General features: G+C 70.6%; 98 protein-coding genes, 3 pseudogenes and 5 riboswitches (1 of these 106 running past the window's edge). Of the genes and pseudogenes, 57 read left to right on the plus strand and 44 right to left on the minus strand.

Features of this window, described 5'->3' with window-relative positions; all coding sequences use genetic code 11:
* Positions 1-103: 103 nt before the first annotated feature.
* Positions 104-1,045, minus strand: a pseudogene (locus HCC61_RS11465) (hypothetical protein).
* Positions 1,046-1,322: 277 nt separating this feature from the next.
* Here HCC61_RS11465 and HCC61_RS11470 point away from each other — a divergent pair.
* Positions 1,323-2,069: a type 1 glutamine amidotransferase domain-containing protein gene (locus HCC61_RS11470; protein ID WP_169135285.1), complete on the plus strand. Its 747-nt coding sequence runs from the start codon at positions 1,323-1,325 to the stop codon at positions 2,067-2,069.
* A gap of 188 nt (positions 2,070-2,257) precedes the next feature.
* Entirely contained in the window at positions 2,258-2,815 is a 558-nt protein-coding gene (locus tag HCC61_RS11475) for a hypothetical protein (RefSeq protein WP_169135286.1), read from the plus strand.
* Between the two features lie 700 nt (positions 2,816-3,515).
* Here the strand turns inward: HCC61_RS11475 and HCC61_RS11480 are convergent.
* From HCC61_RS11480 to HCC61_RS11490, 4 genes are all read right to left on the minus strand, one after another.
* Positions 3,516-4,436, minus strand: a complete 921-nt coding sequence (locus HCC61_RS11480; protein ID WP_206322387.1) for an MFS transporter — start codon at positions 4,434-4,436, stop codon at positions 3,516-3,518.
* A gap of 5 nt (positions 4,437-4,441) precedes the next feature.
* Entirely contained in the window at positions 4,442-4,633 is a 192-nt protein-coding gene (locus tag HCC61_RS30185; RefSeq protein WP_206322388.1) for a hypothetical protein, read from the minus strand.
* A 151-nt stretch (positions 4,634-4,784) separates the two neighbouring features.
* Positions 4,785-5,174, minus strand: coding sequence for a DUF2180 family protein (locus HCC61_RS31480; protein WP_346777144.1), 390 nt, complete (start codon positions 5,172-5,174; stop codon positions 4,785-4,787).
* Positions 5,158-5,237, minus strand: a riboswitch (Fluoride riboswitch). Its footprint overlaps the gene before it by 17 nt.
* A gap of 170 nt (positions 5,238-5,407) precedes the next feature.
* Complete coding sequence (locus tag HCC61_RS11490) at positions 5,408-5,743, minus strand: DUF190 domain-containing protein (protein WP_169135288.1); 336 nt, start codon at positions 5,741-5,743, stop codon at positions 5,408-5,410.
* 833 nt (positions 5,744-6,576) lie between these two features.
* Between HCC61_RS11490 and HCC61_RS11495 the strand changes: the two genes are divergently transcribed.
* From HCC61_RS11495 to HCC61_RS11540, 10 genes are all read left to right on the plus strand, one after another.
* Positions 6,577-7,416, plus strand: coding sequence for an ABC transporter ATP-binding protein (locus HCC61_RS11495; protein ID WP_169135289.1), 840 nt, complete (start codon positions 6,577-6,579; stop codon positions 7,414-7,416).
* Positions 7,388-8,221: an ABC transporter permease gene (locus HCC61_RS11500; protein WP_169135290.1), complete on the plus strand. Its 834-nt coding sequence runs from the start codon at positions 7,388-7,390 to the stop codon at positions 8,219-8,221. The genes HCC61_RS11495 and HCC61_RS11500 overlap by 29 nt, the downstream gene beginning before the upstream one ends.
* 54 nt (positions 8,222-8,275) lie before the next feature.
* Entirely contained in the window at positions 8,276-9,310 is a 1,035-nt protein-coding gene (locus tag HCC61_RS11505) for an ABC transporter substrate-binding protein (RefSeq protein WP_169135291.1), read from the plus strand.
* A 1-nt stretch (position 9,311) separates the two neighbouring features.
* A complete protein-coding gene (locus HCC61_RS11510) occupies positions 9,312-10,769 on the plus strand; it encodes a UbiD family decarboxylase (protein ID WP_169135292.1) in 1,458 nt (485 codons plus the stop codon).
* A gap of 5 nt (positions 10,770-10,774) precedes the next feature.
* On the plus strand, positions 10,775-11,506 hold the full coding sequence (locus HCC61_RS11515) for a GntR family transcriptional regulator (RefSeq protein WP_206322389.1): 732 nt from the start codon (positions 10,775-10,777) through the stop codon (positions 11,504-11,506).
* Positions 11,507-11,597: 91 nt separating this feature from the next.
* Positions 11,598-12,155: a (2Fe-2S)-binding protein gene (locus HCC61_RS11520; protein ID WP_169135293.1), complete on the plus strand. Its 558-nt coding sequence runs from the start codon at positions 11,598-11,600 to the stop codon at positions 12,153-12,155.
* Positions 12,155-14,569: a xanthine dehydrogenase family protein molybdopterin-binding subunit gene (locus tag HCC61_RS11525; RefSeq protein ID WP_169135294.1), complete on the plus strand. Its 2,415-nt coding sequence runs from the start codon at positions 12,155-12,157 to the stop codon at positions 14,567-14,569. Before HCC61_RS11520 ends, HCC61_RS11525 begins: the two co-directional genes overlap by 1 nt.
* Complete coding sequence (locus tag HCC61_RS11530) at positions 14,566-15,489, plus strand: FAD binding domain-containing protein (protein WP_169135295.1); 924 nt, start codon at positions 14,566-14,568, stop codon at positions 15,487-15,489. Before HCC61_RS11525 ends, HCC61_RS11530 begins: the two co-directional genes overlap by 4 nt.
* The gene (locus HCC61_RS11535; protein ID WP_169135296.1) at positions 15,486-16,328 is read left to right on the plus strand and encodes an alpha/beta fold hydrolase; all 843 of its coding nucleotides are present in this window, start codon (positions 15,486-15,488) and stop codon (positions 16,326-16,328) included. The genes HCC61_RS11530 and HCC61_RS11535 overlap by 4 nt, the downstream gene beginning before the upstream one ends.
* Positions 16,325-17,335, plus strand: coding sequence for an amidohydrolase family protein (locus HCC61_RS11540; RefSeq protein WP_169135297.1), 1,011 nt, complete (start codon positions 16,325-16,327; stop codon positions 17,333-17,335). Before HCC61_RS11535 ends, HCC61_RS11540 begins: the two co-directional genes overlap by 4 nt.
* A gap of 87 nt (positions 17,336-17,422) precedes the next feature.
* Here HCC61_RS11540 and HCC61_RS11545 read toward each other — a convergent pair whose 3' ends face one another.
* Positions 17,423-18,190, minus strand: coding sequence for a GntR family transcriptional regulator (locus HCC61_RS11545; RefSeq protein WP_169135298.1), 768 nt, complete (start codon positions 18,188-18,190; stop codon positions 17,423-17,425).
* Positions 18,191-18,262: 72 nt separating this feature from the next.
* Positions 18,263-18,532, minus strand: a complete 270-nt coding sequence (locus HCC61_RS11550) for a hypothetical protein (RefSeq protein ID WP_169135299.1) — start codon at positions 18,530-18,532, stop codon at positions 18,263-18,265.
* A 290-nt stretch (positions 18,533-18,822) separates the two neighbouring features.
* Here HCC61_RS11550 and HCC61_RS11555 point away from each other — a divergent pair, with 290 nt between their 5' ends.
* Positions 18,823-20,442, plus strand: coding sequence for a hypothetical protein (locus tag HCC61_RS11555; protein WP_169135300.1), 1,620 nt, complete (start codon positions 18,823-18,825; stop codon positions 20,440-20,442).
* A gap of 199 nt (positions 20,443-20,641) precedes the next feature.
* On the opposite strand, the gene HCC61_RS11560 is transcribed toward HCC61_RS11555, so the two are convergent.
* The 4 genes and pseudogenes from HCC61_RS11560 to HCC61_RS11575 all read right to left on the minus strand — a co-directional run bounded on the left by HCC61_RS11560 (position 20,642) and on the right by HCC61_RS11575 (position 22,667).
* Entirely contained in the window at positions 20,642-21,484 is an 843-nt protein-coding gene (locus tag HCC61_RS11560; RefSeq protein ID WP_169135301.1) for an oxidoreductase, read from the minus strand.
* Positions 21,485-21,579: 95 nt separating this feature from the next.
* Positions 21,580-22,116, minus strand: a complete 537-nt coding sequence (locus tag HCC61_RS11565; protein WP_169135302.1) for a TetR/AcrR family transcriptional regulator — start codon at positions 22,114-22,116, stop codon at positions 21,580-21,582.
* Between the two features lie 110 nt (positions 22,117-22,226).
* Positions 22,227-22,346: pseudogene (locus HCC61_RS11570) on the minus strand (type 1 glutamine amidotransferase domain-containing protein); the annotation flags it as partial.
* A gap of 99 nt (positions 22,347-22,445) precedes the next feature.
* On the minus strand, positions 22,446-22,667 hold the full coding sequence (locus HCC61_RS11575; RefSeq protein ID WP_240968924.1) for a hypothetical protein: 222 nt from the start codon (positions 22,665-22,667) through the stop codon (positions 22,446-22,448).
* A gap of 99 nt (positions 22,668-22,766) precedes the next feature.
* On the opposite strand from HCC61_RS11575, the gene HCC61_RS11580 reads away from it, so the two are divergent.
* Positions 22,767-23,027 (plus strand): helix-turn-helix transcriptional regulator, encoded by a 261-nt coding sequence (locus HCC61_RS11580; protein WP_346777175.1) that lies wholly within the window; start codon positions 22,767-22,769, stop codon positions 23,025-23,027.
* Between the two features lie 117 nt (positions 23,028-23,144).
* Here HCC61_RS11580 and HCC61_RS11585 read toward each other — a convergent pair whose 3' ends face one another.
* Positions 23,145-24,116, minus strand: a complete 972-nt coding sequence (locus HCC61_RS11585; protein WP_169135304.1) for a chlorophyllase — start codon at positions 24,114-24,116, stop codon at positions 23,145-23,147.
* 151 nt (positions 24,117-24,267) lie between these two features.
* On the opposite strand from HCC61_RS11585, the gene HCC61_RS11590 reads away from it, so the two are divergent.
* Positions 24,268-24,648, plus strand: a complete 381-nt coding sequence (locus HCC61_RS11590; RefSeq protein ID WP_169135305.1) for a MerR family transcriptional regulator — start codon at positions 24,268-24,270, stop codon at positions 24,646-24,648.
* 196 nt (positions 24,649-24,844) lie between these two features.
* Here HCC61_RS11590 and HCC61_RS11595 read toward each other — a convergent pair whose 3' ends face one another.
* Positions 24,845-25,459, minus strand: coding sequence for a TetR/AcrR family transcriptional regulator (locus tag HCC61_RS11595; RefSeq protein ID WP_169135306.1), 615 nt, complete (start codon positions 25,457-25,459; stop codon positions 24,845-24,847).
* 87 nt (positions 25,460-25,546) lie between these two features.
* On the opposite strand from HCC61_RS11595, the gene HCC61_RS11600 reads away from it, so the two are divergent.
* Positions 25,547-26,482, plus strand: coding sequence for an aldo/keto reductase (locus tag HCC61_RS11600; RefSeq protein WP_169135307.1), 936 nt, complete (start codon positions 25,547-25,549; stop codon positions 26,480-26,482).
* 70 nt (positions 26,483-26,552) lie between these two features.
* Here the strand turns inward: HCC61_RS11600 and HCC61_RS11605 are convergent, their stop codons facing one another.
* The 4 genes from HCC61_RS11605 to HCC61_RS11620 all read right to left on the minus strand — a co-directional run bounded on the left by HCC61_RS11605 (position 26,553) and on the right by HCC61_RS11620 (position 31,417).
* A complete protein-coding gene (locus HCC61_RS11605) occupies positions 26,553-28,094 on the minus strand; it encodes an FAD-dependent oxidoreductase (protein ID WP_169135308.1) in 1,542 nt (513 codons plus the stop codon).
* 22 nt (positions 28,095-28,116) lie between these two features.
* Entirely contained in the window at positions 28,117-29,031 is a 915-nt protein-coding gene (locus HCC61_RS11610) for a diiron oxygenase (protein ID WP_169135309.1), read from the minus strand.
* A gap of 327 nt (positions 29,032-29,358) precedes the next feature.
* On the minus strand, positions 29,359-30,381 hold the full coding sequence (locus tag HCC61_RS11615; protein WP_169135310.1) for a zinc-binding dehydrogenase: 1,023 nt from the start codon (positions 30,379-30,381) through the stop codon (positions 29,359-29,361).
* 211 nt (positions 30,382-30,592) lie between these two features.
* Positions 30,593-31,417, minus strand: coding sequence for a FadR/GntR family transcriptional regulator (locus HCC61_RS11620; RefSeq protein WP_169135311.1), 825 nt, complete (start codon positions 31,415-31,417; stop codon positions 30,593-30,595).
* 219 nt (positions 31,418-31,636) lie between these two features.
* Between HCC61_RS11620 and HCC61_RS11625 the strand changes: the two genes are divergently transcribed.
* The 6 genes from HCC61_RS11625 to HCC61_RS11650 all read left to right on the plus strand — a co-directional run bounded on the left by HCC61_RS11625 (position 31,637) and on the right by HCC61_RS11650 (position 39,143).
* A complete protein-coding gene (locus tag HCC61_RS11625) occupies positions 31,637-32,968 on the plus strand; it encodes an ArgE/DapE family deacylase (protein WP_169135312.1) in 1,332 nt (443 codons plus the stop codon).
* Positions 32,965-34,494 carry an aldehyde dehydrogenase family protein gene (locus tag HCC61_RS11630; RefSeq protein ID WP_346777145.1) on the plus strand — a complete coding sequence of 510 codons (1,530 nt, stop codon included), beginning with the start codon at positions 32,965-32,967 and terminating at the stop codon, positions 34,492-34,494. Before HCC61_RS11625 ends, HCC61_RS11630 begins: the two co-directional genes overlap by 4 nt.
* Positions 34,491-35,324, plus strand: coding sequence for an SDR family oxidoreductase (locus HCC61_RS11635; RefSeq protein WP_346777146.1), 834 nt, complete (start codon positions 34,491-34,493; stop codon positions 35,322-35,324). The genes HCC61_RS11630 and HCC61_RS11635 overlap by 4 nt, the downstream gene beginning before the upstream one ends.
* Positions 35,325-35,530: 206 nt before the next feature.
* Positions 35,531-35,938, plus strand: a complete 408-nt coding sequence (locus HCC61_RS11640; protein ID WP_169135313.1) for a DUF3311 domain-containing protein — start codon at positions 35,531-35,533, stop codon at positions 35,936-35,938.
* Positions 35,935-37,503 carry a sodium:solute symporter family protein gene (locus HCC61_RS11645; RefSeq protein ID WP_169135314.1) on the plus strand — a complete coding sequence of 523 codons (1,569 nt, stop codon included), beginning with the start codon at positions 35,935-35,937 and terminating at the stop codon, positions 37,501-37,503. Before HCC61_RS11640 ends, HCC61_RS11645 begins: the two co-directional genes overlap by 4 nt.
* The gene (locus HCC61_RS11650) at positions 37,503-39,143 is read left to right on the plus strand and encodes an amidohydrolase (protein ID WP_169135315.1); all 1,641 of its coding nucleotides are present in this window, start codon (positions 37,503-37,505) and stop codon (positions 39,141-39,143) included. Before HCC61_RS11645 ends, HCC61_RS11650 begins: the two co-directional genes overlap by 1 nt.
* 71 nt (positions 39,144-39,214) lie before the next feature.
* On the opposite strand, the gene HCC61_RS11655 is transcribed toward HCC61_RS11650, so the two are convergent.
* Positions 39,215-40,831 (minus strand): sigma-70 family RNA polymerase sigma factor, encoded by a 1,617-nt coding sequence (locus HCC61_RS11655; protein ID WP_169135316.1) that lies wholly within the window; start codon positions 40,829-40,831, stop codon positions 39,215-39,217.
* Between the two features lie 233 nt (positions 40,832-41,064).
* On the opposite strand from HCC61_RS11655, the gene rpmF reads away from it, so the two are divergent.
* Entirely contained in the window at positions 41,065-41,235 is a 171-nt protein-coding gene (gene rpmF, locus HCC61_RS11660) for a 50S ribosomal protein L32 (protein ID WP_169135317.1), read from the plus strand.
* A gap of 15 nt (positions 41,236-41,250) precedes the next feature.
* Positions 41,251-42,429, plus strand: a complete 1,179-nt coding sequence (locus tag HCC61_RS11665; RefSeq protein ID WP_169135668.1) for a GTP-binding protein — start codon at positions 41,251-41,253, stop codon at positions 42,427-42,429.
* A gap of 222 nt (positions 42,430-42,651) precedes the next feature.
* Here HCC61_RS11665 and HCC61_RS11670 read toward each other — a convergent pair whose 3' ends face one another.
* Entirely contained in the window at positions 42,652-43,032 is a 381-nt protein-coding gene (locus HCC61_RS11670; protein ID WP_169135318.1) for a hypothetical protein, read from the minus strand.
* A 305-nt stretch (positions 43,033-43,337) separates the two neighbouring features.
* On the opposite strand from HCC61_RS11670, the gene HCC61_RS11675 reads away from it, so the two are divergent.
* Together HCC61_RS11675 and HCC61_RS11680 are read left to right on the plus strand one after the other, a co-directional pair.
* Positions 43,338-43,754, plus strand: a complete 417-nt coding sequence (locus tag HCC61_RS11675) for a Fur family transcriptional regulator (RefSeq protein WP_169135319.1) — start codon at positions 43,338-43,340, stop codon at positions 43,752-43,754.
* Positions 43,755-43,990: 236 nt separating this feature from the next.
* Positions 43,991-44,290 (plus strand): hypothetical protein, encoded by a 300-nt coding sequence (locus tag HCC61_RS11680; RefSeq protein ID WP_169135320.1) that lies wholly within the window; start codon positions 43,991-43,993, stop codon positions 44,288-44,290.
* Positions 44,291-44,347: 57 nt separating this feature from the next.
* Here the strand turns inward: HCC61_RS11680 and HCC61_RS11685 are convergent, their stop codons facing one another.
* From HCC61_RS11685 to HCC61_RS11710, 6 genes are all read right to left on the minus strand, one after another.
* The gene (locus tag HCC61_RS11685) at positions 44,348-45,229 is read right to left on the minus strand and encodes a metal ABC transporter permease (RefSeq protein ID WP_169135321.1); all 882 of its coding nucleotides are present in this window, start codon (positions 45,227-45,229) and stop codon (positions 44,348-44,350) included.
* Positions 45,226-46,083, minus strand: coding sequence for an ABC transporter ATP-binding protein (locus tag HCC61_RS11690; protein WP_346777147.1), 858 nt, complete (start codon positions 46,081-46,083; stop codon positions 45,226-45,228). Before HCC61_RS11690 ends, HCC61_RS11685 begins: the two co-directional genes overlap by 4 nt.
* The gene (locus tag HCC61_RS11695) at positions 46,080-47,021 is read right to left on the minus strand and encodes a zinc ABC transporter substrate-binding protein (RefSeq protein ID WP_169135322.1); all 942 of its coding nucleotides are present in this window, start codon (positions 47,019-47,021) and stop codon (positions 46,080-46,082) included. The genes HCC61_RS11690 and HCC61_RS11695 overlap by 4 nt, the downstream gene beginning before the upstream one ends.
* A gap of 187 nt (positions 47,022-47,208) precedes the next feature.
* The gene (locus tag HCC61_RS11700) at positions 47,209-48,345 is read right to left on the minus strand and encodes a bifunctional 2-methylcitrate synthase/citrate synthase (protein WP_169135323.1); all 1,137 of its coding nucleotides are present in this window, start codon (positions 48,343-48,345) and stop codon (positions 47,209-47,211) included.
* A gap of 27 nt (positions 48,346-48,372) precedes the next feature.
* Complete coding sequence (prpB, locus tag HCC61_RS11705) at positions 48,373-49,278, minus strand: methylisocitrate lyase (RefSeq protein WP_169135324.1); 906 nt, start codon at positions 49,276-49,278, stop codon at positions 48,373-48,375.
* Complete coding sequence (locus tag HCC61_RS11710; protein ID WP_169135325.1) at positions 49,278-50,798, minus strand: MmgE/PrpD family protein; 1,521 nt, start codon at positions 50,796-50,798, stop codon at positions 49,278-49,280. The genes prpB and HCC61_RS11710 overlap by 1 nt, the downstream gene beginning before the upstream one ends.
* A 210-nt stretch (positions 50,799-51,008) precedes the next feature.
* Here HCC61_RS11710 and HCC61_RS11715 point away from each other — a divergent pair, with 210 nt between their 5' ends.
* Complete coding sequence (locus HCC61_RS11715; protein ID WP_169135326.1) at positions 51,009-52,448, plus strand: short-chain fatty acyl-CoA regulator family protein; 1,440 nt, start codon at positions 51,009-51,011, stop codon at positions 52,446-52,448.
* 108 nt (positions 52,449-52,556) lie between these two features.
* On the opposite strand, the gene HCC61_RS11720 is transcribed toward HCC61_RS11715, so the two are convergent.
* From HCC61_RS11720 to HCC61_RS11740, 5 genes are read right to left on the minus strand one after another with little or no spacing between them, the layout of a single operon-like run.
* A complete protein-coding gene (locus HCC61_RS11720) occupies positions 52,557-53,348 on the minus strand; it encodes an enoyl-CoA hydratase (RefSeq protein WP_169135327.1) in 792 nt (263 codons plus the stop codon).
* Positions 53,338-54,288, minus strand: a complete 951-nt coding sequence (mmsB, locus tag HCC61_RS11725; RefSeq protein WP_346777148.1) for a 3-hydroxyisobutyrate dehydrogenase — start codon at positions 54,286-54,288, stop codon at positions 53,338-53,340. Before mmsB ends, HCC61_RS11720 begins: the two co-directional genes overlap by 11 nt.
* Positions 54,285-55,364 (minus strand): enoyl-CoA hydratase/isomerase family protein, encoded by a 1,080-nt coding sequence (locus HCC61_RS11730; protein WP_169135328.1) that lies wholly within the window; start codon positions 55,362-55,364, stop codon positions 54,285-54,287. Before HCC61_RS11730 ends, mmsB begins: the two co-directional genes overlap by 4 nt.
* A complete protein-coding gene (locus HCC61_RS11735) occupies positions 55,361-56,512 on the minus strand; it encodes an acyl-CoA dehydrogenase family protein (protein ID WP_169135329.1) in 1,152 nt (383 codons plus the stop codon). Before HCC61_RS11735 ends, HCC61_RS11730 begins: the two co-directional genes overlap by 4 nt.
* Entirely contained in the window at positions 56,509-58,008 is a 1,500-nt protein-coding gene (locus HCC61_RS11740) for a CoA-acylating methylmalonate-semialdehyde dehydrogenase (protein ID WP_169135330.1), read from the minus strand. Before HCC61_RS11740 ends, HCC61_RS11735 begins: the two co-directional genes overlap by 4 nt.
* A 229-nt stretch (positions 58,009-58,237) precedes the next feature.
* A riboswitch (cobalamin riboswitch) is annotated at positions 58,238-58,432 on the minus strand.
* Between the two features lie 234 nt (positions 58,433-58,666).
* A riboswitch (cobalamin riboswitch) is annotated at positions 58,667-58,920 on the plus strand.
* A 145-nt stretch (positions 58,921-59,065) separates the two neighbouring features.
* Between HCC61_RS11740 and HCC61_RS11745 the strand changes: the two genes are divergently transcribed.
* The 6 genes from HCC61_RS11745 to HCC61_RS11770 all read left to right on the plus strand — a co-directional run bounded on the left by HCC61_RS11745 (position 59,066) and on the right by HCC61_RS11770 (position 68,809).
* A complete protein-coding gene (locus HCC61_RS11745) occupies positions 59,066-61,915 on the plus strand; it encodes a ribonucleoside-diphosphate reductase subunit alpha (protein ID WP_169135331.1) in 2,850 nt (949 codons plus the stop codon).
* A 79-nt stretch (positions 61,916-61,994) separates the two neighbouring features.
* The gene (locus HCC61_RS11750) at positions 61,995-63,089 is read left to right on the plus strand and encodes a ribonucleotide-diphosphate reductase subunit beta (protein WP_169135332.1); all 1,095 of its coding nucleotides are present in this window, start codon (positions 61,995-61,997) and stop codon (positions 63,087-63,089) included.
* A 91-nt stretch (positions 63,090-63,180) separates the two neighbouring features.
* Positions 63,181-64,425 (plus strand): Nramp family divalent metal transporter, encoded by a 1,245-nt coding sequence (locus tag HCC61_RS11755; protein ID WP_169135333.1) that lies wholly within the window; start codon positions 63,181-63,183, stop codon positions 64,423-64,425.
* A gap of 157 nt (positions 64,426-64,582) precedes the next feature.
* Positions 64,583-64,805: riboswitch (cobalamin riboswitch) on the plus strand.
* A gap of 177 nt (positions 64,806-64,982) precedes the next feature.
* Positions 64,983-67,301: a 5-methyltetrahydropteroyltriglutamate--homocysteine S-methyltransferase gene (metE, locus tag HCC61_RS11760; protein ID WP_169135334.1), complete on the plus strand. Its 2,319-nt coding sequence runs from the start codon at positions 64,983-64,985 to the stop codon at positions 67,299-67,301.
* 167 nt (positions 67,302-67,468) lie between these two features.
* Positions 67,469-67,828 (plus strand): hypothetical protein, encoded by a 360-nt coding sequence (locus HCC61_RS11765; RefSeq protein ID WP_169135335.1) that lies wholly within the window; start codon positions 67,469-67,471, stop codon positions 67,826-67,828.
* A 63-nt stretch (positions 67,829-67,891) separates the two neighbouring features.
* Positions 67,892-68,809 (plus strand): cobalamin-binding protein, encoded by a 918-nt coding sequence (locus HCC61_RS11770; protein WP_169135336.1) that lies wholly within the window; start codon positions 67,892-67,894, stop codon positions 68,807-68,809.
* 13 nt (positions 68,810-68,822) lie between these two features.
* On the opposite strand, the gene HCC61_RS11775 is transcribed toward HCC61_RS11770, so the two are convergent.
* The gene (locus tag HCC61_RS11775) at positions 68,823-70,229 is read right to left on the minus strand and encodes a short-chain fatty acyl-CoA regulator family protein (protein ID WP_169135337.1); all 1,407 of its coding nucleotides are present in this window, start codon (positions 70,227-70,229) and stop codon (positions 68,823-68,825) included.
* A 388-nt stretch (positions 70,230-70,617) separates the two neighbouring features.
* On the opposite strand from HCC61_RS11775, the pseudogene aceA reads away from it, so the two are divergent.
* From aceA to thiI, 4 genes and pseudogenes are all read left to right on the plus strand, one after another.
* A pseudogene (aceA, locus tag HCC61_RS11780) lies at positions 70,618-71,899 on the plus strand (isocitrate lyase).
* Positions 71,900-72,031: 132 nt separating this feature from the next.
* Positions 72,032-73,633, plus strand: coding sequence for a malate synthase A (gene aceB, locus HCC61_RS11785; protein WP_169135338.1), 1,602 nt, complete (start codon positions 72,032-72,034; stop codon positions 73,631-73,633).
* A complete protein-coding gene (locus tag HCC61_RS11790; protein ID WP_169135339.1) occupies positions 73,630-74,499 on the plus strand; it encodes a 3-hydroxybutyryl-CoA dehydrogenase in 870 nt (289 codons plus the stop codon). Before aceB ends, HCC61_RS11790 begins: the two co-directional genes overlap by 4 nt.
* A 100-nt stretch (positions 74,500-74,599) precedes the next feature.
* Positions 74,600-74,817, plus strand: a riboswitch (cobalamin riboswitch).
* A 174-nt stretch (positions 74,818-74,991) separates the two neighbouring features.
* A complete protein-coding gene (gene thiI, locus HCC61_RS11795; RefSeq protein WP_206322419.1) occupies positions 74,992-76,266 on the plus strand; it encodes a tRNA uracil 4-sulfurtransferase ThiI in 1,275 nt (424 codons plus the stop codon).
* 70 nt (positions 76,267-76,336) lie between these two features.
* Here thiI and HCC61_RS11800 read toward each other — a convergent pair whose 3' ends face one another.
* The 3 genes from HCC61_RS11800 to HCC61_RS11810 form a co-directional block, all read right to left on the minus strand.
* Positions 76,337-77,062: a class I SAM-dependent methyltransferase gene (locus HCC61_RS11800; protein WP_169135340.1), complete on the minus strand. Its 726-nt coding sequence runs from the start codon at positions 77,060-77,062 to the stop codon at positions 76,337-76,339.
* Positions 77,063-77,160: 98 nt separating this feature from the next.
* The gene (locus HCC61_RS11805) at positions 77,161-78,606 is read right to left on the minus strand and encodes an MFS transporter (protein ID WP_169135341.1); all 1,446 of its coding nucleotides are present in this window, start codon (positions 78,604-78,606) and stop codon (positions 77,161-77,163) included.
* Between the two features lie 140 nt (positions 78,607-78,746).
* Entirely contained in the window at positions 78,747-79,187 is a 441-nt protein-coding gene (locus tag HCC61_RS11810) for a hypothetical protein (protein WP_169135342.1), read from the minus strand.
* A 93-nt stretch (positions 79,188-79,280) separates the two neighbouring features.
* Here HCC61_RS11810 and HCC61_RS11815 point away from each other — a divergent pair, with 93 nt between their 5' ends.
* The 8 genes from HCC61_RS11815 to HCC61_RS11850 all read left to right on the plus strand — a co-directional run bounded on the left by HCC61_RS11815 (position 79,281) and on the right by HCC61_RS11850 (position 91,087).
* The gene (locus tag HCC61_RS11815) at positions 79,281-79,859 is read left to right on the plus strand and encodes a TetR/AcrR family transcriptional regulator (RefSeq protein WP_169135343.1); all 579 of its coding nucleotides are present in this window, start codon (positions 79,281-79,283) and stop codon (positions 79,857-79,859) included.
* Positions 79,860-80,008: 149 nt separating this feature from the next.
* Entirely contained in the window at positions 80,009-80,848 is an 840-nt protein-coding gene (locus HCC61_RS11820) for a class I SAM-dependent methyltransferase (RefSeq protein WP_169135344.1), read from the plus strand.
* 241 nt (positions 80,849-81,089) lie between these two features.
* Positions 81,090-83,042: a GAF domain-containing protein gene (locus tag HCC61_RS11825; protein ID WP_169135345.1), complete on the plus strand. Its 1,953-nt coding sequence runs from the start codon at positions 81,090-81,092 to the stop codon at positions 83,040-83,042.
* Between the two features lie 317 nt (positions 83,043-83,359).
* Positions 83,360-84,634 carry a hydroxymethylglutaryl-CoA reductase, degradative gene (locus HCC61_RS11830; protein ID WP_169135346.1) on the plus strand — a complete coding sequence of 425 codons (1,275 nt, stop codon included), beginning with the start codon at positions 83,360-83,362 and terminating at the stop codon, positions 84,632-84,634.
* A gap of 102 nt (positions 84,635-84,736) precedes the next feature.
* Positions 84,737-86,791: a hydantoinase/oxoprolinase family protein gene (locus HCC61_RS11835; protein ID WP_169135347.1), complete on the plus strand. Its 2,055-nt coding sequence runs from the start codon at positions 84,737-84,739 to the stop codon at positions 86,789-86,791.
* A gap of 52 nt (positions 86,792-86,843) precedes the next feature.
* Positions 86,844-89,042 carry a hydantoinase B/oxoprolinase family protein gene (locus tag HCC61_RS11840; RefSeq protein WP_169135348.1) on the plus strand — a complete coding sequence of 733 codons (2,199 nt, stop codon included), beginning with the start codon at positions 86,844-86,846 and terminating at the stop codon, positions 89,040-89,042.
* Positions 89,039-90,286 carry a CoA transferase gene (locus HCC61_RS11845; RefSeq protein WP_169135349.1) on the plus strand — a complete coding sequence of 416 codons (1,248 nt, stop codon included), beginning with the start codon at positions 89,039-89,041 and terminating at the stop codon, positions 90,284-90,286. Before HCC61_RS11840 ends, HCC61_RS11845 begins: the two co-directional genes overlap by 4 nt.
* Complete coding sequence (locus HCC61_RS11850; protein WP_169135350.1) at positions 90,287-91,087, plus strand: enoyl-CoA hydratase-related protein; 801 nt, start codon at positions 90,287-90,289, stop codon at positions 91,085-91,087.
* Positions 91,088-91,194: 107 nt separating this feature from the next.
* On the opposite strand, the gene HCC61_RS11855 is transcribed toward HCC61_RS11850, so the two are convergent.
* The 6 genes from HCC61_RS11855 to HCC61_RS11880 form a co-directional block, all read right to left on the minus strand.
* Positions 91,195-91,443 carry a phosphopantetheine-binding protein gene (locus HCC61_RS11855; RefSeq protein ID WP_169135351.1) on the minus strand — a complete coding sequence of 83 codons (249 nt, stop codon included), beginning with the start codon at positions 91,441-91,443 and terminating at the stop codon, positions 91,195-91,197.
* Positions 91,440-92,087: an isochorismatase family protein gene (locus HCC61_RS11860; RefSeq protein ID WP_169135352.1), complete on the minus strand. Its 648-nt coding sequence runs from the start codon at positions 92,085-92,087 to the stop codon at positions 91,440-91,442. Before HCC61_RS11860 ends, HCC61_RS11855 begins: the two co-directional genes overlap by 4 nt.
* 17 nt (positions 92,088-92,104) lie before the next feature.
* Complete coding sequence (locus tag HCC61_RS11865; protein WP_169135353.1) at positions 92,105-93,748, minus strand: (2,3-dihydroxybenzoyl)adenylate synthase; 1,644 nt, start codon at positions 93,746-93,748, stop codon at positions 92,105-92,107.
* Entirely contained in the window at positions 93,745-94,887 is a 1,143-nt protein-coding gene (locus HCC61_RS11870) for an isochorismate synthase (protein WP_240968945.1), read from the minus strand. Before HCC61_RS11870 ends, HCC61_RS11865 begins: the two co-directional genes overlap by 4 nt.
* 281 nt (positions 94,888-95,168) lie before the next feature.
* Positions 95,169-95,948: a 2,3-dihydro-2,3-dihydroxybenzoate dehydrogenase gene (locus HCC61_RS11875; protein WP_169135354.1), complete on the minus strand. Its 780-nt coding sequence runs from the start codon at positions 95,946-95,948 to the stop codon at positions 95,169-95,171.
* Between the two features lie 396 nt (positions 95,949-96,344).
* Positions 96,345-97,202: a (2Fe-2S)-binding protein gene (locus HCC61_RS11880; protein WP_169135355.1), complete on the minus strand. Its 858-nt coding sequence runs from the start codon at positions 97,200-97,202 to the stop codon at positions 96,345-96,347.
* Between the two features lie 179 nt (positions 97,203-97,381).
* Between HCC61_RS11880 and HCC61_RS11885 the strand changes: the two genes are divergently transcribed.
* The 6 genes from HCC61_RS11885 to HCC61_RS11910 all read left to right on the plus strand — a co-directional run bounded on the left by HCC61_RS11885 (position 97,382) and on the right by HCC61_RS11910 (position 105,095).
* Positions 97,382-98,593 (plus strand): ATP-grasp domain-containing protein, encoded by a 1,212-nt coding sequence (locus tag HCC61_RS11885; RefSeq protein ID WP_169135356.1) that lies wholly within the window; start codon positions 97,382-97,384, stop codon positions 98,591-98,593.
* Between the two features lie 71 nt (positions 98,594-98,664).
* Entirely contained in the window at positions 98,665-100,461 is a 1,797-nt protein-coding gene (locus HCC61_RS11890) for an IucA/IucC family protein (RefSeq protein WP_169135673.1), read from the plus strand.
* A gap of 6 nt (positions 100,462-100,467) precedes the next feature.
* Complete coding sequence (locus HCC61_RS11895) at positions 100,468-102,219, plus strand: IucA/IucC family protein (protein WP_169135357.1); 1,752 nt, start codon at positions 100,468-100,470, stop codon at positions 102,217-102,219.
* Positions 102,216-103,448, plus strand: coding sequence for a type III PLP-dependent enzyme (locus tag HCC61_RS11900; protein ID WP_169135358.1), 1,233 nt, complete (start codon positions 102,216-102,218; stop codon positions 103,446-103,448). The genes HCC61_RS11895 and HCC61_RS11900 overlap by 4 nt, the downstream gene beginning before the upstream one ends.
* A 121-nt stretch (positions 103,449-103,569) precedes the next feature.
* Positions 103,570-104,241: a DUF4956 domain-containing protein gene (locus HCC61_RS11905; protein WP_169135359.1), complete on the plus strand. Its 672-nt coding sequence runs from the start codon at positions 103,570-103,572 to the stop codon at positions 104,239-104,241.
* A gap of 71 nt (positions 104,242-104,312) precedes the next feature.
* Complete coding sequence (locus HCC61_RS11910) at positions 104,313-105,095, plus strand: polyphosphate polymerase domain-containing protein (RefSeq protein WP_240968925.1); 783 nt, start codon at positions 104,313-104,315, stop codon at positions 105,093-105,095.
* Positions 105,096-105,116: 21 nt separating this feature from the next.
* Here the strand turns inward: HCC61_RS11910 and HCC61_RS11915 are convergent, their stop codons facing one another.
* Together HCC61_RS11915 and HCC61_RS11920 are read right to left on the minus strand one after the other, a co-directional pair.
* Entirely contained in the window at positions 105,117-106,511 is a 1,395-nt protein-coding gene (locus tag HCC61_RS11915) for a HAMP domain-containing sensor histidine kinase (protein ID WP_169135361.1), read from the minus strand.
* Positions 106,504-107,268, minus strand: coding sequence for a response regulator transcription factor (locus HCC61_RS11920; protein ID WP_169135362.1), 765 nt, complete (start codon positions 107,266-107,268; stop codon positions 106,504-106,506). The genes HCC61_RS11915 and HCC61_RS11920 overlap by 8 nt, the downstream gene beginning before the upstream one ends.
* A gap of 111 nt (positions 107,269-107,379) precedes the next feature.
* Between HCC61_RS11920 and HCC61_RS11925 the strand changes: the two genes are divergently transcribed.
* A complete protein-coding gene (locus HCC61_RS11925) occupies positions 107,380-107,985 on the plus strand; it encodes a hypothetical protein (RefSeq protein ID WP_169135363.1) in 606 nt (201 codons plus the stop codon).
* Between the two features lie 73 nt (positions 107,986-108,058).
* Here the strand turns inward: HCC61_RS11925 and HCC61_RS11930 are convergent, their stop codons facing one another.
* Entirely contained in the window at positions 108,059-109,639 is a 1,581-nt protein-coding gene (locus HCC61_RS11930; protein WP_169135364.1) for an amidohydrolase, read from the minus strand.
* A 30-nt stretch (positions 109,640-109,669) separates the two neighbouring features.
* Complete coding sequence (locus HCC61_RS11935; RefSeq protein WP_169135365.1) at positions 109,670-111,010, minus strand: SidA/IucD/PvdA family monooxygenase; 1,341 nt, start codon at positions 111,008-111,010, stop codon at positions 109,670-109,672.
* 205 nt (positions 111,011-111,215) lie between these two features.
* Here HCC61_RS11935 and HCC61_RS11940 point away from each other — a divergent pair, with 205 nt between their 5' ends.
* The 5 genes from HCC61_RS11940 to HCC61_RS11960 all read left to right on the plus strand — a co-directional run.
* Positions 111,216-112,175, plus strand: coding sequence for a methionyl-tRNA formyltransferase (locus tag HCC61_RS11940; RefSeq protein ID WP_169135366.1), 960 nt, complete (start codon positions 111,216-111,218; stop codon positions 112,173-112,175).
* A 79-nt stretch (positions 112,176-112,254) separates the two neighbouring features.
* Entirely contained in the window at positions 112,255-113,244 is a 990-nt protein-coding gene (locus tag HCC61_RS11945) for an iron chelate uptake ABC transporter family permease subunit (RefSeq protein WP_206322426.1), read from the plus strand.
* Positions 113,241-114,425 carry an iron chelate uptake ABC transporter family permease subunit gene (locus tag HCC61_RS11950; RefSeq protein WP_169135367.1) on the plus strand — a complete coding sequence of 395 codons (1,185 nt, stop codon included), beginning with the start codon at positions 113,241-113,243 and terminating at the stop codon, positions 114,423-114,425. The genes HCC61_RS11945 and HCC61_RS11950 overlap by 4 nt, the downstream gene beginning before the upstream one ends.
* A gap of 121 nt (positions 114,426-114,546) precedes the next feature.
* Positions 114,547-114,765: an MbtH family protein gene (locus HCC61_RS11955; protein ID WP_169135368.1), complete on the plus strand. Its 219-nt coding sequence runs from the start codon at positions 114,547-114,549 to the stop codon at positions 114,763-114,765.
* Positions 114,762-115,343, plus strand: the start of a protein-coding gene (locus tag HCC61_RS11960; RefSeq protein ID WP_169135369.1) for a multicopper oxidase domain-containing protein. Its footprint extends 1,449 nt past the window's final position; 582 of the gene's 2,031 nt are visible here — the first part of the coding sequence; the start codon lies at positions 114,762-114,764; the stop codon falls past the right edge of the window. Before HCC61_RS11955 ends, HCC61_RS11960 begins: the two co-directional genes overlap by 4 nt.

Consider the following 115,343-nt stretch of genomic DNA (forward strand, 5'->3'; position numbering starts at 1 on the left):
TGGCGACGAGGCACTGTCACTCTCCTCGAAGTAGAACTGGGCTTCAGAGCAGGGCTTCCCGCTAGCGCCCGCGAACCCGCCACCCTCCACAATGGCCGTGCCATCACCTCCAGGAGCAGCCACAGAGGAGTGTGGCGTCGTCGCTGGTGACGCCACCGCGTTGACGTTTCAGGTCGGTGGAGAGCCGGCGCACCAGGTGGGTCACTCCGGAGGTCTGCGGGGAGATGTGCTCGATGGTGTCGATCAGGCGCTGCTCGCCGAACTGCTCCCCGCTAGACGTCCGAGCGCCGGGCGTGCCGGTAGGCGCCCATGGCCACGGTCGCCAGTCCCGCGGCTTTCAGTCCGTGCCCCATCGCGTCGATGATGGCCGCGTGAAGGATGTCCTCGTTGAGGACGTAGTCCAGGCTGTCCCCGGCGACCTCATACGTGGGCTCTAGGAGACCGGCGACGGAAACCTATGGGGGCGTCATCGACAGCGGCGGAAGCAGCTTGCGCTGGATCTCGGCCGGGACGCTCATCGGGGCGCCCTGGCACCGGGCCATGAAGAACTGGTCCGTGTAATGGCTCTTGGTGACGAGAATATCCGCGACCAGGCTCGCCAGCCGGCCCAGCAGCCGCAGATCGTGCTCCCCGACAGAGTCCAACGTGAGGGACAGGACGCCGACCTCATCGCTGCCGTCGAGCAGCGGCAGATACATCCGCACCCCGTCTGCCTGCTGCTCCCGGAGCGGACGCCGGTCCATCAGCGCCCTCCCCGCCATCGAGCCGTCGAGGACGGTCGGATGACCGTCCATGAGTCCCGGCCTGGGAGGGGCACCAGCAGGCGCGGGTCATGGTCCTGAAGGTGGATCTAGATTCTCCGGCCGCCGATCCGGCTGATCTCTTCCGCCACCAGCGGGGCGATCAAGTGCGGCGACATCTCGTGCGCCCTGTCCAGAAGCAGCCCCAGCAGGCGCTCCCCGAACCCCTCGGAGAGATCAGCAGCAACACGGCGGCCGTCATGCCGGCTCTCGTCCACAGCGCGCTGCCTTCCCTCGCCCGGCATCCCCTTCCCGGTCACCACGGTCGCCCAGAACCGTCGTCACAGCACACAGGTGCTACGCCACACGGCGTGAACTCCTCGGGGCCACGAGCTCCAAGACGGTGTCCCGTGCGGTGAGGCGGCCATTAGGTTCAACCGTCTCAACCCCTCCTCGTCCCTTGCCCGGCGAACTCCCGGATCGCTGCGCAGAGTCGGGACCGCCCCGTACGAATGGCCCTGGCACAGACCTGGGTTGCCCCTCTGGCATCATCAGGCTCCCCACGACTGGAGAGATCACCTCATGCGTGTGCTGATGCCCCTGCCCGACCGCGACTTCGACGTCACCGAAGTCGCCGTCCCCTGGCGCCTGTTGACCGACGCGGGCCATCAGGTCACGTTCGCCACCGAGTCGGCCGGTACGGTGCCCGCCGCCGATCCCCGCCTGCTGACCGGTGTGTTGTTCGGGAAGCTCGGTGCCGAGGACGAGGCCAAGGAGTTCTACGGTCAGCTTCGTGCCAGCGCCGAGTTCCAGGCGACCGTCGCCTGGGCGGACATCAACCCTGCGGCGTACGACGGGCTGGTGCTGCCCGGCGGGCACGCGCCCGGCATGCGCCAGTACCTCGGCTCGGCCGTACTGCGGGACAAGGTCGCCCGGTTCTGGGGTCTGGGCCGTCCCGTCGGGGCGATCTGCCACGGCGTGATCGTCCTCGCGCGCACCCGCGACGCGGAGTCCGGCCGCAGCGTGCTGGCGGACCGCGAGACGACGTGCCTGCCCAAGTACATGGAGCGCGCCGCCTACTTGCTCACAGCCTGGAAGCTGGGCCGCTACTACCGCACGTATCCCACGTACGTGGAGGACGAGGTGAAGGCTACCCTCGACGTGCCCGGCAAGCAGTTCCGCAGGGGCCCGCGTGCGGGCACCGCCCGGGGCACCGCCACCGACGACGGCCCCGCGTTCGTCGTCGAGGACCGTAATTACGTCTCCGCCCGCTGGCCCGGCGACGCCTACCTCTTCAGCCGACGCTTCCTCGCCGCCCTCAAGTCGTAGGCGAACGGCCGAGTCGACGCCAAGCGCCGAACCCGACACGAGAGCACGCCCCGCTCGGGCCGGCACCTGCGCCTGGTCTCCCAGCCTTCCCGGCGGCAGCGGAACCGGCGGCTCAGCAATACCCGGGTGCCGGAACGCGAAGAGGAGCGCGCCGCGTAAGGAGTCGTCGAGAGAGGACTGTTCACCACATGGTTGATCGTGTTCTGCGCTTGAACCTCGTCTCACCGGCCTCCGGCAGCTCCGGTGGCTCGACGGCGACGGACTTCCTTCTCGGTCACTATCTGCGTGATCCGTGGCGCGTGACGCAGTCGCTGCTCGCCCGGCTTCAGCACATGGTGCTGGAGTGGTGGCCGCTCGCGGCTCCGGTACTGATGGTGGCGGTGGTCTCGGTCATCTGGGGGCGGGTGAGCTGGCGGCGCCGGTGCCGTCGTCAACTCGCTGCGGAGGCCCGGGTGGTGCAGGTGCTGCCGCCACCGACCGTGGCCGCGGAAGGCGCCGCCGCGCTGTGGGCAAATCTGGTGGGTCTGTGTCAACAACCGCCGTCGGTTGCAGGTCATCGAGGAAATGCCCAGCAGCAGCCCTGTCTGTGCGCACGCCTCGTATACGGCGTCTTGTGGGTGTTTCACGGCCAGCCATTAGAGGCCGCCGCACATCTCCTCCAGTACTTGCGACACTTGCTCCGGCTTGGTGAACGGCATGTTCCCGGCCATGAGTTCTTCGCGACGCCGGGCGAAGGCGGTGAGTAGACGGCCCAGGTGTCGGCGTTTGACGGTCAAGATCTCCGTCAGGTCGGCGAGCCGGGCGTCGAGGCCCTCCAGTGAGTGGGCGTCAGTGCCCAGGGCAGCGGGAATCTTCGCATCGGCAGGGGCTAGGACACCGTGCCACCGATAAGCGGATTGCGCCTGATCAACATCGTCGGTCCCGAGGTGTTGCAGAGCGCTGTGTCGGCGCTGGATGACGAGATCAGGCAACCATCGGCGTCTGCTTCCCTGCCACAGACTCAGAATCGCGCGGAGACCGAACCGTCACCACCTGAACAATTCCCGACCAGACAGTTGGCAGAGTCACGGGCTGCGCATTTCCGGTAACTGCGGCCGACAGGTCGACAGACGTCACCCTGGGGCAGATGCCGAGCCCCTCCTCTGCAAATACCGGCCCGTGCAGCTGCTGGCGCGTCCCGCCCACGCAGCACTGATTTACCGCCGTTTGGACAGGCAAGGCATCAATGTGGCGAACCGCAATGCCATCACTGGGCTCCAGGGAAGGGTGCGAAAGCGAGGGCGGGCGCTGATTGCCAACTCGCCGCTGCTGACCTCGTTGACCGTGAAAAGCAGTTGCACCCTGAGCGAGGCCTCAACGCTTCGCTCATGCCGGCCCCGCGGTGTGCTCGCTTCAGGCCAGCCGCCGGTGATGCGCGGCCGGCGGCGGCGACTTGGAGAGGGTGATTCAGCGGGGCTTGGCCACCACGAACCACGCCGAAGCCACCGCCTGCAAAGCCACAACCACCCCCACCAGCAGCGGGACCGAGTGCTCGTAGAGGGCTCCGGTCAGCGCGCCGCCTGCCAGGATCGCCGCTCCGACCACGCTGGCGAAGATTCCGTATGCGGTGCCGCGGCGGGAGACGGGGACGAGGTCGACGACGACGGCGCGGAGGGTGGATTCCTGAACCCCCGTCGCGGTGCCCCACACCAGCCAGCCCGTCGCCGCGACCGCGAGGGCGTTGTTGAACGCCAGCGCCGGAACGGCCGCCGTCAGCAGAGGCAACACCGGCAACACCCGCGCTCCCACACGGTCGTAGGCCCAGCCGGTGGTCAGCGCCACCAGGGCGTCGACGCCCATCGCCGCCGCGTACAGCACCGGAACCAGGGCCGTGGCGAGTAGGCCGGCGTGTACGAGGTAGAAGGAGAGAACACCGAAGGTGACAAGGCCCGCCGTCGTGGCCGCCGTGGAAGCCGCGCAGTGCCAGAACCGGCCCGGCACCCCCCGGCATCCTGCCCCGCCGGGCGGCCGCGGCGATGCGGCCAGATCCCACTCGTAACCGGCGGGGTCGGGCACACGCACCCGCAGCCACACCAGCACCGCCGGCACGGCCGCGCCGGGCAGGGCGAGCATTCCGAGGGCCGGTCCGTAACGGCCCCCGCTCACGGCGAGCACGCCGGCAACCGCCAGCGGCCCGGCCAGCGCACCGGCCTGGTCCAGTGCCTCGTGCACGGCGAAGCCCCGCCCGCGCCCGGTTGCCGCCGTCGTGTAGGAGAGCAGCGAGTCCTTCGCGGGACTGCGCATAGCCTTGCCGACGCGTTCGGCGATCACCAGCACGCACGCCGCCCACAGCACCCCGGGCACCCCGAGCACCCCGAGCAGCGGCACGGCGATCACCGTGAGCGCGTTCCGGCGATGGCCAGACCCCAGAAGCGTTGCGTACGGTCCGCCAGCGGGCCCGAGATCAGACGCAGACCCAGGGCCGCCACCTCCCCGGCGCCGGTGACCACGCCGACCACCAGTGCCGAGGCGCCGAGCGACGCCAGAAGCGGCCCGGTGACCGAGCGCGCGCCCTCGTAGACCACGTCGGCGAGCAAGCTGACGGCGCCGAAGGCGACGATGAAACGCCAAGGACGCAGCCCGGGCCCGGACGCAGACTCCCAAGCCCTCCTGCCCGTCCGGGCCTCGGGCCGGACGGAGGCCGCGCTGCCCGGATCCGCGTCCTCTCCCCCACGCCTACGGCTGGACTTCCGCCTTGTAGCAGGTCGTGCAAGTCATCCGGCGGGCCGGGCGCGGCAGATGGGTCCGGCCGAGACCGGAACCACGGCGCAGCGTCTGGGGCGCCGCGTGCGTGTGGCTGGTGCACACGCACGCGCCGCATCGTTTGCACACCGCCACCGCCGGGGTGCTGTGGTCTTCGCAGAGGCAGTCATAGCAGTTCATGGCTGAAGTTCCGTTCTCGTCACGGGAGTTGAGCACATCCGGAAAGGTGACGGGACCGGAGCCGGCCGGGAGAGCGCCGACGGCGGCAGACGAACAGCAGAGAGCACTGCTGCGCCGGGAAAGGGGCGACTCCACCGGGCACCTCCTTGGGCATGCGGTCCTGACACCTCGGTCAGGAACCATCAGCCCGAAAGGGCGGTTCGGGCCTCAAGGGCGGCCCGGGCGGGATCCATCGCCTGAACCAGAGTGAACCCCCACCTTCGTCGCAGGTCAAGGCGGCCTGCGCGGCGCGTCGACCAGACGCGCCGAAGCCGGAAACGGGCGCCGGAGCAGGCACGGGGCGGGCGCCGGGGCACAAAGGACGTGCAGTGAACGAGCCCGCGACCGGCCCGGCGCGCTCGGCGCGCTCGTGGGCGCTACCGGCGGGCGGGCCGGTAGATCCGCACGCGTTCCAGCAGGACCGTACCGCCGACGGCCAGGACGTCGTGCAGCGAGTCGGCGAAGATCCGCAACCGCTCCTCGCTGTCCACGACCACCACCACGCAGGGCCCGTGATCAGCCAGGCGGAACGGGCGCGACCGGTGAATGCGGTGGTGCCGTCCGAAGCCCTGGAACCCGTGGAAGACGCTGGCTCCTCGCAGGCCCTGCTTGTGCGCCCGGTGCACGATCTCCGCGAAGACGGGACGGTGCCGCCATATCGCGTCTCCTGCCACGTGGATCGTCAGCCGGGCCGACGGGTCTTCCTGCCGCATCACATACCCCTCGACGGAAGTGTGATGCCCGTCACGCTACTGCCGGGGCGGGCCGCCGGGGAGGGGGCGTGAGACGTCCCCAGTGGACGCCTCCGCAGCGGGCGCCTTCGCCCGCCGGCTTTCGCGGCTGTGCCGGCAGGTTCCGCTCCGGCACATGATGACGATCGAACGCACCATGGGCGAGGGCGGTGAGGCTCGCCCTTACCCGCACGCCCCGTGCCGATGGCCTCTGCGTGGCCGGCTGCTCCGTGTCCGCCGGCCGCCTGCCGCATGAGCCGGGAGGTGCAAGGCCCCATGCCCGCCCACAGCATCCTGTTCCCCGAACCCGACGACACCGAACGACTGCCGACGATCACCGGACCGACCACACATCCCGTCCTCCGCCTTCCGAAGGCTAGTGTCGACACTTAACCGATAGAGGGAATAGCCAGCCGAATTCGCCGCAGACGCAGTCCCCCGCTTTCTGTGCGGAGCGGCGGGATGCGATGTCGGCGGGCCCGGGGTGGGGGCACTTCTCGTCGTCGGTGGTCTAGTGCTTCGTGTGCGCGTATCGACTTGTTCAAGTGCAGGAAGAGCGGGGTGCGGAGGGGCGAGGCGGTGCGGCGCTCCCGCAGGATTTCAGCCGGGGTTCGGGGGCGCGGGCCGGGGCGACGGAAACAACGGGGACAAGTGGTTGCAGCTCTATGGACACCGGTTGATGCCGCTGCTTGAATCCTAGTGTCGACACTTCATGGACGGTGTCGTGACGGGTGATTGTGGCCGGAGCGCCCCTTCCCGCCCGATCCGGTCGGCCGCAACGCCGGTACGGCCGGCTCCCCTCCGAAGGAGGCTCCGTGAATCAACCCCTTCAGAAACTGCTCGTCGGTGACGTGACACTCGGGTACCGGTCGGCCCGTACCGGTTCGTTCTCCCTCGCGTGCGATGGGCTGTCGTTCGATGTCGCCGAAGGTGAATTCGTTGCGATCGTGGGCCCCAGCGGTTGCGGGAAGACCTCCTTCCTCAGCGCTGTGGCCGGTCTGCTGCCGGTGTCCTCGGGGCGGCTGGAGCTCAACGGGGAGCAGATTCAGGGCCCTTCGCCGGACCGTTCACTCGTCTTTCAGCAGGCGTCCCTCTTCCCGTGGCGCACGGTGGAGGCCAACATCGCGTTCGGTCTCAAGGCACAGCGGCGGCTCGACACGAAGGGCAAGGAGCGGGTCGCCGGGCTCGTGGAGCTGGTCGGACTCTCCGGCAAGGAGGGGAAGTACCCGCGCGAGCTCTCCGGGGGCATGGGGCAGCGCGTCAATCTGGCCCGCGCCCTGGCGACTGATCCGGACCTGCTCCTGCTGGACGAGCCCTTCTCCGCGCTCGACGCGCAGACCAGGGAGGTCATGCAGGAGGAGCTGACCCGGATCTGGCAGGCCGACAGGACCGGCAAGGGCAAGACCGCCGTCTTCGTCACCCACGACGTGCCGGAGGCCGTGTTCCTCGCGGACCGGGTGGTCGTGTTCTCCGACGGGCCCGCCCGCCTGCTCGAGGTCGTGAACGTCGACCTGCCGCGACCGCGCGACGCCGCCGTCAAGCGGTCCGCCGAATTCCAGGCGATCAGTGACCACATCCTGCGGCTCGTGATGAGCCGGTCCCAACCAGGCCGAAGGGCGAGTGACCATGACAGCCACACAACTGTCGCCGGATAGCGTCCGGCCGCCAGTGCGCATGGCCGGGCCGCGTCCGCGCCGTACGTCGAGCCGCCACCTCAATCTGGCCCTCGGTGTCGTGGGAGTCGCGGTGGTACTGGGCGCATGGCAGCTCTGCGCCGTCACCGGCATCGTCGACCCCAACTTCAGCAGCTCGCCGTCCGGTGCCTTTCTGGCCCTGATCGGCTCGATCGGTTCGGGGGCGATCTGGGCGCCGCTCGGTTCGACGCTCTCCATCGTGGCGCTCGGCATGGCGATCTCGGTCGTCGCCGGCATCCCGGCCGGCCTGCTGATCGGGCGCAACAAATACCTTCATGGCCTGACGGACCCGCTGATCAGCATCATGTACTCGGTTCCGTACGTGGTCTTTCTGCCGATGCTCATCTTCTGGTTCGGGATAGAGATGAACGCGCGCCTGGTGATCGTGGTGTGGAGCTCGCTGTTCCCGCTGCTGATCAATGTCATCGCCGGGAGCCGCAATCTGGACCCCGCCTACACGCAGGTATCCCGCGTCTATTGCGCGTCCCGCCTGTACACGCTCAGGGCCGTCGCCTTCCCCGCGACGTTGCCGTACATCCTGGCCGGCATACGGCAGGCGGTCGGCCGCGCGCTGATCGGGGCGATCGTCGCTGAGCTCTTCATGGGCTCCTCGGGACTCGGCTATCAAGTGCAGCTCCAGACCTCGAACTTCGCGATGGACGAGGCGATGGCGTCCATCGCGGTCATCGCCGTGGTCGCCATCGTCCTCACGCGGGGCGTCGGTCACCTGGAGCGCCGGTTCACATTCTGGTCGGCATCCGATTGAGCCGCTCGACGGCAGTCACCGACCGGATGACACGACAGCAAAGGACTCCCGTCAATGCGTAAGCGCATCACCAGAAGGCTGTGCGTACCCCTGGGCGCCCTGCTGACGCTGACCGTGCCGGGCTGTGCGGTGTCGAGTTCCGCGTCGGTCCACCCGTCGAGCATGAAGATGACCATCGGCTACACCGCCATCGGCGCGGCCTATTCGGATCTGTACATCTGCCAGGACAAGGGGATCTTCAAGAAGAACGGTCTCGACGTCGAGATCACTCTTCTCAACAGCTCCTCGCAGCTGGTGGCGGCGCTCGTCAGCGACAGCGTCCAGGTCGGTGTGGGAGCCACCACGGCGACGGCGGCCGGGGCGATGAATCTGAAGGGCGTCGATCTGCGGTACGTCGCACTGCCGATCAACCGGTACTACATGGAGATGTGGGGACGGCAGTCCGTGAAGCCGGGCGACGGCCTCAAGGGCAAGAAGATCGGGCTCAGTTCACCCGGCTCGCTGGGCGACGCGGCCGTGGACGCGCTGATCAAGAAGAACGGCTGGTCCGAGGGGGACGTGGAGAAGGTCTTTCTCAAGTCGACGCCCGCCGAGGTGTCCGCCCTGGAGAACGGCGCCGTGGATGCCATCGTGACCCAGCCGCCCACGGGCACCAAGACGAGGCAGAAGGGCTTCAAGAAGGTCATGGACTTCACGTCCCTGCCTGCCGCGGCCAACGCCTACACGGTCAAGTCGGACTATCTCTCCGCCAATCGCAAGGCGGTCGCGGCCTTCATCAAGTCCGAGGCGGAATGCCTGGCCATGCTGCACAACGACCGTGACGCGGCGCTGGCCAGCATCATGAAGCACAGCGGCGTCGACGACAGAGAGCTCGCCGAGTACTCGTATGACTTCTTCAAACCGCTGTGGGCCAGGAATCCGAGGGTCGACCCGAAGCTCGTCGAGAACGCCTTCGCCGTCACCGCCGCCAAGGACATCGGGACGATGCCGGACGACACCGGAGCGTTCATCGACAACTCCTACGTCGACAAGCTGCGCGATTCGGGCTACATCGACTCCCTTTACCGTCGCGGCGCGAAGGATGAGTGACGTGGGGTCACTTGACGACATGGACGACCTGCGGAGCTGGCTGGCGCTCGCCGAGAAGCTCGGCGAGGTCAGAAGCATCCGCGGCGCCCATTGGGACAAGGAGATCGGCGCAGCTTCCGAGGCCAACTACAGGAGCGCCGCACCACCGGCGCTGGTCTTCGACGACATCGTCGGCTATCCCACGGGGATGCGTGTCCTCACGGCCTCCATGAGCAACGCCCGCCGCCTCGGCATGACGCTCCGGCTCGGCACGGATCTCGACGACCGGGCCCTGATCGAGGCGCTGCGCAGCAAGCCCGGAGAGTGGGCGGCGAACGCGTCGCGCTATCCCGTGAACGAGGTGGAGACGGGTCCGGTCAAGGAGAACGTGACCGGACCCGAGGCCGCGGACCTGCTGGTCTTCCCCGTGCCCCAGTGGCACGAGGCGGATGGCGGACGGTACATCGGCACCGGATGCGCCGTGTTCACCACCGACCCGGAGACGGGTGTGCTCAACGCGGGCGCCTACCGCATGCAGGTGCAGAACGGCGGACGTGCCGCGAGCGTCAACATCGAGGCGGGCAAGCACGGTGCCGCCCATGTGCGGGAGTGGTTCGCGCGGGAGGGCAGGGCGCCCGTAACGGCGTCGTTCGGCCACGACCCGCTGCTGCTCGTCGTCGCCGGTACGGAGGTGCCCGCGGGGGTCTCCGAGTTGGAGTACGCGGGCGCCGTGCGCGGCAGGTCCGTCGACGTCATCAGGGGCGAGGTCACCGGGCTGCCCGTTCCCGCCACCGCCGAGATCGCCGTCGAGGGATGGCTCTATCCCGGCCGGCGGGAGCAGGAGGGCCCCTTCGGCGAGTGGACCGGCTATTACAGCGGCGGCACGGAACCGGTCCTGACGATGGACATCGAGCGGATCTACCACCGGGACGACCCCATCCAACTCGGCGCACCTCCGGGAAAGCCGCCGCACGACTACTCGTACATGCGCAGCGTCATGAAGTCCGCGATGATCCAGGACGCGCTGATCCGGTCGGGCCTGCCCGGCGTGGAGGGAGTGTGGGCCCACGAGGCGGGCGGCGGGCGCCAGTTGCTCGCTGTCGCCGTCCACCAGCGGTACGCGGGCCACGCCAGGCAGGCCGGCTGTCTGGCGGCACAGATACCGGCCGCCGCATACATGAACAAGTTCGTGGTCGTCGTGGACGCGGACGTCAATCCGCGCAGCCTCAACGACGTGGTGTGGGCGATGTGTACGCGCACGGACCCGGTCGGGGACATCGAGACCATGAGCCGGACGTGGGGCAGCCGCGTCGACCCGCTGCGCGAACAGGGAGTGCCGCCGTTCAACACCCGGGCCGTCATCGACGCGTGCCGGCCGTGGCAACGTCTCGAATCGTTCCCCCGTGTCGCGGAGTCGAGCGAGGAACTGCTCGACCGTGTCACCAGGCGCTGGCCGGATGTACTGGGCGGCATTCGTTGAGCGCCGTGCCGATCCCGTCCGAATACCCCACGATCGGGGACGCGGCCAGGCGGCACGAGGTGACCCGGATGCTGAACCGGGGTGTCGCGGGCTCCGGTATCGCCGGGGAGATAGCCGTCGCCGTCGCCGCGGAGATCATCGAGGGCAGGCTGGCTCCCGGCGACGACCTCAACTCCGTAGAGCTGGCGCGGACGTTCGGCAGCAGCAGGACGCCGGTCAGGGAAGCACTGCTGATCCTGGAGCGGGAAGGGTTCGTCCAGATCACCGCCCGTCGCAGGCCCCGGGTCGCGCGGCTGCTGCTCAGTGAGGTCAGGGAGCTCTACAACCTGCGCGCCGAGTTGTACGCGATCGTCAGCAACTGCGTGTGCCGGGTCGCCACGGAGGAAGACCTCGAACTGCTCCGAGTGCAACAGCGGAGCCTGGAGTCGGCGGCTGAAGACGACGACGTCGACCGCTACTTCTGGGTCAACGTGCACTTCCGCAACACCGAGGCGGCCATCGCGAGGGATGCGACCTTGCGCCGGGTGCTGGACACACTCGGCCTCCGCGCGCTCCAGCTCCGTCACCTGAGCCTGTCGCTGCCGGGCAGGCTCACCCCGTCCGTGCAGGACCACGCGCGCCTGCTGCGCGCCTACGAGGACCGGGACGCCGAGCTGGCCTCGGCACTCACCCAGTCCCTGGTCCGGGGTGGGCTCAGAGCCATCGAGAGGTCCGGATGGACGGGCGAGGACCCATGACTGCCGGGACGACGACGAGCGGCACCGCGCACACCGGCGGCGCAGGCGGAAACACCCACGAGACCGAGACGAGGAAAGGGCGAGGAAGGCGATGTCCGTACCACTGCGTTTCCGGCTCAATGACGAGGACATCGAGATACAGGTCAAGGATCCCGGCGCACCACTGCTCGACGTCCTCCGGCACGATCTCGGCCTCACCGGCACCAAGTCGGGATGCGAGATCGGGTATTGCGGCGCGTGCACCGTCATCGTGGACGGCGAGGCCGTGCCGTCCTGCCTTCAGATGGCCGGCCTCCTCGAAGGCAGGGACGTGCGCACCATCGAGGATCTCGGTGGCCCCGGCGGACTCGACCCGGTGCAGCGCGCGTTCGTCGAAGAGGCGGGTTTCCAGTGCGGCTTCTGCACACCGGGTCATGTCATGGCGCTGCGTGCGCTCCTGGACGAGGACGCGGCGCCCGATGAGGAACGGCTGCGCACCACCGTCGACGGCAACTACTGCCGCTGCACCGGCTATGTGAAGATCCTCGACTCGGCACGCCGGGCCGTCGCCCTCCAGGCCGGTGCCGGAGAGACCGGTGCCGGAGAGACCGGTGCCGGAGAAACCGGTGCCGGCGACGTGGAATCCGCCCCCGGACAGGAGCTGCGCTGATGTCCACGACCGAAGCCCCACCGACCGGGCTCGACCTCGGCAGCGCCGTGCTGCCCCCGCTCATCGGCAGCGCGGTGGAACGCATCGACGCCGTGGAGAAGGTGTCGGGTCGTGCCTCGTACGCGGCCGACACCCGGCTGCCCAGGATGCTCTACGGCGCGGTCCTGCGCTCCCCGCACCCGCACGCACGCGTCCTGTCGATCGACACCTCGCGCGCCCGGCGGCTGCCCGGGGTGCACGCCGTCATCACCGGCGAGGACACAGCGAAGATCAAGTGGGGTGCGTTCCGGCCCGACCTGTATCCGCTGGCCGTCGGCCTGGTCCGGTACGTGGGAGACGAGGTCGCCGCCGTCGCCGCCCGGGACCTGGAGACCGCGCGCCGCGCGTGCGAGCTGATCTCCGTCGCATACGAGCCGCTGCCCGCCGTGCTCTCCCTGGACGAGGCGCTCGCCGACGGCGCGCCGCTCGTACACGAGGACGCACCCGGCAATGTGGCCCACGAGTTCGCCTTCGACCGAGGCGGCGCCGACGAGTGGTTCGAGCGCAGCGACGTGATCGTCGAGGGCGTCTGGCAGACCGCCCGCCAGTGGCACGGGTCCATCGAGACCATCGGCTGCACCGCCGAGTGGTCACAGGACCGGGTCTCGATGTGGGTCAACACCCAGACTCCGTTCCTCGCCCGGCAGCGGTACGCGACCGCGCTCGGACTGCCGCTGCGTGCCGTCCGCGTCGTGCAGACCGAGATCGGCGGCGGGTTCGGCGGCAAGTCGGGCGACGACAACACGTCCGTGATCTGCGCGATTCTGGCCCGGAAGACGGGCAGGGCGGTGCAGATGATGAACACCCGCGAGGAGGAGTTCCTCGCGAGCCGCCCCCGCATTCCCATGCGCTACCGCGTCAAGCTCGGCTTCACCGCGTCCGGCCTCGTCACCGCCAAGGACATCACGGTGATCGCCGACAACGGCGCCTACACCGGGAAGGCACAGGCGGTGCTCGGGGCCGCGACCGTACGGCATGACGCGCTCTTCAACTACCGTGCGGTGAAGGCGCATTCGCGGCTGGTGTACACCAACCTCGTGCCCACGGGCGCGTTCCGGGGCTTCGGCAACCCCTCGGCGGACTGGGCCGTCGGCCAGGCGTGGGACCTGGCGGCCGAGAAGCTCGGCATCGAAGTGCCCGACCTGTTCCTCCTCAACGCCGTGGAGACCGGCAGCGTCTCCCCGCACAACCACCGGATCACCAGCTGCGAGTTGAAGCAGTGCATCAGCAAGGCGGCCGAGGCGATCGACTGGCACGGCAAGCGCGCGAACCCGGCCCCCAACCGCGGCCTCGCGATGGGCGTCAGCGTCCACGTGTCCGGCCGCCGCAGCTTCGGCGACTACGACGGCAGCTCGGCGTTCGTGCGGCTCACCGAGGACGGACGCGCCTCGGTCATCGTCGGCGAGGGCGAGATCGGCACCGGCGCACGCACCACCCTCGCCCAGATCACCGCCGCCGAACTGGGCATCGCCGTCGCCGACGTCTCGGTGTCCCGGCCCGACACCGACCTCACGACACACGCGCTGGGCGCGCTCGCCAGCCGCGTCACCTACGTCGCCGGCAACGCCGTGAAGCGCGCCGCCGAGCAGGCGTGCGCGCAGCTACTCGAGGCGGCCGCACGCCAGTTGGGCCTACCCGCTTCCCAACTGTGGGTCGCGGACGGCGTGATCCACGGGCCGGCCGCTGCCGACGGACAAGGCCCGGTGTCCTCACCGGTCGGCACGGTCGTGCGGGCCGAGCTGTACCGGCCGGACGGGCAACCCGTCGTCGGAGTGGGCTCGTTCGACAATCCCTCCGAATTCCCCGACCAGTCCCGGTACGGAAACGAGTCCGGCGCCTACAACTTCGCCGCCGAGGCCGCCGAGGTCGAGGTCGATCCGGAGACCGGCGCCGTCACGGTCACGGAGCTGTCCGCCGTCGTCGACTGCGGCACGGTCCTCAACCCGCCCCTCGCCGAGGGCCAGGTGGAGGGCGGCATCGCACAGGGCCTCGGGATGGCCCTGACCGAACGGTTCGCCTGGCGTGACGGCGCCCCGACCCGTCCCGACTACTCGGACTACAAACTCCCGACGGCCGGGCTCATGCCGCGCAAGATGCACATCGGATTCGCCGACTCCTACGAGCCGACGGGTCCCTTCGGCGCCAAGGGCGTCGGCGAGATCTCACTCGACCCGGTCCCCTCGATCATCGCGAGCGCCGTCGCGGACGCGGTGGGCGTACGTGTCCATGAGCTGCCGATCACGGCGGAGAAGGTCTTCTGGGGCATGCGCGAGGACACCGCGGGGCCCGCCGCGGCGGACGGTACCGGCACGGCAAGGCCCAGCGACGGGACGACGGAACCGGCCACCGCAGCCGATGAGAAGGAAGGCCGATGACCACGCTCGCACCGGGATCCGCGCCCGTGGACATGCCCCGTCCACCCGTCTCCGTCGTCGTGCCCCGCACCTTCGACGAGGCCCTGGCCCTGCTCGCATCCGACGACGCCGCCGTGCTCGGCGGCGGCGTCGGGCACACCCTCGCCCGCCACCACCGCACGCCCGTGCCCGGGACGCTGGTCTCGGTCACCGGCCTGCCCGGCCTGACCTCGATACGCCAGGAGGACGACCGGATCGTCATCGGCGCGGGCACGACTCTCGCCTCGTGCGCGGCGAGTGACGCGCTCACGCATGCCTGGCCCGTGGTCGCGGAGGCGTGCGGGGCCGTCGCCACCGGCCGTATCCGCAGCCTCGTCACCATCGGTGGGAACATCGCCGCCCGCGACGACACGCACGACCCGCCCGTCGCGCTCACCGCAGTCGGCGCCACCCTCCGCGTCCGCAGCGCGGACGGCACGCGGACACTCGCGATCGACGCTCTCGCCGGACCGGACGGGCTCCGCCCCGGCGAGCTGATCGAAAGCGTCGTCCTGCCGCCGCACGGGCCCGAGCACGGCCGGACCGGTTCCGCGTACCGCAAGTTCCTCGCTCGCGGAGTGTGGGAGTACGCGTGCGTCCACGTCGCCGCCACCGTCACCCTGGCCGGCGACGGCTCGGCGTCCCGCCTGACGCTCGCCGTCGGCTCGGTCGTGGACGGGCCCGTCGCGGTCGATCTGGGCCCGCTGCTCGGCCGGCCCGTGGACGCCGGGCTCATCGACGAGGCAGCGCGCACAGCGGCGGCCGGGACCCGGCCGTACGACGACGTGAAGGGATCAGCCGCGTACAAGACGCACATGATCGAGGAGTTCTCGCGCCGCGCGCTCACCGAGGCGGCCCACCGGGCAGAGAACACCGAGCCCCATCAGGAGGAAGACCGATGACCCGCACCACGGTCGACGGCGAGGGGCGCACGCGCGACGGCGTCCGCCTCTCGTACACACACATGCCCGCCCCCGAGGGCGCACCCCGGATCGCGTTCGTGCACAGCCTGGCCCTCGACAGGTCGCTGTGGTCACGGGTGATCCCGCTGCTCGCGGACGAGACCGAGATCCTCGCGTACGACTGCCGGGGCCACGGCCGCTCGGAACGGCCCGAAGGCCCGTACGACACCGGCCAGTTCGCCGACGACCTGGCCGATCTGCTCGACCATCTCGGCTGGCGCGACACCGTCGTCGCGGGCTGCTCGATGGGCGGCTGCGTGGCCCAGGCGTTCTCCGCACGTCACCGCGACCGCACCCGAGGGGCCCTGTTGATCGACACCACCGCCTGGTACGGGCCGACCGCGCCGGCCGACTGGGCCGACCGGGCTGCCAAGGCACGGCGTGACGGACTCGCCGCGATGGTCCCGTTCCAGCTGACGCGATGGTTCGGCGACGCGTTCCGCGAACGGGAGCCGGAGCTGATGGAGCGTCTGACAGAGGTCTTCACCGCCAACGACATCCATGCCTACGAGGCGACGTGCGCCATGCTCGGCGCCGCCGACCTGCGGACGTCCCTGTCCGGGGCCACGCACCCGACGGCCGTCATCGTCGGCGAGGACGACCGGGCCACACCGCCCGCCATGGCGCAGGAGTTGGCCGCTCTGACCGGCACCGGCGCCGCGACCGTCGTAGCGGGTACGCGCCACCTGACCCCACTGGAGAACCCGGAAGCGGTAGTCGCCTCGCTGGAACCACTGACACGCCACGGAGCCAATTCCGGCGCCGGGGCCGCCTCATGACCGTCATCGACGTCCACGCCCACCACGTCGGCACGCACGCCGTGGACCGCATCCGCGACGAGGGCGCCGCCCACACGGTCCGGCTGGTCACCGCCGACACGGCCGGCGGGCCCGTCACCCGCGTCGAGGTCGGCGGCCGGCTCAGCGGGCTGCCGCTGATCCCGCCGCTCACCGACGTGACGGCGCGCCTGGAGTGGATGACGGCGGCCGGTGTCGACACACAACTCGTCGCCCCCTGGATGGATCTGGCCGGGTACGAACTGCCGCCCGAGGACGGCCTGTGGCTGGCCCGGGTGCAGAACGACTCCGCCGCCGTTCTGCGCGACGCACACCCCGACCGGTTCCGGATCGCGGCGGCCGTGCCGCTCCAGGCACCGGAGTTCGCGGCGGCGGAGCTGCGCCGCGCCGTCACGGAGCTGGGGCACGAAGCCGTCCAGATCGGTGCGCGCGTGGGCGAACTGGGTCTGGACGAGCCGATGTTCGAGCCGTTCTGGCAGGCGGTGGAGGACCTCGACGTGCCGGTGATCGTGCATCCGGCCGAACTGGAGGTTCCGGAACGGATGCGGCGGCTGTTCCTGCACATCCTGGTCGGCAACCCCTCGGAGACGACGTTCGCGGCGGCGGCACTGCTGCTCGGCGGAGTGCTGGAGTCCCATCCCGGGCTGCGGGTCCTGCTCGTGCACGGCGGCGGCTTCCTCCCGTACCAGATAGGGCGCCTCGACAGGGGCTTCACGGCGGCTCCGCCCGCCGCCCGCGCAGCGGGCACGCTCAGCCCGCGCCGGCTGGCCGGTCGCCTGTACTTCGACACCGTCCTGCACGACGACGGCGCCCTGCGCCGACTCCTGGACTTCGCCGGGCCGGGCCGCGTCGTGCTGGGCAGCGACTACCCCTTCCCGATGCGCGTCGACCGCCCGCTCGAGGCGCTGGACGCGCTGCTGAAACCGGACGAGTCGGCCCGGGCCCGGATACTTGGCGCGCGGGAGCTGTTCGGGCAGGGGCGGTCGTGACAGGAGACCCGGTGCTCTCGTCTGCTCCCCGGCGGGGGGCCGCCGGGCACCGGCGACAGGCTCCGCCGGCCGTCGCCGCCCGCGCGGTCAGCTGGAGGAACCGGTCCAGCCCGAGCCTTCCACCGCCGCGAAACCGCGCCGGACAATGGAGCGGTTGAGTGCCGCCGCGAGGTCCGCCTCGCGGTCCGTGTACGCCTTCAGCAGCCGTCGGTGGTCCTCGGTGGACGTCTGCATCCGGCCGGGCAACGACAGGCTGAGATGGCGCAGTTGCAGCGTTCTGATACCGACGGAGTCCAGGACGCCACGCACCGTCTCGTTCGCTGCCAGCCGTGCTTCGGTGTTGCGGAAGCCGACGATCAGCCAGAAGAAGCGCTCGGGGTCACCGTCCTCCGCCGCGGCCTCCAGGGCGGCCTGCGCCTCGTGCAGCTCCTCCAACTGCCCGTCCGTGCAGTGCTGGACGATGCGCCTGCTGACCAGACCGTACAGTTCACCGCGCAGCTCGTAGATCTCCTGCACCTCGTCGATGCCCAGACTGCGTACGCGGGGACGCTTACGGGCCGCGATCTCGACCAGCCCCTCGCGCTCCAGGGCCGCGAGCGCCTCCCTGACCGGTGTGCGGCTGCTGCGGAAACGCCGTGCGAGATCGACTGAGTTTAGGTCGTCCCCGGGCTTCAGCCTGCCGTCGATGATCGAGGCACCGACGGAGACAAGGATCTGTGTGCCGACACCGCCCGGGTCCTCGGTCCGGCCCAGCACCCGCAGGATCTCGCGCTCACCCGGCGTCAGCCCGGGCCGGTCGAGGACACCGCGCGCCACTGCGGCCTCCGCCCGCCCCCCGCCGTCCTCGCCGGTCATCGGCGGCCACCATCCACGGACCTGGCGCCGGCCACATGCATCCGTCCCCTCCTCTGTGCACCGATTCGTCCGTCACGCGGCCCAACTCCCGTTCCGGGCGCAGGCATCGATGCGTGAGATCCTGCCGCAGCCGTACGAACTGATCGAATCGAGTATGTCCTTCCGCTCGTGCCGGTGGTCGGCGCCGCCGCGGTCGAAGGCGAACTCGTGGGCCACATTGCCGGGGAGCGCGCCTCGCGGGCCCTGCGCCGTGATGGCCGTCACCGAGTCCCCGTCACCACGTCCGGTCACTCGTGGCTGGACGGAGCCGCCGGCGACGACACCCGCGGTCTCCTCGCCCAAGGCGCCATGAACCTTCGCCGATCGCGAGCTTGAGCTCGATTGGATTCCCAATCGGTTGCGGAACCGGTGCCTGCGACCATGTGCACTTCTCGTGTACAGGCGGCATATCGGATGCGCGAGCCCGATGAGAGCGGTGTAACGGGACGCCCACTTCACGAGCCGTCAGGTAACCTCCGGTAACTTCCACGACGCCCTGCCGAAACCCCGAGCGCGTTGGTGCCCCGCGAGGCTCGCGCTCATCACCGGAGCAACCATGATGACCTCCCCCTCACGAACAGGCTGTTCGGCCCATGAATGACTTCTTCGAACCGCGCTTCCTCGCCGTGTGTCTGTTCATGCTGTTCATCGGCGCCTGCCTGTTCCTGGCCATGTGGGTCAGCCCGGATCTGCGCATCGGCGACGGCTTCTTCCGCGAGGGCAAACAGCTGGGCAGCGTGCCCACCGGCCTGGCCGTCGCCAGCGAGATCATGCCCACCGCCGCCGTGCTCTATCTGATCGGCACCGTCGCCGTCGGGGGTCTGGACGGAGTGGTCCTCTTCGTGTGCGCGGCAGCATCTCCCGTGCTGATGCGGCGCTGGCTGGCTGGCAGACTGCCGGCGGCCAGAGGCCGGACCTTCGGCGAGATGGTCACCCGCCACCTGCGGCACGGGCCCACCAGACGCTGGGTGGGATGCGCTTGCCTGGTTGCGGTCGTGCCCCTGCTCATCGTGCAACTCCAGCCGCTCGGCCATGCCGCCCAACTGATCGGGTTGGACGACACGTTCTCCCAGCGGCTGGTCGTCATACTGGCCGGCGGATTGATCCTCGCCTGTGCCACGATCGGCGCCGCCCGCGGCGCGACACTGCACCAGATAGCCACTGCCGCCTCCTTCCTTCTGATCGCCCCGGTGATGGCGGTCATGGTGATGCTGCGTTTCAACGGGAACATCGGCACCCTGCTGGAGACCGCCCAGCGGAAGCAGGGCGGCGCAGGCGCGTATCTCGGCACCGGCGGTCTCTTCGGCGAGGGCGTCGCCGGACACCTGGACCTCCTCGCCTACGCAGGCTGCGTGCTGTTCGGCGCGGCCTTCCTACCGCACATCGTCGTACGCCTGGCCGGAACACCGGACACACGCAGCGCCCGGAAGGCGGCCGGTGTGGGCGCGGCGACGCTGTGTTTCCTCGTCGCTACGGCCCTGTTCCTCGGCTTCGGCACCGCCGCCCTGGTCGGACGTGAGGAGCTGGCCCAGGAGGGGCCGTTCGGCGGTGTGAACCTGGCATTGCTCGCCATGGCCCTCGACGGCAGCGAGACAGGACAGGTGGGCAAGCTCCTGTTCTTCATCATGTGCGCCGTCTTCCTCACGATCCTCGCCTCCGCCTCCGTTCTGCTGCTGTCCGGATCAGCGTCGATCGTGCACGACCTGGGCCTAAGCGGCAGCGCCGAGGTGAAGCCGGACGCCCGCCGCGACGGAGGAGCGGCACGGGCCCGGCTGGTCATGACGGGCCTGGGTGCCTTGTGCATCCTGATCGCGGCGCTGACCATCGACGTGAACCCCCAGTTCTTCCTCGTCCTCACCTACACAGAGACCGTCTCGACGCTGCTGCCACTGCTGGTGTACGGCTTGGGCAAGCGGCCGGTCGCGGCTGCCGCGATCAGGCACTGCGTCCTGGTGACCACGGTGATCAATCTGGTGTTGATCTTCTTGTCGCCCTTGGTATCGGGCACCGCCCACGCCCTCTTCCCGTACGCCGACTGGAGCGTGTGGCCGATGACTTCGCCGAGCATTCTGAGCGTGCCGGCCGGATTCCTGATCTGCGGAGCCTCCAGCAGGCGCACACAGGCCGGCAAGGACGCAGCGGGGGCAGCGACGGGTACGGCCACCCGGTCACCGCAGCGCTCGGCCGCTGAGGCTCCCGGGCGAGGCCGGTAGCAGCGGCCTCCATTGCGCCCCGAGCTTCGTGGACCAACCGGCCACGACTGTCTCCGGGGCGCGGGTCCAAGTGAGCTGGACCCGGGCTGCCCGCGCCGCTGGCGTCGGCCGAGCCCGACGAGTGGGGCGACCCGATGTCGCCACTGCGGTGGACCACGAAGCCGGAAGACATCCGGACCGAGCTGATGTCGTCGTCGGGTCAGAGTTCTTCATCGGAGAAGTCGGCGGACGCGCTCACAGCGGCCCATTTCTCGGTCTCGGCCGTCCTCTCCGCGGCCGACGCGAGGACCGCGCTCACGGCATCGCCACCCAGCACGAGTCGGCGCGGCGCATCCTCCGAGCCAACGACGTCGAGGATGATCCTCGCCGCCCGCGCCGGGTCGCCTGCCTGGGCGCCGTCGGTCTCGTCTCGCATGCGGTGGAACGCCCCGACGGACGGCTCATAGTCGATGCCGACCTCGTGCCGGACCATCGAGGCCCCCTGCCAGTCTGTGCGGAATGCTCCGGGCTCCACGATGACGACCCGTACCCCGAACGGTGCGACCTCGTTGGCCAGGACCTCGGAGAAGCCCTCCACCGCGAACTTCGCGGTCTGGTAGGCGCCCATCCCCGGCGAGCCGCCCACCCGGCCACCGACCGACGAGAACTGCACGAAGGTGCCCGAACGTTGGGCCCGCAGAACCGGCAGCGCCGCACGGGTCACGTTGACCACACCGAACAGATTGGTCTCGATCTGAGCCCGGAAGTCGTCTTCGGCCATTTCCTCGATAGGTGCGCTGTTGGCGTAGCCGGCGTTGTTCACAACGACATCGAGTGAACCGAACTCCGCGACGGTTCGCTCGACCGCCGCCCGGGCTGCGGCCGGGTCGGTGACGTCCAAGGCGATCGCCCGGACGCGGCCACCGAAGCGGGCCACCAGGTCGTCAAGCTGCTCCGGCCGCCGTGCGCTCGCCGCGACCCGGTCCCCTGCCTGGGCTGCCGCTTCCGCCAAACAGCGCCCGAACCCTCGTGAAGCTCCGGTAATCAGCCACGTCCTGGTCATCCTGCCCCTCCTTCCAGTAAGTGTCATCCAGCATGACACTTAACAAGGAGAGGGGTGTGCAGCTACCAGCTGCGACAGCACCCACAGCAGGGTTGTCAGGCCCCGATGCCGCCGAGGAAGGCCCTGACCACGAGATCGGCGGCCTCGCCGGGCGTCAGCTCCGGCATGTCGTGAGCCGCGCAGTGCAACTGCGACTGCAACAGCACCAGCGGCCAGCGCTCAGGCAGCCCTTCCGCGATCACGCCCTCCCGCTCGGCACGGCGCAGAAAGGCGGACATGCGTTGGTCGACCTCCTGTCGACGGCGCAGGCTCGCGGTATCGACGGCCGCGCGGATGTCGACCGGCCACTCCCGGCTGATCCGGATCCCACCCTCGGCGAAGGCGCGCAGCGCGGACAGGACCGGCTCGTCATCGGCGAGGATGGTGTCGATAAGCGCATCGACGGCATCGAGGCGCGCTCGGTACACGGCGAGCAGCAGTTCCTCGCGCGACTCGAAACGACGGTAGACCGTGCGCTGGTCCACTCCCGCCGCCGCGGCCACATCCACTATCCGCGTGCCGGAGTCCGTCGCGAACAACCGGGCCGCCGCTCGAAGAACCGCGTCGAGGTTGCGCGTCGCATCCGCTCTCATCCGAGTCAACTTACTGCTTCCGGTGCGTTTCCTGCCTCTGCCCTCAGACGTCGCCCCGCGCCTCTTCCGGGTCCTTCAACTGGCCCGCGGGACGGGACCTGTTCGAGGTGTCAGCGCAGATCCGCGACAAGCCGCTCGGCGAGCTTCTGTGACGACTGGGGGTTCTGTCCGGTGTAGAGGTTCCTGTCGACGACGACGAAAGGCCGCAAGGGCAGGCGCCCCTTCCGGTAGTCCACGCCGCCCTCCCCGGCAGCCGTGGTCAAGGCCCATCCCCTGGGGCCCAGATCTACGTCACCAGGATGCAGGTCAGCGGCTGAGAGCGAGAGCCTTCACCGGAGCCGGGCGACGAAGGCGAGTGCCGCGTCGTCGCCGAGTTCGAGCAGTGCCGCCGCTGTGGCCGCCTCGTCCTTGCCCATCGGGTGCTGACCGAGCAGTGCGGCCGTGGTCCAGGCGAGCGGTTTGCCGACGGCTTCTGCCAGTTGCTCCCACGTGACCCCCGTCTTCACCTTGGCCTGACGTACGGCTTCGGCTGCTTCCTGCTTGCTCAGCATGCGCGTCTCCCTTGATGACGGTGGTCGGTGCTGCTGCGCCGTCTGCTGCTGGACATCGCTCAGGGGCGTCCGTTCGGACGTGGACGGGCTGGTCTGAGAGTGGCCGTTCCCGCCCACGAGCATCGCATCGCCTGCGATCTCGACCGCTTGCTCACAGTCCGGGGGATGTCGCTGGCTCAACTCGCCAGCCTGGTCGGGGTAACGGTTGCCAACCTCTCGGTGCTCAAGAACGGACGCGCCAAGGCAGTGCGCTTCTCCACCCTCACCGCCATCTGCGACGTCCTGGAATGCACGCCCGGGGATCTGCTCACCGTGCTGCCCAAGGACGCGGGGACCGGCCTTCCAGCTGACTCGGAGTGAAATCCGTGCGCTGCCGACGTACGAAGGGGCGGCGAGTGTCCCCGCTCCGCCGCCCCAGGCACCTTCAACAGAATCGCGGTCATTCCCCGTAATCAAAGCCGGCTACAGCAACGCTGTTCACTTGTCCCAGCTCTCGCTGGCGACGTCCAGCCGCCCCAGCGGGTGAGGGGCCTGAGAGAAGGTCTTTCGCATCGTCTCCCAGCCGGAACCATCGATACCGAGAGCGTGACGCAAGTAGGCCAAAGTCACCTGCTGAATCAGGGCGACGCGCGATGGGTTCTCGTCGGTGGTCTCGGCAGCCTCATAGCCCGGGATGCCACCGAGCGAGTGTCCAGCTCCGAACAGGGTGAGCAGGCTTTCGGCACCAGGGCTCAGGAAGTACGCATCGGTGGTCCAGTCCGCCCCCCGTACGGTAAGCGGGAGGTCGTCCTGCTCCCCTGCGACGACGAGGGTGGGAGTGGTCAACTGCGAGAAGTCCGGGCCGATCAGCCACGGGAAGTTCTCAACAGCGAAGGGGGTCAGATGGCCGCCATCGCCTGCCGTGGCGAGCAGCACCCCCGCCCTGATCCGCGGGTCGGACAGATCCTCCGAGACCCCGGTTTGCGGGTCACGAACACGCATCCCGAGCAGAACACCCGCGGTCTGACCGCCGAAGGAATGACCACTCGCAGCGATACGTCCTCGATCCAGACGCCCGGCCAGACCGGGAACGGCCGCCTCCAACAGGTCGAGGTCGTCAAGAATGCGCTTCATGTCCTCAACGCGAAGCCGCCACATTTGTGGCCGGCGGGGGTCGTCCCCGGAAAGGCTCAGAGTCCTGGAATCGAGATGGGTGGGCTGAATCACCGCAAAACCATGGGCAGCCCAGTAGTCGGCCAATGGACCGTAGCCCTCCAGCGAGGAGCCGAATCCGTGTGAAAGCAGGACGACCGGGAGATCGCCTCCGGTCGCGGGTGCGGACACCCGTACGCGCAGGCCCTCGCCGCGCTCAGGGGCGGGCAGCACAACTGGCTTTACAGAGACGACGGGTGCGGGGACCGGGCCGGGTATACCGGCCGCGACTACGGACGCCATGCCTGAGTCGTTCATGCGAAACCGCTTCCTTCGAGCGGCATCGTCGCCGCATGCAGAGGCGATGTCCTGCGTTCTGTGGGCAGCAGGACCTCGCACGAACTACGTTAGAACCTGACGTCGACGTTAGAGGCAAGCCCCATGACTCTCAGCGGAACGATCGGTCACTGTGCGCATCGGTGAACTCGCCGCCAGGACTGGTGTCAGCGTTCGCGCGCTGCGCTACTACGAAGAGCAAGAGCTGCTCGCCCCGGAACGCAGCCCCAGCGGGCAACGGCACTACCGGGACGGCGCGGTCGACCAGGTCCTGCTGATACAGCAGCTCTACGCCGCCGGGCTCTCGAGCAGAGCGATCGTCGAACTTCTGCCCTGCGTTGTCGATGGCAACGCCACACCGGCGCTGGTCGCCCGGCTGGAAGATCAACGCGGCCGAATCGACGGGCAGATCGCCGCGCTGCTCAGTATCCGCGAGCGGCTCAATTCGGTCATTGCCGGGGCCTCGTCAAATCTGCGCACGGGCCGGCCCTGCCGCGGTAGGACCACCGCCTGAGGACGGACGCTCCTCCGTGCCCCGCGCAGCCCCTGCCAACTGCGAGGACAGGTGACCCGTTTCAACAGCCGGAGCCGTCGAAGTGTGGCCGAGTTCCGGACAGCGGGCAGTTCACCCTCGGCTCGACGACACCCGCCCGTACCACCGACCACCGACTCGCTTACGACAGCGCTGCGTCAAGCCCGCCGGACACGGACTAGTCCTCCTGATCCTTCCGGCCGGTAGGCCGGAGCGCGTCGACGACAAGGTCCAGCAGGCGGGAGGTCTGTTCCGGAGAGCCGCCGGTTGCGGTGGAGAGGAAGACCCCGAGGACCATGGCGGTGACGTCCCCCGGGTCGACATCCCCACGCAACGAACCCGCCCGCACCCCGCCATCCAGAATCGTCGCGATCGCAGCAGTGACGCGTTCGCGCGTGGCCGGTGTCGTGATCTTGCCCGAAGCCCAGCCGGCGCGGAGGGTTTCGACCATGCCGCGCTTGGTGGCGACGAACACCGCGTAGCGGTCCATCCACGCCCGGAGCGCGGCGTCGGGCGGGAGTTCGGCCAGCAGGGCGGGGGCGCTGGTGACGACGTCGTCGAGTTCGGCGCTGTAGACGGCCTCGACGAGTGCCTCGCGGGTGGGGAAGTGGCGGTAGAGCGTGCCGATGCCGACCCCGGCCTCGCGGGCGACGGACTCGAGCGAGACGGCGTCGTCGGCTGCCGCGAAGGCGGCCCGTGCGGCCACGAGGAGCTTCTCGCGGTTGCGACGCGCATCGGCCCGGCCCGGCCCGCGGCCCGAGCCTGAGAGCGACGGTGACGACGGTTCGGACATCAAAGCGGAGGACCCTCCGGTACTGTTGCGGTCATACGAGCGGAGGCCCCTCCGCTTCTCTCATCCTGGCACGAGGACGGAACTCTCATGACATCCGCTTCCCCCCGGACCACGGCCACCGGCGCCCCACGCCCCGGAGGCCCCGGCCTGCTCGCCGGCCACACCGTCTCCCGTATCGGATACGGAGCGATGCAGCTGGAGCGCCTGCGCGACGACCGCGGCACCGCTCTCGCCATGCTGCGCCGGGCGGTCGAGCTCGGCATCGACCACATCGACACCGCCCAGTTCTACGGAAACGGCTTCGTCAACGGGCTCCTCCGTGAAGCGATCCACCCCGAGGACGGCGTCGTCATCGCCACCAAGGTCGGTGCCGCCCCCGACCCCGGCGCCCCGACCCCGCTACGGCCCGCGCAGCGACCCGAGGAACTTCGGGCAGGCGTCGAGGACAACCTGGCAAGCCTCGGTCTCGACCAGATCCCGCTGGTCAACCTGCGCCGTCTGGACACAGGACCCGGCCTGCGCGCCGAAGGTGACCAAGTGGTCGACATCGACGACCAGCTCGCGGTCATGGTGGCGATGCGGGAAGAGGGCAAGATCGGCGCGATCGGGCTCAGCAGCGTGACCCTGGAAGGGCTGCGCCGGGCGATCCCGGCGGGCCTCGCCTGCGTGCAGAACGCTTACAGCCTCGTGGCACGCGACGACGAGGACATCCTGGAACTCTGCACCGCCGAACAGATCGCCTGGGTCCCCTACTTCCCGCTCGGCAGCGCATTCCCCGGCCTGCCCAAGGTCACCGACGAACCAGCCGTCCAGAACGCAGCCCGGGCCCTGGACGCCACCGACTCACAGATCGGCCTGGCCTGGCTGCTGCACCACGCACCGAACGTCCTCCTCATCCCAGGCACCGCAACCGCAGAACACCTCGAGGCGAACGTCGCCGCGGCCGCCATCGACCTCGACGAGGCGACACTCACGGCCCTCGACGCCGTCCCCACACGTTCAACTGACATTCCGCTCAACTAGCGCCCGCCGTTTGGCCCCTGACGGATCCATGGCCAGAGGCGACCCGCAGAAAACTCGCCTGGAGGGCGGGTCATCGGCGGCGGCGACGGCGGCGGGCGAGGCGACGGAACGCCTTCGGCCCGACCGTCGGCGCGGGCAACGCGCCCGCGACCGCGTCGGCCAGCAGGCTGCCGACCGTCTCGGCCGCGCAAGCACGATTGGCGCCAATCCCTCCCGAGGGCCCGCGTTTGATCCAACCCACCACGTACGTACCGGTCTTGCCGGCCACCCGGCCGCTCTCGTGACGGACGGTTCCGGTTGCCTCGTCGAACGGGAGCCCCGCCTGGGGAACTCCGCGGTAGCCGATCGCCCGCAGCGCCATGCCGGCCGGGATCTCCAGCTCACCGTGACCGCCGGTCACGCGCACGGCGCGGACGCATTCGTCCCCGCACAGCTCCTGTGGCGTGGAGAGGAAGCGGAACACGATCCGGCGCCGCCGTCCCGCGGCGCCCGGCGACACGGACCAGTCGACGGCCTCCCGCGTCACACCCTGCAATACCGCCGCCTTGTCATTCGGCCCGGCGAGATCGATCGCCTCCCCGATCCGCGGATCGTGGTCGTCCACGACCAGGTCCACCTCGGGGAGCTGCTTCAGAGCGAGCAGCTCGGATCGGGAGTACGCCGCGTGATCCGGACCGCGGCGCCCCAGCACCACCACCTCGCGTACCTTGCTGCGGCGCAGCTCCGCCAGCGCGTGGCGCGCGATGCCGGTATCGGCGAGTGACTCCGGGTCGGAGACCAGGATGCGGGCGACGTCGAGGGCGACGTTGCCGTTACCGACCACGACGACTCGTTCCGCAGAGAGGTCGACGGCGTCCGGCGCGACCTCCGGGTGCGCGTTGTACCAGGCGACGACGGTGGTCGCGGCGAGACTGCCCGTCCGGTCCTCGCCGGGGATCCCCAGCCGCCGGTCGGAGGCGGCGCCCACCGCGTAGATCACCGCATCGTGGTGTGCGGCGAGTTCCCCGTCCGTGACGTCCTTGCCCACCTGGAGGCCGAGGTGCATCCGCACGCGAGGATGCGTGTGGAAGCGGGCGAAGGTGTCGCCGGCCTTCCTGGTCGAGGGGTGGTCCGGAGCCACGCCGTAGCGGACGAGACCGCCGGCGGCCGGAAGCCGGTCGACGAGCGTCACTTCGGCCCTGGTGTGCAGCAGCAGATCCTCGGCGGCGTACATGCCCGCCGGCCCGGTGCCGACGATCGCGACCCGCAACGGCCCGAAGTCCGGCGGCAGGACGCGTTCGAAGACCGGCTCGCCCCAGTCGTGGAAGATCGGCCCGTGGCCGCCGGTTTCAGACGGTTCCGTCTGCGGCTCCTTCTCGCTGTGCGCGAAGTAGGCCGAGTTGATGTCGGCGTACTCCCGCTGCGCGGCGGTCAGGCTGTCGACCGGAATAACGGCGTCCACCGGGCAGGCGTCGGCGCAGGCGCCGCAGTCGATGCAGGTCTGCGGGTCGATGTGCAGCATCTCCGTACTGCCGAAGTCCCGTTCCCCGGGCGTGGGGCGGATGCAGTTGACCGGGCAGACGGACACGCAACTGGCGTCCTTGCAGCAAGTCTGGGTGATCGCGAAAGCCATGTCGTCCGCTCGCGTGAAGTCGTCAGATCAGGTTGGCGCGCTTGTAGAAGAACAGCGCGGGCTTGGTGAGCAGCCCCACCGATGTCAGGAACTCCATCAGGCCCGAACAGCTCGACCGCATCATCGACTTGTGTTGCTCGTTGGCCTTCGCCTCACGCAGGGCGCGCTTCTCGTCGAGTCCGGCGTTCGCGTAGACCTTCCGGTTCACCATGCTGATCACGATGACGTAGGCCGCGACGGCGATCAGGAGAGAGTGGATGTGGCGGCGTACGCGTCCGGCGCGAGCGAGATGCTTGCGCGTTTCGTCGCGGGCGAACTTCATGTGCCGTGATTCCTCGACGACATGGATGTTGTTGATGGTGCGGACGAACGGCACGACGCGTTCGTCGCGCATCCAGTCGCGCTGCATGACGTCGAGTACCTCCTCGGCGACGAGGATCGCCCCGTACGCCCCCTCACCGAACGCAACGGTCTTGAAGAACCGGCCGAGTTCGACCGCCAGCCGGTGCGGGCGGTAGGCCGGTGCCCGAAGCTTCTTCGCGCCGCGGGCGAACATGATCGAGTGGCGGCACTCGTCGGCGATCTCGGTGAGCGCCCACTGGAAGGCGTCGTCGGTCGGGTCCTTGGCGTAGAAGTCCCGCAGCATCATCTGCTGAAGGATCATCTCGAACCAGATGCCGGTGCTGGCCACCGACGCGGCCTCCTGCCGGGTCAGCGCCTTGCGCTGTGCCTCGGTCAGTTCGTTCCAGTACGCCGTGCCGTAGAGGGTGCTCCACTCCGGGCTGGTCCCGTGGAAGTCCTCGTCCAGCGGGGTCTCCCAGTCGACCTCGGTGAGCGGGTCGTAGGAGAGTTGCGAGGACGAGTCGAGCAGCCGCCGCGCGACGTCGTCCTCGGGCGTCCGGTTCGTGGTCTGCGGTCGCGAGATGCCGGTGGCCATGCTGGGACTCCCTGAGTCGGGTCCGTGAAGTACCTCATCCTCTACTGCTATTACTGTCGGTAACAGCATCTTGCTGACAGACTTTATAGCAAGAGTCCGCCGCTGCCTACCCCTGCGTAACCCCCAAGTTGCGTGAGCGTGTCGCAACGTGTCGCTGTCGCGGCAGATGCACGGCGGAGCACCGCGTCACATCTCTTTCACGTTCAGTGGGACGGCCAGGTCTTCGCCGCGGCAACTGGACCTGAACCGCGGGTGGTTCGCAGCTCGCGACGGCATCCGACCGGCGGGACGAATTGCCGTGTGGCCGCCTGGCCGTGTGGCACGGCGTCAGGTGATACGCAGGATCACCTTGCCGATGAGTCCGGGCCGGTCGAGGAGTTGCCCCGCACGTTCTGCCTCGCTGAGGTCGAGGACCGAGTCGATGACGGGGCGCACGTCGTGGGTTCGCAGCAGGCCGGGCAGTGCTTCGCGCAATCGGGCGGTGAGCGCGCGCAGTTCGCCGGCGTCACGGCCGCGGAAGGTGGTGCCGATCAGCTGTATCCGGCGGGCGGCGAGCGTTTCGAGGTCGAGGTGAGCGTGTGTCCCGGCGAGCCGTCCGATCTGCACGATCCTGGCGCGAGGAGCGGCAGCGGCGAGCAGGTCGGCGAGGACGGGTCCGCCCAGGTGGTCGAGGCAGACGTCGAAGGCGTCCGGGCCGAGCACGGTGGCGATGTCCTCGGGGTTCTCGGCGTTCTCGGGGTTCTCGGGGTCCTCGGGGTTCTCGGGATCCGTATCGACGACCCGGGTGGCGCCCAACTCGCGGAGCAGGCCTGCCTTGTCCCTGGAGCGGGTGGTCGCGATGACCGTGTGTACGCCGAGGGCCCGGGCGAGCTGAACGCCGATGTGACCGACGCCGCCGGCGCCGCCGGTGATGAGGACGCGGTCGTCGGGCCGCAGCCGGGCTGCCTCGGTCAGGGCGCCGTACTCGGTGAGGAGCGCGCTGGGCAGCCCGGCGGCGGCCACGAGGTCCAGGGAGTCGGGCACGGGCAGGAGGAGCCGGTGGTCGACGGCGACCAACTCGGCGCAGGCACCGCCCGTTTGTGCCATGACGTACTGACCGGGTGCGATGCCGGTGACGCGATCGCCGACCGCCCGTACTCGACCGGCCATCTCGAACCCGACGCGGTCCGGCGCCACGTTCCAGTCGGCGCTGGAGGGGACGTAGGCACCCTCGCGCATCAGCAGGTCGGCGCGGTTCAGCCCTGCGTCGGCGACCTCTACCAGCACCTGGTCCCCGGCGACGGCGGGTGGCGCGATCTCGGTCACGGTCCACGCGGACGGTGTGCCGGTGGTGGTCCGAAGCGCGCGCATGGGGTGATTGTCACCGACCGGCCACCATCAGGCCCGCCGGGGGAAGGAGTTGGGCCGACCGCATGGACGAAGGTGTGCAACCGCGCGACGACTAGTTCGCAACTGAGAGCCGACGGGCGGAGGTTGGGGGCGTCGTGGCGTCGTGCGAGGAAGTCCGTTCATCGGTCGGCTCGGCCTGGCTAACGAAACCCCCGGACGCTCCCCCGCTGCGTCACTCCCCGTCGAGGGCTGCGGCGAGCAGCCGTCGGGTGGTGTCCTCGACGCGGTCGGCGTAGTAGTCGTAGAGCGCCTGACGGCCCAGGCGGGCCGCGAGCGTGCCGTCGCCGTCGCGGATCGCGGCGAGGACCTGGCGGTGGTGGGCGATGGAGCGCCGCATCCACACGGTGGCGTCGGCGGCCACCGCGATCTTCTCCTCGATGACCTCGACGACGGCGTCGTGGACCGCACGGGCGCACAGGCCCAGCAGTGAATTGCCGCTGGCTTCGGCCACCGCACGGTGGAAGAGGGCGTCCGCCTCGCTGAAGGCGTGCAGATCCGCCTTCCCGGCCTTCCCGGAACCGCCGGAACCACCGGAACCGCCGGAACCGCCGGAACCGCCTGCGCTGAGCGTCTCCATCCGCTCGATCTGCTCCGTCATCCGCGCCAGGTCGCTCTCGCTGTGCAGACGGGCGGCGAGACGGTTGCTCTCGGCGTCCAGCACCATGCGGAAGTGCACCAGCTCGCCGAGCGTGGACAGATGGGAGCGGGCGAGCCGCCCCAGGGTGCGGCTGAGGTTGTCCGGGGTGACGCCGAGGACCTCGGCCCCCAGGGGGTCGCCGGGCCGGGAGCGTACGAGTCCGGCGGACTGGAGTACGCGCAGCGCTTCGCGGACCGTGGAGCGTCCGACGGCGAACTGGCTGACGAGTTCTCGTTCCCCGGGGAGCCGTGAGCCCGGCGGGAGTTCGCCGCTGAGGATGCGCTCCTCGATCTGTTCCGCGACGCGCTGATAGGCGCGCACCGGCTCGACCGGCTGGAAGACGGCCCCCTCCGCGGACATGTGCTCCCCCCTCGTGGTCACCGGTCGGCTGCCGGACTGCTGGTGCTCAGTGGTGCTCAGGGCTGCGGACTATGCGCCGCGGCCTTCGGCTTCGGACGCCGGCGGAAGCCGGGCATGCGCTCCCCCTTGACCGAGGCGTGAATGCGCTAGGAGAGTACGGGAATTCGACTGGTCTGACCAGTCTCCTGGTTCTCTGCCAGGTTCCTTGGAGGTTGCCGCATGCTTTCCCGTCCTGGTGCTCCCTCGCGCGATCCGGTGGTCGACGCGGACGCCGCCGTCCGTCTCACCCGCGACCTGGTGCGGCTTCGCACCGTGAGCGACGCGGGCGCCGACCAGGTCGAGACGCCGGCCGTCGGTCTGCTGGAGCGGCTCTTCGCCGAGTTCGGCTGGCAGTACGAGGTGACCGAGGTAGTCCCGGGACGCCAGAACCTCGTCGCCGTCGTCGAGGGCGGCGGCGGGGCCGGGCCGACGCTGATGTTCGAGGGGCACACCGACGTCGTGACGGAGGGACGCGGTGAGGACTGGAGCGTCGACCCCTACGGCGGCGAGATCCGCGACGGCAGGCTGTGGGGCCGCGGCTCCGCCGACATGAAGTCCGGTCTGGCCGCGATGATCCACGGGGTGCGGGGGCTGCAACTCGCGGGGCCGTTCCCCGGGCGCATCGTGCTCGGCGCGCTGTGCGACGAGGAGGGGATGATGCTCGGCGCGAAGGCGTTCGCGGCCTCGGCGGCGGCGTCCGGGATCGACGGTGTCATCGTCTGCGAGCCGGAAGGGTACGAGGTGTGCACCTCGGCCCGCGGCGCGATCCGTCTCCGCCTGGATCTGACCGGTGTGATGGCGCACGGCGCGATGCCGCAGGAGGCACGGTCGCCGCTGGTCGCCGGGGCGCGGATCGTCCAGGCGCTGGCCGGCGTGGAGGAGTGGGCCGTCGAGCGTTTCGGCACCCATCGGCATGCCGGGTCGGTGACCGTGACGCCGACCGTGCTGCGTGCGGGAGACCCCGGGCAGCTCAACGTGATTCCCGCGCACGGCATGATCGGCGTCGATGTGCGTACCGTCCCGGGCACCGATCATGGCGAACTGCTCGCCCGCATAAGCGAGTCGGCCCGCGACGCCGCGGCCACGGCGGGTGTGACGGTCGAGCCGGCAGTGGTCGACGACCGGCCGGCGGTCGAGATCGGCGAGGACCATCCCGTCGTGGCGGCGCTGGTCGCCGGGCACCGCGGCGAGCACGGGGCGGCGCCCGCGTTCGGGGCGGTGCCCGGCACCACGGACGGGACGATCCTCACGCGGGACGCGGGGCTGCCGACCGTGGTGTACGGGCCGGGCGGCAAGTGGATCGCGCACCAGAAGGACGAGTACGTCGAGGTCGCGGAGATCGGCCAGTACGCGAGGGTCTACGCCGCGGCCGCGCGGCACTTCCTGACCGCCGGAGCGGCCGGGGACGGGATCGCGGGTGCCGGGGCGAGAGCCGGGGAGACCGGGGACGCGAGCGCGGATGCCGGGGAGACCGCGGACGCGAGCGCGGATGCCGGGGAGGCCGCCCGGTGAGCGCCCCGCTCACGCCCGGCTCCCCCGTGCCGCCGCCACAGCAGCCACAGCCGCCACCAGAGCTGCCGCGGAATTTGCCTCAGGAGTTGCCGCGGGAGGTCACCGGTTCGCTGCCCGTCGGCGAGGAGTGGGTGCCCACCGCCCGCTGCGCGCCGGTGCGATTCCCGTATGACGGAAGCGACTTCGCGGTCGCTCCGGTCGGAGACGAGGCGCTCGCGGAGCGGGCGGCCGATCATGCGGCGGGGTTGCGCAGGCAGGTGGCGAAGCTGCCCACGCGGGTGCGGCGGCGGGTCCTCGCCGGTGTCGCCGCGGCGCTGGCGGAGGTCTCCTCCGGCATGGAGGACCTGCTGGTGCTGGAGACGGGCAAGCCTCGGGCCGACTGCCGTACCGAGGTGGTGCGGGCGGTGGCCACCTGGGAGGCGGCGGCCGACGAAGTGTCACACGTGCACGGTGAGACGGTGGCGCTGGACGGCCTGCCGTCCGGTGACGGCATGACGGGGTTCTGGACGCGGCGGCCGGTCGGCGTCGTCGTGGGGGTGGCCGGGTTCAACTACCCGATGATGCTGGCCTCCCACAAGATCGCGCCTGCGCTCGCCGCGGGCTGTCCCGTCATCGTCAAGCCCGCGCCGCAGACGCCGCTGGCGACGCTGTGGCTGGTCGCGCTCGTACGGGAGCAGCTGACGGCGGCCGGTGCGCCCGCGGGAGCGGTGCAGACGGTGACCGGGGACGCCGGTGTGGGGCGCGCGCTGACGACGCACCCCGACGTGGCGGCGGTCTCCTTCACCGGCTCCGCCGAGATCGGGCACCGCATCGCGCGCGAGGCCGCGCCGCGCAAGGTGGTCCTGGAGCTCGGCTCCAACGCGGCCGTGGTGGTGGCAGCCGACGCCGACCTCGACGCGGCCGCCGACGCCGTGGTGCGCGGGGGCCTCTACGCCTCGGGCCAGGCGTGCATCTCCGTTCAGCGGGTGATCGCCGTGGAGGAGGTCGCCGGTGAGCTGGAGCGCAAGCTCACCGAACGGCTCCCCCGCGTCGTCGTCGGCGATCCACGCGATCCGGACACGACGGTGGCGCCGCTCATCGACGAGGCGTCGACGCAGCGGGTGTGCTCCTGGATCGACCGTGCCCGCGCCGCAGGCGCGCGGCTGGTGCACGGCGGCGGGCGCAGCGGTGCGTGCATCACGCCGACGCTGCTGGCCGGGGTGCCCGACGGCGAGCCCGCCTGGGACGAGGAGATCTTCGGCCCGGTGATGTGCCTGCGGTCGGTGCCCGATCTTGAGGCCGCCTACGCGGCGGTCAACGCCAGCCGGTACGGGCTGCACGCGGCCGTCTACACCCGGGACTTGGGGACCGCGTTCGACGCCGTCGAGGAGCTGGACGTCGGCGGCGTCGTCGTCAACGAGGTGCCGGGCTACCGCTGCGACATCGCACCGTACGGCGGGGTGAAGGACTCGGGAGTCGGCCGCGAGGGCCCGCGGTTCGCGATCGAGGAGCTGACGGTGACGCGGATGGCGGTGTTCCGGCGGTGAGCGCGGCCAGGGAGGAGAGCAGGGTGGGGTACGCGGATCTGTTCCGCCTGGACGGCCGGCGGGTGGCGGTCGTCGGCGGTGCCAGCGGCATCGGGCGGGAGTCGGTACGCGCGCTGGCCGCGCACGGCGCCGAGGTGCTGATCGCCGACAAGGACGTGCCGGGCGCGGAGGAGACCGCGCGGCTGGCCGCCGCCGAGCGGCCTGCGCCCGGAGCGGGCCCGGGCCCGGGCCCCGTCAGCGTGCACCGCCTCGACGTACTCGACGACGTCGCCGTACGGGAGGCCGCGGCCCAGTGGGGAGCCGTGGACGGCCTCGTCGTCACGGTGGGCGCCAACGTGCGCAAGCGGATCGCGGATTACACGCCGCACGACTTCGAGCGGGTCATGGCGCTCAATCTGCGGGCGTATCTGACGCTCGTGCAGTCGATGGCTCCCGGGATGGCCGCCCGGGGGCGGGGCAGCGTGGTGGGGCTGGCGTCGATGCGGGCCTTCCAGGTGGAGGCCGGGCAGAGCGTGTACGCCGCCTCCAAGGCGGGACTTGTGCAGTTCCTGCGGACCGCGGCCGAGGAGTGGGGGCCGAGTGGAGTGCGCTTCAACGCCGTCGCGCCCGGCGTGGTCCGTACGCCGCTCACCGATCAGATCGCCGCCGATCCGCAGTGGTACGAGGCCTACGCGCAGGCTTCCGCGCTGCGGCGTTGGGCAGGCGCGGAGGAGATCGCCGGGGCCGTGACGTATCTCGTCTCCGACGCCTCGACGTATGTCACCGGCAGCGTGCTGACCGTGGACGGCGGCTGGACGGCGGTGGACGGCCGCTACGAACCGTCGTTGTAGCCGGTGCCGGATTCCGTGCCCGGCAGTGAACCCGGTCCCGGCACCGGCACCGGCACAGCGAACACCCGGCACCCGGCACCCGGCACCCGGCACCCGACACCCGACCGACAACCAACCAGCGACAACCGAGCAGCGAGCAGCGAGCAGCGAGCAGCGAGCAGCGAGCAACCGAGAACAGCAGCGCAGGCAGCACAAAAAGGAGCGACATGTCCGAGACCCGATCAGAACCAGGTCCGGAGGAGCCCGGCCGGCCGGACCCGCTCCCCTTCGGCGCACTGCCCGCCGCGAGCAGGCGCCGCCGCTCGCTGTGGCTGCTGGTGGTGCCAGCGGTGCTCTACGGCGCGGCACCGGTGGTGGCCAACAGCATCGAACCGCGCATTCTCGGCGTGCCGTTCCTCCTGGCCTGGATCATCATGGCGTCCGTCGTCAGCCCGCTGGTCATCTGGGCCGCCGCCCGCCTCGATCCGGCCTACCGCGCGGACGCGCTCGAACCGATACCCGCGGACGACGTACCCGAGGACTCCGCACCCGAAGACTCCGCACCCGAAGACGCGGCATCCGAGGACGCCGCGGCTGGCGGCGGACGCGGGCCGGCCACCGGAGGTGCGGCATGAGCGGCTCCGCTGCGATCGCGACGACGCTGTTCGGGCTGGCGATGGTCGCCACCGTCGTCGTGGGTCTGCTCAGCGCACGCGGCCGGGACAAGGGCCTGGCGGAGTGGACGGTCTCCAGCCGGGGCCTGGGGGCGCTGTTCATCTGGCTGCTGATGGCCGGCGAGACCTACACCAGCTTCTCGTTCCTTGGCACGGCCGGCTGGTCGTTCTCCTACGGCGTGCCGATCCTGTACCTGGTGGCGTATCTGACGACGGGGTTCGCGGTGGCCTACGTCGTGGGGCCCGCCCTGTGGACGTACGCGAGCCGGCACCGGCTGATCTCCATCGCCGACATGGCCGAACACCGCTTCCGCTCCCGGCCGTTGGGGATGCTGGTGGCGGTCGTGGCCACGGTCTTCATCGTGCCGTACATCCAGGTGCAGATTCAGGGCATGGGCGTGGTCGTCAACGCCATGACCTACGGCAGCATCGACCTGAAGGTCGCCGCGGTGATCTCGTTCGTGGTCGCCGAGGTGTTCATTCTGGTGTCGGGGCTGCGCGGTTCGGCCTGGGTGAGCGCGCTGAAGGACGTTCTGGTGATCGCGGTGGTGGTCTTCCTCGCGGTCTACGTGCCGGTCCATTTCGTCGACGGGCTGGGCGACTTGATGCACCGCATGGTGACGGAGAAGCCGGAGTGGCTGACCTTCCCGGGCCACGACTCCGCTGGTATGGACGGCACTTGGTTCGCGACGACGATGCTGCTCAACGCCGTGACCATCACCGTCTTCCCCACCACGGTCGCCGGTTATCTCAGCGCGAAGTCCCCGAACACCCTGCGGCGCAACGCAGTTCTGCTGCCGTGGTACCAACTGCTGCTGTTCATCCCGATGGTGGTCGGGCTGACGGCGCTGTTCGTGGTGCCGGATCTGAAGAACCCGGATCTGGCGCTGTATTCGCTCGTCACCGACTCGCTGCCGGCTCCCCTCGTCGCGGTGATCGGCATCGCCGGGGCCCTGTCGGCGATCGTTCCGATGAGTGTGTTCATGCTCGCCATCGGCACGCTGTGGGGCCGCACCCTGCTGGGCGGCGGCAACGGCTCCGATCCGCGCAGCCGCCGCAGCGGCTCCACCCGGGCCGGTGACATGCGCACCAAGCGGCTCTCGCAGCTGGTGTGTCTGCTGGCGGGCCTGCTCGCACTGGCCGGGGCCCTGTTCTTCCCCAACACCCTCGTGCAGCTGTCGGTTCTCTCCTACGAGGGGCTGGCACAGCTGGTGCCCACCGTACTGCTGGCCCTGTACTGGCGGCGGATGACGGCGTCCGCGGCCGCCGCGGGGATGCTCGCAGGGCTTGCCGTGATGACGCTGCTGTGGACCACGGGCAACGACCCGCTCAACGGGATCAACGGCGGCATCCTCGCTTTCGCCGCGAACCTCGCCGTCACCGCGGCCGTCACCTGGGCCCGTCCCGCCGCGTCCGGCGGCCGGTCCGGTACGGCGCAGACCGCCGGCACCCCTACGGCCGCCGCCAAGTCCGCCGCCAAGTCCGGCACCAAGTCCGGCACCAAGACCGGTGCAGGGGAGGCCTGATGACCGACGCGACGGCCGGCACGACGGCCGACGAGCTGCGGCCCGTGCTCTACCGCGCCGCCCGCATCGTCAGCCAGCAGCCCCGCCCGGGCCCCGAACCGGAAGCCGTCGCCGTCGCACACGGCCTGGTGACCGCGACGGGCACGGTCGCGCAGCTGCGCGACCGCTTCCCCGCCGCCGAGGTGGTCGACTTCGGGGACGCCGCGCTCGTACCGGGCCTGAACGACGCGCACATCCATCTCGCCATCGCCGCCGAGGACTTGCTCCATCTCGACCTGTCCGCCGCGGCCGTCGCCGGCGTCGACGACCTTCTCCGGCAGGTGCGTGCCGAGGCGTCGCGTGCCGCACCCGGCGAGTGGATACGCGGCAGCCGCTACGACGACACCAAGACCGGGCAGCTCACCCGCTGGGACCTCGACCGTGCCGCCCCGGACCACCCGGTCCTCGTGGTGCAGGTCGCCGGGCACTGGGGAGTCGTCAACTCGCCCGCGCTGAAGGCTCTTGGGATCGACGAGGACTCCTCCCCTCCGGAGGGCGGCGAATTCGGACGCGGCGCAGACGGACGCCTCGACGGGCGTCTCGTCGAACGCGCCCTGATGAACGTCGTCTATCCCGCCACCGCACGCGGTGCGGCCTCTCCCCTGCGGCCCAGCTCGCCGCAGGACAAGCTGCGCGGCCTCGCGCGGGCGCAGCGGCAGTGGCACGCCGCGGGCCTGACGTCCGTGTGCGACGCGCTCATCGCTCCCGAGGACATCGCGCTGCTGCGCCTGGCACGAGCCGAGGACGAACTGACCCTCCGCGTCGGCATGTTGCTGTCCATCGACCACTACGGCGCGGCGCAGGCGCTCGGAGTCGGCAGCGGCTTCGGCGACGACATGCTGCGGCTGGTCGGCGTGAAGGCCTTCGTGGACGGCGCGATCGGCGGGCGTACGTGCCTGCTGGCCGAACCGTACGCGGACTCCGAGGGGCACGGCCTGCAAACCACCCCGACCGAGGAGCTGTTCGCCCAAGTTCGAGCCGTGCACGGCGACGGCAACCGCATCGGTGTGCACGCCAACGGCGACGCCGCGATACGCCTCGTACTCGACGCGTTCGAGGCCGCGCAGCGGGAGATGCCCCGGTCCGGACTGCGCCACCGCATCGAGCACTGCACCGTCGTCGACGCGGACATAGTGGAGCGGATGAGGCAACTGGGCGCGATCGCCGTGCCGTTCGCGGGTTACGTGGCCTATCACGGCGGTGCGCTGAACCGCTGGTACGGCCCGGAGCGGACCGGGCGGATGTTCGCGCACCGCTCGTTCCTGGACGCGGGCGTCACGGTGGCGGGCTCGTCGGACTATCCGTGCGGCCCGTACCAGCCGCTGCTCGGCATCCAGTCGATGGTCACCCGCGAGGGCATGGACGACGGCGAAACGGTCGGCGCCGTCCAGCGGACGACCGCCGCGGAGGCGCTGTCCGTCTTCACGCTCGGCTCGGCGGAAGCGGAGGGCACCTCCCATCTGAAGGGACGGCTGGCGCCGGGATACCTCGCGGACTTCACGGTGCTGGGCGAGGACTTGACGACCGCCGATCCGCACGGCATCGCATCCGTACCGGTGCGGGCGACGTACGTGGGCGGCGAATGCGTCCACGAGGCCTGATCACGCTCGCCCCTGCCCTCGCGCTTCCCCCCTGCGAAGCCGGCTGAAGCGGCGCCCCGGCGGGGCGTTCCTCAGCCGAAGGGGATCCTCACGACAGAGGTGTCGCCCGTGCCCACGGTGCTGCCGCCGGCGCCGATGGCGTCCCACACCTCGACCTTGACCGTGCCGTCCTCCATGTCGCCGAGGGCTCCCTTCGTGCCCGCCCCCAGGTCGCGGGAGTGGGTGTAGTGCTCGTAGCCGGGGGCGTCGTCGCTCTCGAAGTAGCGGTATGTCTCCACCCGGTCCCAACTGCCGTCGCCGGTCAGGTCGTAGGAGACACGCAGCTGCTGTCCGTTGCCGATCGTCGTACGGGCGTCGACGAACAGGTCGAACCGCGTTCCCCCACCGTCGTATTCGCCCGTGATCCCGGAACGCACGAACGTCACCGGATTGTGCGGCTTGCCGTCGTGGTTGCCGGTCGTCTTCGCCAGAGTCACCGTGCCGGACCGCGACTGCGCGGCGCCCAGGGTGCGGTCCGAGCGCAGGTGAAGCGCGGTCAACCCGCCCCCGCTCTTGGGGAGTTCAGGCGAACCGTGGGCCGGCCGCTCCCCCGAGGGCGCGGGCGTGGGCGTGGAGGTGACGGTCGGACCGTCCTTGATGACGGTCTCAGGAGGACGGCTGACCACCTGGAGAGGCTGCGAGCCAGAAGCCTCGTCGTCGGAGGGCGAGATCAGCGGGATCAGGTAGACGGCGATACCGGCAACGGCCACGAGGGAACCGGCGAGCGCCGCTGCCGGTATCGACAGCCTCATACTCCTGCCCCACCACCGCGCGACGTTCTTGGCGTGCGACACGGTCTCGCCCGTCTCGTCACCGCCGGTCGTCGTGGCCTCGGCGAGCCGCGTCGCCACGTAGGCCGAACCGCCCCACAGCAGCACGCCGGCGGGCAGCACCGTGCTCAACCGCTCGTCGAGATCGGCCAGTTCGGCCAGCGCGCCACGGCAGCCGTCGCATTCACCGAGATGCCGGTCGAGATCGTCGTTACCGCGCCGGCCCGCTCCCCGTACGGCAGCCGCGACAAGCGCCCCGTAGCGACGGCAATCCCCTGCCTCGCAGCCATCGTTCTCATAGTGAGCCGCGAGGTAGGACTCACGCAGCCCCTCCCGAGCACGGGCAGCCAACGCACCGACGCTCCCTGCGGCAACACCCAGCAACCGGCCGACGCGGCCCTCCGACTCCGCCTCGACAGCCGTGTGCCACAGGACGGTCTGCCACCGCTCGGGCAAGGAGCGGAACGCCCGGAAGACGACGCGGCCCTCCTCCAGCCGCGTCATGGGGTCCTGGCCGTTCTCGCGCTCCAGGCCGCCGATCGCGTGGTCGTACCACTGCAAGAAGTCCGGGGAGAGTCCGTCACGGTGCTCGGTGGCCGCCCACTCGGCGGCCGTGCGGCGGACGGAGATGAGCAGATGGGGCCGCCAGGCGGAGACCGGGCTCTCGCCGGAGCGCGCGGTCCGCACGGTACGGGTGAAGGCCTCTGTGGTCAGAGCTTCGGCGGCGCCGGTGTCCCGGCAGCAGGCGAGAGCGTAGGAGAAGACGGCGGAGCGGTGCCGCCGCAGCAGCTCATCCAGAACCGCGGGAGCATCGGACCGGTCCGCCGCTTCGGTGAGACAGACACCGGAGTTCGAGGACCTCTCACGCTTCTCTGGCATACGCCACCCACGCCTTCCCCTTGCCATGTGAGCGAGGAACGCATTCTCTTCGATGCCCGGACCTCCCCGGAAGGGAAGTGACCGGTCGGGACCTGAGCTGATGCACAGTTGAGAAAGTCCGCCGGAGGACATACGCGCGTTTGTGGTGGCCGAAGGCTCGTCGACCAGGCATTGCCAATGGAAGCCATTTTCATCTACTCTGCGGGTACTGCCCACTCGTCACGGAGACACCCATGGCCGTTCCCAAGCGGAAGACGTCCCGCAGCAACACCCGCCACCGCCGCGCCCAGTGGAAAGCCACCCCGCCGCAGCTCGTACCGGTCACGCTGAACGGAACCACCTACCGGGTGCCGCAGCGGCTGGTGCGTGCCTACGAGCGCGGGCTGCTGCGCCCCGAGGACTGAACCGGCATGGCAGGCATGGCACATGACCGTCTGCCGGTCACCGTGCTCTCCGGCTTCCTCGGCGCCGGCAAGACCACGCTGCTCAACCATGTCCTCGGCAATCGCGAAGGGCTGCGCGTCGCCGTCATCGTCAACGACATGAGCGAGGTCAACATCGACGCCGCGCTCGTACGCGGCGGTGAGGCAGCCCTGTCGCGCACCGAGGAGCGTCTGGTCGAGATGACCAACGGCTGCATCTGCTGCACGCTGCGCGACGACCTCCTCGAAGAGGTCGACCGGCTGGCCCGCGAGGGACGCTTCGACCATCTCCTCATCGAGTCCAGCGGAATCTCCGAACCGATGCCGGTGGCCGCCACGTTCGCCTTCCCCCGCGACGACGGTGCCGTGCTCGGGGACCTCGCACGTATCGACACCATGGTCACGGTCGTCGACGCGGCGAACTTCCTGCCGGAGCTGACGGGCGGGGACGGTCTGGCCGAGCGCGGGCTCGACCAGTACGAGAACGACGAGCGCACCGTCGCCGACCTATTGACGGACCAGATCGAGTTCGCGGACGTCATCGTGCTCAACAAGCTCGACCTGGTCGAAGACGGCACAGCCGCCCGTCTCCGGGCGACCCTCACGCGGCTCAACCCTGCCGCCCGGATCGTGCCCGTCACCCATGGGCGAGTGAACCTTGAAGACGTGCTCGGGACGGGCCTGTTCGACCTGGAGCGTGCCCAGCAGGCTCCAGGCTGGGTCATGGAGCTCAACGGCGATCACGTGCCGGAGACCGAGGAGTACGGGATCTCCTCGACGGTCTTCCGCTCCGAGGCACCGTTCCACCCCGGCAGGTTGTGGAAGTTCGTGACGGAGCAGCTCGACAGCGGCTCCTTCGGACAGGTGCTGCGGTCGAAGGGGTTCTTCCGCCAGGCGAGTCGCCCGCGAGTGACGGGCCTGTGGTCGCAGGCCGGAGCCGTGGCCCGGTTCGAACCCTCCGGCGCCCACGACCCCGGCACCCCCCAGGGCCAGGAACTGGTCTTCATCGGCACCGGTCTGCGCCCGGCGGCACTGCAAGCGGCCCTGTCCGGCTGCCTGTTGACGAACGCCGAGAGCGTCCCGTCCGCCGACCCCTTCCCGGAGTGGGACACGTACGGCATCGATGACGACTGCGATCACGAACACCCGGAGCAGATGCCTGCCGTGCACAGGTGAAGTCGCCGGGCTGGACAGTGGCCGTGGGGGCCCTTCCTGTCCAGCCCGGTCTCCAACTGCCCGAGCATTTCGGCGAGATCGCCGTCACCCGCACCGAAGCCGAGGGGCGGCCGGCCAGCCGCGGAGACGCACTGAGCGACCGGTCGACGAGGGCGCCCCGCACGGCAGGGGTGTTCCCCGTCACCACGCTCAACAGGCACTTGGCCACAGAGCCGGCCCCGATCAGTTGAGACGGGCGACGTGCTGCGGCGACGGGGCCGCCCGGAGGCTGTCGGGCACCGTGTCGTCGTCCGGCATTCCGGCCAGCAGCCACGCGGCGACCGCGTCCGCGTCCGCCTCGGTCCTGATCGGGCCGAGGCGCTTCACCACTCCGGCCGGCTTCCGGTCCTCGGTGCACGGCTGGACGGCGGCGTGCAGTCCGCGTGAGCGATGGCAGCGCAGCAGGCCGCTCAGGCAGCGGGTGGCGACCATGACTCCGTGAGGGCAGCGAGTGACCGCCTGCCGCAGCCGGTTCACCACCTGCTCATCGGCCGCCTCCCGGCAGTCGGTACAGGCGACGAGCGTGAAGGGACGATTCCCAGGGGCGGGTGCCGGGCCGTTCATACGTCATCCTCGCGATCTTGACGGCGGTGCTGCCCGTTCGGGACGGCACGCCGGGCCCTTGCGGGTCCGGGCTCGGTACGCGTGACGCCGGTGCATCCGTCGCTGCGACCGAGTTGAGCTTGTCCGGCGGGCGTTGTCCGTCGGGGCCACGAGGACTATTCTACAGAAACGACATCCATTTTCATTAGGGTCCGCGTCTTGTTCGCCCATCGCCAACTGGCTTGTCTCCGGACGGCGTTCGTCACTGCTTCCTCGCTGAAGAAGCCCGCCGCCGTCACCTCGACCCGAGGAGGGCTGCGTCCACCGTGAATGAGCCCCACGACAAGACACCGCTCGGTGCGCGGCGCACCCGGCAGCGCCTGGACATCCTTCAACACCTCTCGACGGCGCCCGACTTCATCTCCGCTCAGGGACTGCACGCACGCATCTCACGCGCCGGAACGCTCGTGGGACTGAGCACCGTGTACCGCGCGCTGAGAGATCTGGAGAGAATGGAGCAGGTGGATGTCATAAGGAGCGAAGCCTCCGGTGAACGCCTCTACAGGAAACGCTCCACCACCGAGCATCGGCACTATGTGATCTGCCGCCGATGCGGACGCAGCGAAGCCGTCGACACCGACATCGTCGAGCACTGGGCCGCCCACCTCGACCAGCTCACCGGCTTCTCCAACGTGACGCACACGCTGGAACTCAGCGGTGACTGCATGGACTGCCACCTCTGAGATACGGCTGCGACGGAGCCGGCCCCGGGACAATCCGGCAGCTCTGTCGAGGACTCCGCGACAAGCGAATCCGGCACTCACCGTCGAATCGTCGACACGTATGCCAATTCTTGTTTCCGGGTGACGGGCATGGCACGCTTCGGCGGTACCCATTGGGGAGATTTCTCCCTTTTTATCGGCTTTCTCAAAGCCGGCCCCGTTTCCAACAACGGGAAGACTGACTGGAGTTGAGTACCGTGACAACAGCGCAGCATCGCACCCACGACGGTCACAGCCACGTGCACGGTGAAGGGTGCGGGCACGTGGCCGTACCCCACGGCGACCACGTGGACTACGCACACGACGGCCACCTGCACCGGCCTCACGAAGATCACACCGACGAGTGCGAACCGCAGGGGCACCAGGAACACCAGGGACACGACCACACGCACGGTGATGGATGCGGACACGTGGCCGTACCCCACGGCGACCACGTGGACTACGCACACGACGGCCACCGTCACGCCGCACATCAGGGTCACTGGGACGACCACTGATCCAGGGAACCTGCCGGGTGACGGCCTGGGTGACGGGCGACGCCGACGACCGGACGGTCAGCCGGGTTCGGGAACGGTTCTTCTGGCTCCCCACCGCCGGTTCCGATAGGAGCCGGCGAGCCGGCAGACGACGTAGATCGCGAACGAGATGGTCGTGACGTAGGGGCTGATGGGGATGCTGCCGCCGAGGGCGAGCAGGATGCCGCCCTCGATGGCGGCCATCGCGAAGACCACGCTCAGCACCGGCAGCACCACCGGTGACACGGTGATCCGGGCCGCGGCGGCCGCGGGGGTGACGACGAGCGTGAGGACGAGCAGCGCTCCCACGATCTGCACCGACAGGGCGACGGCGAGTCCCAGCACGACCATGAAGGCCAACGACAGTGCACGTACCGGCACTCCGCGGGCCTCGGCCACCTCCGGGTCGGCGCTGGCGAACGTGAGCGGTCGCCACATGACGGCCAGCGCGATGAGCACCAGGGCCGAGGTGCCGAGCAGCCAGGACATCTGGGGCGTGTCGACGGCGACGATCTGCCCGGTCAGGATGCCGAACTTGTTCGCGGCTCTGCCCTTGTAAAGGGCGAGGAAGAGGACGCCCAGGCCGAGGCCGAACGGCATGAGGATGCCGATCACGGAGTTGCCGTCCCGGGCGCGGGAGCCGAGCAGGCCGATCGTTCCGGCCGCGATCAACGATCCGACGATGGAGCCCGCCACGACGTTCGCCCCGAGCAGCAGTGCTGCCGAGGCTCCGGCGAACGACAGCTCACTGATGCCGTGCACCGCGAACGGCAGGTCCCGTCTGATCACGAAGACGCCCGCCAGCCCGCCGATCAGGCCGAGCGCAGCGCCGGCGACGAGGGAGTTGCGGACCAGGACGAGCAGTTCTCCGTAGTTGTCGAAGTTGAAGATCTGCTGCCAGACACCGTCGGCGGCCGTCATGTCCGCGCTCCGTCCGGCACGTGCGCGTGGTGCGAGGAGTCCGCCATTTCGTCGGGCGCTCCGACCACCATGATCCGGTCCCGGACGCGGACCACGTCGATCTGTGTTCCGTACAGCTGCGAGAGCGCGGCCGAGGTCAGCACCTCCTCCGGTGCGCCGACCCGGTGGCCGCCCCCGGCGAGATACAGCACGCGGTCCACCATTCCCAGCACGGGGTTGATCTCGTGGGTCACGAACACCACGGCCGTGCCGTGTGACCGGCGCCGGGCGTCCACCAGTCCGGTCACGGCCCGTTGGTGATGCGGGTCGAGGGAGAGCAGCGGCTCGTCGCACAGCAGGATCCGCGGGTCGGTCGCCAGGGCTTGTCCGATGCGCACGCGCTGCCGCTCCCCGCCGGAGAGCAGACCGACGGGGACATCCGCATACGCGGTAGCCCCGACCGACTGGAGGGCCTCGTCAACCCGGCGACGGACAGCGCCCGTTCGCGGCCGTGGTCCGAAGACGTGCCCGTCGATGCCGAGCCGGACCAGGTCACGTGCGCGGAGCGTCGCGTGGGCGGACAGCGCCGCCTGCTGGGGGATGTAGCCGATGTGCCGACTGCCCTTGCGGGGCGGCCGGCCGAGGACCGTCAGCGTCCCGGCGGACAGCTGCCGCTGACCCAGCAGGGCTCGCACGAGGCTCGTCTTGCCCGATCCGTTGGGCCCGAGCACGGCCAGGAACTCCCCGGGCCGCACGTCGAGGTCCAGGCCCTTCCACAGCACTCGCTCGCCGTAGGAAAGGGCGGCATCACGCAAGCTGATCACCGTGGCGTCCGCGCCACGGTCCGCCGTCAACTCCAAAGCCGGCTGCCTCACTTGGCCAGCGCGCCGGACAGCGCGTCGACGTTCGCGGTCATCCAGGCGATGTAGTCCTTGCCCTTCGGCAGGGTCTCGGTCACGGGGACGACGGGAGTCCCTGCCTTCTTGGCCGCCTGCTCGACCTTCTCGGTCTGCGGGCCGGATGTCTGGTCGTTGTAGACCAGGGCCTTGACCTTCTTGCCGGTGAACAGTGACAGCGTGGACTGAAGCGTCTTCGGTGAGACGTCGTCGCCCTCCTCGATGGCCTCACTGAAGTCGTCAGGGGTCTTGTTCTTCAGCCCGCTCGCCTCGGTGAGGTACAGGGGAACGGGCTCGGTGATGGCCACGTCCTCACCGCCGTGATCGGTCTTGATCTTTCCTTCCTTGGCCTCCAGCGGCTTCAGCTTCGCCTTGAAGGCCTTCGCGTTCTTGGTGAAGGTGGACGCATGGTCCGGGTCGGCCTTGGACAGGGCGGCGGCTATGCGGTCCGCGAGCTTGCCGACTGTGGGGAAGTCGTACCAGACGTGCTCGTTCAGCTCCTCGCCTGCCGGCGCCTTCTTCCCGGAGACCTTGACCGCATTGATCAACTCGGGGGACGCGTTGTCGCCGCTCTTGAGCATCCGGTCGATGAAGTCGTCGTAGCCGCCGCCGTTTTCGATGACGACCTCGGCCTTGGACAGGGCCAGCTGGTTCTGGGTGTTGGCCTCGTAGGAGTGCGGGTCCTGGTCGGGATCGCTGATGACGGAAGTGACCTTCACCTTTCCGGCACCTATCTGCTGGGCGATGTCGCCGTAGACGTTCGTGGAGGCCACCACCGGGACAGGGGACGAGGACCCCTTCTTCTCCGAGGCGCTGGAGTCGCCTCCGGAGTCGTCGGACGAGCCGCTACAGCCGGCAACGAAGGCCAACGACGCGGCGGTTATCAGCGCTGGGTGCCGGGACCAGGACGTACGCATGGTTTTCCTCCGCAACAAGACGACGTGGGGGCCGAGCTGGACCTTGCCTCGGCCGCCTTGGCACGACGCTAAATGGAAACGGATGTCAAGACCATCTCTGCGGCGCCCAATATGAAAATCGTTGCCGAGTATTGACCTGCCGGAGCTCGTCGGAGAGCAGATTCGTCCAGGGCAGCAGGCCGAGCCCTCAAGAGGCGGCCGGGACCACCCGTTGCTGAACGCCGGTGTACGAGGCCAGGGGGCGGATGAGTGCGTTGTGCGCGAGCTGTTCGGTGATGTGGGCCGTCCAGCCGGTGATGCGGCTCATCACGAAGATCGGGGTGAAGGCCGGGATGTCGAAGCCCATGAGGTGGTAGGCGAGCCCGGCCGGATAGTCGAGGTTGGGGTGGATGCCCTTGCGGCCGGCCATGGCGTCGCGGAGGGCCGCGTGCAGTGCGGCCAGCCTCGTGGTCTCGGGGTCGCCGGAGCGGGCGACGAGACGGTCGGTGGCCTCCTGCATGATCGGTACGCGGGAGTCGCCGTGCTTGTAGACGCGGTGGCCGAAGCCCATGATCTTCCGCTTGGTCGCGAGCGCTTCTTCCAGCCACGCTTCGGCGCGCTGCGGGTCGCCGATCTCGTCCAGCATGTGCATCACGGCTTCGTTGGCGCCGCCGTGCAGGGGTCCCTTGAGTGCGCCGATGGCGGCGGTGACCGCGCTGTAGAGGTCGGAGAGGGTGGAGGTGACGACGCGGGCGGTGAACGTCGAGGCGTTGAAGCTGTGTTCGGCGTAGAGGATGAGGGAGATCTCGAAGCAGCGGACGACCTCGGGTTCGGGGACGGCGCCGAAGCACATGTGGAAGAAGTTCTCGGCGTAGCCGAGCGAGGTGTCCGGGGTGATGGGGTCGAGTCCGCGTCGCCTGCGCTGGTCGGCCGCCACCACCACGGGCAGCTTGGCCAGCAGGGTCAGGGACTTGGCGCGGTGGGCCTCGGGGCTGTCGTCACCTTCGGTGGGGTCCTCGGCGCCGAAGAAGCTGACGGCGGTGCGCAGCACGTCCATCGGGTGGCAGGTCTCGGGGACGCGCGCGAGGAGTTCGGCGGTGGTGCGGTCCAGGGGGCGCAGGGCGCGTTCTTGTGCCCGGAACTCCGCGAGCTGTGCGGTCGTGGGGAGTTCGCCGTGCCAGAGCAGGTAGGCGACTTCTTCGAAGGAGCATCGGGCGGCGAGGTCCTGGACGGGATAGCCGCGGTAGGTGAGGGAGTTGGTCTCCTCGATGACGGTTGAGATCTCGGTGGTGTCGACGACGACGCCGGCGAGGCCCCTGCGGATGTCGGACGCGGTGGTGGTCATGGGTGTGTGCCTCCGTGTGGGTCCCGGTCAGGCGCCGGGTGGCAGTGTGAAGTCGTGGACGGCGGAGTCGAAGGCGGTGTAGTCGGCGTAGCCCAGCACCTCGTAGAGCCGGGAGCGGGTCTGCATGCGCGGCAGCAGCGATTCCTGGCTGCCCTCGGCCGCGAGGGTGCGCAGCCCGTCCTCGACGGCCCCGTTCATCAGCCGGAAGAGGGTCACCGGGTAGAGCGCGATGTCGTAGCCGAGGTCCTGGAGCGTGCGGGCGCCGAGCAGGGGCGACTTGCCGAACTCGGTCATGTTGGCGAGCAGCGGCACGTCCACGGCCGCGCGGAACGCGGCGAACTCCCCCTCGTCCGCGAGGGCTTCGGGGAAGACGGCGTCTGCCCCGGCGTCGATGTACGCCTTCGCCCGGTCGATCGCCGCTTGCAGTCCCTCGACGGAGCGCGCGTCGGTGCGGGCCATGAGGAGGAAGTCCGGGTCGCGGCGGGCGTCGGCGGCGGCGCGGACGCGCTGTGCCATCTCCTCGCGTGTGACGAGGGTCTTGCCGTCGAGGTGGCCGCAGCGCTTGACGGCGGTCTGGTCCTCCAGGTGGAGGCCTGCCAGTCCGGCGTCCTCGAAGAGCTGGACGGTGCGGGCGGCGTTGACGGGGGCGCCGAACCCGGTGTCGGCGTCGATGAGGACGGGCAGGTCGGTCACCCTTGTGACCTGCTGGGCGCGCGCGGCGACCTCGGTGGAGGTGGTCAACCCGATGTCGGGCAGGCAGAGTTCGGCGGCGAGCACCGCGCCGGAGAGGTAGGCGGCCTCGTAGCCGTGCTCCTCGATCAGCTTCGCCGAGTACGGGTTGACGGCGCCCGGCATCGTCAACAGGCGCCCGGTGGTGAGCCGTTGGCGCAGTGCCCGGCGGCGCTGTGCGGGTGTGGTGCGGGTGTGCAGCATCAGAACAGGCCCTTCGGGAGCGTGGCGTCGTATGCCGCGACGGCCGCGGTGTCCACCGCGGGGAACAGCTGCGCGAGGCCGGACGCGTCGAGCCGGGCCAGGCGTCCGGCGGCGGTCAGGAAGGAGTCCTGCGCCTCGGGGGCGACGATCTCGTCGGCGAGGGTGCGGAACTTGGTCTCGTACTGCGCACGGCCGAAGGGGCGTTGCCCGGCCGGGTGTGCGTCGGCGAGGGCCAGTTCGTCCTCGATGACGGTGCCGTCCTCCAGGGTGACGACGGCACGCCCGCCGAAGGCCCGCTTGTTCGGGTCCGGGTCGTGGTAGCGACGGGTCCACTCCGGGTCCTCGACGGTGGAGATCTTCCGCCACAGCGCGACGGTCCCGGGACGCCGGGCCCGCTCGGGCGCGTATGAGCGCTCGTGGTGCCATTCGCCGTCCTCCAGGGCGACGGCGAGGATGTAGGGCACCGAGTGGTCGAGGGTCTCGCGGCTGGCGGCTGGATCGTACTTCTGCGGGTCGTTCGCGCCGGAACCGATGACGTTGTGGGTGTGGTGGCTGGTGTGCAGCACGATCTCGCGGACTCCGGTGAGGGGGCCGGTGCGCTCGCGCAGCCGGCGGGCCAGGTCGATGACTGCCTGTGCCTGGTACTCGGCGGAGTGCTCCTTGGTGTAGGTGTCGAGGATCGCGCGGCGGGCCTCGCTCCGTTCGGGAAGCGGCACCGTGTACGAGGCGCCGGGCCCGTCGAGCATCCAGGCGAGGAAGCCGTCCTCCCCTTCGTAGATCGGCGACGGGGCTCCTTCGCCGCGCATCGCCCGGTCGACCGCTTCGATCGCGGCCTTGCCGGCGAAGGCCGGTGCGAAGGCCTTCCAGGAGGAGATCTCTCCCTTGCGGGACTGCCGGGTGGCGGTCGTGGTGTGCACGGCCTGCTGTACGGCCTGATACACGGTCGCGGTGTCCAGTCCCAGCAGAGCGCCGAGTCCGCAGGCGGTGGCGGCGCTGAGGTGGGCGACGTGGTCGATGCGGTGGGCGTGCAGGCAGATGCCCTTCACCAGCGCGACGTGGATCTCGTAGGCGGCGATGATGCCGCGCAGCAGCTCCGCGCCGCCCCGGCCGGTGTGCTGGGCGACCGCGAGCAGGGGCGGGATGTTGTCCCCGGGGTGGGAGTAGTCGGCGGCCAGGAAGGTGTCGTGGAAGTCCAGCTCCCGTACGGCGGTGCCGTTCGCCCAGGCCGCCCACTCCGGAGACACCCGGACGTCGGGTGCGGTGCCGAAGACCGAGGCGCCGGGTGCCGCCGTGTGCGGGAGGGCCTGGGTGCGGGCGACGGCGACCGGGCGGCGGCGCAGCGAGGCCACGGCGACCGCGGCGTTGTCGATCACGCGGTTCACGGCCATTGCGGCGGCCTCGGGATCGAGCCCGTCAGGTTCGGGGGTGCCGGTGGCGACGGCCGCCAGCTTCCACGCGAGCTGCTCCTCGCGCGGCAGCCGGTCGGCGCTGGGGTGGACACGTACCTGGTGGTCGATCACGGGACTCCTCGCCTGGGCGGGACGGTGTTCGTATGGCTGGTTCGCAATCGAGCATTCCCCGTTTCCGCGTCCCGGGCGAGGGCCCCAATCTGCGGAATCTGTCCGGCCGGTGCCTGCGAAACTGCGAATGTTGCAAATTCGGCGGATGCTAGATTGGCAAGAACGGCCGGAGGACGGCAGGGCCCGGGATGCGGGAAAGGGAAGAGCGCCATGGGACGGCCCGCAGCACGGAAGATCTACGCTCACGCCAAGCTGCGCAGACTCCGCGCTCAGCACGGCATGAACCAGGTCGAGCTGGCCCGCGCCCTGGACATCTCCACCAGCTATCTGAACCAGATCGAGCACAGCCAGCGCCCGCTCACCGCGCCCGTTCTGCTGCGGCTGTCCGAAGTGCTGGGCGTGGAGGCGGAGTTCTTCTCCGAGGCCGACGAGGAGCGCCTCGCGACGGATCTCCGCGCGGCCCTCGCCGACGAGGCGAGCGGCGTGACGGTCAGCCCCGAGGAAGCCGGCGACGTGGCCCGTGACCACCCGGAGACGGCGAGAGCCCTGGTGGCGCTGCACCGGCGCTACCGCGAGTCCTCGGAACAGGTGGCCGCACTCGCCTCGGGCGACCCCTCCGCCGCTCTTCCTCCGCTGGAGGCGCACGACGAGGTGCGCGACTTCTTCTACGCCCACCACAACCACTTCGGCCCGCTGGACGAGGCAGCGGAACGTGCCGTAGCGGATCTCGGGCTGGGCTCCTCCCGTTCGGCGGCGACCGTGCTGGAGGATGCGTTCGGCGAACGGCACGGCATCAAGATCGTCCAGTCCAGTCCCGAACGTGCCGTGTCCACCCGCCGCTTCGACCGCGAGCGTGGCCTGCTCTTCCTGTCCCCCTATCTGACGGAGGGACAGCAGGCCTTCCAACTCGCCACGCAGCTGGCGCTGCTGGAGAACGGCGGGCTGCTCGACGCGCTCGCCGGCAGCACCACCTTCGCCTCGCCCCAGGCAGCGGGTCTCGCCCGCATCGGGCTGGCCAACTACTTCGCAGGTGCGCTGCTCATGCCGTACACCGCCTTCCACACGGCGGCCGAGGAGCTGCGCTACGACATCGAGATGCTCCAGGCTCGGTTCGGCGTCGGCTTCGAGACGGTCTGCCACCGGCTGTCCACCCTTCAGCGGACCGGGCGGCGCGGCGTGCCGTTCTCGTTCCTGCGCGTCGACCGCGCGGGCAACATCTCCAAGCGCCAGTCCGCCACCGACTTCCACTTCTCCCGGCTGGGCGGCACGTGCCCGCTGTGGACCGTCTACGAGGCGTTCTCCGCGCCCGGCCGCATCCTCACCCAGGTCGCCGAAATGCCGGACGGCAAGCGCTACTTCTGGATCGCACGCACAGTGACGCGCGGCGGCTTCGGGCACCGGGCGCCGCGTGCGGAGTTCGCCGTCGCCCTGGGCTGCGAACTGCGCCATGCCCAGCGTCTCGTCTACGCCGAAGGGGTCGCCCTCGACGACCCGGCGGCGGCCACGCCCATCGGCCTGGGCTGCCGCATCTGCGAACGGCGCGACTGCGCCCAGCGCGCCCGGCCGCCGGCCGGCGGCCGCCTCGCCGTCGACCCCGACCGGCGCACCACGATCCCCTACCCGGTCGAGAGGTCGGGCGGCGGGAGCTAGCCCGAGGGGATCGATCCACGGCCGCGCCGGGCCCGGTCGTGATCGTGATCTGCGGGGCCGTGCTCCCGGGACGTCTGCCGGGAGCACGGCGCAACCTCGGGCATCAGCTCACCGGTTGGTGAACTCCGGCGTGCGCTTGTCCACGAACGCCGACATGCCCTCCTTCTGGTCCTGGGTGGCGAAGACCGCATGGAACAGCCGGCGTTCGAAGCGGACGCCCTCGGTGAGGGTGGTCTCGAAGGCCCGTCCGACCGCCTCCTTGGCCATCATCGCGACCGGCGCCGACATACCGGCGACGGTCTCGGCCACGGCGAGAGCTTCGGCCGGCAGGTCCGCTGCCGGCACGATCCGGGAGACGAGGCCGGCACGTTCGGCTTCGGCGGCGTCCATGGTGCGTCCGGTCAGGCACATCTCCATCGCCTTGGCCTTGCCGACGGCCCGGGTCAGCCGCTGCGAGCCGCCGATTCCGGGAATGACGCCCAGCTTGATCTCGGGCTGCCCGAAGACGGCCGTCTCGGAGGCCAGCAGGATGTCGCAGAGCATCGCCAACTCGCAGCCTCCGCCCAGCGCGTGGCCCGAGACGGCGGCCACGGTCGGGGTGCGGACGGCGCCGAGCCGGTCCCATGCCGCGAACCAGTCGCTCAGATACATGTCCATGTAACTGCGGGGCCGCATCTCCTTGATGTCGGCTCCGGCGGCGAAGGCCCGCTCCGAGCCCGTGACGACGATGCATCCGGTGTCCGGGTCGCGGTCGAACCTCTCGGCGGCGTCGACGACTTCGTTCATCAGCCGGATGTTCAGGGCGTTGAGAGCTTCGGGCCGGTTCAGGGTGATCAGCGCCGTCCTGCCCTTGCGTTCGGTGCGGATCGTCTCGTACGAGACGTCGGGCTCATCGGTCATGGCTGTGCTCCTCTGACTCGGAGACCAGGGAGTGCCGCTGTGTCCGGTCCCTGATGCTGGCGACGATGGCGGAGAAGTCCCTTCCGTCTCCGTCGCCGGCGGCGAACGTGGCGTATCGCTCGGCCGCGAGCAGGCCGAACTCGGCGTCGATCCCTCCGGCACGCACTGCGTTGGCGGCCAGGCCGAGGTCCTTGGCCATCAGCGGCGCGGCGAACCCGGGACGGTAGTCCCGGTTGGCCGGGCTTCCCGGGACGGGGCCGGGGACGGGGCAGTTGACGGACAGCGCCCAGCACTGGCCGGAGGCGGTCGAGGCGACATCGAAGAGCGCCTGGTGGGACAGGCCGAGGCTCTCGCCCAGCACGAACGCCTCACTGACGGCGATCATGGAGATGCCGAGGATCATGTTGTTGCAGATCTTCGCCGCCTGTCCCGCACCGGCGTCGCCGCAGTGCACGGCCTTCTTCCCCATCGCCTTCAACAGCGGTTCCGCGCGGGTGAATTGGTCCTTGCCGCCTCCGGCCATGAAGGTGAGGGTCGCCGCTTCGGCTCCGACGACGCCGCCGGAGACGGGCGCGTCGAGCATGGCGTGACCGGCCTCGCGGGCTGCCTGGTGCACCGCTCGGGCGTCGGCCACGTCGATGGTGGAGCAGTCGACGAACAAGGTGCCGGGCCGCGCGGCGTCCAGCAGACCCTCCTCCCGGTAGAGCGAGAGGACATGGCGGCCCTCCGGCAGCATCGTGACCACCACATCGGCGTCCGAGGCCGCATGGGCAGCCGAGGCTGCGGCCTCGATGCCGTTCTCGCGCGCCGCGGTGAGCAGTTCCGGGACCAGGTCGAAGCCCACGACGCGATGCCCGGCCTCGACGAGGTTGGCGGCCATGGGTGCTCCCATGTTTCCCAGGCCGACGAATCCGACGGTGCTCAGTGTGCCTTCGCTCACGATGTCGCCTCCCTCGTCGAGTGATCTGCGGCGAAGGAGAGTTCGTGTGCGCCGAGGGGTGCGAAGAAGCGGGCCACGGTCTCGTCCCGGACGTCCTGGAGCGTGGGAGGAGACCAGTTAGGCGAACGGTCCTTGTCGATCACCTGGGCGCGGATGCCCTCCATGAGGTCGGCCGAGGCGAGCGCCCTGAGGGAGATCCGGTAGTCCTGTTCCAGAACTCGCTCCAGGGAGCCGAGGTCACGGGCCCGCCGCACTGCTGCCAGGGCGACCTTCACAGCCGTGGGGGACTTGGTGAGCAGCAACTCGGCCGCCTCCTTCGCCTCCGGCCGGCCGCTGTCGGTGAGACGTTCCACGATCTCCTCGGCGCTCCCGGCCGCGTAGCAGCGGTCGATCCACTCCCGCCGGTCTGCCAACAGGCCGTCCGGTTCCCGGCCTGTGTACCGGTGAAGCACCTCCTGGACGGGAGCGGAGGACAGGTCTGCCACGAAGTCCGCGAGCTTTCCCACCGGTACGAAGTGGTCGGCCAGTCCGCACAGCAGCGCATCGGCGGCGCCTACCGGGGTGCCGGTGAGGGCCAGATGCGTGCCCGACTCCCCCGGCGCGTGGGCCAGGAGGTGGCAGCCGCCCACGTCGGGCACGAAGCCGATCCCGGTCTCGGGCATGGCGATGCGGGAGCGTTCGGTGACGACGCGGACGGAACCGTGGGCCGAGACGCCCACGCCGCCGCCCATGACGAGCCCGTCCATGACGGCCACGTACGGCTTGGTGCAGCGCGCGATGCGGGCGTTGAGCCGGTACTCGTCCTTCCAGAACTGCGCCGTCGCCGAAGCGTCCTGCCCGGAGCGCAGATCGTCGTAGATCGAGCGGATGTCGCCGCCCGCGCACAGGCCGCGCTCCCCGGCCCCGGTGAGGACGATCGTCTCGATTCCCGGATCCGCTTCGCACCGGGCGAGGGCTTCGGTGAGGGATCGCACCATGCCGTGGGTGAGGGCGTTGAGTGCTTCGGGCCGGTTCAGGGTCAGATACGCGGCGCGGCCTTCCGTGCGTACCAGGACTGCTGCTTGTCTGCCGGTCATCGGGCGGCCCCGGTGAGGCCTCTGGCGACGATGAGACGCATGATCTCGTTGCTTCCTTCCAGGATCTGGTGGACCCGCAGGTCGCGGACGATCTTCTCGATGCCGTACTCGGTCATGTAGCCGTAGCCGCCGTGGAGTTGGAGCGCGCGGTCGGCGACGGAGTAGCCGGTGTCGGTGGCGAAGCGCTTGGCCATGGCGCACAAGTGAGGCGCTTCCGGGTCGTTGCGGTCCAGTGCTTCGGCGGCCTGCCGCACCAGCGCGCGTGCGGCGGCCAGTTCGGTGGCCATGTCAGCCAGCCGGAAGCGCAGGGCCTGGGCGTTCAGCAGCGGAGCACCGAAGGCCTCGCGGTCGGCGAGGTAGGTCTGGCCGCTGTGCAGGGCACTTTGCGCGCCGCCAAGCGAACAGGCGGCGATGCCGAGCCTGCCGCCGTTGAGTCCGCTCATGGCGATGCGGAAGCCCTCGCCTTCGGCACCGAGCCGGCGGTCGGCGGGGATGCGGACCCCGTCGAGGATCACCTGCCGGGTGGGCTGGGCGTTCCAGCCCATCTTCTGCTCGTTGGGGCCGAAGGAGACGCCGGGGTCGTCCCGCTGGACGACGAACGCGGAGACGCCTCGGGGCCCCGCGCCGCCCGTGCGGGCCATGACGACGTACGTCTGGGACGCGCCGGCTCCGGAGATGAACTGCTTCACGCCGCTGAGCACGTAGTCGTCGCCGTCGCGCGCCGCACGGGTCTTGAGGGCCGCCGCATCCGATCCCGCCTCCGGTTCGGTGAGGCAGTAGCTGCCGAGCGCCTCCATGGAGCACAACGCGGGCAGCCAGCGGGCCCGTTGGGCCTCCTCGCCGTACCGGTCGATCATCCAGGCGACCATGTTGTGGATGGACAGATAGCCCGCGATGCTCGGGCAGCCCGTCGCCAGCACTTCGAAGATCAGGACGCCGTCGGCCCGGGAGAGTCCGGAGCCGCCCGCGTCCTCGGCCACGTACACGCCGCCGAGGCCGAGCCCTGCGGCCTTGCGCAGGACGTCGACGGGGAAGTGCTTGTCCTGGTCCCAGGCGACGGCGTTGGGGGTGAGGTGCTCCTGTGTGAAGTCCAGCGTGGTCTCGACGATGGCGAGCTGGTCGTCGGTGAGGGTCGACACGGCCCTCACCTCATCGTCGGGATGGTGAAGGACGCGTCCTCCTTGACCCCGGAGGGCCATCGCGAAGTGACCGTCTTGGTACGGGTGTAGAAGCGGACGGAGTCCGGGCCGTGCTGATTCAGGTCCCCGAAGACGGAACGCTTCCAGCCGCCGAAGGTGTGGTAGGCGACGGGCACCGGGATGGGCACGTTGACGCCGATCATTCCCGTCTCGACCCGGCGGGTGAAGTCTCGGGCGGTGTCTCCGTCGCGGGTGAAGATCGCGACACCGTTGCCGTATTCGTGTTCCGACGGCAGGCGCAGCGCCTCCTCGTAGTCCCGTGCCCGCACCACAGACAGCACGGGACCGAAGATCTCCTCCTGGTAGATGCGCATGTCGGGAGTGACCCGGTCGAAGAGCGACGCACCGCAGAAGAACCCGTTCTCGTATCCGTTGAGGGTGAAGTCCCGGCCGTCCACGACGAGTTCGGCGCCCTCGCTCACTCCGAGGCCGACGTACTCGCGTACCCGCTGCACGGCATCGGGCCCCACCAGCGGCCCGAAGTCCGCGTCGGGATCGTCGGACGGGCCGATGCGCAGGGACGCGATGCGTTCCTTGAGCCTGGTGACCAGGGCGTCCGCCGTCTCGTCTCCGACCGGGACGGCCACGGAGACGGCCATGCACCGCTCGCCGGCCGACCCGTACCCGGCACCGATCAATGCGTCGACGGCGTTGTCCAGGTCGGCGTCGGGCATCACGATCATGTGGTTCTTGGCGCCGCCGAAGCACTGCGCACGCTTCCCGTGCGTGCCTGCCGCGGCATAGATCTGTGCGGCGACGGGAGTCGATCCGACGAATCCGACGGCCTGGACGCGTGGATCCTCCACCAGGGCGCCGACCGCCTCCTTGTCGCCGTTGACGACGTTGAGCACACCCGGGGGAAGGCCCGCCTCGACGAAGAGCTCGGCCAGGCGCAGCGGAACGGACGGGTCGCGCTCGGACGGCTTCAGGATGAACGCGTTGCCGCACGCGATCGCCGGCGCCGCCTTCCACAGGGGGATCATGGCGGGGAAGTTGAACGGGGTGATGCCCGCCACGACGCCGAGCGGGCGGCGCAGTGAGTGCACGTCGATGCCGGATCCGGCGTTGTCGGTGAACTCGCCCTTCAGCAGGTGCGGGATGCCGGCGGCGAACTCCACGACCTCCAGGCCGCGCTGGATGTCCCCGTGTGCGTCCGGGACGGTCTTGCCGTGCTCCGAGGAGAGCAGCCGGGCCAGCGACTCCCGTTCCTCCTCGATGAGTTGGAGGAAGCGCAGCAGCACACGGGCACGCCGCTGCGGGTTCCACTCGCCCCACTCGCGCTGGGCCTCGGCGGCGTCCGCCACCACTGATTCGACTTCGGCCACGCTCGCCAGCGGGACCCGGGCCTGTACGGCTCCGGTGTTCGGGTCGTAGACGTCGCCGAAGTTCCCGGACGTTCCGGGAGAGGGTCTTCCTGCGACGAAATGCGTCAGTTCACGGATCATCAATGCCTGCTCTCGTCAGGTGGAATCCGGGGATGGGCAGCACTCGCCGCGACGGGACCGGGCACGGTGCGCACGCGGGCACACCGGCACAGGGGTACCGCCGGAGACGAATAGCTGCGGAAACGCGAAGGCCGGGCGCGTCAGGGAGCGGGAGAGCCCGCTCCCCTCACCGGATCACCTAGGCCGTGAGCACAAAGGGCTGCCATGCGTGTCTGCTCCATCCTCGTGGAAACACGGAACACCCCACGGCCGGTATCCTGGCTCCCGGATCATCGCGCGCCGTCTGCCTTCCCGACATTCCTGCTCGTCAGTGGCTTCGTTCGGCGACGCACTCCCCGGTCACAGTGGCGGGACCGCGCCGGATTCACACCGGCTTCTCTGACACCGCGGGCTTGCTGCGTGAACCTATAGTTGGACGTCCTAGTAAGTCCAGTGCCCACGCTCACGTCACCCGCACGGGACCGGAATTGGCCGTCCGGCGGGAGGCGTTCACCTCTCCGTGCAGGGCCCGCTGCTACAAGCTCCGTGCGATCAGGGGCAGTTGACGGTGCCCAGGGCGCCCGGTGACGGCACACGTCGGCCGCCCGCCACCCGCCAAGAATCTCACACCCCGGAGCGCTACATGTGGGGTGGATGCATCGACGGTCCAACTACATGTAGTGTTGCCTCTGCTGATGGTTCGTGTGGTGCCGTGCACCGCACGAGGCAAGAGGGAACCCGGTGCAAGTCCGGGACTGCCCCGCAGCGGTGAGTGGGAACGACCGCCGTTCCGTCCCCCGGGAGACCCTGGAGACGGACCAAGCACTGGACGCCGTGAACGGCGTCCGGGAAGCCACGGTCAGTAGGTTCGCCGGCAGTCGTGCCGGCGCGTGCCCGCGAGTCCGAAGACCTGCCATCGGTGCGCACGCCTTCCGGCGTGCGCGCTTCGAGGCCCCGAGGGAGGGCTGCGTGGCGTGCGGCAGGTCCCGGCATCGCCGGTGCCTGCGGGCCCTTGGTGCCCCGCGCTGTCCACCCTCTCCGGTCTCGGCCGCAGGAGGGTACGACCGCGAGGAGAGGCATGGACCCCACAGCGCAGACGACGACAACGACCGTTGCTCCCACCGCAGTTCAGCCGGAGCCCCGGCAGGTGCTGCGGCGCGACGGCAACACCGCCCCATATGACGCCGAGCGGATCAGCACCGCCATCACCAAGGCGTTCCTCGCCGTCGAAGGCCAGGCGGCGGGCGCGTCCGACCATCTGCGGCCTCAGGTCGCAAAGTTGACGGCCCAGGTCGGTGACGCCCTGCTGCGCCGCGGCGGTGCGGGACGGTCGCCGCACGTCGAGGAGATCCAGGATCAGGTCGAACTGGCCCTGATGCGCGCGGGATTGCACCAGGTCGCGCGCGCCTACGTCCTCTACAGGGAACGGCGGGCCGAGGAACGGGAGAAGGCGGAAGCATCGGCCTCGTCCGCCCTCGCGCAGCAGATCAGCGTGCGCGGTCCCGAAGGAGACGCACCGCTCGACGAGGAGCGGCTCGCCCGGGTGGTGACCGATGCCTGTCAGGGGCTGTCCGACGCACGTCCCGGCCCGGTCCTGGAGGAGGTGCGCCGCAACCTCTATGACGGCATCACGGCCGACGAACTCGCCCTGGCACAGGTCATGGCGGCCCGCACCCTGGTCGAGCGCGAGCCGGAGTACGCCCACGTCGCCGCGAGACTGCTGCTGGACAAGCTGCGTGCCGAGGCCGTCAGCGAGCTGCGCGGTGAGCCGCGCCGGCCGGACCACGCGGCCATGACCGCCGACTACCCCCACTACTTCGCCGCGTACATCGAACGCGGCGTGTCCGAGGGCCTGTTGGACCAGGAGCTCGCCGCCTACGACCTGGCCCGCCTCGGGGCGGCACTCAGGCCGGAACGGGATCTGAACTTCCAGTTCCTGGGCCTCCAGACGCTCTACGACCGGTACTTCCAGCATGTGCGCGGCACCCGCATCGAGCTGCCGCAGGCGTTCTTCATGCGGGTCGCGATGGGTCTGGCGCTGCGCGAGGACAACAGGGAGGCGCGGGCGGTCGAGTTCTACGAGCTGCTGTCGTCGTTCGACTTCATGTGCTCCACGCCGACCCTCTTCAACTCCGGCACGCGGCGCCCCCAGTTGTCCTCCTGCTTCCTCACCACCGTGCAGGACGACCTGGAGCACATCTTCCTGTCGCTGCGGGACAACGCGCTGCTGTCCAAGTACGCGGGCGGGCTGGGCAACGACTGGACGCCTGTGCGCGGCATGGGCGCGCACATCAAGGGCACCAACGGCCGGTCCCAGGGCGTCGTCCCGTTCCTGAAGATCGCCAACGACACGGCCATCGCCGTCAATCAGGGCGGCAAGCGCAAGGGCGCGGCCTGCGCGTACCTGGAGACATGGCACATCGACGTCGAGGAGTTCCTCGACCTGCGCAAGAACACCGGCGACGACCGGCGCCGCACCCACGACATGAACACCGCGAACTGGGTGCCGGACCTCTTTCTCCAGCGCGTCGAGGCCGACGCCGAGTGGACGCTCTTCTCCCCCGACGAGACACCGGACCTGCACGAGAAGTACGGCAGGGAGTTCGCCGAGCGCTACGAGGAGTACGAAGCGGCCGCTGACCGGGGCGAGATCCAAGTGCACAAGCGGCTGAAGGCCGTCGACCTGTGGCGACGGATGCTGACCATGCTGTTCGAGACCGGGCATCCGTGGATCACGTTCAAGGACGCCTGCAACCTGCGCTCGCCGCAGCAGCACGCCGGTGTCGTGCACTCCTCCAACCTGTGCACCGAGATCACGCTGAACACCTCGCGGGAAGAGGTGGCCGTCTGCAACCTCGGCTCGGTCAACCTCGCCCGCCACGTCGGCCCGGACGGCCTGGACGGCGACCGGCTCAAGCGCACCGTCCACACCGCGGTGCGGATGCTCGACAACGTCATCGACATCAACCACTACACGGTTCCGCAGGCGCGCCGTTCCAACGAGCGGCACCGGCCGGTCGGACTCGGACTCATGGGCCACCAGGACGCCCTGTTCACGCTGCGCATCCCCGTCTCCTCGCCGGAGGCGGTCGACTTCGCCGACCGCAGCATGGAGCAGATCAGCTACCACGCCATCTCCGCCTCCGTGGACCTGGCGGCCGAGCGGGGACCGTATGAGAGCTTCGACGGCTCGCTGTGGTCGAAGGGCGTGCTGCCGATCGACTCCGTCGCCACTCTCGCCGAAGCCCGCGGCGGGGACCTGGAAATGGACACCGGCACCACCCTCGACTGGGACGCGCTGCGTGAGCGCGTCCGCACCACGGGCATGCGCAACTCCAACGTGATGGCGATCGCGCCGACGGCCACGATCGCGAACATCACGGGCGTGAGCCAGTCCATCGAGCCGCTGTTCCGCAACCTGTTCGTCAAAGCGAACATGTCGGGGGACTTCACCGTCACCAACCCTCATCTGGTGCGTGACCTGAAGGAACGCGGCCTGTGGGACGACGTCATGATCAGCGACCTGAAGTACCACGACGGCTCCCTCGGCGCCCTCTCCCGCATCCCGGACGATCTGAAGGCGCTCTACGCCACGGCTTTCGAGATCGATCCGGAGTGGCTGGTCCAGGCGGCCTCGCGCCGGCAGAAGTGGATCGACCAGGCGCAGTCGCTGAACCTGTACATCTCCGCCCCCAGTGGCCGGAAGCTGGACCGGCTCTACCGCCAGGCCTGGCGTTCCGGGTGCAAGACCACGTACTACCTGCGGGCGCAGAGCGCGACGCACGTGGAGAAGAGCACCCTCGCGACCACCGACGGCAAGCTCAACTCCGTTCCGGCCGCCACGCCTTCGCCGTCACCGGTCCCCGCTGCGGCCACCGAGGCCGCGGCCTGCTCCGTCGACGATCCGGAATGCGAAGCCTGCCAGTGACGCGGGCACGCGCACCGCACCGGCGTACGGGCCACCGCCTCGACCGCTTCCGCTCACAGAAGACTCCGAAGGAAACACCATGACCATCGACACGACCACCGCCACCGCCCAGCCCCAGGTCGACCCCACCGGACTCGGTGCCATCGACGTCGACGCCGACCGCGTCGACGTCGAGGACAAGTCCATGATCAACGCCCGCGCAGACGTCAACCAGCTGCTGCCCCTGAAGTACTCCTGGGCCTGGGAGAAGTACCTCGCCGGCTGCAACAACCACTGGATGCCCACCGAGGTCTCCATGCAGGCGGACCTCGCCCTGTGGAAGTCCCCCGACGGGCTGACCGAGGACGAACGGCACGCCATCAAACGGAATCTGGGCTTCTTCGCCACCTCGGAGTCCCTGGTCGCCAACAACCTCGTGCTCGCGGTCTACCGGCACCTGACCAACCCCGAGTGCCGCCAGTACCTCCTGCGGCAGGCCTTCGAGGAGGCCGTGCACACCCATACCTTCGAGTACATCTGCGAGAGCCTCGGCCTGGACGAGGGCGAGATGTTCAACATGTACCGAGAGGTGCCCTCCATCACCAACAAGGCCGCCTGGGCACTTCAGTTCACCAGGGACCTGGGCGACCCTGACTTCTCCACCGGCACCCCCGAGACCGACCAGCAGTTCCTGCGGGACCTCATCGCCTTCTACGTCGTCTTCGAAGGGATGTGGTTCTACACCGGCTTCGCCCAGATCCTCTCCTTCGGGCGCCGCAACAAGATGGTCGGCATCGCCGAGCAGTACCAGTACATCCTCCGCGACGAATCCATCCACCTGAACTTCGGCATCGACTGCATCAACCAGATCAAGATCGAGAATCCGCACCTGTGGACCGAGCAGTTCCAGGAAGAGATCCGCACCATGCTCACCGAGGGCTGCGAGCTGGAGATCGCCTACGGACGCGACGTGATGCCCCGCGGCATCCTCGGCCTCAATTCCGAACTGTGCGACCAGTACATGCGCTTCATCACCAACCGCCGCTGCGCCCAGCTCGGTCTCGCCCCCGTCTTCCCGGCCACGGACAACCCGTTCCCCTGGATGAGCGAGGCCATGGATCTGAAGAAGGAGAAGAACTTCTTCGAGACCCGCGTCATCGAGTACCAGAACGGCGGCTCGCTGGAGTGGGACTGACATCCGGCGGCCCCGGCGCACCGCACGCGCCGGGGCCGCCCCCCGTGCCCTTCGGCACATCCCTCTCGCACCCGGAAGCCCAGGAGCTGTCATGACGCGGCTGGAGACACCACCACGCGCGCAGACCCGCGTTCCGCGCAGACTCACCCTTCTCGGCCCGGCGTTCGTGGCCGCCGTCGCGTATGTCGACCCGGGAAACGTGGCGACCAACGTCAGCGCGGGAGCCGAGTTCGGCTATCTGCTGCTGTGGGTCGTCGTGGCCGCCAACCTCATGGCCGTGCTCGTGCAGTACCTCTCGGCGAAGCTGGGACTCGTCGCGGGAGCATCGCTTCCCCACCTCCTCGGCAGGCACCTGCCTCGCTCCGGGCGGCTGCTCTACTGGGTCCAGGCCGAGGCCGTCGCCATGGCCACCGACATCGCCGAGGTCGTCGGCGGAGCGATCGCCCTCCAGCTGCTCTTCGACCTGCCGCTTCTGGCCGGCGGGCTGGTGACCGGAGTGGTCTCCACGCTGATCCTGCTGGTCAAGGACCGCAGCGGGCAGTCCGCCTTCGAGCACACCGTGCTCGCGTTTCTGGCGGTGATCGCGGTCGGCTTCGTCGCGGGCCTCGTGATCGAACCACCTGCCGCCGATGCGGCCGACGGACTCATGCCGGCGTTCCAGGGGGCCGGCAGCGTGCTGCTCGCCGCGGGCATCCTGGGCGCCACCGTCATGCCGCACGCCGTGTACCTGCACTCCGCCCTGACCCACGACCGGCACGGCCACCTTCCGGAACGGACGCGCCGCACACTGCTGTTGCGGGCCACGCGCTGGGACGTGGGCCTGTCGATGATCATCGCGGGCAGCATCAACGCCGCGATGCTGCTGCTGGCGGCCGGTGAACTGCGCGGCGTGGCCGGAACGAGCACACTCGCCGGCGCACACTCCGCCGTGACCGCCTCCCTGGGAACCGCCGTGGGCGTCCTCTTCGCCCTCGCCATGCTCGCCTCCGGACTGGTCTCCACCTCGGTCGGCTGCTACGCGGGCGCGGTCATCATGGACGGCCTCGTACACCGCCGGATCCCGTTGCTGCTGCGCCGCACGCTGACCCTTCTGCCGGCCCTCGCACTGCTGGCCACGGGCGCCGACCCCACGCGCATCCTCGTCGTCTCCCAGGTCGTCCTCTCCTTCGGCATCCCCTTCGCCCTCGTCCCACTGGTCTGGCTGACGAGCCGCCGGCGGTGGATGGCCACGAGCGCGAATCACCCGCTGACCACCATGGTGGCCGCTCTGGTCACGGCAGTCGTCGTCGTGCTCAACGCACTGCTGCTGTGGCTGCTGGCCACCGGCCGCGGGTGAGCACCCTCCAGGACCGAACCTTCCACGAACGGGGAGGCGCGTGCGCTCGAAGCCGGAGACAGAACCGAAAAATGCGTACCGAAAAGCGCGTACCGGACGACGCGCACCGGACCGGGGCGAGCACGGCGGGCGGTGTTTCGTACCCGGCCCTTCCGGCTAGGCTGACCGTGCAGCTGGTTCGTCCTGCCCGCCAGGCAGGCACGTCGAAAGAGGGAACCCGGTGGAAATCCGGGACTGCCCCGCAGCGGTGAGTGGGAACGACCGCCGTCATACGCACTGGGCCCCAACGGTCCGGGAAGCGACGGCCAGTAGGCGTCCGCCTTCCAACGAAGCGGATGTGCCCATGAGTCCGAAGACCTGCCAACTGCCCGCATGTGACCGATCACGTGCGGATGTCCCAGTGACCTCGAGGGCGGGTCGGCGACCACACAGCAGACGGACAACTGCGTTCACGCGCAGGCGGGTTCCCAGACCCGCACGATCTTCCGTCTGATGCGGCTTCCTTCGCGCTCTCCTCGTCACGGGGATTCGTCCGAATCGTTCGCGAAGGAGAGTTCGTGACAGCGAAGTCCGCAGCCGCGGCAGCACGGCCCACCGTGTACGGCTTCCCCCGTCAGGGCCAGAACCGGGAACTGAAGAAGGCCATCGAGGGCTACTGGAAGGGCCGCGTCACCGCGGACTCCCTCCGGGAGACCGCAGCGGGACTGCGCCGCTCCAACTGGCAGCTGCTGGCCGACGCCGGCATCGACGAGGTCCCGACCGGGGACTTCTCCTACTACGACCATGTCCTGGACACCAGCGTCATGGTCGGCGCCGTCCCCGAACGCCACCGCTCCGCCGTCGCGGCCGACGCCCTCGACGGGTACTTCGCCATGGCACGCGGCACCCAGGAGGTCGCGCCACTGGAGATGACCAAGTGGTTCGACACCAACTACCACTATCTGGTCCCGGAGTTGGGGCCGGACACCGAGTTCGCCGCGGACAGCTCCAAGCAGGTCTCCGAGCTCAAGGAGGCCCTCGCCCTCGGCCACACCGCGCGGCCCGTCCTGGTCGGCCCCGTCACGTACCTGCTGCTGGCCAAGCCCGCGCCCGGTGTCGCCGCCGACTTCGACCCGCTCACGCTGCTGGACCGGCTGCTTCCCGTCTACGCCGAGGTCCTGGCGGATCTGCGAGCGGCCGGGGCGGAATGGGTGCAGCTGGACGAGCCGGCCCTCGTCCAGGACCGCACCGCCGCCGAACTGAACGCCGCCTCCCGCGCCTACCGGGACCTCGGGGAGCCGGCCGACCGTCCGAAGCTGCTCGTCGCCTCGTACTTCGACCGCCTGGGCGAGGCGCTGCCGGTCCTGGCCAAGGCGCCCGTGGACGGGCTCGCGATCGACTTCACCGAGGCCGCCGCCGCGAACCTCGACGATCTCGCCTCCGTGGGCGGGCTGTCCGGCAAGCGTCTCGTCGCCGGCGTCGTCAACGGCCGCAACATCTGGATCAACAACCTGGAGAAGTCGCTGTCCACGCTCGGCACCCTGCTCGGGTTCGCCGACCGGGTCGACGTGGCCGCATCCTGCTCGCTGCTGCACGTGCCGATCGACACGGGCGCCGAGCGGGACATCGACCAGCAGATCCTGCGCTGGCTCGCCTTCGCCCGGCAGAAGGCGAACGAGGTCGCCGTGCTCGCCAAGGGCCTCGCCGGCGGCACCGACGCCATCACCGCGGACCTGACCGCCAACAGGGCCGACCTGGCCTCCCGCGCGGGCTCGGCCATCACCCACGATCCCACGGTGCGGGCCAGGACGGAGGCGATCACCGACGCCGACGGGCGCCGCTCCCAGCCCTACACCGAGCGTACGAAGGCGCAGCGGGAGCACCTGGGGCTGCCGCTGCTGCCGACGACGACCATCGGCTCGTTCCCGCAGACGACCGAACTGCGCACCGCACGCGCCGACTTGCGGAAGGGGAAGATCGACACCGCCGGGTACGAGGAGCGCATCAAGGACGAGATCCGGCAGGTGCTCTCCTTCCAGGAGAACGCCGGGATCGACGTCCTGGTGCACGGCGAGCCCGAACGCAACGACATGGTGCAGTACTTCGCCGAGCAGCTCAGGGGCTACCTCGCCACGCAGCAGGGCTGGGTGCAGTCGTACGGCACCCGCTACGTGCGGCCCCCGATCCTGGCGGGCGACATCTCCCGTCCGGAGCCGATGACCGTGCCGTGGACGACGTACGCGCAGTCGCTCACGAACCGTCCGGTCAAGGGGATGCTCACCGGCCCCGTCACCATGCTGGCCTGGTCGTTCGTACGTGACGACCAGCCGCTCGGTGACACCGCCCGGCAGGTCGCCCTCGCGCTGCGCGACGAGGTCAACGACCTGGAGGCGGCGGGGACTTCGGTCATCCAGGTCGACGAGCCCGCGCTCCGGGAGACCCTGCCGCTGCGCTCCGCCAACCGCCCGGCGTACCTGGAGTGGGCGACGGAGTCCTTCCGGCTCAGCACGAGCGGAGTGCAGCCGGCCACGCAGATCCACACGCACATGTGCTACGCCGAGTTCGGCGACATCATCCAGGCCATCGACGACATCGACGCCGACGTCATCAGCCTGGAGGCCGCCCGGTCGCACATGCAGGTGGCCCGCGAGCTGGCGGCGCACGGCTACCCCCGCGAAGCCGGTCCCGGTGTGTACGACATCCACTCCCCCCGCGTCCCGAGTGCCGACGAGGCAGCGGCCCTGCTGCGCAAGGGACTTGAGGCCATTCCGGCCGAGCGGCTGTGGGTCAACCCCGACTGCGGGCTCAAGACCCGCGGTTGGCCCGAGACCCGGTCCTCGCTGGAGAGTCTCGTCGAAGCCGCACGCACGGTGAGGGCGGAGCTTCCGGGCTCCTGACGCGTAAACCGGGCCGGGAGGGGCGCGGTTGTGCCGCCCCTCCCAGTCCCCGGTCTTCGACAGCCCGCTCGTGCACCCCCGGTCCAAGGCTCCGGGGGTGCACGGCAGGGCAGGGGGAAGCGATGGGAAAACCAGAGCCGCGGCAGGTGACTGTCGACGGTGAACCGATGGTGGCCCTGAGCCACCGCGAGTACGAGAACCTCGCCGCGATGCGCCGTCAACTCGGCAGCCAGGGCGCAAGATTGCGCAACCAGCGGGACCTCCTGGTCAGCATGGCCGAACTCCTCGACGCGCTGAGAACGGCCCTGCGGGAGCATGAACGCTCATCCGGCAGCACGCCCCAAGGCGACGGCCGGGTCATCGGCCCGCGTGTCGACGAACTGCTCGAGCGTGTACCGGGGTTGATGGAAAGCGCCCGCAAGGTGATCGGCGGCGCCGCCCCTTGCGGCACGGACGCCGCATCCGGCCCCTCCGGCGCCGCGCCGTCGCAGACGCAGACGCAGACGCAGACGCAGACGCAGGCCTGAGACCAGCGCCCGGGGGCTCGGCGCTCGGCACCGTTCCGCGGCGGTGGACAGTACGGTTCCGGGATGCGCATCGTCTCCCTGCTTCCCGCCGCAACGGACATCGTGGCCGAACTCGGCCTCACCGGCGCCCTTGTGGGCCGTACGCACGAGTGCGACTGGCCGCCCGGCGCCCTGGAGCACGCCCCGGTCGTCACGTCGGCCGGGTTCGACGCCGACCGGCTGGGCAGCCGCGAGATCTCCGAGGCGGTCGGCGGCGCCGAGCACGGCGGATCCTCCCTCTACACCCTCGATTCGGCGAAGCTCGCCGAGCTCGCGCCGGACATGGTGCTGACGCAGGAGCTGTGCGAGGTGTGCGCCGTCTCCTACGGCAGCGTCGTCGGCGCCGTCCGCTCCCTGGAGAGCGGACCGACCATGCTGAGCCTGGAGCCCCGCACGCTGTCGGACGTACTCGACTGCGTCGAGCGCGTCGGCGGGGAGCTGGGCGTGCCCCTGGTGGGATCGCGCCGCGCGGCCGAACTCCGCGACCGGCTGGAGAGGGTGCGGAAGTCGGTCGCGGGCCTGGCCCGTCCGAAGGTGGCGGCGATCGAATGGCTCGACCCCCTGTGGCCGGCGGGCCACTGGGTTCCGGAGCAGATCCGGGCCGCGGGGGGCGAGGCGTTGCTCGCCGAACCCGGCGAGCACACCGAGCCGGTCGACTGGGAGACGGTGCGGGCGGCGCAGCCGGAGGTGATGCTGCTCATGCCGTGCGGGCTCGCTCCTGAACGCACCGAGTCGGAACGGGAGTTGCTGACCCGGCTGCCCGGCTGGGCGGAGCTGCCGGCGGTGCGGGCGGGCCGGGTGTGGGTGGTGGACGGTCCCGCGTACTTCAACCGGCCCGGCCCGCGCGTCGTACGGGGCGCCGAGGTCCTCGCCCACGTCCTGCACGGGGTCACCGCGGGCGACGAGGTCGCCTTCACGGAGGCCCGGCGCCTGGAGCCGTGAAGGAGCCGCGATCTCAGTGGGCTTCCGGTTCCACCGGGTACGGCACGAACGTGGTGCTGTTCTCGTCCACCGCCAGCTGCCGTCCCAGGGGCGGCGCTGCGCGCTGCGGGCAGCCGACGCGTTCGCAGATGCGGCAGCCCATGCCGATGGGAGTCGCGGCGGTGCCGTCGGCGAGGTCCAGGCCGTCGGAGTAGACGAGCCGCTCGGCGTGGCGGATCTCGCAGCCCAGCCCGATGGCGAAGGTCTTGCCGGGCTCGCCCCAGCCGCCCCGGTGCCGGTGGACGGTACGGGCGGTCCACAAGTAGCGGTGGCCGTCGGGCATTTCGGCGATCTGGACGTGGATGCGGCCGGGTGAGGAGAAGGCCTCATAGACGTTCCACAGGGGGCACGTGCCGCCCGCGCGGGAGAAGTGGAAGCCGGTCGCGGACTGCCGCTTGGACATGTTGCCCGCCCGGTCGACCCGTACGAACGAGAACGGCACGCCTCGCTGTCGCGGACGCTGAAGTGTGCTGAGGCGGTGGCACACCGTCTCGTAGCCGAGACCGAAGCGGTCGGTGAGCCGCTCGATGTCGTATCGCACCTGCTCGGCGGCGGCGTGGAAGGCGCGGTAGGGCAGGATCAGCGCGCCGGCGAAGTAGTTCGCGATCCCGATCCGGGCCAGCGACCAGGTGGGAGAGCCTTCCTCGTAATCCTGTGATGCCTGCGAGCTCAACAGGTCGCCATGCTCCAGCAGCGCCAGCTGGGTGGCCATGCGGAAGGCCTGCTGGCCCGGTCGGAGCCGCGGCGAAAGATGCAGCACGCGCTGCGCCGGATCGAAGCGGTGCAACTCGTCCGCGTCGGAGACGATCCGGACGCCGTGCCGTTCGGCGAGGCGTGTCGCCAGCACCTGCCGTACCTCGCCGGGACGCACCCCCGTCTCCACGGCGAGCTCCTCGGCCGCGACGTCTGCCTCGTGCAGGTAGTTCTGCCGACGGTAGAAGAACTCGCGGATCTCCTCGTGCGGGCCCCGGCTGGTCACCTCCTGGCCCGTACCGTCCCGCGGCCGCACCTGATCCAGCCTCTCGGTCAGAGCCTGATTGCGGCGCCCCAGCCCCAACAGCGCCTCTGCGACAGCCGGTTGGCGCGAGGCCAGTTCTGCGAGGTCGGACGGTGACACCCGGGCGTCGGCCACCTCGTCCGCGAGCACTTCCCGCAGGTCCGCGACGAGCCGTGCGGTGTCGCGCTCGGAGAAGAAGCCGGGGTCCACACCGAAGGATTCGGTCAGCCGCAGCAGCACGGGCACGGTCAGGGGCCGGGAGTCGTGCTCCATCTGGTTCAGATAGCTCGGCGAGATCTCCAGCACCCGGGCCAGGGCCGCCTGGCTGAGCTGCCGCTCCTCACGCAGCCGGCGCAGCCGCGGCCCCGCGTACGTCTTGCTCATCCGTGACCTCCCCTCCCCACGCGATTCCCCGTGCGATCTCCTGCCCGGCTCCGTGGGCGAGCTGCGCTCATCCTACGCACCTGAAGATTGGCAACCTTCGCAGATCGGCCCGGGAAGATTCGCAGAAATTGGCTTCAGGCCACCATGGACGGCACTCAGTGCCGCTGCCACTTTGGAATTGCGGCTGGCCGGTCACACGATGCCCGGACCCGCAGAACCGGGCACGATAAGGCCCTGACATCGGAGATCCCGGTCAGTTCGGCTCACTTCGTCCGCTACGTCGTCTCACATTGACGGACGGAGCCGGCCAGCCGCACACCCAAGGAAGTGACACCCAGTGCACTCCCTTCGCATTCTTTACACGCTTCGATACGACCAGGGAGATGGCATGGCGGACTCGACGGCCACGGCCGAGCAGCTGGCACAGCGGTGGGCAAGCGACCCGCGCTGGAAGAACACCGAACGCACCTACACCGCGCAGGACGTCGTCCGGCTGTCCGGCAGCGTCCAGGAGGAGCACACGCTGGCCCGCCGCGGCGCCGAGCGGCTCTGGCGGCAACTGCACGAACGCGACTACATCCACGCCCTCGGCGCGCTCACCGGCGGTCAGGCCGTCCAGCAGGTCAAGGCGGGACTTCAGGCGATCTAACCTGTCGGGCTGGCAGGTCGCCGCCGACGCCAACCAGGCCGGACAGACCTACCCCGACCAGAGCCTCTACCCGGCCAACTCCGTTCCCTCCGTGGTGCGTCGGGTGAACAACGCCCTGCTGCGTGCCGACCAGATCGCCACCGCGGAGGACGACGGGGACACCACCGACTGGCTCGCTCCCGTCGTCGCCGACGCGGAAGCCGGCTTCGGCGGCCCGCTCAACGCGTTCGAGCTGACCAAGGCGCTGATCGAAGCGGGCGCCGCCGGCATCCACTACGAGGACCAGCTCGCCTCCGAGAAGAAGTGCGGCCACCTCGGCGGCAAGGTGCTCGTCCCCACCTCCCAGCACGTGCGCACCCTCAACGCCGCCCGTCTGGCGGCCGACATCGCCGACGTGCCCACCGTGATCGTGGCGCGTACGGACGCGCTCGCGGCGAACCTGCTCACCAGCGACATCGACGAGCAGGACGCGCAGTTCACCACGGGCGAGCGAACGGCCGAGGGCTTCTACCGCGTCCGGCCGGGCATGGAGGCGGTCATCGCGCGTGGCCTGGCCTACGCCCCGTACGCGGACCTGCTGTGGATGGAGACGGGCACGCCGGACCTGGCACAGGCCCGGGAGTTCGCCGAGGCGGTCCACGCCCGCTACCCGGACCAGATGCTGGCCTACAACTGCTCGCCGTCCTTCAACTGGAAGTCCGCCCTGGACGACGACCAGATCGCCAAGTTCCAGCGGGAGCTGGCCGCGATGGGCTACCGATTCCAGTTCATCACCCTGGCCGGCTTCCACTCCCTCAACCACGGGATGTTCGACCTCGCCCGGGGCTACGCCGACGACGGCATGACCGCCTACGTCGAGTTGCAGGAGAAGGAGTTCGCCGCCCAGGAGCACGGCTTCACCGCCGTCAAGCACCAGCGCGAGGTCGGCACCGGCTACTTCGACCTGGTGAGCACCGCGGTCAATCCCACGGGAGAGACCACCGCGCTGCGCGGCTCGACCGAGGAACAGCAGTTCAAGTAAAGGCCGTTCGGGCCGGATGCCTCCCCGGACGACGGCCCGGCGCCCCTTGTGCCGGTGAAGGGGGCGCGCCCCCGCCCCCTTCACCGCCGCATCTCAGCAGCAGTTCCCAGCAGACCTGTTCAGGAGACCCGCATGTCTGTCGCTTCCCCCACTACTCACCCCGTCGAGGTGGCCGGAGCACTCGGCGACCGCTTCGAGGAGATCCTCACACCTGAAGCCCTGGCCTTCATCGGCCGCCTGAACGCCGCTTTCGCGCACCGCCGCGACAGCGTGCTGGCCGAGCGGCGCCGCCGCGCCCTGCGCCTGGCGTCCGGCTGCTCGCTGGACTTCTCCATCGCCACAGCCGCCGTGCGCGAGGACCCGGGGTGGCGGGTCGCTCCGCCCGCTCCCGGACTGGCCGGCCGCAGGGTCGAGATCACCGGGCCGCCGCAGCCGCGCATGGCGGTCAACGCGCTCAACTCCGGTGCGCAGGTGTGGATGGCGGACTTCGAAGACGCCACCTCCCCCACCTGGGAGAACGTCATCGGCGGACAGCTCACCTTGCTGGACGCCATCGAGCGGCGGATCGACTTCACCACCCAGAACGGCAAGAGGTACCGCGTCGCGGAGAACCCGGCCACGATCATGGTGCGTCCCCGCGGATGGCATCTGACCGAGAACCACCTGCTGATCGACGGCCGCCCCGTCCCGGCTCCGCTCGTCGACTTCGGCCTGTACTTCTTCCACTGCGCGCGCCGGCAGATCGACGCAGGCAGCGGCCCCTACTTCTACCTGCCGAAGCTGGAGAACCACTACGAGGCCAAGCTCTGGAACGACGTCTTCGTCCTCGCACAGCATCTCCTCGGCATCCCACAGGGCACCGTCCGTGCCACCGTCCTCATCGAGACGGTCACCGCCGCATTCGAGATGGAAGAGATCCTCCACGAACTGCGCGAGCACAGCGCCGGGTTGAACGCCGGCCGCTGGGACTACCTCTTCAACCTCATCAAGAACTTCGCCCACCGCCCCGACTTCGTCCTCCCCGACCGGGCCAAGGTCACCATGACCGCCCCGTTCATGCGCGCCTACACCGAACAGCTCGTGCGCACCTGCCACAAGCGCGGCGCACACGCCATCGGCGGCATGGCGGCCCAGATCCCCAGCGGCGACGCACAGTCCCACGAAACGGCCCTCGCCCGGGTCCGCCTCGACAAGGAGCGTGAGGCGGAAGACGGCTTCGACGGCTCCTGGGTCGCCCACCCGGCTCTGGTGCCCGCCTGCCGCGACACCTTCGACTCGGTGCTCGGGCAGCGCCCGCACCAGATCGAGCGCACCCGCGAGGACGTGACGGTCACGGCCGGCGACCTGCTCGCCGTCCGCCGCACCAGCGGCCCGCCCACCGAGGAAGGCATCCGCAGCAACATCGCCGTCGCCCTGCGGTACTTCGACGGCTGGCTGCGCGGCCAGGGCGCGGTCGCCCTCTACGGGCTGATGGAAGACGCGGCCACCGCGGAGATCGCCCGCTGCCAGATCTGGCAGTGGCAGCAGCACGGAGCCGTCACACGCGAGACCGTCCTCGGCCTCCTCGACGACGAATGCGCCGCCCTGGCCAAGGAGGACCCCTCGGCTCTGTCGGCCGAGGCCCGCGACATCTTCGTCCGTACGGCTCTGGCCCGTGAACTGCCGGGCTTCTTCACCGTCGACGCCTACGAGAAGTACCTCGTGCGCCGCAACACCACGGAGGTGGCCTCATGACCGCACGCATCGAACGAGTGGGAGTCGTCGGCGGCGGCCAGATGGGGACCGGCATCGCAGAAGTCTGCGCGCGGGCCGGCCTGGACACCGTCGTCTGCGAAGTGGACCGCGCAGCCGCGGAGTCGGCCCGCGAGAAGATCACCGCTTCCCTGGAACGCGCCGTCCGGCGAGGCAGATCGGACCGCTCCGATACCGATGCCGCCCTGACCCGCCTCACGTTCACCGACGATCTGGACAACCTCAGGGACCGGCAGCTCGTGGTCGAAGCCGTCTCCGAGAACCCGGAAGTGAAGACCGAGCTGTTCGAGGTGCTCGACAAGATCGTCGGAGATCCGGACGCGATCCTGGCCACCAACACCTCCTCCCTGCCCGTCATCCGCCTCGCCATGGCCACCGGCAACGCCGAACGGGTCGTCGGCCTGCACTTCTTCAACCCGGTGCCGGTGATGCCACTCGTCGAAGTCGTCGAGACGCTGCACACCGCCCCTGAAACACTCACCGCCGCCCGGGAGTTCGCAACCGGCGTCCTCGGCAAGCACGTCATCCACGCGCAGGACCGGGCCGGCTTCCTCGTCAACACGCTGCTCGTCCCGTATCTGCTCTCCGCGGTACGCATGACCGAGTCCGGCTTCGCCGGCCCCGAGGACATCGACGAAGGCATGCAACGCGGATGCGCACACCCCATGGGCCCGCTCAAGCTGGCCGACCTCATCGGCCTCGACACCGTGGCCGCCATCGCCGAATCCCTCTACCAGGAGTTCCGGGAGCCTCTGTACTCGCCTCCGCCCCTGCTGAAGCGGATGGTCGAGGCGGGACTGCTCGGCCGGAAGACGGGCCGCGGGTTCTACGAGTACGGGGAGGACTGAGCAGGCCGGCCGAAGAACCTGCGGGGCGGGAAGCGGCGCCACGTGCCGTCGGCGAGCCGGGCAGAATGCCGGCCGGCCCGCTCCGGGGAATCGGGTTCCGTAGGCTGGATGTGCAGCTGGTTCGCGCCTGTCCTCCAGGCAGGCGCGTCGTAAGAGGGAACCCGGTGGGAGTCCGGGACTGCCCCGCAGCGGTGAGTGGGAACGACCACCGTCATCGAGCACTGGCGCGAACGCGCCGGGAAGCGACGGTCAGTAGGCGCCCGGCACGTCCGGGCCCGCCCACGAGTCCGAAGACCTGCCACTGCCCGCGCGCGGAATTCACGCGCGGTGACACCGGCGGCTTCGAGGGCGAGTCCCCACAGACGGCATCACCGGACCGCGACGCAGCGATACGACGCAGCGATGCGACGCACCGTCCGGCTGTCCTTCGCCCTCCTGCGCGTTGCGACGTGACTCGCGAAGGAGAGTTCCGTGAACGAGACGACCGAGACCCTGCCGACGCGTGCCGGGGAGATCGCGGGAGCGCCGGGACTCGACCGGCACCGCTGGTGCGTGCTGCTCAAGCACGGGGAGATCTTCCTGCGGGGGCGGAACAAGGCGGCCTTCCAGCGACGGCTGCACGACAATCTGCGCCGGGCCCTGCACGGCGTGGGCGGCTCCACGTGGATCAAGTCCGAGCCGAACGTGACGGTGCTCGGCGGCCAGGTGCCGCTGGACGACCTGGTCGAGCGGGCCCGCCGCGTGGTGGGCTTCAACCTCGTCCAGCCCGCTCTGCGCGTGCCCTCGACGGTGGAGGACGTCACCGGTGCGGCGCTGGACCTGCTCACCGCACTGTGCGGCGGCCGTCCCGGACTCAGCTTCGCCGTGCACGCTCGCCGCCGGGACAAGACCTTCCCCCTCACCTCCTCCCGCCTCTCCGAGACCGTCGGCTCCCGCGTCCAGCGCGAACTCGGCCTGCCCGTTGACCTCTCCTCCCCGGACGTCGACCTCAACATCGAGGTCGCACGGAAGGAGAGCTATCTCTCCTGGCTTCGCCACCCCGGCCAGGGCGGGCTGCCGGTGGGGGCCAGCGGACGTGCGCTGGTGCTGCTCTCCGGCGGTTACGACTCGCCCGTGGCCGCCCACCGGGCCATCCGCAGGGGACTGCACTGCGACTTCGTCCACTTCACGGGCGCGCCGTACACGAACCCGTCGTCGACCTACAAGGCGTACGCGCTCGCCCGCGAACTCAACCGCTGCCAGCCGGCAGGTCAGTTGCACGTCATCGCGCTCGGTGCGGCGCAGAAGCAGCTGGCGCTCGCGGGCGCCGAGAGGTTCCAAGTCGTCGCACAGCGGCGGCTGATGGTACGCACCGCATGCGCCCTGGCCGGCCGCCTCCCGGCGGAAGCCCTCGTCACCGGCGACAATCTCGGGCAGGTCGCCAGCCAGACCCTCACCAACATCACCACGGTCGACGAAGCCGCCGACCTCCCGGTGCTGCGCCCGCTCCTCGGATGGGACAAACAGGAGATCATCGATGAGGCGCGCTCCATCGGCACCGCCGGCATCTCGGTCCTGCCCGACGAGGACTGCTGCAAGCTGCTCGCCCCACGGCGCGTGACCACCGGGGCCCGCCCCGCCGAACTCGCCCGGATCGAGAAGCGGATCGACATGGACGACCTCGTCGAGGAGCTTCTGCGCGGCCGCGAGTGCCTGACGCCGGGAAGCTCGTCCGGCTCCTCGCCGTCCACCGGGACTTCGCAGCCCCGTACGGTCGCGTCGGCATGACCCCACGGCCCGCCCGTACTTCACCCGCCCCGGCACCGTAGGCGAGCGACCGCCTCATGACGCCGAAGTCTCAGCGGGGCTTGGTGGCGGTGGCAAGGTGGGTCGGCAGCCAGGGGCCGCTCCACCACATGCGCCAGCCGAGGCCGCGACGGGAGACACCGGACATGCCGAGGCTGTGCAGGGTCTCGCAGTGCTGCCCCGTGTGACGCAGGTCGGCGATCAGCAGCCGTCCACCGGGGCGCAGCACACGTACCGCCTCTGTCAGCGCCCGGTCCCGCTCGGCCCTGGCCTTGAGGTTGTGGACGGCCATGCTGGAGACGATCACGTCGAAGCTCTCGTCCTCGAAGGGCAGCTCGGTCATGTCGGCCGTACGCAGTTCGACGTGGTCCGCGACGCCTTCCGCGACCGCGTTCTTCCACGTCGCCTCCATGGCGTTTCCGCTCTGGTCGCGTCCGCGCCACAGGTCGATCCCGACCGCCCGGCCCGTCGTGAGCCGGGAGGCCGCCGGCATCAGCACCGCACCTCGTCCGCACCCCACGTCCAGCACCTGCTCAGCTCCGGTCCACTCCAGCTCGCCGAGCAGCCGGTCCCAGACCACGAACTTGCCCCGCCGCGAGGTGTGGTAGCCGAACAGGGCGAAGAGCAGGACCAGTGCGGCTCCGATGAAGGGCCACGGCAAGCCGGTCAGGATTCCTTGAACGACCCCGGAGAGGACCAGTGCCACGGGAACGGCGATGAGGTAGGGAGCATCGAGCCCGTACGAACCATGCCGTTTGACGAACGCAGCCGTGTTCACCGCCGCCTCTCTGCCGCACGGGGATCGGGGAAACGCACCATCCCGCTCAGCCTAGGCCGCGTTTCGGAGTGTGTTGAGCACTCATTTCGGACCGCGCGCTACACGCCTGCCCTTCGGCACCGTCCGGTTTCCCCGCTCGTGGTGGGGATCGCGAGCGATATCAGCAGGGCCGTGCTCACGATGGCGGCGGCGATGAAGAAGGCGGCGGTGTATCCGGACTCGGCGGGCAGTTGCATGCCCGGTCTCCCCCACCCGGCGACGACGGCGGCGGCGAGTTGTGAGCCGATCGCTCCGCCCACGGTGCGCAGAACGGTGTTGATACCGGTGGCCGCGCCGGTCTGGTCGGTTCGGACGGCGTCGATCACGAGGCTTCCCAGCGAGGCGAACGCGAAGCCGTAAGCGGCGCCCAGCAGCGCCCCGCCGAGGCACAGCTGCCAGGCCGTCCCGTGAGCGGCACCGAGACCCGCGAGCGCGACGGCGGCGAGGGCGGCACCGATCTGAAACGTCGTACGGCTGCTCGTGCGGGCGGACAGCCGCGCCGCCAGCGGGGCCGCAACGACCATGAACGCCGCCATGGGAACCATCAGCAGTCCCGTTCCGGCGGCGGTGGCGCCGAGTCCGTACCCGGCCCGTTCCGGTGTCTGAAGGAGTTGCGGTATCACGGTGACCGCCGCGAACATCCCGATGCTGATGACCACGGTGGCGAGGTTGACGGCCACGAGGGCGGGACGGCGGAGGAGACGGAGGTCGACTGTCGGCTCCCCGGCACGCAACTCGACGACCACGAAGCCGGTGCCTGAGACCACCGCCACGGCGAACACGCCCGCGGTGGCCGCCGACCCCCAACCCCAGCCTCCTCCTTGGCTGATGACCAGCAGGAGGGCCACGAGCGTCGCGGACAACAGCAGCGCGCCGGCCGGATCGAGGCCTCCCGTACGGCGATCGGCGGGCCCTCGGCGGGGCAGCGCCACGGTCCCGGCGAGGGCGGCGGCCGCGATCACCAGCGTGAGCCAGAACAGCACGCCCGTCGTACCGGAAGCGTCGACGAGCGGACCCGCTACGACCATCCCGAGGGCGCCGCCGACTCCGAACATCGCGCTGAGTGCCGCGACGACGCCGGGCAGTCGCCTCGGTGCCGCGGAGAGCCTCGCCAGTCCGAACGCCAGCGGGAAGGCTCCGGCGGAGACCCCCTGGAGGGCACGGGCCGCCAACAGCCCCGGAAACCAACCGGATTCGCCGGCGACGAGCGCCAGCGCGCTGCCCCCGCAGAGGCAGGCCAGACAGGCCACCATGACCGGGCGGTGACCGAACAGGTCGCCCAGCCGGCCGGCGACCGGGGTGGCGACGCCCGCGGCGAGCATGAACGCCGTCAGCAGCCAGGTCGCGGACGGTACGGACACATCGAACCGGCCGGCGAAGACCGGCAGCACGGATACCACGATCGTCTGGGCCATCGCGACGCCGAGGCAGGCCAGCAGCAGCACCGCCGTGGCACCGCGACGGCCGTCGGCGGCGGGCCCGCGCCCGGAGCGTGCCGCGGTCACGTACTCAGGCTGATCCCTCTCGCCGACGGGGGCCGGCCCCGCATCAGGCCGCCCGGATGCGGCGCGGCCACCGCCCCGAGGCGGCCTCAGGGAACGCACGACGAACAGAACACCCGCCGTCAACGCCGCGAGAAGCCACATCACTTCTCCCCTGCCGCGGAGGGCGGTTGAGCAGCGTGCCGGGCCTCCGCCCATGCCTGCGCGCGGGCGAGGTCGTCGGTCGTCAACGTCGGGCAGCCCCACAGCTTCGCGCCCGCACGGATCGCCCTCGCGTTCTCGCGCTGCGCGGACTCGGGCATGACGAATGCCAGACCCAGGCAGCGGGCGCTCAGGCCCGGCCGTAGGCGTTTGAGCATTCTCACGCGGTTCCCGGCATCGGCCACCCGCTGCTTCCGGGGCATCGTCTCCGGCATCGCCTCTGGCGTCGTCTCCGGCATCCGGACGACCGCTGCGAACGTCTCGTCCCGGGCGAGGGCGGCGAGCAACGCATCGGATACGAGCTCCGGTGCCGCTTGCGCAGGGACGGAGGAGGCATCGATGACCACCACGGGCCGGCCCGCCACGGGCTGCTCCTGTTCCACGCTGCACCTCCGGGTCACGACGGACAGGTAAGGGGACCCTAACAGAGTTAGTGACCCGTGGTCTCTAATTCGCTCCGGTATACGCTGCCGCGCGTGACGGACGGCAAGAGCAAGCCGGGTCGGCCCGCGCGGCTGAGCCGCGAACTGATCGTGTCCACCGCCCTGAAGCGCGACCTGTCGACCCTGACCATGCGCGAACTCGCCGCCGGACTGGGGGTGTCCCACTCGGCCCTCTACCGCTGGGTGCGCAACCGCGATGAGCTCTTCGACCTCGTCAGCGAAGTGATGGTCGAGCGGATCCTGCCCGTCGCACATCCCACGGCGGACGACTGGCGCGACTGGCTGGGACGTCTGGCGTGGGCGATGCACGACGAGTTCCTGGCGGTGCCGGGCTACGCGGCGCATGTCGCCGCACCCCACCGGCACAACCCCCGTTCCTTCGGGCGCCTGCGCGACCAGGTCGTCACCGCGTTCACCGTGGCAGGGGCGAACGCCGAGATGGCGGCGCAGAGTTGGTACGTCTTCGGGCTCGGCGTCACCCAGTGGCTGGGGGCCCAGCAGTCGGGACACGACCTGGGCCCGGTCGCCCCCCGCTTCGAGCTCTTCCTGGATGTGCTGCTGCGTGGGCTTCCCGCCCGCGAGCCCGTCGAGCACTGTCGGCCGGAGACCTGAGCCGGACCGGCGAGTAAGGTTTACCTAACCAAGGCGTCGCGATTGCCGGTGTCCGTCCATGCCGAGTGCCGGGCGGCCGGGACCGTGCACCCGTCGCCATGGAGGCCGGAGGGACGAAGGGGCGGAGGGACGAAGGGCGGAGGCAGACCATGACCGACCGGAACCTCGAAGCGCGCGCCCTGTTCGGCAATGCCGTCGGGTCGACGCTCGTCACCGCCCTGTACGCGCGCGCCAAGGGTGCCGGGCTCTTCGACGTCCCCGACTGGGACGATCCGCAGGCCCGCGAGGCCTGGTCGGCCCTCGACGCGATGGCGCGCGAGCGCGGCCGGCGGCTCGAAGACCTCGTCCTCACCGACGTCATGAACGTCGTCGGCACGATCCGCCGGTCCCAGGACATCGACGCGCGGGTACGGGAGTTCGCGGGCGAGCACGACGGCATCCAGGTGGTCACGCTGGGCATCGGCATGTGCAACCGCGCGGCGAGACTCGCCGATCTGGATGCGGCATGGTCCGGGGTCGACAACGCCGAGGTCGTCGCCCTGCGGTCAAAGCTCCTGCCGGACGACACGACCCGTCTCATCGCCGGATCGGTGACCGAGCCGGACTGGCTCGCCGGGATCGGTCCGGCCAAGCCCACCGTGCTCGTGGCCGAGGGGCTCCTGATGTATCTCACACGGCCGTTGGTCGGCCGGCTGCTGACCCGCGTCGGCGACCACTTCACCGGCCCGGCCCGGCTCGTCGCCGACGTGCACCACGCCGCCGTCGCGCTGCTGCCGAGCCCGATCGGCAGGCTCACCGGGGCGGACTTCCACTTCGGCGTGCGGAGCCCGGAGGCGTTCGCTCATCTGTCCCCGGGCTGGCACCTCGTCGGCGCCGACGAGACGATGGCCCGCATCCGTCCCGCCGCGGCACGGGTCTCCCGCGCGTTCCGCCTGGTCGCGCGCGGTCTGATGTACGGGGTCATGACCCTCGAACGCGACGCGCGCTGAATCTCGCGAGCACGCGGCAGCCCGGTCGCCGCCGGACGGTGGTCGACGCCGTCGGAGGCGGCGCATGTCCGCGCCGGGCAAGCACCGGCCCGACCGGCAGGCACCCGCACCCGCACCGGCCCGTGCTGTGCCGGGGCCGCCTCGCAGACCCCGCCGTGACTCACCGCGATCCCGCTGACGCCCCGCGTACGGGTCGTGCACCGCTCTTCTCCGGCAGCCGGGCGGGAGGCATTCTGTCGCCGTGACCAGGAACGACGACGAGCGGAGCGCGGCGCTCCCGGTGGCGCAGGTGGCGGCGCTGCTGGATGCCGCGGCCGCCGATGCCGAGGACGAGGCCGCCGCGGCGTACGAGGAGTTGAACGCGCGGCTGCTGCCGCCGGAGGAGGCGGCCGATCTGGCGAACCGTGTCCGCAACCTCCGCTCGGTTCTCACGCGTTGGCGCCGCCGCGGTCAGGAGCTCTCGGCGCTGTTCTCCAGCGCGCGCGAACTCGCGGAACTGCGGGACACCGACGCGCTGTTGCACCGCCTCGTCGAGCGTGCCCACGAGCTGATGGGCACGGACGTCACGTACCTGTCCGAACTCCACGAGGACAGCGACGAGTTGCGGGTGCGGTCGACGCTGGGGGCGGTGGCCGCGTCGTTCCGTGAGCTGCGCGTACCTCCCGGGATGGGGCTCGCGAGCAAGGTCGTACGCACCCGGAATCCGCAGTGGACGTCCGTCTACCAGGCCAACCGCTCGATCCCGCACGAGGCCGGTATCGATGCGGCCGTGGCGGCGGAGGGGCTGGTCGCACTGCTCGGTGTGCCGCTCGTGACGGGGGACCGCGTCCTGGGCGTGCTGTTCGCGGCGGACCGCAGCGAGCACGAGTTCGTTCCCGAGGAGATCGCGCTGCTGAGCGCGTTCGCCGATCACGCGGCGGTGGTGCTCCAGACGGCGCGGCTGCTGGAGCAGGCGAACGTCGCCGCCCAGGAGGCCGAGCGGGCCAACTGCGTACTGGAAGGCCACGTCACAGCGATGGAACGCGCCAGCGCGGTCCACGAGGATCTGACCGCCGTGGTGCTGCGGGGCGGCAGCGCAGGCGAGGTGGCCGGGACGCTGGGCACGTCGCTGGGCCGGCCGGTGACGATCCTCGACAGGGAACTGACGCCCGTGGCAAAGGAATCGGGCACCGGCGGCGTGCGCCACTCCGCGGCGGACGGCAGCCTGCTCTCCGCGGTGCGTGAAGCCGTAGAGGCCGGGCGGCGGTCCGGGCGGTGCGTCTTCGTCGACGGCGGCGAACCGCTGCCGGAGGTCGCGGTGGCGGTCGTGGCCGCGGAGACCCTGCTGGGCGCGGTGCTCGTCGGATACGGCGACCTCGAACTGCGCGAGGTCGACCAGCGCACCATCGAACGCGCGGCGCAGATCCTCGCCTTCGTGGTCGTGAAGCAGGAGGCGGTCGCCGCGGCGGAGGACCGCGTCCGCGGGGAGCTGGTCTCGGACATCCTGCGGGGCGACACATCGCGCCGTCAGGAGCTGCTGCTGCGGGCACGGGCCAGGGACGTGCGGCTGGAGGAGCTGCGGTCGGTGGTGGCCGTGAGCGTCGCCGCCGAGCGGCGCAGATCCGCCTCTGAGTCACTGAGGCGGGCGGTTCCGGGCGGCCTGGTCGGTGAACGCGACGGCGTGCTGGCCGTTCTCAGCCCATGCCGGGACCCGATGACGGCCGCCCGGGAGGCGTGGCATGCGGTGCGCGGCGTCCATCAGGAACCGGTGCTGGCCGTCGCCGGTCCGCCGGCCGGTTCCGCGGAGGCGCTGGGGCGCTGCTTCGATTCCGCGCGGCGGTGCATGCGGCTGCTGGAGAGCCTGGAGGCGGCGGAAGGGACCGTGGACGCGCAGAGGTACGAGCCGTACATGGCGATGTTCGGCACGGGCGGAGAGGGGCTGGCCGGCTTCATCGAGTCGACGCTCGGGCCGGTGCTGCGGTGGGACGAGAAGCACGGGACGCAGCTCTTCGAGACCTTGCACGCGTTCGCCGATTCGTATGCGAGCCCGAGCCGCACGGCCCGCGCCCTGCACGTCCACATCAACACCGTCACGCAGCGGCTGGAGCGCATCAGCGTGCTGTTGGGTGCGGAGTGGCGCGCTCCGGAGCCGCTGTTCCGCGTCTCGGTGGCCGCCCGGCTGCACGCGCTCTCGCGGCGCGTGACGGCGGGATGAGCCGGGATCAGCCGGGATGAGCACCGTCGCGGGCGGGCGCGGCCCGGGCGGGCAGGGTCCGGGAGAGCGGGTGCGGTCCGTACGGCGTGATCCGCCGCAGCGCTCTGAGCTGAGGGTTCCGCGCGCGGTGCGACGCGGATCACACGCGCCGGGGCCGCGAAGTATGTGTGAATCAACCGTGTCGCCGGCGTCGGCGCCTCCCTAGCGTTTCTGCCGAACGAGGACGGCGGCGGGTCGCCGGGACGCTGCTCCCTCTCCGCGCTGCCGCATGTGCCGCACAGCCCGGGAGGACGCCCGGGACGACGTGGGAGGTGTGCGTGGCCACGCAGAGCAGGATCCGCGGATTCCGGGACGAATCTCCGGCCGGCAGGCGGGCGTTGCTCGCCGAGACCACCGGTGTCCCGCTCGAGTCCCTCGACGTGCTGGCCTCCGGTGGGCTCAGCGTCGAGCAGGCCGACCACATGATCGAGAACGTGATCGGGCTGCTGGGTGTGCCCGTCGGAGTGGCCACCGGCTTCACCGTCAACGGCACGGACGTACTGGTCCCGATGGCCACCGAGGAGCCCTCCGTCGTCGCGGCGGCCAGCAACGCCGCGCGCATCGCACGCGAACGGGGCGGCTTCCACACGTCCAGCTCGGAGCCGGTCATGCAGGCGCAGGTCCAGGTGCTCGACGTGGCGGACCCGGACGGTGCGCGGCTGCGGCTGCTCGAAGCCTCCGAGGAGCTGGTCCGCCTGGCCGACGGCCAGGACCCGTTGCTCGTCTCCCTCGGCGGCGGGGTGCGCGAACTCTCGGTGCGCGTGGTCGACGCCCGTCCCGGCCGCTACATCGTCGTGCACCTGGCCGTCGACGTCCGTGATGCCATGGGTGCCAACGCGGTCAACACCATGGCGGAGGCGGTCGCGGACCGCGTCGGGCGCATCGCGGGCGGCCGGACGCTGCTGCGCATCCTCACCAACAAGGCCGACCTGAGACTGGCGCGGGCACGGGCGGTGTTTCCCGCCGAGGCGCTGGGCGGCGCCGGAGTCGTCCGAGACATCGTGCACGCGGCCGCGCTGGCCGAGGCCGACCCCTACCGTGCGGCCACGCACAACAAGGGGATCATGAACGGGATCACGGCCGTCGTGCTGGCGACGGGCAACGACACCCGGGCCGTCGAGGCCGGCGCGCACTCCCATGCGGTCGGCGCCCGCGGGCGGTACACGGCCCTGTCGCACTTCGAGGTCGACGGGGACGGCGACCTCGTCGGCACGCTCGAACTCCCCATGCCGGTGGGCCTGGTGGGCGGCGCGACGAAGGTACACCCGGCGGCAGCGGCGGCCGTACGGCTGCTCGGTGTCTCCACCGCACGCGAACTGGCCGAGACCGTCACGGCGGTCGGCCTCGCGCAGAACCTCGCCGCCCTGCGCGCTCTGGCGACCGAGGGGATCCAGCGCGGACACATGTCGCTGCACGCCCGCAACGTGGCCGTCGCCGCCGGCGCCACCCCCGAGGAGATCCCCGAAGTGGTCGAGCGCCTGGTCGGCGACGGAGCCGTACGGGCCGACCACGCCGCGCACGTACTCGCCGAACTCCGCGCACAGCACCCATGAGGGCGCACCGCGCCTGAGGCCACAGCACGCCTGAGCGCACAGCACGCCTGAGGAACGGGCGCCACGGACACACCGCACCACACGTCAAAGGAGACGCGGACCATGACACTGCACGTGGGCATCGACGTGGGCGGCACGTTCACCGACGCCGTCGCCGTGCACGACGGCCGGGCCCTGCGCGGCAAGGCCTTCTCCACCCCGGACGTCACGACGGGCATCCTCGACGCCCTCGCCGTCCTGGAGGAGCGGCTGGGCACGGCCGAAGGCGGCTTCTACCCTCAGATCGACCGCTTCGTCCTGGGCAACACCATCGTCACCAATGCCGTCGACGAGCAGAAGTTCTCGGCCGTCGGCCTGCTGACGACGCAGGGCTTCCGGGACACGCTGCGCATCGCACGCTCGGCGCGCGACGACGAACGCGACCCGCACAGGATGGCTCCGCCGCCGGAGATCGTCCGCCGCAGCCGCATCGTCGAGGTGCCCGAACGCATCGACGCACACGGCGAGATCCTCCTGCCGCTGGACCCGCAGGCCCTGGCCGGCGCCGTCGAGAAGGTCCTCGCCCAGGGGGCGGAGTCGCTCGCGGTGTGTCTGCTGTGGTCCTTCCGCAACCCCCAGCACGAGCAGGAGATCGGCAAGTATCTGGAGACGCACCACCCGGATCTGCCGTACACGCTGTCGAGTTCGCTGACGCCGGTCTACCGCGAGTACGAGCGGATGGTGACCACGACCCTGGACGCCGCCGTCAAGCCGATCGTGGCGCAGCACTTCGACCATCTCGCCGCGGAACTGGCCGGGCGGGGCCTGCGTACGCGGGTGCAGATCATGCAGGTGCACGGCGGGTTCCTCTCCGCGGAGGAGACCGGCAAGGCGCCGATCGCGATGTTCAACTCCGGCCCCGTGGGCGGTGTGACGGGCGCGCGGCTGCTCGGTCAGCGCCTGGGGCGGCACCGGGTGCTCACCGCCGACATGGGCGGTACGAGTCTGGATGCGGCGGCCATCGTCGACGACGAGTTCCGTGTGCTGCCGCGGGCCGAGATCGGCGGTCTGCCGACGAGCCTGACCGCAGTGGACATCGAGACGATCGGTGCGGGCGGCGGCAGCCTCGCCTGGATCGACGGCCGGGGCGTGATGCGGGTCGGGCCGCACAGCGCCGGATCGGTGCCGGGGCCCGCCTGCTACGGCAAGGGCGGCGAGCGGCCCGCCGTCACCGACGCCGCCCTGGTCATGGGTCTGCTCAACCCCGGCTACTACCTGGGCGGCACCGTCGACCTGTACGAGGACGAGGCGCGGGCCGCGGTACGGCGGCATCTCGCCGAGCCGCTGGGCCTGTCGGCGGACGCCGCCGCACACGGCGTGTACCGGCTCGCGGTGTCGCAGATGGCGAACGCGGTACGGAAGATCACCGTCAACAGGGGCCATGATCCTCGGGAGTTCACCCTGGTGGGGTTCGGGGGCGCGTGCGGGCTGTTCGCGGCGGCCATCGCCGCGGAGATCGGCGTCGGCGAGGTCGTCGTCCCGCGCAACGCGGCCGTCTTCTCCGCGTACGGCCTGATGCACGCCGACTCGGTCTTCTCCGCCGTGCAGACCACGCCGTGGACGTTCGGGGAGCCCGCCGCCGACCTGGAGAAGGACTTCTCGGCGCTCCAGGCCCGCGCGCAGGAGTGGTTCGAGTCCGAGGGCATCCCGGAGGAGCGGCGCGAGCTGTACCGGGAGGCGGACATGAAGTTCATGGGCCAGATCTTCGAGGTCACCACGCGGCTGCCCGGCAAGAGCTTCGGCGAGGAGGACAAGGACCTCCTCCGGCAGCGGTTCATCGAGGACTACGAGGCGGAGTTCGGCAGCGGCACCGCCTGGACCGAGGCCGAGGTCCTGCTGGTCAACTCCCGCGTCAAGGCCGTCGGGCGCACCGACGCCCAGCAGATCACCGGCGACCCGGGCGACGGCGAGGAGTACGCGGGCAGCACCCGGGAGTGCGTCGACCCCGTCAGCGGGAAGCGCCGCACCGTCGATGTGCACCGCGGATTCGGCGCCCTGGGCCGGGCCCACGGCCCCTGCCTGCTGGAAGAGCCCGACACCACCGTGTACGTACCGGACGGAGCGGTCGTGGAGCCGGCCGACGGAGGCCACTTCGCGATCCGTCTGAACGGTGCGTGAGCCGATGCGGTCCCGGATCGCGGGTCCGCCCGTTCCCCGAGCGGAGACACCGATGAGCACGAACTCCACTTACGTTCCGGAAGGCTATGACGCGGTCACTCTCGAAGTGATCCGGATGCGCCTGGACTCGATCGTCGAGGAGATGGGCAGCGCGATGATCCGGTCCTCCGGGTCACCGGTGATCACCGAGTCCGGCGACTTCAATACGGCGCTGTTCGACCCCGTGGGGAGGATCTACTCCTACTCGGACTTCGTCCAGTTCCACATCGGCTCCGGAAGCGTCGCGGTGCAGAACCTCGTCGCGGAGATCGAGGGCGAACCGCTGCACCCCGGGGACGCGTTCATCTGCAACGACCCGCACACTGCCGGCTCGGCGCACCCGCCGGACACCAACGTCATCTCGCCCGTCTTCCACGGTGACGAGCTCATCGGCTGGGCCCAGTCGCAGGCGCACCTCGTGGACGTCGGCGGCATGACACCGGGAGGCTTCGCCCCGGGCGCGTACGACTGCTTCAGCGAGGCGCTGCGGCTGCCCCCGGGCGTGAAGGTCTTCGAGCGGGGCAGGCCCGTGGAGTGGGTGCGGCGCGTCCTGCTGAACAACGTCCGCGTACCGACGCTGTTCTGGAACGACGTGCGCAGCCTGGTCGCGAGCAACAACACGGGCATCCGCCGGCTGTGCGCCACGGTCGAGGAGTTCGGCCTCGACGCCTTCCGCGACCACACGAGGGTCAACTTCGAGATCGCGGAACGCGTGGTCCGCGAGCGGATCGCCCTCCTCGCCGACGGCGTCTACGAGGCGGACGAGTGGACGGAGCACAACGGGCACGTCAACGAGCTCTACCGCGTGCACTGCACCATGACGAAGGCGGGCGAGCAGATCACGCTGGACTTCACCGGGTCCAGCCCGCAGACCGACGGCTTCGTGAACCTCAGCTACGGAACCCTCGTCGGCAGCGTGGCCAGCGCGCTGGTGCCGATCCTGGCGTGGGACGTGCCGTTCAACGAGGGCGTGATGGCGGCCTGCGACGTGGTCGCCGAGAGCGGCTCCCTCGTCAATCCCGTACCGCCGGCGCCCATCAGCAACGGGCACCTCACCACGGGCGCCCGGGTCAGCCGCCTGGTGACCAAGCTGCTCAACGAGGCGGCGCGGGCCAGCCATGACGCCGTGATCCGCGCACGCTCGCAGGGCGTGTGGGCGGACTCGTGGACCGGGGGCATCTCCGCGGGCACGCGTGACGACGGCGAATACTTCGTGCTGTTCAACATGGACGGCGGCGGCATGGGCACCGGGGCGCAGCCGGTCGCCGACGGGCTCGACTGCGGCGGCATGATGACCCAGGTCAACAACGCCCTGCCGGACGTCGAGATGAACGAGATGCTCTACCCGGTGCTGTACCTGTGGAAGCGGCTCAACACCGCCAGCGCGGGCCACGGCGCCCATCGCGGCGGCCAGGGGCACGAGTTCGCCTGGCGGCTCTACGGCGCGCCGGAGGTCACCCAGACCGTCTTCGCCCCCAACGCGCAGGTGGTCGCCGACGGCTTCGGCGGCGGCTATCCCGGCGGCGGCAGCGGACACTCCGTATGGCGCGGCACCAACGTCGGCGAGCTGTTCTCCACCGGCACCGTCCCCACCGACGCCACGCTGACGGCGGCCGGGCGGGAGCTGCTGGAGATCAACCAGCAGGACGTGACGATCGGTTCGGACGATGTGTTCGTGCAGTGGGTCGCGGGAGGCGGCGGCTACGGAGACCCGCTGCTGCGCGATCCGGAACTCGTGGCCCGGGACGTGGGCGACGGGTATGTCAGCGCGGAGGTCGCCGCGCGGGTGTACGGAGTGGTGCTGGAGGGCGGCGACGGCGGCGGTGGCGGTGCCAACGCGGAGGCGACGCTGCGCAGGCGTGCGGAGATGCGCGCCGAACGGCTCGGCGGGCCGCCGCCCGCACGGCCCGTGGCGCCGGACGCCACTCCTGAGAGCTCCGCGCCGCGCCGCGACGGCGACGGCTGGTACTGCCCCGCGAGCGGCGCCCGCCTGAGCACCGGCGACGACTGGCGGGCGGACGTGCTCACCCGTACCGGCGTCGCCGCGGAGCGCCTCGCGGACCTCGGCGTCCGGGTACGGCCACGGGAGAGCGAACCGGCCGTCCTCCTGGAGGAGTTGATCAGCCCGGAGTGCGGCACCCTGCTGGAGACCCGCGTGCGGGTGGCACCCCGCGGAACGGCGCCCCGCGGAACGGAGGCCGGGACACGATGACCGCGCTCCCCCAGTCCGCCGCTTCGGAAGGCGCCCCGCGCGGCCCGCTCGCCGGGGTGGTCGTCCTCGACATCACACGCGTGGTGGCGGGGCCGTTCTGCTCGATGATCCTTGCCGATCTCGGGGCGACCGTCATCAAGGTCGAGCGGCCCGGCGAGCCCGACTACGCACGGGACTTCCCGCCCTTCCTGGAATCGGCCCGCGGCGAGAGGTTCAGCGCCTTCTTCGCCCAGTACAACCGCAACAAGCTCGGGCTCACCCTCGACATGGCCGCCCCCGAGGGGAAGGAGTTGCTGAAGCGGCTCGCGGCACGTGCGGACGTGCTCGTGGAGAACTTCCGCCCCGGCACGATGGACAAACTCGGCCTGGGGCACGCGGAGTTGCGCAAGGCCAACCCGCGGCTCGTCTACACCGCGATCTCGGGCTTCGGGCAGACCGGGCCGTACCGGCTGCGTCCCGCGTTCGACAACAGCGCGCAGGCCGCCGGCGGACTGTGGTCGATGAACGGCTACCCGGACCGGCCGCCGGCGCGGGTCGGCACGATCATCGGCGATCTGGCGGCCACCATGTACGCCGTGATCGGGACCCTCGCCGCGCTCCGGCACACCGAACGCACCGGCGAGGGCCAGCTCGTCGACGTCGCCCAGCAGGACTCCGTGCTGTCCCTGACCGAGAACGCCGTCGTCTCCTACACCGTGGACGGAAAGACGGCCGGGCCGCTCGGCAACGCCCACCCCTTCGTGCGGCCCTACGAGCTGTATCCCTGCAAGGACGGCTACGTCTTCTTCGGGGGCTACACCGACAAGTTCTGGCGGCTCACCTGCGCCCTGTTCGGCGAGCCCGGCCTCGCCGACGACCCCGAGACCGACACGATGGCCAAGCGCTTCGACCCGGACGTCTACGAACGCCGCGTCCGGCCGCTGCTGCACGGCTGGATGGCCGACCGTACGCGGGCCGAACTGGAGGAACTGGCGGGCGACACGATCCCATTGACCGCGATCAAGGACATCGGCGAAGTCGTGGAGGACCCGCACATCAGGGAGCGCGACATGATCGTCGACGTCGAGTACCCGGACTTCGGCCAGTTGGAGATGTTCGGGCAGCCGATACACCTCGACGTCACGCCGGCACGTCCGCGGGGGCTCGCGCCACGGCCCGGGGAGCACACCGACGTGCTGCTGCGCGGAATGGCCGAGCTGTCCGAGGACGAGATCGCCGCCCTGCGCGAGTCCGGAGTGGTGTGAATGGGCGGCATCACCCTGGAACGCGAAGGGCCCGTGGCCGTCGTACGGTTCGACCGCGCGGACAAGCTCAACGCCCTGACCCTCGCCATGTACGACGAGTTGGCGGCGGCCTTCGACGAGGTCCGCGACGACGACGCGATCGCCGCCGCCGTGCTCACGGGCAGCGGCGACCGCGCCTTCTGCGTGGGAGCGGACCTGGAGGAGTCCATCCCGGCCCTGGCGGAGGGGCGGTTCGACATCTCCCGCTGGGACGGCGCGCACCAGAAGCACACCGATCTCTTCAAGCCCGTGATCAGCGCCGTCAACGGCCTCTGCCTGGGCGGCGGTTTCGAGATCATGCTCTCCACGGATCTGCGGGTCGCCGCCGAACAGGCCGAGTTCCAGCTTCCCGAGCCGGGCGTCGGCCTCGTACCGGCGGGAGGCACCCTCGTGCGGCTGACCCGCCAGATCCCGTACGCGTGGGCGATGCGGCTGATGCTGCTCGCCGAACGCCTCACGGCTCAAGAAGCCCTGGGATACGGCCTGTTGAACGCCGTGGTGCCCGCGGAGGACGTGCTGCCCACCGCGGTGGAGTGGGGCGAGCGCCTCTCCCGGCTGAGCGGGACGGCCCTCGCCACCGTCAAGGAGGCCGTGCTGCGGCTGGGCAACCTGCCGCCGGAGGAGGCGTTCCACAGCGAAGCCCTCTACGGGCAGCGGGCGTTCGCGTCACCCGACGCCCGCGAGGGTCTGGCGGCCTTCTCCGGGCGCCGCCGGCCGGACTTCCCCTCACGCCGCACCGCGACGGACGAGACCGAGCACTGAGGCGGCGCGCCCGCGCCGGGGCGGGTCGTCAGGGGCCGTGGGGCCGTTAGGGGCCGTGGGGCGTTACGGGCCGTGGGTCCCTTCGGCGGGGCGGTGCACGCCGGTCGTCATGTGCGTTCCCGCAGCAGTTCCCACCAGGCCAGGACTCCGGGTCTTTCCGCCAACTCCGCGAAGGAGACGGTGATTCCGTCCCTCCGCCAGGATTCGACGAGGCTCATCAGCCGTACGGAGTCGAGACCGAGGTCGGCGAGGTTCTCGTCGTCCGGGACGTCCGCGGGCTCCTCTCCGAGCAGGTCCGCCACGTCGGCGCGAATGCGCTCCAGGGTCAGGGGCACGGCCTCATCCTTCCTCTTCATCCTTCCTCTTCGGCGCCGAGGCCCGCGAGGGCCTGGGCCGTGGTGACATAGGCGCACTGCGAGGCCGCCCACTCGAGGGCCAGCCGGTGGTCGTCGGCGCTGAAGTCGGCCACCGCGTCGGCCACGACGAACGCCTGGATGTCGCGCATCCACGCGTCGCAGGCCGTCATCAGCACACCGATGTGCGCGTAGACGCCGACCAGGAGAAGCTGGTCGGCGCCGGCAGCCTCCATGCGCTCGGCCAGGTCGGTGCGGACGAACGCGCTGTACTTCCACTTGATGAGCATCACGTCGTCCTCGACCGGCGCCACTTGTGACGCGATGGACACGGCGTGCTCCTCGTCGGGCACCCCGGGCCCCCAGAAGTCCTGCTGGAGTCCGCGCTGCCGGGGCGTCTGGCCTCCGGGCTGCGCGGAGTAGAGAACCGGCACGCCGAGGCGTACGCAGGTCTCCTTCACCGCGGAGACGTTGTGCAGCAGGTCGGTCAGCGGCGAGGAGTTCCCGGGGAAGGGGGCCAGGAAGTGGTTCTGCATGTCGTGCACGAGGAGGATCGCCCGGGCCGGGTCCGCCTTCCACGCGACGCGGTTGCCCGGCAGTTCGGCTGCCGTCGGCATGGGATATGGAGCGATTGCGGGCAGTGCCATGGGAGTTGCCGAGCCTTTCAATGCTGACGGAGGCGCGACGCGACGGCGGCGCGCAGATCCTTCTTGCTGACTTTGCCGACGCCCGTGGCGGGGAACGCCTCGATGAACTCGACCCGGTCGGGGATCTTGTAGGCCGCCAGGCCCCTTTCCCGGAGGAACTTCTTGATCCGCAGAGAGGTGACGCCCCGCGCGTCCCGGCGCAACACGACGTATGCGCAGACGCGTTCGCCGAGATAGGGGTCCGGCATCGAGACGACGGCCGCGTCGTGCACGCCGGGTACGGCCAGGATGTGGTTCTCGACCTCCTCGGCCGCGACCTTCTCCCCGCCGCGGTTGATCTGGTCCTTGGCGCGGCCCTCGACGACCAGGTTCCCCTCCGGGGTGCGGCTGACCAGGTCGCCGGTGCGGTAGAAGCCGTCCTCGGTGAAGGCGAGCGCGTTGTGCTCCTCGGCTCGCCAGTAGCCGCGGATGGTGTAGGGCCCCCGGGTGAGGAGATGGCCGGTGCAGCCGTCCGGGACGTCGCGATCGTGTTCGTCGACGACGCGGACCTCGTCGTCCGGTGAGATGGGCCTGCCCTGGGTGGTGACGACGGTCTCCTCCGGGTCGTCGAGGCGGGTGTAGTTCACCAGTCCCTCCGCCATCCCGAAGACCTGCTGGAGAGCGCAGCCGAGTGTGGGCCGTACCCGACGGGCGGCTTCCTCGCTGAACTTCGCGCCGCCCACGAGCAGCACCTCCAGGCTGGAGAGGTCGTGGCCGCCGCGTTCCGCCGCTTCGAGCCACACGAGCGCCAGCGGTGGCACGAGGCCGGTGATGGTGACCCGTTCCGACTCGATGAGCGCGAAGGCCGTCTCGGGCGCCGGGTCGGGCGTGAGCACCACCGTGCCCCCGGCATGGAGCGCGCCCAGCGTTCCCGGGGAGCTGAGCGGGAAGTTGTGACCCGCCGGAAGCGCGCACAGGTAGACCGAATCCCCGTCGACGGCGCAGATCTCGTTCGACACCCTGACCGAGTACATGTAGTCGTCGTGGGTGCGCGGGATGAGCTTGGGCGCGCCTGTGGTCCCTCCCGAGAGCTGAAGGAAGGCCAGGTCGTCGGGCGCGGGCTCCTCAAGGGCGACGGGGGCGGCAGGCACGTCGGCGAGGCGTTCGTGGCCTGCCGCGTCCTCGTCGGCGACGAGGACGTGCCGCAGGGTGGGCACCTCCGCCCGTACGCGGCGGGCGAGTTCACGGTGGTCGAAGCCTGCGTGCACGCCGGGCACGACACAGGCGACGGCTTCCGTGAAGGCACAGAGGTAGCGGATCTCGACGAATCGGTGCGCGGGCAGGGCGAAGACCGGCAGCGCCCCGATGCGGAAGAGGGCGAAGGCGACCTCGAAGAACTCGGCCACGTTGGGCAGTTGGAGAACGACGCGGTCGCCCTTGCCGATGCCGCGCGCCAGCAGCCCGGCGGCCATGGCGTCGGCGCGCCGGTCGAGTTCGGCGTAGGTCCAGCGGCGGCCGGAGGGCGGATCGACGACGGCGGTGAATTCCCCGTGGCGGAGCGCCCGTTCGCTCAGCATCCGCCCGAACGTCTCACCACGCCAGTACCCGGCCTCCCGGTAGCGCGCGGCGAACTCGGGCGGCCAGCCCGGGACTTCCCCGCCCCGAGCGTCGGCACCGGTCACAGCTCGGCCCCCACGGCGTGCAGGAAGGTGCGGAACTTGGCGGCGGTCTCCGCCGTTTCGGCGTCCGGCTCGGACGCGGCCACGATGCCCGCTCCGGCGTAGAGGCGCACGGAGCGCTCCGCGGCCTCGGCACAGCGGATCGTCACGACCCACTCGCCGTCGCCGTGTGCGTCGTTCCACCCGACCATGCCGGTGAAGAACCGCCGCTCGAAGGGCTCCAGTTCATCGATGAGCGCGCGTGCGCGGCCGGTCGGCGTACCGCAGACCGCGGGGGTGGGGTGCAGCGCGAGCGCGATGTCGAGCGAGGTCGGCCGGGAACCGGGACGGCCTCGGGGAGCCAGCTCTCCGGAGACGGTCGTGGACAGATGCCACATCGTCGCCGTCCTCACGAGCGTGGGCTGCGGCGGCACCGTCAGGTCGGTGCACACCCGGCTCAGTGCGTTGCGCACCGCCTCGACGACCACGGCGTGTTCGTGCAGGTCCTTCGCGGACTCCAGCAGCGAGACGGCGGACCGTACGTCTTCGGCGACATCGTCGCTGCGCGGCGCGGAACCGGCGAGCGGATTGGCGACGACATGCTCTCCACGGCGCGCGACGAGGAGTTCGGGGCTCGCGCCCAGCAGGGTACGGCCGGGCTCGGTGGGCAGCGCGAAGGTGTAGCCGCGCGGATCGCGGTGGGCGAGGCGCTGGAGCATTGCGGAGGTGTCGACGCCGCTCGCCGAGCTGAGTTCGAGGGTGCGGGCGAGCACCACTTTCTCCAGGTCGCCGCGGCGTATGCGCTGTACGGCCTCGCCGACCGCCTTGCGGTAGGTCCCGGCGTCGGGAACGGGCTCCACCTGCCATGCCTCACCGGGCGGTTGCCGGGCGGGCAGCGCGATCAGCGGGTCCTCTCGCAGGGCGGGCGCCCAGCGGGACTCGGCGGGTACGGCGAGGGTGACGGGCTCGTCACCGGCGAACGGCACGGCACCCACGACGAAGGGACTCTCCTGTCCGGCGTCCGCGGCCTCGGCCAGGGCACGGGCCACACGCTCGCCCAACGGTGCGTCGCCGTGCGGCACTTGGACGAGGGCCCGTCTCGCCAGCAGAGTGCGGGACGGGGAGGCGAAGAACATGTCGCCGGTCCGGTAGGAGTCGAGCAGCCCTGTGGCGGCACCGACCGTTCCGTCCCCCGGTCCGGTAGGGGCGGCGTCGCGTCTGACGGCCTTCGGCGGCTGCACGGGACGCGGACTTCCCTCGCGGGCGGGCCCGGCGAGTGCTTGTGGTCCCGGCACGGCGGGGCATCCGCGGTCTGTGATGTCGGACGACACCGGTCACTCCGTTTCCCGGCACCCGAAGTGCCGCCTTGTGAGGGGTTGGTGGGTGCGGGGCACCGGCCGTCGTCGGCGGTCAGCAGGACGGCGCAGCCAGGGGGACGGCGGATTCAAGCACGCAACGTCGCTCCGCCGTCCACGTACAGGTCGTGCATGGTGATGTGGCGGGCGCGGTCGGAGAGCAGGAACGCGACGGCCTCGGCGATGTCCTCCGGCTGGGCCATGCGGCCCAGCGGGATGCCGACGCGGTAGGCGTCCGGATCGCCGGCGACGGCGTCGGCGGGCGGCCCGCCGGTGTTCGACAGCTGACGCTGCATCGCCGTGTCGGTCGATCCGGGTGAGACGACATTGCAGCGCACACCGGAAGGTCCGACCTCCAGGCCGAGACACCTGGTGAAGTGGGCAGCCGCCGCTTTCGAGGCCGCGTAGGCGGCCATTCCGGCGCGGGGGACGCCGGCCGCGTTCGAACCCACGGTGACGATGCAGCCGTCGCCCCGGTCGGCCATGCGCGGGGCGACGGCGCGGCACATGCGGAAGACTCCGCCGGTGTTGACTGCGAACACGCGCTCCCAGTCGGCATCGGTGAAGTCCGTGACCGGTCCGGCCACCAGGATCCCGGCGACGTTCACCAGGAACTCCACGGGCCCGCTGTCGAGTTCGGTCCGCTCCACGACCTCGTCGACGGCGGCGGTGTCGGAGACGTCCGCCGTGTGCGCCCGGAGAGCGGACGAACCCAGTTCGGCTTCAAGGGACTTGAGGCCTGCCGCGTCCAGATCGACCGCGGTCACTCGCGCTCCGCGTGCGACAAGCGTCCGCGCGACGGCCTGCCCGATGCCGTTCCCGGCACCGGTCACCAGCGCGGTCCGGCCCTGGAACTCCCCGTGCGCCACGTCTCGACCTCCTGCACTCCTGGCCCCAGCGAGAGAGAGCGCTCTGTAAGGTTAGCCTTACCTTAGCGCATGCTCGGATCTGTCGGCTGAGATCAGGCGGAGCCAGGGAACCGTCACGGCGGGAAGCCGCGGATGGAGCGGCCGTTCGCCCGTGGACCTTCGAGTCGGCCTCGGCAGCCATGCCCGCTCAAATCCCAGGCAGCGCCCGGCGGTTGGGAATCTTCGGGACCTTCGGCGATGCCCGTCCCCCACCCACCGCTGAGGACGCGGCCCGGGAGTGCGGCGCCCCGGCGCAGCCGGCACTGCGGCTCCTGGCGCGAGGACCGCCGTACTCGGCGGCCCCCTTCGAGGCGCCGCCGAGTACGGGCGACCGGGCGCGGATCGGGCGCGGTGGGGCTATCCGCCGACGATGCGCGCCAGCCGGTCCGCGTCCCCGATGCGTGGACATGTGGCGCACGCCTGGCCGGGCGGGACGGTGTAGAAGAGGCAGCATCCGGCGCGGGTGCGGGTGGGGTACGAAGTGCCGTCTCCGCCGCGCAGGCGACGGAACCCGGCGCCGGCGGGGAACGGCGGGACCGGTGCGGGCAGCAGCTCTCCGGCCGCTGAGACCGCCTTCTCCTCGTCTCCCGTGGCGCGACCGAGGTGCCAGATGCCGGCGACGAGGTCGTCCTCGGCCATGCCCCACAGCGCCCTCGGCCCCCGCCGCAGCCGGGACCCGAGAGCCGTGATCAGGTGCCGCGCCTGGCCGGCGGCGGCGGTGCGGAGCTCCTGGTGAAGCGCCTCCTCGTCCGGCAGCACGACCGCCCCCGGAAGGCAGGCCGCGGCATCGTCCGGCAGGCAGGCGAAGCCCCCGGGAACCACTTGGAAGGCGTTGTCCGTGCGGCTGATCCGCACGTCCTCAGGGCGCAGACGCGGCACTCGCCGCTCCAGATACCAGGGCCCGCTCAGCAGCAGGAAGGTCGACCACAGGAAGCGGTGGAGCATGCGGGACGCCACGACGTCCGGGCGGGGAGCGGCGGTCTCGTGGCAGTCGAATTGGCGTGCCGCCTCCGACTCCAGCAGAGCATCGACGACCTGCGGGTGGCGGCCCAGTTCGCCCAGTTCGCTCCAGCGCCGCCCGACGCAGGAAGCGGGAGAGGCGATGTGAAGGGTCAGCGTGGGGCTCAGCTCGCTGAGGCGCCGGTAGGACGAGGCGAGCAGAGCGGAGCAGCTCTCGACGCCTCGTACGGGGGCCGACGTCGGGGCCAGGTTCAACGGGACTCCTTGCGGTCTGACGGTGACAAGCGGGCACGCCTCCGCCAGCTACGGCGAACCTTACTCAGGTACGCAGAGGTGGCGTGAACTGCTCGCCACCCGTGGGCGAGTTGGCGTAGTTAGGATTGCCTAACTTAGGCTCTGCTCCGGCTCCCGTCGAACAGCGGAAGGGTTCCGACATGCAGCTGTACCTGCTCGCTCTGAACCCGACCGAGTCGGTCACCTTGGGTTTCCTGCCGGCTGCCCGACGGCTGGGGCTCCACGTCACGCTGCTGACCGACCGGCCGAAAGAGCACCCGGTTCCCGGGCGGGACGGTGCGCGGGACGCCGACGTCGAGGTGCTCGGATGCGACGTGCGGGACGTGGCGGCGGTGATCGCCCGGATCTCCGGTCACCGCTCCCCCGACGCCGTCTTCACCAACAGCGACCATCTCCAGATGCAGGCCGCACTGGCCGCGGAGTATTTCGGGTTGCCCGACAAGGGCTGGCGGGCGGCGTTACGCACCAAGGACAAAGCGGAGATGCGCCGGCACCTGACCGCGGAGGGGGCCGACACCGTCTGGGCCGCCGAGATCGCCGCCGAGGATGATCTGCCGTCCCGGCTGCGGGCGCTGGAGGTTCCGTTCCCCTGCGTCGTCAAGCCGCGGGAGGGCGTGGCCAGTGAGGACGTCTTCCTCGCCGAGGACGGAGACGGCCTGGCCCGGCGGTGCGAGGAGATCCGGGAGCGGCGCCCGGGTGCCGCGCTCGTGGTGGAGGAGTACCTCCCCGGTGAGCTCCACACCATCGAGACCCTCGGGGACGCGAGCCGCCTGCACGACCTCGGTGGCTTCCACACCCTGCTCTCCCCGCCGCCCCATTTCATAGAGCACCGGATGACGTACACGCGCCGGCATCCCGCGGCGGTCCGGCAGTCGGTGCTCACCCAGCTCGGGGCGCTCGGCGTCGGACTCGGCGCCTGTCACACCGAGTTCGTCGTCAACGACGGTCGTGCCAGGATCATCGAGGTCAACTACCGGGCGGTGGGCGACCAGGGCGATCTGCTGCTCGCGGACCTGCTCGGCATCCCCCTCTTCGAGTACATACTCGCGGTCCACCTCGGCGATCCGCTGCCGTCGGAGCTGCCCGTACGGGCGGGCGGGGCGGCGCGGGTCGACTATCCGTGCGCCGACCGCTGCGGCACCCTCACGGCCGCGCCCGGCGCCTCCGACACGCACGAAGCGGACGTGCACCTCGTCTACCGGCCGTTGCGCCCCTTAGGGGAGCGCCACGACCTCTACCACACCAACCGCGACTACCTGGGTGCCCTGCGTACCACCGGTCCCGACCAGCAGTCGGTGGACCGGGCCGCCGAGAACTTCCTCGCCAGGCAGCGGTGGGAGATCGTCCCGTGACCGCCGGTCCCGGGCCGGTGCCCCCGGGACCCGTTACGGCGACCGGCCCGGCACCCTGCCTCGGGCTCAGCGTGTGCCCGGCCGAACGGGAGCTGCTGCTACGGGTGTTGAGCGCGCTGCTGCGTGAGGACGTCGCCGGTCTGCGCACCCGGTCCACGGAGATCCGTGCCGCGGACGGCCGCTGGCTCCGGCTCGGCGCGGGCAGCGGTCGTGCCCTGCTGTTACCCGTGCGCGACGACGGATTCCAGTGCACCGTGGCGGCCCGTCTGCCACTGCTGCGCCGGGAGCCGGAGGACGGGGACCTGACGAAGCGCGAGGACCTGACGACGGTCGCGGAGGTGCTCACCGCGCTCTGCGCTGTGGCCGGCCCCGCCGACCGCCGTGGATTCGACGCGTTCGCCGCCGAGTGCCGCGCGGACCTTCTCGCTCGCCGTCTGCACACCGCGACCCGCGACGAAGTGGACGCACGTGTCACGGCCCGCTACGGAACGGACCCCGCGCGCTGGCTGGGTCCTGCCGCGTCGGTGGCCTTCGACACCCTCGCGGCCCGCACCGATCACCCGGTGTATCCCGCCTCCCGCGCCCGGCTCGGCATGACGGAGCACCAACTGCGCTCCTACGGGCCGGAGTTCCATCCGCGCTTCCGGCTGCGCTGGCTGGCGCTGCCGGCGGCGGACGTCAGCGTCTCCGGAACCGGGCGCGGGCCCGGCGGCGCCCCGGCGCCCGCACTGCCCGCCTCGGCCCGCACCGGCCTGCCGCTTCCGGTGAGCGCGGAGCTGCCCGAGGAGTGCCGGCAGACCCATGTGCTGCTGCCGGTGCACCCGCTCACCGCCGGCCGGCCGCTGACGGAGGCCCTGGCCGCGGCCGGCCTGAGCACGCGGGCGGTGCTGATGGAGGAGCCGTACCTGGAGGTGGTGCCCACGCTTTCCATGCGGACGGTCGCCCTGGCCGATGATCCGGGCACCCACGTCAAACTTCCCCTGCACACCTCGACGCTGGGCCTGCTGAACCGCCGCTCGATACGGCCCGGCACGCTCCGGGACGGGGCGGCCTGCCAGCGGCTGCTGGAACGGGTGATCAAGCGCGAGCGCCGGTTCCGCAACCGCGTGCTCCTCGCCGACGAGACCCGCTATGTCTCCGCGGGCCATGAACTGCTGAACGTGCTGATCCGCCGTCAGCCGCCGGGCCTCGGCGACTGCGCCGTCGTCCCGCTCGCCGCGCTGGCGGCCAGGGCCCCGGACGGCCGCCCGGTGATCTGCTCACTGGCCGACCGCTTCTACGGTGGAGAGGTCATGGCCCTCCTCGACGCGCTGCTCACGCTGCTGCTGGACTGGCAGACCACGCTCTTCGGTTACGGGATCGCCCTCGAATCCCACCAGCAGAACGTCTCCCTCGTACTCGGAGGCTCCGGCGGTCCCGGCCCCCGGCTGCTCCTCAAGGACAACGACGGACCGCGCGTCAACACGGTCCGTCTGGGCAGGACCCTCGGCGGAGACGTCGGCCGCCTCGGTTTCGACGATCCGCGCATCCGCGTCGACGAGGACGGGCCGGTCGCCGATCTGTTCACCACCGTCACCGTGCACCTGTGCGCCGGAGCGTGGGCGTTCCGCCTCGCCCGGGACGGCTCGGCGATGCGAGCAGCCATGCTCGACCTGGTGCGCGGGCGGCTCGGCGAAGCCGTGGACCGGCTCGCGGTCCGGCACCGTACGGCCGCCGCCGTGCTGCGCTCCCGTGTGCTGGAGGCTCCCGAACTGCCCGTCAAAGCGATGGTGACGGCCGGGACTCTGCTGACGAAGGCACGGTCCGGCGCCGCCGACATCAACAAGCACTACACCACCGGCCCCAACTACCTGCTGCGGAAGGCTTGACCACTCATGACCGGCACGACCACGGCCCATCCGCCGGTTCCCGCCTCCGCAGCGCTGCCGACCGCCGACGAGGCGGTCGCCCACACCCTCCTCAACTGCGTACTGCGTGAGATGACCGACGACGGGACCCACCGGATCACCGACGGCCGCCTCCATCTGCGGCTGCCGCTGTCAGGCGTCGAACTGCGGGTGGCGCTGCGCCGCACCTCCCTGATCGGTGCCCACCGCTTCACCGGGCCCGTCGACGAACGCACACCCGAGGGCTGGGCACGCATCGGCTGGCGGGGACTCGCCGCCCGGGTGCACGCCGAACTCTCCCTGCGCACCGGCACCCGCAACGAGGAGTTCACCGGACAGGTCGCGGCGAGTCACCGGGCCGTCAGCAGCGCGCTCTCACGTCTCCGAAGGGGGCGAAGCCGAACCCCGGACACGCCGGACACGCCGGACACAGGCAGCCGGCTCGACGCCTATCTCGCCAGCGAGCAGTCGCTCCTGCTGGGCCACCGGTTCCACCCCACCCCCAAGGCACACGGCGCCGACCCCGCGGCCTGGACCGCGTACGCACCCGAAGAAGGTGCGCGCTTCCCGCTGCGACTCCTCGCCGTGCACGAGGACTTCACCGCCCAGGACTGCGCGGACGCGACCGCACTCGCGACGCTCGACGGGCTCGGCACCGCCCCGGCCGGGTTCCGGCTGCTGCCCGCGCACCCCTGGCAGTTCCAGCTGCTGCACCGGCACCCGGCCTTCGCCGCCGCCGTCTCGTGCGGCGCTGTGCGCGACCTGGGCACCAGGACCGCCCCGGTCACCCCGACCGCCTCGGTTCGCACCGTGTACGACGGCACGGCGTTCCTGAAGTTCAGCCTCGACGTGCGCATCACCAACTGCCTCCGCAAGAACGCGCATTACGAACTCACCGGGGCGGTGGCACTCACCAGGCTGCTGCGGCCCGTGCTCGACGACCTGGCCGTGCGCCACCCCGCCGCGGCAGTGCTCCGCGAGCCCGCCTACCGCTCTCTCGCGGTCCCCGGCGCCGACGGCCGCGCGGACCGGACGCTGCTGGAAGGCTTCGGGGTGATCGTCCGGGAGGGGCTCGGGCCGTACGTGCCCGACGGGGCCACGCCGCTGCTGGCGGGCGCCCTCGCGGACGAATACCCCAGCGGTCCCGGGCGAGTCGCGGACCTGCTGGAGGGAGCGGGCCCCTCCTCTGTCATCGCGTGGTGGGACAGGTACGTGGACCTCGTCGTTCCGCCGGTGCTGTCCGCGTTCTTCCTGCACGGGCTGATCCTCGAACCGCATCTCCAGAACGTCGTGGTGTGCGTCGACGAGGACAGCACGCCGGCAGGCGTCCTCTTCCGCGACCTGGAGGGAACGAAGCTGATATCCGGAACGCACCGCGACGCGCTGGCGGCGCTTCCCGGCGAGGTCGCGCGTGCCCTGACCTACGACCTCCGGCGCGGCTGGGACCGCGTCGTCTACTGCCTCCTCGTCAACCATCTCGCCGAGATGCTCTCGGCCGTCGCCGACCTCCACCCCGGCGCCGAGCCGGCGCTGTGGCGAAGCGTCCGCGACACCCTGGCCCGGTGCGCCGAGGACCTGAACCAACCGCCTCTGCTGCGATCGCTGCTCGCGGGGGCACCCCTGCCCGCCAAGGCGAATCTGCTGACACGCTGGCAGCGCACGCCCGACCGTGAATCACGCTACGTCCGCCTGCCGTCTCCGCTGATCCACGAGACCGTGACGAACGGATCCGTGAATTGAGCCTGCTCACTGCGGCCGTCCGGGACACCGCACTCACCCTCGGCCCCCGCGAACTGCCCTGCTACATCTACGACTTGAGCGCGCTGCGGCGGCACGCGGCGACCGTCCGCGCGGCGCTTCCGGAGCGCGTGGAGCTGTATTACGCGGCGAAGGCCAACCCGGAGACGGAGATCCTGCGGGCGCTGGCACCGTTCACGGACGGATTCGAGGTCTCCTCCGGCGGTGAACTCGCCCACGTTGGCAGCGCGGTCCACGACAAGCCGCTCGCCTTCGGCGGCCCCGGCAAGACACCGGACGAGATCGCGGCAGCCCTGGCCGCCGGTGTTCGGCGCTTCCATGTGGAGAGCCTCCACGAACTGCGGCTGCTGGCCCGGCTCGCCTCCCCCGGCCGCACCGGGACGGCGACGCGCCCCCGCGTCCTGCTCCGCTTCAGCCCGCCGGTCGCAAAGGACGCCCTGGCCGGCAGCGCCCTCGCCATGGGAGGCAGCCCCACCCCCTTCGGCATGGACCCGGCAGAGGCGGCCGAAGCCATGGGCATGTTCGCCGGCGGCAGGCTGGACGGACTCGAACTGGCGGGGCTCCACGCCCACTTGGCGAGCGGTCTGGACAGTGAGGCGCAGCTCGCCCTCACCGAGGAGGTCGCCGCCTCGGCCACGGCCCTCGCCACACGGTGCGGTGCCCGGCTCCACGAACTCACGGTCGGAGGCGGCATGGCCGTCGACTACTCCCGCCCGGCGGCGCGCTTCGACTGGTCCGGGTTCGGGGCGGGAATGGCCCGCATCGCCGAGCGGTACCCCGGGCCCGTACTGCGGATCGAGCCGGGTCGGGCCCTGACGGCGTACTGCGGCTGGTATGCGACGGAGGTGCTGGATGTGAAGCACAGCCACGGCGAGGACTTCGCAGTGGTCCGCGGAGGCACCCACCATCTGCGCACGCCGGCGGCGAAGGGACACGACCAGCCGGCCGAGGTCCTCACGCTGGAGGACTGGCCCCATCCACTGCCCCGTCCGGCCGTGCGGGGCCGACACGTCACCTTCACCGGCCAGTTGTGCACCCCCAAGGACGTACTGGCCCGGGGCGTGCGGGCGCCGGGGCTCCGTGCGGGAGACAGGGTGGTCTTCGCACTGGCGGGCGCGTACGCATGGAACATCTCCCACCACGACTTCCTGATGCACCCGCCGCCCGGTGTGCGCTTCCTCCACCCGCCGGAACCGCGCACCGTGCCCTGAACCACCGTGCCCTGAACCACCGCCCGTTGAACCACCACCCGTTGACCTGCCCGGACCACCGAGGCCGGCATTTAACGTCGCCCGGCGGAGCCGTTAACCGGCTCCTCCCTACGGTCCCGGCATGGAATCGATCAGCCAGCTTCTCGCCCGCCTCGCTCTCGATCTCGTCTCCGTCTCCGTGCTGACCTTCGGCGTCTACTATCCGCGGCACCGGCGCAGGGACCTGATCCCCGCCTACCTCGCCCTGAACGTGTCCCTGTTCTCGGTCGTCGCGGCGCTCGCCCGCACCGGTGGAAGCGGCGGGATCGCGCTCGGCTTCGGGCTGTTCGGGGTGCTGTCCATCGTGCGGCTGCGGTCGGAGTCGATCCAGAGTGAGGAGGTCGCCTACTACTTCACGACGCTCGTCCTCGGTCTCATCGCCGGCCTGCCGAATGTGGATCTCGCCGTCGCCGCCGCGCTGTGCGGCGTACCGCTCCTCGTGGTGTATGCGGCCGATCATCCGCGGCTGTTCGCCCGTACGCAGCATGCCGTGGTCACCGTCGACGAGGCGGTCACCGAGCCGGAGGCCGTCGCGTCCTGCATCCGGGCGCGGTTGGGGGAGCCGCTGTCCTGGAAGGTCCAGGAGGTCGACTTCGTACGGGATCTCGCCGTCGTGGACGTGCGGTACCGCGTGAGGAATGTGCCCGAACGCGGGCGCTCCGCCGGTGACTTGACCCGAACCGGCAAGGCCGCGAGCGAGACCGCTGCCGCCCGCGCCGAGGCCGGACACCGCCTGAACGGCGCCGCGACATGACGGCTGCCCCGGCCGTCCGGGCTCTCGAGTGCGCCTCGTCCGCGGCCCACCCCGTCTCTCTCTCCCACGTCATGTCGCAGGCACCGCTGCTCGCTCGCTTCGACGAGGTGTATCTGGTCCCCGCGGACGTGTTCGTGGACTTCGCGGCGCAACTGACCGATCCACGCCGCGGGCGCGAGTCCTTCCGCGCGCTGGACATCGGCGGGCTGCGCTGCTTCGGCTATCACTCGGTCTACTACGACACGGCGGGGCTTCGGACGTATCACGACCACCGGCAGGGCCGTCGGAAGCGCTTCAAGATCCGTGAGCGGTGCTACCAGGACTCGGGAGAGCGGCAGTTCGAGGTGAAGCTGAAGGGGAAGAGGGGCGAAACCCTGAAGTACCGCGTCCCGCTGACCCCTTCGGCGCCGGCGCTCGGTGACGTTCCGCGCCGCTTCCTCGTGGAGACGCTGCGTTCCGCGTACGGCATCGAGCCGCCGGAGACGCTCGTCCCGTCACTGCTCACCGACTATCGGCGGGTCACGCTGGTCGCCGACGGCCAGCGAGTCACGTGCGACGCGGGGCTGGCCTGCCGGACGTACGCCGGAGGGCCGGGCGGACCTGCCCGGCCCGTGGTGCGGGGCGCCGGTGATCTCGTGCTGGTCGAGACGAAGTCGACCGGGCGGTCGACGCAGGCGCATCGCATGCTGCACCGCTACGGCATACGCCCGGCCGAGTTCACCAAGTACGCGGCGCTGGCGGCCCTCAGACCCACGCTGAGCGGCAACCGGTGGCGGCGTGCGCTGCGTCAGGTCTTCCCCGCCACGGCCACACAGCCGGGCCGGGATGCGGACCGCCCCGACGGGGCGACGTGACGCGCGCACGGCCCCCGCGTCTCACGCCGTGCCGAAGCGACAGCGGACCCGCGCACCGCGGCTGCCCTCCGCCGTGCCCAACTCGACGTTACCGCCCGACTCGTCCGCCGTGCGGCGGACGATGTCGAGGCCGAGGCCGGTCGATCCGGTGCCGCTCCTCCCCCGCACCGGCGTGGCCGCTTCGGTGAAGCCCCGCCCGTCGTCCTCCACCGTCAGGACCCCGTCCGCCCCGACGGTCACCCGCAGCGCCGTGCCTTCCGCGGTGTGGTCCAGCACGTTGCCGATCAGGGCGTCCAGCACCGCGCTCAGGTCGTCCTCGGAGACCTTCACATACACCGGTTCCGCGGGAATGGCGGCGGAGATGGTGCGGTCCTGGTCCTCCGCCAACGGCGTCCAGAATCCGGTGCGTTCGCGCGCCACCGCCGCCAGGTCCGACCGCTGCCCGCCGGGTTCCGCGGCAGCGCGCCGGGCCGTGCGGATCACCTCGTCCACGCTCCGCTCCAGAGCCACCACACCGGCGGCCACGCGCTGCGCCGCCTGGTCGTCGTGCAGCGCTTCGGCTTCGAGCCGGAGCGCCGCGACCGGCGTACGCAGCCGGTGCGCCAGATCCGCCGCGCGCTCCCGCTCCGCACCGAGGAGCACCCCTATGCGTTCGCCCAGCTCGTTCAAGCGTGCTGCCAGCAGGCGCAGTTCATGCGGCCCGGACGGCTGGGCGCGGGCCGTCAGGTCCCCTGCCGCCAGCCGGTCGGCCACCCCGGCGAGCCGCTGCGTGCTCCGTACGAGATGTGCGGCCAGCCGGTCCGCGAAGGCGAGTCCGAGCAGGATGAGCGCCGCTCCCAGCCCGCCGATCGCCAGCCAGGAGGGCAACACCCCGGCGTGCAGCTGCTGTTGGCTCACGGCCACGCGCACGACCGCCGGCTTGTCCTGGGAACCCGTGCCGGTGGCCTGTCCCGTGGCCTGTCCCGTGCCCAGCACCGGCACCATCACCACACGACCGCCGTCGGCCGGTGCGTGGGTGAAGGCCCGCCCCGAGCGGGCCAGTTGCAGTGCCGCCCTGCTGACCGTGTAGGGGCGGCGGCCCAGCACCTCTCCTCCGGGCATGACGACCGAAGTACGAGGTGTGCCCGGTGCGTTGAGTCCGTCCAGCACGCCCATGACGACCCGGCGCCCGTGCTCGGAGGGCGCTCCCGCGGCGTCCCCGGTGCCCGGAGCGCTCCTGGCGTCCGCACCGCCCTCCGGCGGTGAACCGCCGAGCGCGCTGCCGACGACCGCCGCGACCGACTGCCCGCGCTCCGTCGCGTCGGCGATGGCCTCGTCCTCCGCGTGGCTGCGGGCGAGCAGCCCCAGCGGTATCAGCAGCGCGGTCAGCACCAGCACCGTGGTGACACCGATCAGCAGCAGCAGTTGCCTACGCATCGGCGCCGCCCTCGCTGCCGTCCTCGCTGCCGCCGTCCCCGCCGGACGGGTCGCCGTCCTCTGCCGGCGAGCCGGGCGGTGCGAGCTTCACGCCCACCGTCCGCACCGTATGCAGATAGCGCGGGTGCTGCGCCGTCTCCCCCATCTTCCGGCGCAGCCAGGAGAGATGAACGTCGACCGTCTTGTCCGCGCCGCCCAGCGGCTGCTGCCAGACGGCGGCGAGGATGTCGCGCCGGGAGACGACCTGACCGGCCCGGCGGGCGAGGTAGCAGAGCAGGTCGAACTCCCGTGGCGTCAGCTCCAGCGGCTCGCCCTCCAGCGTCACTTCGCGCGCGGAGGGTGCGACGACGAGCCCGCCGACCCGGATCGGCCGCTCCGGCTCCTCCGGGGCCCCTGTCCCCAGCCGCCGGAGCACCGCTTTGATGCGGGCATCCAGTTCGCCGGAGCCGAACGGCTTGACGATGTAGTCGTCGGCCCCCTCCCCCAGCGCCATGACGACCTCCGGCTCGTCGTCGCGCGCGGTGGCGACGATCACCGGCACCTCGCTCACCGACCGGAGCATGCGCAGCACCCGCGCGCCGTCCACGTCGGGCAGTCCCAGGTCGAGCACCACGAGGTCGGGGCGGTGCGTGACCGCCTCTTCGAGCCCCTGCATGCCGGTCGAAGCCGTGGCGACGGCATGGCCGCGGTCCCGCAGCGCACGTACGAGCGCGCTGCGCAGCTGTGGGTCGTCCTCGATCACCAGGAGATGGGGCACGGAGGTTACGTTAGCCACCGTCCGGACACCGGGGAGGGGGTGCGACGCCGCTGCTCAGGACTTAGGGCGACGCTAACCCGGCGTTAGGGCGGCCGCGGGCACACTGGCCGCATGGAAGACGGCGGCGATCGGGAGCGGCCCGGCACTGGACGGCCCGCGGCCCCCTCGGCACGGTGGCGCCGGGGGGCGACCGCGGGCTGGCTGTGCGCGGTCGTGCTGGCGGCGCTGATCGGCACCTGGTCCTTCCAGTACGGAACGCCGGACGGCCGGTACGCACGTCACGGGCCGCTGGACGACGAGCGTGTCCGACAGGAACTGGCCAGAGCGCGGAGCTCGGACGCACCGCATCGGTCGGGCGGAAAGGGTGCCGACGACTCTCCGCCACGCTCCTCCCCGACCGCCTCCCCGTCCACGGCGACGTCCTCCCCGCCGTCCACGCCGGAGACCACCGCGCCGCACACCGCGACCGTCCGCTTCCCCGGGGGAACCGGCACGGCCACCGTCGAGTGCCGCCCTGACGGCACCGTCAGGCTGCTCAGCTGGAGCCCCGCCGACGGGTACGGCGCGGACGACGTCGAACGCGGTCCGGCCCGCCAGGTGACCATCGAGCTGGAACCGCCCGACGACGACGAGAGCGTGGACCTCGCGGTGCGGTGCGACGACGGAGAACCGGCCGCGGCCGTCCTCCCCGAGGACGGGGACGAGGACGAGGACTGAACCCGTAGGGGCCGCGAGAGGCCCGCAAGCCTCCTCCGCACACCCCGCTGCGGACATGTGCCGGCTCGGCCGTTCAGCCCGGCGGATCCATTCCGTACACCGACTCGCCCGCCACGAAGGTCCCCAGCACGTCGATGTCGCCGATGGCTCCGGCAGCCACCGCCCGGGGATCTTCGGACAGCACGGCCCAGTCCGCCCATTTGCCCGGGGTCAGGCTGCCCAACGCGTGCTCCCAGTTGCAGACGTAGGCGCTTCCGAGGGTGTAGGCCCGCAGGGCGTCCACCACCGTCATCGCCTCCCCCGGGCCTATCGCGCGGCCCGTCGAGCTGGCCCGCTCCACCATCACCTGAATCGCCCGCAGCGGCGCGCCCTCGGTCACCGGACGGTCCGAGCTGCCGGCCACGGTGACGCCGTGGTCGAGGAAGCCCTGCCCCCGGTAGAGCCAGGGTGCCCGGCGTTCGCCCATCAACGGCGCGTAGTCGTCGCCCAGGTACCACAGGAAGTTGGGTTGTACGACGGCGCTCACGCCCAGCTCGGCGAAGCGGGGCAGCTGGTCGGGGCGTACGAGACCGGCGTGCTCGATCCGGTGCCGGGCCGCGGGCCTCGGCATCAGCCGCTGCGCCTCGGCGATCGCGTCGAGGGTGAGGTCCACGGCCCGGTCCCCGATGGCGTGGACGGCCAGCTGCCAGCCCGCCAGGTGCCCCCGTACGATCGTGTCCCTCAACTCCTCGGCGGCCGCGAACAGTTGCCCGGAGTGCTCCAGCCCCTCATAGGGCTCGGTGAGTGCGGCGGTGCGGGGCATCATCCCGCCGTCGGTGAAGATCTTCAGAGCGCCCAGCCCGAGACGGTCGTCCCCGAAGCCCGTGCGCAACCCCAGGTCGATCCCCTCCTGGGGGCCGTCCTCGGCGTGACTGCCCAGCGGGTGCAGGGCGGCCGCGGCGACCATCAGCTGTACGCGCAGGGGCAGTTCGCCCTTCTCCCGCAGCCTCATGTACGCCGCCGGCTCCACCGGAGAGTGCGCGGTGAGCCCGCCGCCCACGCCTGCTTCCGCGCACGCGGTCACCCCCTCTGCCATGCACACGTCCGCGGAACGGCGCAGGGCCCCGGTCAACTGGTCCTCGGAGTGCGGCATCCGCAGTTCCCGTACGGCGGCCATTCCGCCCTCGACCAGCACTCCGTCCCGGTGGGGCACGCCGTCCGGGAGCATCCGGAGCACCTGTGAGCTGACGACGCAGGAGTGTCCGGAGTCGTGGGTGAGAATCACCGGCCTGCCGGGAGCCGCGGCATCCAGTTCCGCGGCGGTCAGGTGCCGGCCGAGGGGGCGCTGATCGTAGCCGACCATGTCCAGCCATTCGTCGGGCTGCCCGTTCCGGGCGGCCCGGCGCACGGTCTCCAGGATCGCCTCCACGGATGTGCTGGGCGCGACGCTGACCGTGCCGGCCTTCAGGCCCGCCCACGCCAGGTGCACATGGGCATCGATGAATCCGGGCACCACGGCCGAGCCCCGTGCGTCCAGCACCCGTCGGGCCGGCAGGTCGGCGACCTGCTCGTCCAGGCCGAACACCCGCCCCTGCCACACGCCCAGCCGACTCGCCTCGGGACGGTCCTCGTCCAGGGTGAGGATGCGGGCGTTGACCAGCTTGAGGTCGAGCATGGGCGGGCCTTTCGCGGGGTGGGGGGGGAGTCAGTCGGCGGTGGTGCTGAGCACCGGCCGCGGGGCGTCGCCGGGGAAGGTGTGCGCGAGCAGCGAGTCGAGGATCTCTCCGGCGCGAACGGCCGTGTGCGACAGCAGAGTCGAGGTGATCCCGTGGGTGTGCTCGGTGCTGCCCTGGACGTAGATGCCCGCCGAGACGGAGTCCGCCACGCGCACCCTGTGGTCGCGGCCGACCTCGAGGCTGTCCTCCTCGTCGCGCAGGCACAGCTTGTCGGCCTTGCCCAGCAGTTCGCCGGGGTCGGGGGGCTGGTATCCGGTGGCGTACACCAGGAGGTCGGCGTCGAGTCGCTGAAGCTCCCCGGTGGGCAGATGCTCCACGGTGATCCTCAGCCCGTCCGGCTGAGACACCACGCGTCTGAGTCTGGAGACGTTCAGGAAGCGCAGGCGTCTTATGCCCTGCACCTGCTCCTGGTACTGGGCCCGGTACAGGGCGTCTATCAACTCCAGGTCGACGGCCGAGTAGTTGGTGGAGCGGTGATAGTCCATCAGCGACTGCTTGACCTCGGGCGGCGACCGGTAGAAGACGTCGACGCCCTCCGGGTCGAAGACCCTGTTGGCGAAGGGCGAGTCGTCGGCCGGGGTGTAGCCGTACTTGGCGAAGACCGCGCAGATCTCCGTCTCCGGCAGCTTGCGGTGCAGATAGGCCACCGCCTCGGCGGCGCTCTGTCCCGCGCCCAGCACCACCACGCGGCGCGTCGGACGGCCCGCCCACTCCTCGACGTTGGGCACCAGGTCCCGGTTGTGCCATATCCGGTCCGAGACCTCCGCGCCGTTGGGGACGCGGGGAGTCATGCCGGTGGCCAGACAGAGGTGCCGGGCACGGCGTACGAGCCCTCCGCCGTCCGGCGTGCGGCTGCTCACGTCGAAGTAGCGCACCTCCGTGCCCTCGAACACCGGCTCCACGCCGACGACTTCGTGTCCGTAGTCCACCTGGCCGGCCAGGCGCCCGGCGGCCCACTCGAAGTAGTCGTGGAACTCTATGCGCAGCGGGAAGAGCGTCTTCTGGTTGAGGAAGTCGACCAGCCGTCCCCGTTCTTTGAGGTAGCACAGGAAGCTGAACCCGCTCGTGGGGTCCCGCATGGTGACCAGGTCCTTGAGAAACGAGACCTGCATGGTCGCGTCGTCGATCAGCATCCCCCGGTGCCAGCCGAAGCGGGGCTGCTTCTCCCAGAAGGCGGCCCTGAGCTGCCGGTCGGTGCCGACGCGGCCGTTGTGCTCCGCGATGGCAATGGCGAGGGCCAGATTGGACGGCCCGAAGCCGATCCCCAGCACGTCGTAGGTGTCTTCCGTTTCGCGGCGGACTCGATTCACCGCAGCATCGCCTCCCTAGCCGACCCGATCCTAGGTAAGGTTAGCCTTACTTTACATAGCGGTGCGGGCTTCGCCGCTGCCAGTGGCCCCGCACCGCGCGGGAGTTGACGTCCGCCGTGCCGGCGGGCCTCCGCGGGCGGAGGCCGGGCGACGTCACGGAGCCGGCCGGAGACCGTCGAAGACTCAACAGTGGAGAGGCGACAAGATGCGGGTTGCCATGTTCGGCTACCAGACCTGGGGTCATCGCACGCTCAAGGCGCTGCTGGATTCCCGGCACGAGGTCGTCCTCGTGGTGACCCACCCCAAGAGCGACCACGTCTACGAGAAGATCTGGGGCGACTCGGTGGCCGATCTCGCCGAGGAGCACGGGGTGCCCGTACTGCTGCGGAACCGGCCCGACGACGAGGAGCTGCTCACCGCTCTCAAGGAAGCGGCGCCCGACCTGATCGTCGCCAACAACTGGCGCACCTGGCTGCCCCCGGAGATCTACGACCTGCCCCCGCACGGCACCCTCAACGTGCACGATTCGCTGCTGCCCGCCTACGCCGGCTTCTCTCCGCTGATCTGGGCGCTGATCAACGGCGAGCCCGAGGTGGGGGTGACCGCCCACCGGATGAATCCCCAACTGGACGCCGGCGACGTGCTGTTGCAGCGGGCCGTGGACGTCGGGCCGGAGGACACCGCCACCGACCTCTTCCACCGCACGGTGGATCTGATCGCTCCCCTCGTGGCCGATTCGCTGGAGCTGATCGACTCCGGCATGGCCGAGTGGACGCCCCAGAACAGGTCCAAGGCGTCCTTCTTCCACAAGCGTTCGCTGGAGGACAGCCGCATCGACTGGACCTGGCCCGCCGAGGACCTCGCCCGGCTCGTGCGCGCCCAGTCCGACCCGTATCCGAACGCATACTGCTACCACCGGGGCGAGCGGCTGCGCATAGTAGAGGCCGGTGTCTCCCGGGCGAACTACGGCGGAACCCCCGGGCGCATCTTCTACCCCGAGGGCGACGGCGTGGTGATCGTCGCCGGAGCCGGGTCCCGGCGCGGCAGGAGCCCCGGACTGCTGCTGCGGAAGGTGCGCACCGACGACGGCCGCGACTGGGCGGCGACCGAGTACTTCACGTCGATGGGCGGCTATCTCACCAGCCACGCCGGCACCGGCAGATGAGCGCGCGCCCGTGAGCCCTTCCACAGAGGTCTCCCCCGCGACGGGCACGTCCGCCCGCCTTCCGGAACGGACCCGCACGCTGCTGCGCGGCGGCGGCCTGGTGGCCATCGGCGGTGTCCTGTTGCTGCTGGTGCTGCTCAGCACCTGGATCGGAGCCAAGGACACCTCGCTGCTCCAGGTGTGGTCCGCGCTGTGGACAGACGACGGCTCCTACAGCACCGGGATCATCCGTGAACTCCGGCTGCCGCGCACGGTGGTCGGTCTGATGGTGGGCGCCGGACTCGGTGCCGCGGGCGCGGTGATGCAGGCGCTCACCCGCAATCCTCTGGCCGATCCAGGACTTCTGGGCGTCAACGCGGGCGCCTCGGTCTCGGTGGTCTTCGGCATGGGCGTGGTGGGGCTCGCCTCCTTCACCTCGCTGGTGTGGTTCTCCTTCGTGGGGGCGGCGGCCGTCACCGTGCTCGTGTACTTGCTGGGTGCCTCGGGGCGGGCGGGGCCCACACCGGTGAGGCTGGCCCTGGCGGGCGCCGCCGTCAGCGCCAGCCTCACCGGGATGATCGCCGGTCTGACCGTCTTCGACCTGGCGACGTACGACTACCTGCGCTTCTGGATGGTCGGCTCGCTGGCCGGACGGAAGCCCGAACTGGTGCTGGAACTGCTGCCGTTCGTGGTGTGCGGGCTGGTCATCGCGATGCTGCTGGCCAGGCCCCTCAACTCCCTCGCCCTGGGCGAGGAACTGGGCCGCGCCCTCGGCACCAGGCCGGCCCGTACGCGGCTGCTGGGGCTGGTCGCGGTGACCCTGCTGTGCGGTTCGGCGACCGCCGCCGCCGGGCCGATCGGCTTCGTGGGCCTCGTCGTGCCGCTCGTGGCGCGCTGGCTGACGGGACCCGATCTGCGCTGGGTCGTTCCCTACTCCGTCCTGCTGGCGCCGGTGCTGCTCCTGACGTCCGACATCCTGGGCCGAGTGGTGCTGCCCCACGGGGAGTTGGAGGTGGGCGCGGTGACGGCGCTGGTGGGCGCCCCGGTGTTCATCGCCATGGTGCGGCGCCGTAAGGAGATCTCGCTGTGACGGCCGCCGAGAAGCCACCGGCCGGCGCACCGGGCGTCACCTCCTCCGGTACGCGCCCGCCCTCCGGTACGCGCCCGTCCTCCGGTGCGCGCCCCGTGTTCCTGGGCTCCGGCCGGATCGGCTTCCGTCTGCATCCGAGGACCGTGAAGGTCAGCCTGCTGGCTTTGCTGGTCTCGGCTCTGCTGCTGGCGGCCGGTCTCTGCATGGGGGCCTATCAGGTCTCCCCCGGCGACGTGGCACGCGCCGTGTTCTTCGGCACCGGGGAGCGTCTGGCCGTCTTCTTCGTCAACCAGGAACGCCTTCCCCAGGCCCTGTTGGCGATCCTGGTCGGCTGCGCCCTGGGCGTGAGCGGGGCCGTCTTCCAGAGCATCTCCCGCAATCCGCTCGCCAGTCCCGACGTGATCGGCTTCAACTCGGGCGCGGCCACCGGGGCCATCGCGGTGATCGTCGTGGCGGGGGACGGGGCGGCACCGGTGGCCCTGGGCGCGATCACCGGGGGGCTGGTGACGGCCGCCGTGGTGTTCCTGCTCGCGTCCAAGGGCGGTCTGCACGGGGTGCGGATAGTCCTGATCGGACTGGGCGTGACGGCCATGCTGGGGTCGGTCAACTCCTACCTGCTCACCAGAGCCGCCCTCAACAACGCGCAGAGCGCCCATGTCTGGATGATCGGCACGCTCAACGGCCGTACGTGGGGCTCGGTCCAGGCGATGGCGATCGCGCTGTGCGTGCTGCTTCCCGCGGCGGCCTTCCTGGGACGTCAGCTCCGGATGCTGGAGCTGGGCGACGAACTCGCCGCGGGGCTGGGGGTTCCGGTGGGCAGGGCGCGGATCGCGCTCACGCTGATCGGCATCGGCCTGTGCGGCATGGCCGTGGCCAGTGCGGGACCGGTGCCGTTCATCGCCCTGGCGGCTCCCCAGGTCGCGGCCCTGCTCGCTCGTCCGCCGGGCGTGAGCCTGCTGGCGGCCGGTGCCGTGGGGGCCGCACTGCTGTCGGCCGCACACCTGCTGTCCGGTCAGTTCTTCCTGATCGGCGCCTGGGTGGGCGAGCGGGTCCCCTGGCTCGCCGTGGTCGACGAGAGCCGGCGCAACAGCCAGCTGCCGGTGGGCGTCACCACCGCGGTCCTCGGGGGTGTCTATCTGGCGTGGGTGCTCTTCCGCAGGCGGGGAACGGGGCGCGCCTGAACGACCGGCCACCCGAGGACCGGAGGGGGTCTGTCCCGGAGGACCGTCCCAACTGCCCGCCGCTGGGCTTGTTCTGGGAACTGAGATAAGGCTAGCCTTACCTAACCTTGAGGAGGATGTTGTGACCAACCCATTCGAGGACGAGGACGGCACCTACCTGGTGCTCGTCAACGACGAAGGACAGCACTCCCTTTGGCCCGCGTTCGCCGAGGTGCCCGCCGGCTGGAGCGTGGCGCACCCGGAGGACACCCGGCAGGCGTGCCTGGAGTACGTCGAGCGGAACTGGACCGACCTGCGTCCCAAGAGCCTCATAGAGAGCATGGCTTCGGACCCGTCATGAATCCTTCCTCATACCTCCGCGGCCGGGTGGGACGGCGCAGATTCATCGCCGGAGCCGGGGCCGTGGGCGGATTCGCGCTCGTGGGTTCCTCCGCTCCGGCCTCCGCTGGGCGCCCCGTACCCGCACCCTTGCGCCCGGACGCCATGACCGTCGCGCTGGGGACGCCCGTCGACCAGCTCCCCGGCGTGCGGGCCACCCCGGCGGCTCACCATCACCACGAAGCCTCTGCGTCGGGGCACGCGGCGCGTGGCGCGCAGGCCGCGAAGGATCTGGAACCCTTCGTGGACCCGTTGCCCGTCCCGCCCGTACTGCGGGGCCGCGACGGGCAGTTGACGGTCTCCATGCGCCGCGCCAGGGTGCGGCTGCACCGCGACCTGCCGTACACGCATCTGTGGACGTACGAGGGCGGGCACGTGGGGCCCACCATCGAGGTCCGGCGCGGCAACCGCCTCCGTGTGGCCTGGGAGAACGAACTGAGCGGGGACTTCCCCGTGCCGGCCGTGCGGATTCCCTTCGTACCGCCGCAGGACCCGGACGAGCCGCTGATGTGGGACCGCCCGGGGCGGGACGGCGGCAAG

The sequence above is a fragment of the Streptomyces sp. HNM0575 genome (assembly GCF_012726265.1).
Lineage (GTDB): Bacteria > Actinomycetota > Actinomycetes > Streptomycetales > Streptomycetaceae > Streptomyces.

Bases quoted from the DNA above. Each gene is read 5' to 3' on its own strand.
- HCC61_RS11665 (WP_169135668.1), top strand. From the start codon at position 41,251: ATGGCACATGACCGTCTGCCGGTCACCGTGCTCTCCGGCTTCCTCGGC.
- HCC61_RS11845 (WP_169135349.1), top strand. From the start codon at position 89,039: ATGACCGCGCTCCCCCAGTCCGCCGCTTCGGAAGGCGCCCCGCGCGGC.
- aceB (WP_169135338.1), top strand. From the start codon at position 72,032: ATGTCTGTCGCTTCCCCCACTACTCACCCCGTCGAGGTGGCCGGAGCA.
- HCC61_RS11530 (WP_169135295.1), top strand. From the start codon at position 14,566: ATGACCACGCTCGCACCGGGATCCGCGCCCGTGGACATGCCCCGTCCA.
- HCC61_RS11560 (WP_169135301.1), bottom strand. From the start codon at position 21,484: ATGACCAGGACGTGGCTGATTACCGGAGCTTCACGAGGGTTCGGGCGC.
- HCC61_RS11615 (WP_169135310.1), bottom strand. From the start codon at position 30,381: ATGCGCGCGCTTCGGACCACCACCGGCACACCGTCCGCGTGGACCGTG.
- HCC61_RS11640 (WP_169135313.1), top strand. From the start codon at position 35,531: ATGTCCGAGACCCGATCAGAACCAGGTCCGGAGGAGCCCGGCCGGCCG.
- prpB (WP_169135324.1), bottom strand. From the start codon at position 49,278: ATGCTGCACACCCGCACCACACCCGCACAGCGCCGCCGGGCACTGCGC.
- HCC61_RS11750 (WP_169135332.1), top strand. From the start codon at position 61,995: ATGACCATCGACACGACCACCGCCACCGCCCAGCCCCAGGTCGACCCC.
- HCC61_RS11770 (WP_169135336.1), top strand. From the start codon at position 67,892: ATGCGCATCGTCTCCCTGCTTCCCGCCGCAACGGACATCGTGGCCGAA.
- HCC61_RS11940 (WP_169135366.1), top strand. From the start codon at position 111,216: ATGCGGGTTGCCATGTTCGGCTACCAGACCTGGGGTCATCGCACGCTC.
- HCC61_RS11820 (WP_169135344.1), top strand. From the start codon at position 80,009: ATGACCGACCGGAACCTCGAAGCGCGCGCCCTGTTCGGCAATGCCGTC.
- HCC61_RS11765 (WP_169135335.1), top strand. From the start codon at position 67,469: ATGGTGGCCCTGAGCCACCGCGAGTACGAGAACCTCGCCGCGATGCGC.
- HCC61_RS11855 (WP_169135351.1), bottom strand. From the start codon at position 91,443: ATGAAGAGGAAGGATGAGGCCGTGCCCCTGACCCTGGAGCGCATTCGC.
- HCC61_RS11505 (WP_169135291.1), top strand. From the start codon at position 8,276: ATGCGTAAGCGCATCACCAGAAGGCTGTGCGTACCCCTGGGCGCCCTG.
- HCC61_RS11605 (WP_169135308.1), bottom strand. From the start codon at position 28,094: ATGGCTTTCGCGATCACCCAGACTTGCTGCAAGGACGCCAGTTGCGTG.
- HCC61_RS11930 (WP_169135364.1), bottom strand. From the start codon at position 109,639: ATGCTCGACCTCAAGCTGGTCAACGCCCGCATCCTCACCCTGGACGAG.
- HCC61_RS11475 (WP_169135286.1), top strand. From the start codon at position 2,258: ATGGTTGATCGTGTTCTGCGCTTGAACCTCGTCTCACCGGCCTCCGGC.
- HCC61_RS11790 (WP_169135339.1), top strand. From the start codon at position 73,630: ATGACCGCACGCATCGAACGAGTGGGAGTCGTCGGCGGCGGCCAGATG.
- HCC61_RS11535 (WP_169135296.1), top strand. From the start codon at position 15,486: ATGACCCGCACCACGGTCGACGGCGAGGGGCGCACGCGCGACGGCGTC.
- HCC61_RS31480 (WP_346777144.1), bottom strand. From the start codon at position 5,174: ATGGTTCCTGACCGAGGTGTCAGGACCGCATGCCCAAGGAGGTGCCCG.
- HCC61_RS11730 (WP_169135328.1), bottom strand. From the start codon at position 55,364: ATGACCGGCAGACAAGCAGCAGTCCTGGTACGCACGGAAGGCCGCGCC.
- HCC61_RS11600 (WP_169135307.1), top strand. From the start codon at position 25,547: ATGACATCCGCTTCCCCCCGGACCACGGCCACCGGCGCCCCACGCCCC.
- HCC61_RS11525 (WP_169135294.1), top strand. From the start codon at position 12,155: ATGTCCACGACCGAAGCCCCACCGACCGGGCTCGACCTCGGCAGCGCC.
- HCC61_RS11895 (WP_169135357.1), top strand. From the start codon at position 100,468: ATGACCGGCACGACCACGGCCCATCCGCCGGTTCCCGCCTCCGCAGCG.
- HCC61_RS11470 (WP_169135285.1), top strand. From the start codon at position 1,323: ATGCGTGTGCTGATGCCCCTGCCCGACCGCGACTTCGACGTCACCGAA.
- HCC61_RS11500 (WP_169135290.1), top strand. From the start codon at position 7,388: ATGACAGCCACACAACTGTCGCCGGATAGCGTCCGGCCGCCAGTGCGC.
- HCC61_RS11835 (WP_169135347.1), top strand. From the start codon at position 84,737: ATGACACTGCACGTGGGCATCGACGTGGGCGGCACGTTCACCGACGCC.
- HCC61_RS11885 (WP_169135356.1), top strand. From the start codon at position 97,382: ATGCAGCTGTACCTGCTCGCTCTGAACCCGACCGAGTCGGTCACCTTG.
- HCC61_RS11545 (WP_169135298.1), bottom strand. From the start codon at position 18,190: ATGACCGGCGAGGACGGCGGGGGGCGGGCGGAGGCCGCAGTGGCGCGC.
- HCC61_RS11655 (WP_169135316.1), bottom strand. From the start codon at position 40,831: ATGCCAGAGAAGCGTGAGAGGTCCTCGAACTCCGGTGTCTGTCTCACC.
- HCC61_RS11565 (WP_169135302.1), bottom strand. From the start codon at position 22,116: ATGAGAGCGGATGCGACGCGCAACCTCGACGCGGTTCTTCGAGCGGCG.
- HCC61_RS11840 (WP_169135348.1), top strand. From the start codon at position 86,844: ATGAGCACGAACTCCACTTACGTTCCGGAAGGCTATGACGCGGTCACT.
- HCC61_RS11925 (WP_169135363.1), top strand. From the start codon at position 107,380: ATGGAAGACGGCGGCGATCGGGAGCGGCCCGGCACTGGACGGCCCGCG.
- HCC61_RS11775 (WP_169135337.1), bottom strand. From the start codon at position 70,229: ATGAGCAAGACGTACGCGGGGCCGCGGCTGCGCCGGCTGCGTGAGGAG.
- HCC61_RS11670 (WP_169135318.1), bottom strand. From the start codon at position 43,032: ATGAACGGCCCGGCACCCGCCCCTGGGAATCGTCCCTTCACGCTCGTC.
- HCC61_RS11910 (WP_240968925.1), top strand. From the start codon at position 104,313: ATGTCGCAGGCACCGCTGCTCGCTCGCTTCGACGAGGTGTATCTGGTC.
- HCC61_RS11595 (WP_169135306.1), bottom strand. From the start codon at position 25,459: ATGTCCGAACCGTCGTCACCGTCGCTCTCAGGCTCGGGCCGCGGGCCG.
- HCC61_RS11700 (WP_169135323.1), bottom strand. From the start codon at position 48,345: ATGACCACCACCGCGTCCGACATCCGCAGGGGCCTCGCCGGCGTCGTC.
- HCC61_RS11720 (WP_169135327.1), bottom strand. From the start codon at position 53,348: ATGACCGATGAGCCCGACGTCTCGTACGAGACGATCCGCACCGAACGC.
- HCC61_RS11575 (WP_240968924.1), bottom strand. From the start codon at position 22,667: ATGCTGAGCAAGCAGGAAGCAGCCGAAGCCGTACGTCAGGCCAAGGTG.
- HCC61_RS11645 (WP_169135314.1), top strand. From the start codon at position 35,935: ATGAGCGGCTCCGCTGCGATCGCGACGACGCTGTTCGGGCTGGCGATG.
- HCC61_RS11555 (WP_169135300.1), top strand. From the start codon at position 18,823: ATGAATGACTTCTTCGAACCGCGCTTCCTCGCCGTGTGTCTGTTCATG.
- HCC61_RS11915 (WP_169135361.1), bottom strand. From the start codon at position 106,511: ATGCGTAGGCAACTGCTGCTGCTGATCGGTGTCACCACGGTGCTGGTG.
- HCC61_RS11695 (WP_169135322.1), bottom strand. From the start codon at position 47,021: ATGCGTACGTCCTGGTCCCGGCACCCAGCGCTGATAACCGCCGCGTCG.
- HCC61_RS11650 (WP_169135315.1), top strand. From the start codon at position 37,503: ATGACCGACGCGACGGCCGGCACGACGGCCGACGAGCTGCGGCCCGTG.
- HCC61_RS11755 (WP_169135333.1), top strand. From the start codon at position 63,181: ATGACGCGGCTGGAGACACCACCACGCGCGCAGACCCGCGTTCCGCGC.
- HCC61_RS11740 (WP_169135330.1), bottom strand. From the start codon at position 58,008: ATGATCCGTGAACTGACGCATTTCGTCGCAGGAAGACCCTCTCCCGGA.
- HCC61_RS11625 (WP_169135312.1), top strand. From the start codon at position 31,637: ATGCTTTCCCGTCCTGGTGCTCCCTCGCGCGATCCGGTGGTCGACGCG.
- HCC61_RS11610 (WP_169135309.1), bottom strand. From the start codon at position 29,031: ATGGCCACCGGCATCTCGCGACCGCAGACCACGAACCGGACGCCCGAG.
- HCC61_RS11540 (WP_169135297.1), top strand. From the start codon at position 16,325: ATGACCGTCATCGACGTCCACGCCCACCACGTCGGCACGCACGCCGTG.
- HCC61_RS11685 (WP_169135321.1), bottom strand. From the start codon at position 45,229: ATGACGGCCGCCGACGGTGTCTGGCAGCAGATCTTCAACTTCGACAAC.
- HCC61_RS11585 (WP_169135304.1), bottom strand. From the start codon at position 24,116: ATGAACGACTCAGGCATGGCGTCCGTAGTCGCGGCCGGTATACCCGGC.
- HCC61_RS11860 (WP_169135352.1), bottom strand. From the start codon at position 92,087: ATGGCACTGCCCGCAATCGCTCCATATCCCATGCCGACGGCAGCCGAA.
- HCC61_RS11620 (WP_169135311.1), bottom strand. From the start codon at position 31,417: ATGTCCGCGGAGGGGGCCGTCTTCCAGCCGGTCGAGCCGGTGCGCGCC.
- rpmF (WP_169135317.1), top strand. From the start codon at position 41,065: ATGGCCGTTCCCAAGCGGAAGACGTCCCGCAGCAACACCCGCCACCGC.
- HCC61_RS11850 (WP_169135350.1), top strand. From the start codon at position 90,287: ATGGGCGGCATCACCCTGGAACGCGAAGGGCCCGTGGCCGTCGTACGG.
- HCC61_RS11520 (WP_169135293.1), top strand. From the start codon at position 11,598: ATGTCCGTACCACTGCGTTTCCGGCTCAATGACGAGGACATCGAGATA.
- HCC61_RS11490 (WP_169135288.1), bottom strand. From the start codon at position 5,743: ATGCGGCAGGAAGACCCGTCGGCCCGGCTGACGATCCACGTGGCAGGA.
- HCC61_RS11715 (WP_169135326.1), top strand. From the start codon at position 51,009: ATGGGACGGCCCGCAGCACGGAAGATCTACGCTCACGCCAAGCTGCGC.
- HCC61_RS11745 (WP_169135331.1), top strand. From the start codon at position 59,066: ATGGACCCCACAGCGCAGACGACGACAACGACCGTTGCTCCCACCGCA.
- HCC61_RS11905 (WP_169135359.1), top strand. From the start codon at position 103,570: ATGGAATCGATCAGCCAGCTTCTCGCCCGCCTCGCTCTCGATCTCGTC.